The organism is Bacteroidota bacterium (genome assembly GCA_016718825.1).
GTDB lineage: Bacteria > Bacteroidota > Bacteroidia > J057 > JADKCL01 > JADKCL01.
Genome location: JADKCL010000013.1, coordinates 1 through 115,343 on the forward strand (window position 1 = coordinate 1; position 115,343 = coordinate 115,343).

Annotated in this window: 115 protein-coding genes and 4 pseudogenes (1 of these 119 running past the window's edge); 63 read left to right on the forward strand and 56 right to left on the reverse strand. The window is 50.3% G+C overall.

Annotated elements, in window-relative coordinates; translation table 11 throughout:
* Both IPN95_15785 and IPN95_15790 read left to right on the forward strand, forming a co-directional pair.
* A partial coding sequence (locus tag IPN95_15785; GenBank protein ID MBK9450833.1) for a TonB-dependent receptor occupies positions 1-1,722 on the forward strand: 1,722 nt, incomplete at its 5' end.
* A gap of 11 nt (positions 1,723-1,733) precedes the next feature.
* Positions 1,734-2,690, forward strand: coding sequence for a DUF4249 domain-containing protein (locus tag IPN95_15790; GenBank protein ID MBK9450834.1), 957 nt, complete (start codon positions 1,734-1,736; stop codon positions 2,688-2,690).
* A gap of 257 nt (positions 2,691-2,947) precedes the next feature.
* Here IPN95_15790 and IPN95_15795 read toward each other — a convergent pair whose 3' ends face one another.
* Together IPN95_15795 and mdh are read right to left on the reverse strand one after the other, a co-directional pair.
* Positions 2,948-7,354 (reverse strand): response regulator, encoded by a 4,407-nt coding sequence (locus IPN95_15795; GenBank protein MBK9450835.1) that lies wholly within the window; start codon positions 7,352-7,354, stop codon positions 2,948-2,950.
* Between the two features lie 313 nt (positions 7,355-7,667).
* Positions 7,668-8,606 carry a malate dehydrogenase gene (mdh, locus tag IPN95_15800; protein MBK9450836.1) on the reverse strand — a complete coding sequence of 313 codons (939 nt, stop codon included), beginning with the start codon at positions 8,604-8,606 and terminating at the stop codon, positions 7,668-7,670.
* Between the two features lie 279 nt (positions 8,607-8,885).
* Here mdh and IPN95_15805 point away from each other — a divergent pair, with 279 nt between their 5' ends.
* From IPN95_15805 to IPN95_15820, 4 genes are all read left to right on the forward strand, one after another.
* On the forward strand, positions 8,886-9,617 hold the full coding sequence (locus tag IPN95_15805; GenBank protein ID MBK9450837.1) for a hypothetical protein: 732 nt from the start codon (positions 8,886-8,888) through the stop codon (positions 9,615-9,617).
* Positions 9,618-9,781: 164 nt separating this feature from the next.
* Positions 9,782-10,438, forward strand: a complete 657-nt coding sequence (locus IPN95_15810; GenBank protein MBK9450838.1) for a 4'-phosphopantetheinyl transferase superfamily protein — start codon at positions 9,782-9,784, stop codon at positions 10,436-10,438.
* Positions 10,422-10,904, forward strand: coding sequence for a TlpA family protein disulfide reductase (locus IPN95_15815; protein ID MBK9450839.1), 483 nt, complete (start codon positions 10,422-10,424; stop codon positions 10,902-10,904). The genes IPN95_15810 and IPN95_15815 overlap by 17 nt, the downstream gene beginning before the upstream one ends.
* 3 nt (positions 10,905-10,907) lie before the next feature.
* On the forward strand, positions 10,908-11,498 hold the full coding sequence (locus IPN95_15820) for a thioredoxin family protein (protein MBK9450840.1): 591 nt from the start codon (positions 10,908-10,910) through the stop codon (positions 11,496-11,498).
* A 100-nt stretch (positions 11,499-11,598) separates the two neighbouring features.
* On the opposite strand, the gene mqnC is transcribed toward IPN95_15820, so the two are convergent.
* The 7 genes from mqnC to gldA form a co-directional block, all read right to left on the reverse strand.
* A complete protein-coding gene (gene mqnC, locus IPN95_15825) occupies positions 11,599-12,735 on the reverse strand; it encodes a dehypoxanthine futalosine cyclase (protein ID MBK9450841.1) in 1,137 nt (378 codons plus the stop codon).
* A gap of 42 nt (positions 12,736-12,777) precedes the next feature.
* A complete protein-coding gene (gene dnaN / locus IPN95_15830; protein MBK9450842.1) occupies positions 12,778-13,911 on the reverse strand; it encodes a DNA polymerase III subunit beta in 1,134 nt (377 codons plus the stop codon).
* An 82-nt stretch (positions 13,912-13,993) separates the two neighbouring features.
* The gene (locus IPN95_15835) at positions 13,994-15,121 is read right to left on the reverse strand and encodes a hypothetical protein (protein ID MBK9450843.1); all 1,128 of its coding nucleotides are present in this window, start codon (positions 15,119-15,121) and stop codon (positions 13,994-13,996) included.
* Positions 15,122-15,212: 91 nt separating this feature from the next.
* Complete coding sequence (locus tag IPN95_15840; protein ID MBK9450844.1) at positions 15,213-16,178, reverse strand: DUF4340 domain-containing protein; 966 nt, start codon at positions 16,176-16,178, stop codon at positions 15,213-15,215.
* A complete protein-coding gene (locus IPN95_15845) occupies positions 16,175-17,905 on the reverse strand; it encodes a Gldg family protein (protein ID MBK9450845.1) in 1,731 nt (576 codons plus the stop codon). The genes IPN95_15840 and IPN95_15845 overlap by 4 nt, the downstream gene beginning before the upstream one ends.
* A gap of 3 nt (positions 17,906-17,908) precedes the next feature.
* The gene (locus tag IPN95_15850) at positions 17,909-18,709 is read right to left on the reverse strand and encodes an ABC transporter permease (protein MBK9450846.1); all 801 of its coding nucleotides are present in this window, start codon (positions 18,707-18,709) and stop codon (positions 17,909-17,911) included.
* A gap of 2 nt (positions 18,710-18,711) precedes the next feature.
* Positions 18,712-19,632 carry a gliding motility-associated ABC transporter ATP-binding subunit GldA gene (gldA, locus tag IPN95_15855; protein MBK9450847.1) on the reverse strand — a complete coding sequence of 307 codons (921 nt, stop codon included), beginning with the start codon at positions 19,630-19,632 and terminating at the stop codon, positions 18,712-18,714.
* 262 nt (positions 19,633-19,894) lie between these two features.
* Here gldA and IPN95_15860 point away from each other — a divergent pair, with 262 nt between their 5' ends.
* Both IPN95_15860 and IPN95_15865 read left to right on the forward strand, forming a co-directional pair.
* A complete protein-coding gene (locus IPN95_15860) occupies positions 19,895-20,953 on the forward strand; it encodes a hypothetical protein (GenBank protein MBK9450848.1) in 1,059 nt (352 codons plus the stop codon).
* 22 nt (positions 20,954-20,975) lie between these two features.
* The gene (locus IPN95_15865) at positions 20,976-21,290 is read left to right on the forward strand and encodes a DUF4286 family protein (protein ID MBK9450849.1); all 315 of its coding nucleotides are present in this window, start codon (positions 20,976-20,978) and stop codon (positions 21,288-21,290) included.
* A 16-nt stretch (positions 21,291-21,306) separates the two neighbouring features.
* On the opposite strand, the gene IPN95_15870 is transcribed toward IPN95_15865, so the two are convergent.
* Genes IPN95_15870 through IPN95_15885 form a run of 4 tightly spaced genes read right to left on the reverse strand, consistent with a single transcriptional unit; the run spans position 21,307 to position 23,904 of the window.
* Positions 21,307-22,071: an alpha/beta hydrolase gene (locus IPN95_15870; GenBank protein ID MBK9450850.1), complete on the reverse strand. Its 765-nt coding sequence runs from the start codon at positions 22,069-22,071 to the stop codon at positions 21,307-21,309.
* Positions 22,068-22,883 carry a methyltransferase domain-containing protein gene (locus IPN95_15875; GenBank protein MBK9450851.1) on the reverse strand — a complete coding sequence of 272 codons (816 nt, stop codon included), beginning with the start codon at positions 22,881-22,883 and terminating at the stop codon, positions 22,068-22,070. Before IPN95_15875 ends, IPN95_15870 begins: the two co-directional genes overlap by 4 nt.
* 3 nt (positions 22,884-22,886) lie before the next feature.
* Positions 22,887-23,627: a polysaccharide deacetylase family protein gene (locus IPN95_15880; protein ID MBK9450852.1), complete on the reverse strand. Its 741-nt coding sequence runs from the start codon at positions 23,625-23,627 to the stop codon at positions 22,887-22,889.
* Between the two features lie 49 nt (positions 23,628-23,676).
* Positions 23,677-23,904 carry a DUF2132 domain-containing protein gene (locus tag IPN95_15885; protein MBK9450853.1) on the reverse strand — a complete coding sequence of 76 codons (228 nt, stop codon included), beginning with the start codon at positions 23,902-23,904 and terminating at the stop codon, positions 23,677-23,679.
* Positions 23,905-24,028: 124 nt separating this feature from the next.
* Between IPN95_15885 and IPN95_15890 the strand changes: the two genes are divergently transcribed.
* The gene (locus IPN95_15890; protein ID MBK9450854.1) at positions 24,029-25,120 is read left to right on the forward strand and encodes a T9SS type A sorting domain-containing protein; all 1,092 of its coding nucleotides are present in this window, start codon (positions 24,029-24,031) and stop codon (positions 25,118-25,120) included.
* Between the two features lie 54 nt (positions 25,121-25,174).
* On the opposite strand, the gene IPN95_15895 is transcribed toward IPN95_15890, so the two are convergent.
* The 3 genes from IPN95_15895 to IPN95_15905 form a co-directional block, all read right to left on the reverse strand.
* Complete coding sequence (locus tag IPN95_15895; GenBank protein ID MBK9450855.1) at positions 25,175-26,125, reverse strand: hypothetical protein; 951 nt, start codon at positions 26,123-26,125, stop codon at positions 25,175-25,177.
* An 82-nt stretch (positions 26,126-26,207) separates the two neighbouring features.
* The gene (locus IPN95_15900; protein MBK9450856.1) at positions 26,208-26,798 is read right to left on the reverse strand and encodes a hypothetical protein; all 591 of its coding nucleotides are present in this window, start codon (positions 26,796-26,798) and stop codon (positions 26,208-26,210) included.
* Positions 26,799-27,006: 208 nt separating this feature from the next.
* The gene (locus IPN95_15905) at positions 27,007-27,930 is read right to left on the reverse strand and encodes a hypothetical protein (protein MBK9450857.1); all 924 of its coding nucleotides are present in this window, start codon (positions 27,928-27,930) and stop codon (positions 27,007-27,009) included.
* Positions 27,931-28,015: 85 nt separating this feature from the next.
* Between IPN95_15905 and IPN95_15910 the strand changes: the two genes are divergently transcribed.
* The gene (locus tag IPN95_15910) at positions 28,016-29,950 is read left to right on the forward strand and encodes a T9SS type A sorting domain-containing protein (GenBank protein ID MBK9450858.1); all 1,935 of its coding nucleotides are present in this window, start codon (positions 28,016-28,018) and stop codon (positions 29,948-29,950) included.
* Between the two features lie 116 nt (positions 29,951-30,066).
* Here the strand turns inward: IPN95_15910 and IPN95_15915 are convergent, their stop codons facing one another.
* The 7 genes from IPN95_15915 to IPN95_15945 form a co-directional block, all read right to left on the reverse strand.
* Entirely contained in the window at positions 30,067-30,348 is a 282-nt protein-coding gene (locus tag IPN95_15915; GenBank protein ID MBK9450859.1) for a DUF427 domain-containing protein, read from the reverse strand.
* Positions 30,349-30,361: 13 nt separating this feature from the next.
* The gene (locus tag IPN95_15920; protein ID MBK9450860.1) at positions 30,362-30,796 is read right to left on the reverse strand and encodes a hypothetical protein; all 435 of its coding nucleotides are present in this window, start codon (positions 30,794-30,796) and stop codon (positions 30,362-30,364) included.
* Between the two features lie 222 nt (positions 30,797-31,018).
* The gene (locus IPN95_15925) at positions 31,019-31,402 is read right to left on the reverse strand and encodes a VOC family protein (GenBank protein ID MBK9450861.1); all 384 of its coding nucleotides are present in this window, start codon (positions 31,400-31,402) and stop codon (positions 31,019-31,021) included.
* Between the two features lie 73 nt (positions 31,403-31,475).
* The gene (locus IPN95_15930; protein ID MBK9450862.1) at positions 31,476-31,898 is read right to left on the reverse strand and encodes an SRPBCC domain-containing protein; all 423 of its coding nucleotides are present in this window, start codon (positions 31,896-31,898) and stop codon (positions 31,476-31,478) included.
* 17 nt (positions 31,899-31,915) lie between these two features.
* Positions 31,916-32,260: a winged helix-turn-helix transcriptional regulator gene (locus tag IPN95_15935; protein ID MBK9450863.1), complete on the reverse strand. Its 345-nt coding sequence runs from the start codon at positions 32,258-32,260 to the stop codon at positions 31,916-31,918.
* A 135-nt stretch (positions 32,261-32,395) separates the two neighbouring features.
* On the reverse strand, positions 32,396-36,280 hold the full coding sequence (locus IPN95_15940) for a T9SS type A sorting domain-containing protein (GenBank protein MBK9450864.1): 3,885 nt from the start codon (positions 36,278-36,280) through the stop codon (positions 32,396-32,398).
* A gap of 434 nt (positions 36,281-36,714) precedes the next feature.
* Entirely contained in the window at positions 36,715-37,074 is a 360-nt protein-coding gene (locus IPN95_15945) for a hypothetical protein (GenBank protein MBK9450865.1), read from the reverse strand.
* Between the two features lie 136 nt (positions 37,075-37,210).
* Here IPN95_15945 and IPN95_15950 point away from each other — a divergent pair, with 136 nt between their 5' ends.
* Positions 37,211-41,095 carry a hypothetical protein gene (locus IPN95_15950; protein ID MBK9450866.1) on the forward strand — a complete coding sequence of 1,295 codons (3,885 nt, stop codon included), beginning with the start codon at positions 37,211-37,213 and terminating at the stop codon, positions 41,093-41,095.
* 21 nt (positions 41,096-41,116) lie between these two features.
* Here the strand turns inward: IPN95_15950 and IPN95_15955 are convergent, their stop codons facing one another.
* From IPN95_15955 to aroQ, 4 genes are read right to left on the reverse strand one after another with little or no spacing between them, the layout of a single operon-like run.
* Positions 41,117-41,794: an alpha/beta hydrolase gene (locus tag IPN95_15955; GenBank protein MBK9450867.1), complete on the reverse strand. Its 678-nt coding sequence runs from the start codon at positions 41,792-41,794 to the stop codon at positions 41,117-41,119.
* 1 nt (position 41,795) lies between these two features.
* Positions 41,796-42,638, reverse strand: a complete 843-nt coding sequence (locus IPN95_15960; protein ID MBK9450868.1) for an alpha/beta fold hydrolase — start codon at positions 42,636-42,638, stop codon at positions 41,796-41,798.
* A complete protein-coding gene (locus IPN95_15965) occupies positions 42,628-43,245 on the reverse strand; it encodes a hypothetical protein (GenBank protein ID MBK9450869.1) in 618 nt (205 codons plus the stop codon). The genes IPN95_15960 and IPN95_15965 overlap by 11 nt, the downstream gene beginning before the upstream one ends.
* A gap of 57 nt (positions 43,246-43,302) precedes the next feature.
* Positions 43,303-43,749 (reverse strand): type II 3-dehydroquinate dehydratase, encoded by a 447-nt coding sequence (aroQ, locus tag IPN95_15970; protein ID MBK9450870.1) that lies wholly within the window; start codon positions 43,747-43,749, stop codon positions 43,303-43,305.
* A 101-nt stretch (positions 43,750-43,850) separates the two neighbouring features.
* On the opposite strand from aroQ, the gene xerD reads away from it, so the two are divergent.
* Positions 43,851-44,753, forward strand: coding sequence for a site-specific tyrosine recombinase XerD (gene xerD, locus IPN95_15975; GenBank protein ID MBK9450871.1), 903 nt, complete (start codon positions 43,851-43,853; stop codon positions 44,751-44,753).
* 22 nt (positions 44,754-44,775) lie between these two features.
* On the opposite strand, the gene prmC is transcribed toward xerD, so the two are convergent.
* Complete coding sequence (prmC, locus tag IPN95_15980; protein MBK9450872.1) at positions 44,776-45,657, reverse strand: peptide chain release factor N(5)-glutamine methyltransferase; 882 nt, start codon at positions 45,655-45,657, stop codon at positions 44,776-44,778.
* A 149-nt stretch (positions 45,658-45,806) separates the two neighbouring features.
* On the opposite strand from prmC, the gene IPN95_15985 reads away from it, so the two are divergent.
* From IPN95_15985 to IPN95_16155, 35 genes are all read left to right on the forward strand, one after another.
* A complete protein-coding gene (locus tag IPN95_15985; protein MBK9450873.1) occupies positions 45,807-46,235 on the forward strand; it encodes a 30S ribosomal protein S12 in 429 nt (142 codons plus the stop codon).
* Positions 46,236-46,265: 30 nt separating this feature from the next.
* Positions 46,266-46,733 carry a 30S ribosomal protein S7 gene (rpsG, locus tag IPN95_15990; protein ID MBK9450874.1) on the forward strand — a complete coding sequence of 156 codons (468 nt, stop codon included), beginning with the start codon at positions 46,266-46,268 and terminating at the stop codon, positions 46,731-46,733.
* A 34-nt stretch (positions 46,734-46,767) separates the two neighbouring features.
* Positions 46,768-48,876 carry an elongation factor G gene (gene fusA / locus IPN95_15995; GenBank protein ID MBK9450875.1) on the forward strand — a complete coding sequence of 703 codons (2,109 nt, stop codon included), beginning with the start codon at positions 46,768-46,770 and terminating at the stop codon, positions 48,874-48,876.
* Positions 48,877-48,890: 14 nt separating this feature from the next.
* Positions 48,891-49,196, forward strand: coding sequence for a 30S ribosomal protein S10 (rpsJ, locus tag IPN95_16000; GenBank protein ID MBK9450876.1), 306 nt, complete (start codon positions 48,891-48,893; stop codon positions 49,194-49,196).
* Between the two features lie 23 nt (positions 49,197-49,219).
* On the forward strand, positions 49,220-49,900 hold the full coding sequence (gene rplC / locus IPN95_16005; GenBank protein MBK9450877.1) for a 50S ribosomal protein L3: 681 nt from the start codon (positions 49,220-49,222) through the stop codon (positions 49,898-49,900).
* Positions 49,901-49,904: 4 nt separating this feature from the next.
* Positions 49,905-50,531 (forward strand): 50S ribosomal protein L4, encoded by a 627-nt coding sequence (gene rplD, locus IPN95_16010; protein ID MBK9450878.1) that lies wholly within the window; start codon positions 49,905-49,907, stop codon positions 50,529-50,531.
* A 4-nt stretch (positions 50,532-50,535) separates the two neighbouring features.
* On the forward strand, positions 50,536-50,838 hold the full coding sequence (gene rplW / locus IPN95_16015; protein MBK9450879.1) for a 50S ribosomal protein L23: 303 nt from the start codon (positions 50,536-50,538) through the stop codon (positions 50,836-50,838).
* Between the two features lie 14 nt (positions 50,839-50,852).
* Positions 50,853-51,680, forward strand: a complete 828-nt coding sequence (gene rplB, locus IPN95_16020; GenBank protein ID MBK9450880.1) for a 50S ribosomal protein L2 — start codon at positions 50,853-50,855, stop codon at positions 51,678-51,680.
* Positions 51,681-51,690: 10 nt separating this feature from the next.
* A complete protein-coding gene (gene rpsS, locus IPN95_16025; protein MBK9450881.1) occupies positions 51,691-51,975 on the forward strand; it encodes a 30S ribosomal protein S19 in 285 nt (94 codons plus the stop codon).
* Positions 51,975-52,436: a 50S ribosomal protein L22 gene (rplV, locus tag IPN95_16030; GenBank protein ID MBK9450882.1), complete on the forward strand. Its 462-nt coding sequence runs from the start codon at positions 51,975-51,977 to the stop codon at positions 52,434-52,436. Before rpsS ends, rplV begins: the two co-directional genes overlap by 1 nt.
* Positions 52,437-52,441: 5 nt before the next feature.
* Entirely contained in the window at positions 52,442-53,260 is an 819-nt protein-coding gene (gene rpsC, locus IPN95_16035; GenBank protein MBK9450883.1) for a 30S ribosomal protein S3, read from the forward strand.
* Between the two features lie 33 nt (positions 53,261-53,293).
* Positions 53,294-53,713: a 50S ribosomal protein L16 gene (gene rplP / locus IPN95_16040; GenBank protein ID MBK9450884.1), complete on the forward strand. Its 420-nt coding sequence runs from the start codon at positions 53,294-53,296 to the stop codon at positions 53,711-53,713.
* Positions 53,714-53,717: 4 nt separating this feature from the next.
* On the forward strand, positions 53,718-53,921 hold the full coding sequence (gene rpmC, locus IPN95_16045) for a 50S ribosomal protein L29 (protein MBK9450885.1): 204 nt from the start codon (positions 53,718-53,720) through the stop codon (positions 53,919-53,921).
* Between the two features lie 5 nt (positions 53,922-53,926).
* Positions 53,927-54,205, forward strand: coding sequence for a 30S ribosomal protein S17 (rpsQ, locus tag IPN95_16050; GenBank protein MBK9450886.1), 279 nt, complete (start codon positions 53,927-53,929; stop codon positions 54,203-54,205).
* A gap of 3 nt (positions 54,206-54,208) precedes the next feature.
* A complete protein-coding gene (gene rplN, locus IPN95_16055; GenBank protein ID MBK9450887.1) occupies positions 54,209-54,577 on the forward strand; it encodes a 50S ribosomal protein L14 in 369 nt (122 codons plus the stop codon).
* 52 nt (positions 54,578-54,629) lie between these two features.
* Complete coding sequence (gene rplX / locus IPN95_16060) at positions 54,630-54,962, forward strand: 50S ribosomal protein L24 (protein MBK9450888.1); 333 nt, start codon at positions 54,630-54,632, stop codon at positions 54,960-54,962.
* A gap of 2 nt (positions 54,963-54,964) precedes the next feature.
* Positions 54,965-55,525, forward strand: a complete 561-nt coding sequence (gene rplE / locus IPN95_16065) for a 50S ribosomal protein L5 (GenBank protein MBK9450889.1) — start codon at positions 54,965-54,967, stop codon at positions 55,523-55,525.
* 4 nt (positions 55,526-55,529) lie between these two features.
* Positions 55,530-55,799 (forward strand): 30S ribosomal protein S14, encoded by a 270-nt coding sequence (gene rpsN, locus IPN95_16070; GenBank protein ID MBK9450890.1) that lies wholly within the window; start codon positions 55,530-55,532, stop codon positions 55,797-55,799.
* Between the two features lie 7 nt (positions 55,800-55,806).
* Positions 55,807-56,205, forward strand: a complete 399-nt coding sequence (gene rpsH / locus IPN95_16075; GenBank protein ID MBK9450891.1) for a 30S ribosomal protein S8 — start codon at positions 55,807-55,809, stop codon at positions 56,203-56,205.
* A 9-nt stretch (positions 56,206-56,214) separates the two neighbouring features.
* The gene (gene rplF / locus IPN95_16080; protein MBK9450892.1) at positions 56,215-56,772 is read left to right on the forward strand and encodes a 50S ribosomal protein L6; all 558 of its coding nucleotides are present in this window, start codon (positions 56,215-56,217) and stop codon (positions 56,770-56,772) included.
* A 6-nt stretch (positions 56,773-56,778) separates the two neighbouring features.
* Positions 56,779-57,138, forward strand: coding sequence for a 50S ribosomal protein L18 (locus IPN95_16085; GenBank protein ID MBK9450893.1), 360 nt, complete (start codon positions 56,779-56,781; stop codon positions 57,136-57,138).
* Between the two features lie 11 nt (positions 57,139-57,149).
* Positions 57,150-57,668 (forward strand): 30S ribosomal protein S5, encoded by a 519-nt coding sequence (gene rpsE, locus IPN95_16090; protein MBK9450894.1) that lies wholly within the window; start codon positions 57,150-57,152, stop codon positions 57,666-57,668.
* A 4-nt stretch (positions 57,669-57,672) separates the two neighbouring features.
* Positions 57,673-57,852: a 50S ribosomal protein L30 gene (gene rpmD, locus IPN95_16095; protein ID MBK9450895.1), complete on the forward strand. Its 180-nt coding sequence runs from the start codon at positions 57,673-57,675 to the stop codon at positions 57,850-57,852.
* A 2-nt stretch (positions 57,853-57,854) separates the two neighbouring features.
* Complete coding sequence (gene rplO / locus IPN95_16100) at positions 57,855-58,307, forward strand: 50S ribosomal protein L15 (protein MBK9450896.1); 453 nt, start codon at positions 57,855-57,857, stop codon at positions 58,305-58,307.
* A gap of 1 nt (position 58,308) precedes the next feature.
* Positions 58,309-59,655 (forward strand): preprotein translocase subunit SecY, encoded by a 1,347-nt coding sequence (gene secY / locus IPN95_16105; protein ID MBK9450897.1) that lies wholly within the window; start codon positions 58,309-58,311, stop codon positions 59,653-59,655.
* A complete protein-coding gene (map, locus tag IPN95_16110) occupies positions 59,655-60,452 on the forward strand; it encodes a type I methionyl aminopeptidase (GenBank protein MBK9450898.1) in 798 nt (265 codons plus the stop codon). The genes secY and map overlap by 1 nt, the downstream gene beginning before the upstream one ends.
* A 6-nt stretch (positions 60,453-60,458) precedes the next feature.
* A complete protein-coding gene (infA, locus tag IPN95_16115; GenBank protein ID MBK9450899.1) occupies positions 60,459-60,677 on the forward strand; it encodes a translation initiation factor IF-1 in 219 nt (72 codons plus the stop codon).
* A 7-nt stretch (positions 60,678-60,684) separates the two neighbouring features.
* The gene (rpmJ, locus tag IPN95_16120; protein MBK9450900.1) at positions 60,685-60,801 is read left to right on the forward strand and encodes a 50S ribosomal protein L36; all 117 of its coding nucleotides are present in this window, start codon (positions 60,685-60,687) and stop codon (positions 60,799-60,801) included.
* Between the two features lie 2 nt (positions 60,802-60,803).
* Positions 60,804-61,187, forward strand: a complete 384-nt coding sequence (gene rpsM, locus IPN95_16125; GenBank protein ID MBK9450901.1) for a 30S ribosomal protein S13 — start codon at positions 60,804-60,806, stop codon at positions 61,185-61,187.
* 30 nt (positions 61,188-61,217) lie between these two features.
* A complete protein-coding gene (rpsK, locus tag IPN95_16130) occupies positions 61,218-61,598 on the forward strand; it encodes a 30S ribosomal protein S11 (protein MBK9450902.1) in 381 nt (126 codons plus the stop codon).
* Positions 61,599-61,680: 82 nt separating this feature from the next.
* Positions 61,681-62,274 carry a 30S ribosomal protein S4 gene (rpsD, locus tag IPN95_16135; protein MBK9450903.1) on the forward strand — a complete coding sequence of 198 codons (594 nt, stop codon included), beginning with the start codon at positions 61,681-61,683 and terminating at the stop codon, positions 62,272-62,274.
* A gap of 39 nt (positions 62,275-62,313) precedes the next feature.
* Positions 62,314-63,300 (forward strand): DNA-directed RNA polymerase subunit alpha, encoded by a 987-nt coding sequence (locus IPN95_16140; protein MBK9450904.1) that lies wholly within the window; start codon positions 62,314-62,316, stop codon positions 63,298-63,300.
* 106 nt (positions 63,301-63,406) lie between these two features.
* Positions 63,407-63,952: a 50S ribosomal protein L17 gene (gene rplQ, locus IPN95_16145; protein ID MBK9450905.1), complete on the forward strand. Its 546-nt coding sequence runs from the start codon at positions 63,407-63,409 to the stop codon at positions 63,950-63,952.
* Positions 63,953-64,607: 655 nt separating this feature from the next.
* A complete protein-coding gene (locus IPN95_16150) occupies positions 64,608-68,342 on the forward strand; it encodes a M4 family metallopeptidase (GenBank protein MBK9450906.1) in 3,735 nt (1,244 codons plus the stop codon).
* The gene (locus IPN95_16155; protein ID MBK9450907.1) at positions 68,315-70,429 is read left to right on the forward strand and encodes a T9SS type A sorting domain-containing protein; all 2,115 of its coding nucleotides are present in this window, start codon (positions 68,315-68,317) and stop codon (positions 70,427-70,429) included. Before IPN95_16150 ends, IPN95_16155 begins: the two co-directional genes overlap by 28 nt.
* Positions 70,430-70,502: 73 nt before the next feature.
* On the opposite strand, the gene IPN95_16160 is transcribed toward IPN95_16155, so the two are convergent.
* From IPN95_16160 to IPN95_16185, 6 genes are all read right to left on the reverse strand, one after another.
* Positions 70,503-73,556 carry an efflux RND transporter permease subunit gene (locus tag IPN95_16160; GenBank protein ID MBK9450908.1) on the reverse strand — a complete coding sequence of 1,018 codons (3,054 nt, stop codon included), beginning with the start codon at positions 73,554-73,556 and terminating at the stop codon, positions 70,503-70,505.
* Between the two features lie 9 nt (positions 73,557-73,565).
* A complete protein-coding gene (locus IPN95_16165) occupies positions 73,566-74,645 on the reverse strand; it encodes an efflux RND transporter periplasmic adaptor subunit (GenBank protein MBK9450909.1) in 1,080 nt (359 codons plus the stop codon).
* A 22-nt stretch (positions 74,646-74,667) separates the two neighbouring features.
* A complete protein-coding gene (locus IPN95_16170; GenBank protein MBK9450910.1) occupies positions 74,668-76,032 on the reverse strand; it encodes a TolC family protein in 1,365 nt (454 codons plus the stop codon).
* Positions 76,033-76,066: 34 nt separating this feature from the next.
* Positions 76,067-76,573 carry a TetR/AcrR family transcriptional regulator gene (locus IPN95_16175; GenBank protein MBK9450911.1) on the reverse strand — a complete coding sequence of 169 codons (507 nt, stop codon included), beginning with the start codon at positions 76,571-76,573 and terminating at the stop codon, positions 76,067-76,069.
* A 399-nt stretch (positions 76,574-76,972) separates the two neighbouring features.
* The gene (locus IPN95_16180) at positions 76,973-78,142 is read right to left on the reverse strand and encodes a T9SS type A sorting domain-containing protein (protein ID MBK9450912.1); all 1,170 of its coding nucleotides are present in this window, start codon (positions 78,140-78,142) and stop codon (positions 76,973-76,975) included.
* 66 nt (positions 78,143-78,208) lie between these two features.
* Positions 78,209-79,477, reverse strand: coding sequence for a T9SS type A sorting domain-containing protein (locus IPN95_16185; GenBank protein MBK9450913.1), 1,269 nt, complete (start codon positions 79,475-79,477; stop codon positions 78,209-78,211).
* Positions 79,478-79,632: 155 nt separating this feature from the next.
* On the opposite strand from IPN95_16185, the gene IPN95_16190 reads away from it, so the two are divergent.
* The 5 genes from IPN95_16190 (at position 79,633) to IPN95_16210 (ending at position 82,114) form a co-directional block, all read left to right on the forward strand.
* On the forward strand, positions 79,633-80,220 hold the full coding sequence (locus IPN95_16190; GenBank protein ID MBK9450914.1) for a sigma-70 family RNA polymerase sigma factor: 588 nt from the start codon (positions 79,633-79,635) through the stop codon (positions 80,218-80,220).
* Between the two features lie 33 nt (positions 80,221-80,253).
* Complete coding sequence (locus IPN95_16195) at positions 80,254-80,844, forward strand: hypothetical protein (GenBank protein MBK9450915.1); 591 nt, start codon at positions 80,254-80,256, stop codon at positions 80,842-80,844.
* A gap of 37 nt (positions 80,845-80,881) precedes the next feature.
* Positions 80,882-81,400: a hypothetical protein gene (locus tag IPN95_16200; GenBank protein ID MBK9450916.1), complete on the forward strand. Its 519-nt coding sequence runs from the start codon at positions 80,882-80,884 to the stop codon at positions 81,398-81,400.
* Positions 81,401-81,542: 142 nt separating this feature from the next.
* Positions 81,543-81,770, forward strand: coding sequence for a DUF433 domain-containing protein (locus IPN95_16205; protein ID MBK9450917.1), 228 nt, complete (start codon positions 81,543-81,545; stop codon positions 81,768-81,770).
* Positions 81,767-82,114: a DUF5615 family PIN-like protein gene (locus IPN95_16210; GenBank protein ID MBK9450918.1), complete on the forward strand. Its 348-nt coding sequence runs from the start codon at positions 81,767-81,769 to the stop codon at positions 82,112-82,114. Before IPN95_16205 ends, IPN95_16210 begins: the two co-directional genes overlap by 4 nt.
* Before the next feature lie 28 nt (positions 82,115-82,142).
* Here the strand turns inward: IPN95_16210 and IPN95_16215 are convergent, their stop codons facing one another.
* From IPN95_16215 to IPN95_16255, 9 genes and pseudogenes are all read right to left on the reverse strand, one after another.
* Positions 82,143-83,909, reverse strand: coding sequence for an OmpA family protein (locus tag IPN95_16215; GenBank protein ID MBK9450919.1), 1,767 nt, complete (start codon positions 83,907-83,909; stop codon positions 82,143-82,145).
* Between the two features lie 103 nt (positions 83,910-84,012).
* Complete coding sequence (locus tag IPN95_16220) at positions 84,013-84,342, reverse strand: hypothetical protein (protein MBK9450920.1); 330 nt, start codon at positions 84,340-84,342, stop codon at positions 84,013-84,015.
* Positions 84,343-84,407: 65 nt separating this feature from the next.
* A pseudogene (locus IPN95_16225) lies at positions 84,408-85,310 on the reverse strand (YitT family protein).
* A gap of 201 nt (positions 85,311-85,511) precedes the next feature.
* Positions 85,512-85,991 carry an FAD-binding oxidoreductase gene (locus IPN95_16230; GenBank protein ID MBK9450921.1) on the reverse strand — a complete coding sequence of 160 codons (480 nt, stop codon included), beginning with the start codon at positions 85,989-85,991 and terminating at the stop codon, positions 85,512-85,514.
* Positions 85,992-86,189: 198 nt separating this feature from the next.
* Positions 86,190-86,489 (reverse strand): FAD-dependent oxidoreductase, encoded by a 300-nt coding sequence (locus IPN95_16235; GenBank protein ID MBK9450922.1) that lies wholly within the window; start codon positions 86,487-86,489, stop codon positions 86,190-86,192.
* A gap of 37 nt (positions 86,490-86,526) precedes the next feature.
* Positions 86,527-87,126 carry a hypothetical protein gene (locus IPN95_16240; GenBank protein ID MBK9450923.1) on the reverse strand — a complete coding sequence of 200 codons (600 nt, stop codon included), beginning with the start codon at positions 87,124-87,126 and terminating at the stop codon, positions 86,527-86,529.
* 121 nt (positions 87,127-87,247) lie between these two features.
* Entirely contained in the window at positions 87,248-87,817 is a 570-nt protein-coding gene (locus tag IPN95_16245) for a hypothetical protein (protein ID MBK9450924.1), read from the reverse strand.
* Complete coding sequence (locus tag IPN95_16250) at positions 87,814-88,170, reverse strand: hypothetical protein (protein ID MBK9450925.1); 357 nt, start codon at positions 88,168-88,170, stop codon at positions 87,814-87,816. Before IPN95_16250 ends, IPN95_16245 begins: the two co-directional genes overlap by 4 nt.
* 127 nt (positions 88,171-88,297) lie before the next feature.
* Positions 88,298-88,474 carry a hypothetical protein gene (locus IPN95_16255; GenBank protein ID MBK9450926.1) on the reverse strand — a complete coding sequence of 59 codons (177 nt, stop codon included), beginning with the start codon at positions 88,472-88,474 and terminating at the stop codon, positions 88,298-88,300.
* Positions 88,475-88,615: 141 nt separating this feature from the next.
* On the opposite strand from IPN95_16255, the gene IPN95_16260 reads away from it, so the two are divergent.
* Entirely contained in the window at positions 88,616-89,032 is a 417-nt protein-coding gene (locus IPN95_16260; GenBank protein ID MBK9450927.1) for a hypothetical protein, read from the forward strand.
* Between the two features lie 137 nt (positions 89,033-89,169).
* Here IPN95_16260 and IPN95_16265 read toward each other — a convergent pair whose 3' ends face one another.
* The 6 genes and pseudogenes from IPN95_16265 to lysS form a co-directional block, all read right to left on the reverse strand.
* Positions 89,170-89,799 (reverse strand): hypothetical protein, encoded by a 630-nt coding sequence (locus IPN95_16265; protein ID MBK9450928.1) that lies wholly within the window; start codon positions 89,797-89,799, stop codon positions 89,170-89,172.
* Positions 89,796-89,960 (reverse strand): hypothetical protein, encoded by a 165-nt coding sequence (locus IPN95_16270; GenBank protein ID MBK9450929.1) that lies wholly within the window; start codon positions 89,958-89,960, stop codon positions 89,796-89,798. The genes IPN95_16265 and IPN95_16270 overlap by 4 nt, the downstream gene beginning before the upstream one ends.
* 141 nt (positions 89,961-90,101) lie before the next feature.
* Positions 90,102-90,512, reverse strand: coding sequence for a DUF349 domain-containing protein (locus IPN95_16275; GenBank protein ID MBK9450930.1), 411 nt, complete (start codon positions 90,510-90,512; stop codon positions 90,102-90,104).
* Positions 90,513-90,656: 144 nt separating this feature from the next.
* Positions 90,657-90,983 (reverse strand): DUF349 domain-containing protein, encoded by a 327-nt coding sequence (locus IPN95_16280; protein ID MBK9450931.1) that lies wholly within the window; start codon positions 90,981-90,983, stop codon positions 90,657-90,659.
* 375 nt (positions 90,984-91,358) lie between these two features.
* Positions 91,359-91,502, reverse strand: coding sequence for a hypothetical protein (locus IPN95_16285; protein MBK9450932.1), 144 nt, complete (start codon positions 91,500-91,502; stop codon positions 91,359-91,361).
* A 257-nt stretch (positions 91,503-91,759) separates the two neighbouring features.
* Positions 91,760-93,397 (reverse strand): annotated as a pseudogene (lysS, locus tag IPN95_16290) (lysine--tRNA ligase).
* A gap of 607 nt (positions 93,398-94,004) precedes the next feature.
* Between lysS and IPN95_16295 the strand changes: the two are divergent.
* Positions 94,005-94,223 carry a hypothetical protein gene (locus tag IPN95_16295; protein ID MBK9450933.1) on the forward strand — a complete coding sequence of 73 codons (219 nt, stop codon included), beginning with the start codon at positions 94,005-94,007 and terminating at the stop codon, positions 94,221-94,223.
* Positions 94,224-94,231: 8 nt separating this feature from the next.
* Here IPN95_16295 and IPN95_16300 read toward each other — a convergent pair.
* From IPN95_16300 to IPN95_16325, 6 genes and pseudogenes are all read right to left on the reverse strand, one after another.
* Positions 94,232-95,240, reverse strand: a pseudogene (locus tag IPN95_16300) (RluA family pseudouridine synthase).
* Positions 95,241-95,618: 378 nt separating this feature from the next.
* Complete coding sequence (locus IPN95_16305; protein ID MBK9450934.1) at positions 95,619-95,843, reverse strand: hypothetical protein; 225 nt, start codon at positions 95,841-95,843, stop codon at positions 95,619-95,621.
* Positions 95,840-96,118, reverse strand: a complete 279-nt coding sequence (locus IPN95_16310) for a prolipoprotein diacylglyceryl transferase (GenBank protein ID MBK9450935.1) — start codon at positions 96,116-96,118, stop codon at positions 95,840-95,842. Before IPN95_16310 ends, IPN95_16305 begins: the two co-directional genes overlap by 4 nt.
* Positions 96,119-96,163: 45 nt before the next feature.
* The gene (locus IPN95_16315; GenBank protein ID MBK9450936.1) at positions 96,164-96,319 is read right to left on the reverse strand and encodes a hypothetical protein; all 156 of its coding nucleotides are present in this window, start codon (positions 96,317-96,319) and stop codon (positions 96,164-96,166) included.
* Positions 96,303-96,548: a hypothetical protein gene (locus tag IPN95_16320; protein MBK9450937.1), complete on the reverse strand. Its 246-nt coding sequence runs from the start codon at positions 96,546-96,548 to the stop codon at positions 96,303-96,305. Before IPN95_16320 ends, IPN95_16315 begins: the two co-directional genes overlap by 17 nt.
* Positions 96,549-96,567: 19 nt before the next feature.
* On the reverse strand, positions 96,568-96,705 hold the full coding sequence (locus IPN95_16325; protein MBK9450938.1) for a hypothetical protein: 138 nt from the start codon (positions 96,703-96,705) through the stop codon (positions 96,568-96,570).
* A 179-nt stretch (positions 96,706-96,884) separates the two neighbouring features.
* On the opposite strand from IPN95_16325, the pseudogene sucD reads away from it, so the two are divergent.
* The 9 genes and pseudogenes from sucD to IPN95_16370 all read left to right on the forward strand — a co-directional run bounded on the left by sucD (position 96,885) and on the right by IPN95_16370 (position 114,760).
* Positions 96,885-97,780 (forward strand): annotated as a pseudogene (sucD, locus tag IPN95_16330) (succinate--CoA ligase subunit alpha).
* A 300-nt stretch (positions 97,781-98,080) separates the two neighbouring features.
* The gene (locus IPN95_16335) at positions 98,081-99,055 is read left to right on the forward strand and encodes a hypothetical protein (protein ID MBK9450939.1); all 975 of its coding nucleotides are present in this window, start codon (positions 98,081-98,083) and stop codon (positions 99,053-99,055) included.
* A complete protein-coding gene (locus IPN95_16340) occupies positions 99,000-100,667 on the forward strand; it encodes a hypothetical protein (protein ID MBK9450940.1) in 1,668 nt (555 codons plus the stop codon). Before IPN95_16335 ends, IPN95_16340 begins: the two co-directional genes overlap by 56 nt.
* 54 nt (positions 100,668-100,721) lie before the next feature.
* Complete coding sequence (locus IPN95_16345) at positions 100,722-101,411, forward strand: hypothetical protein (protein MBK9450941.1); 690 nt, start codon at positions 100,722-100,724, stop codon at positions 101,409-101,411.
* The gene (locus IPN95_16350; protein MBK9450942.1) at positions 101,405-104,131 is read left to right on the forward strand and encodes a hypothetical protein; all 2,727 of its coding nucleotides are present in this window, start codon (positions 101,405-101,407) and stop codon (positions 104,129-104,131) included. The genes IPN95_16345 and IPN95_16350 overlap by 7 nt, the downstream gene beginning before the upstream one ends.
* 4 nt (positions 104,132-104,135) lie before the next feature.
* Positions 104,136-107,363: a hypothetical protein gene (locus IPN95_16355; GenBank protein MBK9450943.1), complete on the forward strand. Its 3,228-nt coding sequence runs from the start codon at positions 104,136-104,138 to the stop codon at positions 107,361-107,363.
* A gap of 79 nt (positions 107,364-107,442) precedes the next feature.
* Positions 107,443-108,234 (forward strand): hypothetical protein, encoded by a 792-nt coding sequence (locus IPN95_16360; GenBank protein ID MBK9450944.1) that lies wholly within the window; start codon positions 107,443-107,445, stop codon positions 108,232-108,234.
* Entirely contained in the window at positions 108,200-112,993 is a 4,794-nt protein-coding gene (locus IPN95_16365; protein MBK9450945.1) for a hypothetical protein, read from the forward strand. Before IPN95_16360 ends, IPN95_16365 begins: the two co-directional genes overlap by 35 nt.
* Before the next feature lie 21 nt (positions 112,994-113,014).
* Positions 113,015-114,760, forward strand: coding sequence for a hypothetical protein (locus IPN95_16370; GenBank protein MBK9450946.1), 1,746 nt, complete (start codon positions 113,015-113,017; stop codon positions 114,758-114,760).
* Between the two features lie 11 nt (positions 114,761-114,771).
* Here the strand turns inward: IPN95_16370 and IPN95_16375 are convergent, their stop codons facing one another.
* Positions 114,772-115,343: the 3' portion of a BamA/TamA family outer membrane protein gene (locus IPN95_16375; protein ID MBK9450947.1), read on the reverse strand. Its footprint extends 523 nt past the window's final position; 572 of the gene's 1,095 nt are visible here — the last part of the coding sequence; its start codon lies beyond the right edge, outside the window; its stop codon occupies positions 114,772-114,774.

The following is a 115,343-nucleotide window of genomic DNA, read 5'->3' on the forward strand; positions in this document are numbered from 1 at the left end:
TCCGTGGTCGACATCCAAGCCAAGGACGGGAACTTGCAGGAATTGGAAGGCGACGTCAATCTTGGACTTGTTTCTGCGAAATTGATGTTGTCAGGTCCGATTGTCAAGGGGAAATCGTCCTTCCTTTTTTCTGCGCGACGTACGATTTTGGAACCGTATTTTGCGGTCATCAACAAGGCAACCGAGGAAAACAACGGCAACCGGTTGGGATATTCTTTCATCGATGTTCAGGGGAAATTGCAGCAAATTTTGGGTCCTAAGGATCGTTTGTTGCTCAGTGTGTATGCAGGAGGAGATCGATTTGCGAGTGGTTATGCCATTGACACGACGGGAATCAACAATGTTTTTGACTTCGGATTGCGTTGGGGAAACGTGGTAAGCAGCCTGCAATGGCGCCACGAATGGAGTACGCAACTTTACAGCCAATTCTATCTGCTTCAAAGTCAATACCTCTACCGTGCCCAAAGTGCATCGGAGCTGACCTTCACCGGATTTAATCCCTCCAAAAACTCCTTGGAGACCCGTAGTTCTGTCAAGGACTTGGGTGCGCGTTGGAGCTTTGATCTGATGCCTGATTGCCACAATTGGCTGCGATTTGGCGCAGCGCTCACGCACCACGTGTTTGAACCTGAAACATTTACGCAGGTTGTCGACAATTCCGCCGACGATACGGTATTTACCTTTCTCAGCCAACGCAAAATCCAAAGCTGGGAAACGATGGCGTGGCTGGAGGATCAGGTGCGCATCGGTAAGTTCTTGAATTTCAATTTGGGACTGCATTTCTCCAATTACTTTGTCGACAGCACCACTTATTGGTCCCTTCAGCCTCGCGGATCTGCGCGCGTGAGCCTGCCTGCGGGATTTGGGGTTCAGGCGTCTTACACCAACATGGTCCAATACATCCACCTGCTCACCAATAGTGGATTGGGTCTTCCGACAGACCTCTGGGTGCCTGCCACCGGAGCAATTCCCCCGCAGCGGTCGCGTCAAGTTTCCTTGGGGATCGACAAAAAATTCGGGATGGACCGCTGGAACGTGAGTGTCGAGGCCTATTACAAGGAAATGCGGGACTTGATCGACTATCAGACCGGCGTGAACTTCTTAGGGAATACCGACTGGCAAGATTTGGTCGAGAAGGCTGGAATCGGCTGGTCCTCAGGCTTGGAGGTTTTTCTTCAGAAACGTACGGGTAGGCTTACCGGGTGGCTGGGATATACACTGTCCCGCACCGATCGGCAATTTGACGCGATCAATTTCGGGCAGGCATTTCCCTACAAATACGACCGCAGACACGACCTCTCGACGGCAATTCTTTTCAAACTCAATGAGCGGATCGACCTCAGCGCCAATTGGTTGTTTGCAACGGGGAATGCGGTGACCTTTCCCGAGGCAGTCTACTACGCACCTTCTTCGCCATTGCTGGGGTTTTGGGATTTGAACCAAGGCCAAGGCCTCGATGTAATCATCAACTACGGTAGCCGCAATAGCTTTCGCCTGCCCGATTACCATCGCCTGGATTTGAATTTACGGTATCACAAGCCTGTAAAGTGGGGCGAAGTGACTTGGAATTTTGGCGTATTCAATGTTTATAACCGCCGAAATCCTTATTTCCTCTTTCTCCGGGCCGATTATTCTGAAAATCCGAATTCGCCAACCATCAAAGTCCGGAAAATGAGCCTGCTTCCAATTTTGCCCGAAGTGAATTTTGGATTCAAATTTTAGTATATTCGGGTGTGAAACGGCTTGTTTACAGTTTGTTCATCTTGACTGGACTGGTAGCACTTACCAGTTGTGAAAACGACTTGGAATCCGATATTCCAAGCGCCAAGCCTCAATTGGTTGTCAATAGCCTTTTTACGCTCGACAGCGTCATCCGCATCGAAGTCAGTGCTTCGGCCTCGCCAGGGCAAGGCGGAAATATCCAGAGTCTCCGGGATGCGAAAATCATTTTGTTTGAAGATGAAACGCAACTCAAGGACCTTGTTTTGGATTCGATGCTCGCCACGCCTTTTAACTTTTCCGGCGCACCCAATGCGAGTGTAGCCCCCGTTAAGCTTTACTTTCACAAGGTGCTTTCGAGTCCAGTAAAAAGTGGCAGACCCTATACCATTGAGGTGAAATATCCCGGAATGGAGTCGGTGACGGCCACCAACACGGTGCCGAGGCCCGTACGGGCAATTGCGGAATCGCAAATTCTCGGGTCAGCCATCAACATCGACGGCACACCGATGGTCAAACATAGTTTCACCATCAACGACAACGGCGGACGGGAAAATGCTTATGGCATCGAGGTGATTGTCACGCCGGCCGGCCAAACCGGTCCTGCTCAGCGGATTCCATTTTTCTCCGGAGAAAAGGCCTTCTCGGAAAATCTCACGGTCACCGATGGACAGTATAGTCAGGGCGTTCTCTATCAGCCACAGAATGGGGTTTATTTCACCAATGGCAAGTTTCAGGGCAGGCATAAAACTTTCGACTTTTATGTGGATGAGCAATACACGAGCAATCAGTATGACCTCAAAGTGCGCTTCCTGACGCTATCCAGAGACTTCTTCGAATTTGCGACTTCCTATCAGAAGCAAAAGCTCAACAACAACAATCCGTTTGCGGAGCCGACGCAAGTCTATTCCAATATTGAAAATGGCCTCGGTATTTTTGCTGGTTTTGCTGTGACAGAAGTGGTTTTCTGAGGCCGAATCCATCCTTTTCCTCCTTGAACGAACCGCATTTTCCACGATGCCAAAATCTTCGATTGCCCATGGAAGCTTAAGGTTCCGCCACGAGATTTGACTTTGACCGAGCTTTCTTGCCCCAATTGGATATAATTGGACTTCCTATGGTGGAGACCTTACGAATCAGCGCATAAAACAGAGATAAGTGCATCGCCGATGGTAGCCTTGCAAACACAACTTGAAAGCGTTTTCATACTTGGCTGTGACCGGTTGGCTCAGGAATTCGCAATGGCATGTTGAAGCTCTTTGACGACTTCAGCGCCTACGGTTTTGGCCTGTGCAATGAGGTCGGGTAACCGCTGCAACTCGTTGCGCGAGCCGGCAAGGCTTTCGATTTTTTGGAAAATCTCCTTCAATTCTTCAGAACCGGCATATCCCGAGCTGGATTTGAGGCTGTGAGCGGACTTTTTGATGGCATCGAAGTCCTTGGCGGTCAACAAAACCTCGAGCTCGGCAATCGCTGGAGGCAGCTTTTCGATGATGCGTCCTAAAATCCTGTTGATGAATGCCGGGTCTCCACTTGAGAGTTCAGTCAGATTGCTCAAGTCAATGTATTTGTAGGCAATGCCGACCTCCTTGGAGTCTGCTGATTCGATTTTAGGCAGATCAGTAACCACGCTTTCGATCGATTCGGCACCTGCAGGCTTTTCTACAGTTGTCGGTGCTTGAACGGTGATCCTTTCTGCTGAAGAATCTAAATTTTCCTTGGCTTTTCCTGCTGGCGCCGTCTCCGCGGACTTTTCCTTTTCAAGTCCCAGGAGTGTGGCATAATTGATCAAGACCGTCCGGACTTCATCGAGCATGATGGGTTTGCCAACATATCCATCCATCCCGGCGGCGAGATAGCTTTCTTTGTCACCTTGCATCACGTTGGCCGTCATCGCAATGATGCGTGGACGTTTGTCGCCGAGCTCAGCAATAATCCGTTTGGTGGCCTCAATGCCATCCATGTGGGGCATTTGCACGTCCATGAAAATGAGATCGTATTGCTTGTCACGTACCGCATTGACCGCTTCCAATCCGTTTTCCGCAATATCGGTTTTGTAGCCCATCATTTCCAGCATGCCGCTGACGACTTCCTGGTTGATGACATTGTCTTCGGCAATCAATATTCGGAGAGGATAGTGCTCCGCAATTCGCTCCATCGGACTTGCAAAGCGGGATTTGCTGGTTTCGGAAGCCTCCCGCTGAGGTTCGCGGTTCAAAATGGCATCTGCAAACCGTGAAAGCTGCAACGGCCGTAGCAAAAATCGCAGCCCGAGTGCCTTGTGTTTGGAGAGCTCTACCGCATCTTCCGGCAAACTTAGAACCACGATCGGCAATTCTTCGGCAGTGTATTTTTCACGCACATATTTGAGCAGGGTCAAATTGTCGTCGACAAGTCTGGCATCGATCACAAGCAGATCGGGAACCATGCTCGTATTCAGGATTTCATAGAGTTCGTCCATGTCGCTCGTGGACTTTGTCCAGACACCCCAACCATCGCAGGTACTTGAAAGTACTTGCAATGTCGGCTTGTGCGGGCTTGCCAGCACGAGGTGCTTGCCTTTCAGACCTTCGAAGTTGTTGCGTTCTGAACTGGCAATGACTTCTGAATCAATGTAAAAGCTGAATGTCGCTCCCTTCCCCGATTCGCTTTCAACCTTGATTTCTCCGCCCATCATGTCGATGAGGCGCTGTGAAATGGACAATCCAAGTCCTGTACCTCCATATTTGCGTGTGGTAGAGCTTTCTACCTGATTGAAACGTTGGAAAAGTGATCCTTGCTTTTCTGCAGGTATTCCGATGCCCGTATCCTTGACCGAAAAATGCGCGCGTATGCGTCCATCAGGGAGCTTTTCATTGCGGTAGCGGATCAAAATTTCGCCCTTGCTGGTGAATTTGATGGCGTTGCCTACGAGATTGATCAGGACCTGCCGAAGGCGGGTATGGTCACCGACAATTTGTTGCGAGGCATCTCTTGTGATGCTGTAGAGTAGGTCCAGACCTTTGGATTGCGCGCTGAATCCCAGCATTTCCACGACTTCCTCGAGGATGAGTTCAGGTTTTATATTCACTTTTTCCAGTTCCAATTTTCCAGCTTCAATTTTGGAGAAGTCGAGAATGTCGTTGATGACGGCGAGCAGGCTCTCACCACTCAGGCGAATGTTGCGCACAAAGTTTTTATGTTCGGCGGGCAAGTCGCTGGCAAGCAGCAGGTCCGTCATTCCGATCACGCCATTCATTGGCGTTCGGATTTCATGGCTCATGGTGGCCAAAAATTCGGATTTTGCCTTGTTGGCGTTTTCGACCTGTTCCTTTTGCAGCACCAATTCGCGCGTGGCTTCCACAATTTCTCCCTTGAGTCGTTCCCTTTGCCTGCGCAGATTGCGCGTACGGATGTTGAAGAGCAGCATCATCAACGTGATCATAAGGGAGGCAACCAAGGCAACAAACCAGGTTGAGCGCCAATAGGGAGCGGTAATTCGAAAGGCGAAGGACGCAGTCTGTGTACTCCAAATGCCTTCGCTGTTGGCTGCCTTTACTTTGAAGGTGTAGGCGCCTGGTGCAAGATTAGAATAGGTGGCGTGGTTGTCGGTTGTGGAAGGCAGCCAACTTTCATCAAAGCCAACCATCATGTATTTGTATTTGACCTTCTGCGGATAGCTCGTGGTGACGCCGATGAAATCAAAACTCACATGGTTCTGATCGTAAGGCAGCACAAGGCCTGAAGGAAGGCTGGACCACGGTGTAAGCGAATCAAATTTGCAGGTATTGGGGTCCAAATCCTCCAAGAAGACTTTGAGGCTATTGATGGAAACGAGGGGCAATTCCTCGTTGGGATGATCATTTTTGGGCTCATAAACCATGATGCCCGCAATCGTACCAAAGTACATTTTGCCTGCATCGCCTTTGCAAACCGCGTTCAAATTGCATTCAGGCCCCATGAAGCCCTCGTTGATCCCATAGCTGTGAATGGAAATCGGATCGGATTTAGAATCCAAGGCAATGCGCACAAGCCCTTTTTCCGTACCCACCCAAAGGTCTCCATTTGCATCGGAATCCAGGAAGTAAACCACCTTTGCGGGCAAATTCTCATAGGTGGTCAGGTAACAAAAGTCCTTTCCATTGAATCTCGACAGGCCTTTGTAGGTGCCCACCCAAACGTTTTGGTTTTTGTCTACCGTGACCGACATCGCTTGATTGTCAATCAGCCCATTGGCTTCCTGGAGTTGGGCCAACGTGTCGCCATCGTAAAAGAGAAGGCCATTTTTGGCCGTTGCAAGCCAGATATTGCCGGCAGCATCCTCGTCCATGCTAAACCCGAATACCCCAAAAAGTGGATTCTGTTCTGCAAGGTTGATCACCGTTCCATTGCGATAGATGAAGAAACCCGCCCTTGCAGCGATCCAGATGTCCCCGTTTGCAGCTTGCATCAGGGAAATCACCCTGGGCGCACCGTCGTTTTTGGCCAATTCGATCTGCTCGAGTTTGGTTCCATTCCATCGAAAAAGCCCTTCGAATGTGGCAAGCCAAGTCTGTCCCGTTTTGTCGGTAAGGATGTCCATGATGAATCCCTTTGAAAACAAATCCGGGCCCGGAGCACGTCTTACTTCCTGTCCGTTGTATTCATAAATGCCATTGCCAGTCCCAATCCAATACTTGCCATCGGGTTGCCTGTTGATGGCATAGACAAAATCTTTGCCCAACTCCGCCCCAAATTGCGTGAACATCCCGTCGGAAAACATGGACATTCCGTCTCCATTGGTTCCAATCCAGATGTTACCGGCCTTGTCTTCGATCACTGCATTAAATTCTGCATCCCAAAGGCCTTTTTGGGCTTCAAACCGTTCGAGCGTTCCTTTTTGATACCTGAGCAGACCCTTTGCGGTGCAGATCCAAAGGCGATGTTTGCTATCCCAAAGCATCTCATTCACTTCCTGGTCTTGAAGCTGACTTGTTGTGATTTCCAATCTGAAGTTTTTGCCGTCGTAGCAACTGATCCCTCCCGGATGGGCCAGCCATACATGATTGGAATCGTCTTTGGCCAAGGCTGAGATTGTTTTGTTTTCAAGTTCGGAGAAGCGGAAATTGTTTTGAAACAACCCATCTTGAAGCATGCTCAAGCCCCTCGCAGTTCCAAACCAGATTTTGCCTTCGTCCGTGACGATCGCGTCATAAATGGTGTCACAAAGCAAGCCGTCGTGACGATCAAACCGTTTGAATCGCTCTTGCTGTTGTTGATAGGCGCCTTGACCGACGGTGGCAACCCAGACATGGCCGACCTTGTCTTCGATCAGGATTCCTTTGTCGGTCATGTAGAGGCCTTCAGCTTCGCCGTATCGGTGTACTTTTTTCCCATCATAGCGGCAGACGCCGACGCCAAGGTTGCTCATCCACAGGTTGCCTTGACTGTCTTCGATGGCATCGGTCACGACGTTGGAGTACAAACCGTCATCGGTCGAGAGGTAGGAAAATCCCTTTCCATCAAATCTGCATGCCCCTCCGCCGTAGGTTCCCGCCCAGATCGCGCCGCGCCGGTCTTGACAAAGTGTCATAACTTGTGCCTGTCCCACACCGTCGGCAACGTTGTAGTTCTTGAAGTTGTATTTCTGCCCAAAAACCGCGATTGACCAAATCAAACACAGACCCAAAACGGACAGCCTTTTTGTCTTAAAGTACAAATGATCCAACAGTTTTTCCCTTTACTAGATTCCTCTCAATTTACTCTTGGATTGTCCAAAATCAGCGAGCCTGAAAGTTTGCGGGTGCTTTTGTTGGCGAATCGGGACTAAATCGATCAGGCTTTGGGAATGTGATGCATGACGCGATGTTTTGCCACGTACAAGGCTGTAAGAAGTATTGCTCAGAGTAAAAAAAATCCTTTCAAGTCAACGAAAAAGGGCTGCCCGATCAGGCAGCCCTCTTTCAATTGTGTTGCGCGCAGCTATTTTCTCAGACAGACATTGTCTTGAGAACGTCGTTCATGTTGCGCACGGCTTCAGCGCTCTTGTTGAGAAGCGCCTGCTCCTCGGCGTTGAGTTCCACCTTGATGATTTCTTCAACACCATTGCTTCCTACGCGAATGGGCACGCCGATGCAAATGTCATTGAGGCCGTATTCGCCTTCGAGGGCGACGCAGCAAGGGAAAACACGCGGGGTGTTGGTGACGATGGCTTCAGCAAGCTGTGCTGCTGCTGCTCCGGGTGCGATCCATGCACTTGTGCCAAGATATTTTGTCAGCGTTGCGCCGCCCACCATGGTGTCTGCGACGATTTGCTTCATGCGATCTTCGGCGATGTATTGGGTTACAGGAACTCCACGCCATGTGGAGTAACGTGGCAATGGGATCATGGTGGTGTCACCATGGCCACCGATCACGTTGGTTTGCAGGTCGCGTGGCGAGCAGCCCAATTCAGCTGACAAGTTGCCTGCAAAGCGGGCACTGTCAAGGATGCCACCCATACCGATCACGCGACGGCGTGGCAGGCCGGTAAGCTTCAATGTCAAATAGGTCATCGTGTCAAGCGGATTGGAGATCATCACGATCACCGCATTGGGGCTGTATTTCAGCACGTTTTCGACAACGCTCTTGACAATGCCAGCGTTCACAGAGATCAATTCTTCACGTGTCATGCCCGGCTTGCGGGGTACGCCTGAAGTGACGACAACCACATCGGAATTGGCTGTTTTGCTGTAGTCATTGGTAGAACCCGTGACGCGGGTGCTGTAGCCGCAAATTTGTGAGGTTTGGTAGATATCAAGCGCTTTGCCTTCGGCAAGTCCTTCCTTGATGTCCAACAATACGACCTCGTTGCAAAAGTCTTTTTTGGCGATGACGTCCGCGCAGGTGGCGCCTACTGCACCTGCTCCGACCACTGTAACCTTGCTCATAGCTTATGTTTTCTTATTGAAAATGACTGAATTCCTATTAAAAACGGGGCAAATTTAACGGTCATGCATCCAATATCAAAAGGAGCGTGGAAAAAAGGATAAGTTTCGTGGTTGGGCTTCCAACCACAAGCTGAAATTCTTGCGCAGCAACCGCAAAATGTAAATTTTTGTATGCTTTTGAATACGGCAGGTGGTGGATAACATTTGTAATCGAAAAAAATCACAGTACATTTGCGGAATTACTGTCCCTCGTGAGGGGATTAAACCACCTTGTTTATGATGAAAAGATTCGCCTCCATTTTCTTGATGATGCTCTTGGCTGCAGTGATCGCACAGCCATTGATGGGGCAACAATCCAAGGAAGACAAGAAAAAAGAAAAGGCCGAAGCCAAGCTTTGGAAGAAAAAGGCCAAAACTTATGCAAAGACCCCATTGTCCTTGCGTGATGATCTCGAGACTGCCAACAAGCAGCTGAAGGATTGCAGCGACCGCAACAAGGCTTTGCAAGGCAAATTTGCCGCCCTCGAAAACACCATTGACAGCCTTCAGAATGCACTGAATGCAAAGAATGCTGAAATGGCAGCCTTGCAGATCAAGTATGACAAGCTGCAAACCGCATTCGAAGGCACCAAAAAGGTCGTCGAAAGCAACATCATCCCAGGATTGATCTACCACGTGCAGGTTGGTGCCTACGTACACTTTGATATGAATCAGCACCTTGTCCAAACCGACAAGACGTTTGAAGGCGAGACCCGTGATGGCATGAACAAGTACATGATGGGTAACTTCAAGGACATCAAAAATGCTGAAGCATTCAAGGACGATGTTCGTAAGCTTGGAATCAAAGACGCATTTGTAGTTGCATACATCGACGGCACGCGTGTCACGATGGAAGAAGCAGCCAAATACAACGGTGGTGGTGCAGGTATGAATACCGGCGGCAACGAGTCTGGCAAAGACGCCATCAAAGGCAACCGCAGCAGCGGCAAAGACCTCATCAAAGGAAAATAAGAAATTCCTCAGGGGATTTTTCAAAAGGGTCAAGCTTCAGGGCTTGACCCTTTTTTGCTGCCCAGCAAATTCATTTGTGTCAGCAGCAGGCCAATGACTGCTATTTTCTGAAATAGTTTGCATGCTCACTAAGCCTTCCTTAATTTGAATGAAGATTCAGAAAAATGCCGTTTATAGCTTTGCCAGATATCGACCGCCAAGTGCTCTTGGGCATGTGGAAGGTGAATGAACCGGAAGATTACTTTCGTGCACGACTCAATATCTACGAGAATGAGGACCGGATTCTCAAGGGAATTTCGCATCCGCAGAAGCGACTGGAATGGTTGAGCAGCCGACTCTGCCTCAAGGAACTGCTACAGATTCGGCACAAGGTCGAATCTTTGAATGCACCTACGGGGCAGCCCTACCTCAGTGACCATTCGTTCAATATTTCTTATAGCCATTCCAATATGTATTCAGGTGCGATTGCCTCTGACCAATGTTTGGTTTCGATGGACTTGGAAGACCTGAGCAAGGAGCGAAATCTCAAAACGCGGTTCCTGTTTATGCACCCTTCGGAGTTGGAATACTTTGACCGCTCCACCGATATGCGTGCATTTTTCTTAATTTGGAGCGCCAAAGAGACGTTGTACAAGATTTACACAAAAAAGGGCATTGTTTTCAAGGAAAACCTCCTGATCAATCAAGAACAGAAACAGATTGAACAAAGCGGCACGGTTTCTGGTATACTTAAGGCAGATGGAATTGAGAAAGTTTACACGATCTACTACACTTTTTTTCCTGGCGTGTTGCTCACTTACACTTTTGATCCAATCGTGTAGCCAAGCCACAAGTCAAGGTGCTGGCGTCGACGCGCCCGCTCCGCAGGTCGGTATTGAAGCCGTCGAATTGCGTGACCTGATCACAAAGTCCAAACGGCCCTATGTATTGCTCAATTTTTTTGCCACTTGGTGCAGGCCCTGCAAAGCAGAACTTCCAGATCTTGTTGAGCTTCAGAATGATCCTAAATCAGAAACCGAAGTGATCCTCGTCTCCATCGACAATACGGAAGACATCCGTTCGAAATTGAAGGGCTTTTTAGGCGATGTGGGGGTCAATTTCAAGACCTACGCAAAGGCCGGCGGCGAGGCAAGTCTGATCAAGCATTTCTATCCGATGTGGGATGACCGCATTCCCTTGTCCTTGATTTACAATAAACAAGGGCAACTTTTGGAGGCGATCACCGGCCTCACCGACCGAAGCGAGATTGAACTGATTGTGAACAAACACAAACAATTGGGGAGCTGAGCCATGAATCTCAAAAAAATATTTCTCACACTTGGCTTGATTTGGCTGTCGATGCAATTTGCGCAAGGGCAATCGCTTGATTCGCTTTCCCTCCGCAACGTAGACAGCAACATGGTGAGCATGAAGTCGTTTGCGGAGAAGAAGGCACTTGTGCTGGTGTTTACTGGTAATCACTGTGTTTACTCCAAAAAATATGAGGATCGTTTGATCCGAATCGCCAAAGAATTCATGGTCAAGGACATCGGTTTTTGTTTGGTCAATTCCAATGACCCCGAATTGAGTCAGGACGACCGCTGGAGTTTGATGCGTGATAGAGCAAAAGAAAAGGAATACCCATGTCCGTATCTCTATGACAGCAACGGTATGCTTGCCAAATTGATGGGAGCAACCAAGAACCCGGAAGTTTTTGTTTTGCGTCGCGTGGAGAAGCAATGGGAAGTGCTCTACAGCGGCAAAATTGACGATAATCCTTTGATCGAAGACAAAGTGCAGCGGCAATTCCTCGTTGAGGAACTTGCTCGGGTAGTGAATGGCGACTTTGCGCCTGTGGCTACCGAACCTGCCGTTGGCTGCAACATCAAAATGAAAGAGTGATCGGCTGAAAAGCGGTTGCAATCAAATAGCGAAGGGGGCGCTCACATCACACGGTGTGAGCGCCCCCTTCGCTAAACATTCGCCTCTTCGCTAAACCAGATCAAGCCAAGACCTTGTCCATCAACACCGCAGGTGTTTCACGGAAGCGGTAGAGTTGATCCCGGAGTTTGGGCGTGAATCCAGCCTGCTGAATGCACTTTTGAATTTCCTCTGAGCTGAACCTGAACGGCGCGCCCGCGGCGGAGACGACGTTTTCTTCGATCATGATTGATCCAAAGTCGTTGGCGCCTGCATGCAGGCAAACCTGTGCAACCTCGGGACCGACGGTGAGCCAACTGGCCTGGATATTGGTGATGTTGGGCAGCATGATGCGGCTCAGACTCAACATGCGCAGGTATTCTTGCGCCGTCACTTCGTTTTTGATCCCCTTGACGCGGTTCAGGAGTGTGCCGTCGTCTTGGTAGGGCCAAGGAATGAAAGCCAGAAATCCATTTGCAGTTGCTGGCTTTTCGCTCTGCACCTGCCTGATGCGTACCAAATGGTCAAAACGTTCTTCGATCGTTTCGACGTGCCCAAACATCATCGTCGCGGAGGTGGTGATGTCCAGTTTGTGGCATTCCCGCATCACGTTGAGCCATTCTTCTCCGAGGCATTTGCCGTTGGAAATGATACGACGCACGCGGTCGGCGAGGATCTCGGCACCGGCACCGGGCAAGGAGTCGAGGCCTGCGGCCTTGAGCCGCGTCAGTGTTTCATGGTAGCTCAGTCCGCTCAGCTCCGAAATATGCACAATTTCGGGGGGGCCAAGCGAATGCAAACGCAGGTTGGGATACCAAGATTTGAGTTTGCGGAACAGCTGCTCATAGAAGTCGATTCCCAAATCAGGGTGGTGACCACCTTGCAACAGCAATTGATCGCCTCCCAAGGCGAAGGTCTCTTCAATTTTGCGACGATAAGTTTCGTCGTCGGTGATGTAAGCGCGGTCCTTGAACTTCTCGGTTGGCGGAACGAAGAAATTGCAAAACTTGCAATTGGCGACGCAAACGTTGGTCGTGTTCACGTTCCGGTCGATCTGCCAAGTCACGATCCCGGGGGTATCCTGCTTTTTGATCTTCCGAATCTCATTGGCGACGTACATCAAATCAGGCAAATTTGCATGATGGTAGAGATGTACACCTTCCTCCAAGCTGAGGTGTTCGAGCAGGAGTGCCCTGTCAAGAAGTTGTTGGGTATTCATTTCCCTTGAGTTTGGAGGTAAAACCTCCAAGTCCGCCAATTGTTAGGCGTTGGTGTAGGAATTCAGCATGACCGGCATGACGAGCATGAGCAGGTCTTCACCTTCGTTTTGACGGCTTGGCAACACGATGCCTGCACGGTTGGGTGTGCTCATTTCCATGTGCACTTCCTCGGTGGATGCATTGTTGATGATCTCGATCAACAAAGAGGCATTGAAGCCGATCTCGAGATCGCCGCCTTCGTAGTGGCATTTCAGTGTTTCCTTGGCTTCGTTGGCGAAGTCGAGGTCCTCAGCACTCACGGTCAACTCACTGCCCGAGGCTTTGAAGCGCACTTGGTGGCTGGTCTTATTGGCGAAAATGTTGACCCTTTTGAGGGTTCCGAGCAATTCCGAGCGGCTGATCATCAGTCGGTTGGGGTTGTCGGTTGGGATCACATTCTGATATTCAGGATATTTTTGGTCGATCAAACGGCAGACGAGCAACATCGAGCTGCTACGGAAAAACGCATTCGCCTGATTGTACTCAATACGCACAGGTTCCTCGTTGTTTTCGAAGCTGCTTTTGACCAAGTTCAAGGCCTTTTGTGGAACAATGAAGCTTGCAGGATCCTTGACGGTGATGTCCACGCGGCGGTAACGAACCAATCGGTGGGCATCCGTGGCAACAAATGTGAGTCCGTCTGGGCTCAAGTTAAAGTAGATCCCGTTCAAAGCAGCCTTGTCCTCGTCGGTCGAAGCGGCAAACAGCGTATTGTTGATCGCAGCAAGCAACGCTTTGGCAGGCAAGGCAGCAGCTTGGGTATCTTCTGGAACTGGAATTTTTGGGAAATCCAGACCGTTTTCGCCGCTCAGCTTGTACTTGCCCGTTTCGGAGCTCAGTTCGATCGCAAACGTGTCGTCGTCGATGCTGAAGGTAATCGGCTGATCGGGAAGCGCCTTCAAAATGTCCAGCAAAATCTTGGCAGGAACGGCAATTTTGATGTTGCCGCCACGTGACTCGATCTGCAAGGACGTCTGCATGGAAATCTCCAAATTGGTCGTGGAGATGGTAAGCTTTCCGTCTGCGATGTCAAACAAGAAGTTTTCTATGATTGGCAACACCGAGCGGCTAGGGATCACCCCTGAAATCTTACTCAACTGCTTCAACAATCCCGAGGACGAAACGATGAAATTCATAAGCTGAAATCTACTATTTGAGGGGCAAATGTAAACATTCGAGGACAAGCAGCCAACTTATTTTTCCCACAGTCGCTCCTTGTCAACCTTCTTGTTTTAAGTCATCGACATAGCGCAAGAGCCGTTGCGCAAGCGCTTTGGGTGCATAGTGTTGCATGGCCCAATCATATCCTGCTGCGCCAATTTCCTTCATTTTCTCAGGGTCATTGAGCACATCAATGGCCTTTTGCGGGTTTCGCAGGTCCACGCCGAGGTAGTGCTGGAAATTGACCGGCATCTCCGGCAGTCGGATGCGGTACTTTTCAAAGTCAACATTGACGGCCATACTTTTGGCAGCAAAGGCTTCCCAGATGCGCCAGGAGTCCCATTGGTAGATGCGGTAGGTATGGTCGGTATGCAATCCGATTTTTTTGGCAATGTTGTTCATCCGCCCGATCGAAGCTGCACTCTCCACGAAGTAGTTGATAAATTTCCAGGTGTACCAACCCCAAATTGATGGTTTGATGAAAAAGTCCCCTCCAAAAGCAGATGTGGCCAAACTGCGTCCGATTCGGTCCAAATAAGCTTCATTGTGGCGTCCAGCACTTTGCCAGACCACATATTCGCTGAAATCTTTGCTGTGTTCCAAAGGTTCCCAATCAAAGGTTTCCCGTGTGGTGTCAATCCGGCGTTGGTCGAGCTTGTCAAACACCCATTCCTTGGCCCGTTGCCGCACTGAATGCGAATTCCGGTAATTCAGACAAATCTTGTCTTCCTTGGGGAGGTCCGGACGCGAAAGCGAAATCATGTGATTCGTCATCCCGTAAGCCCAAGGCCGAAAGTTTTTGGGATATGGAATGCCTTCGTAAATGAACGTGAGAATGAGGTCGAATTTCTTGTAAATCGGCTTGAACATCTGCTTCTGCATCACCATTCCGTCTCCAGTGGAGATGAAAACCTTCTTCCCGGGGGCATCAAAATAGGCCTGTGGAAATTTTCCGTCGCCGTAGGTCAGGTATTGCTCGGTAAGGATGAGGATGTCTGCATCATTGGGACCCAATGCCGGATCTTGCTTGAATAAAATGTTTCCGTCTGCCTCGCGCCAGTAGTCCGTATTGGCCCCAAAGGTGATGCCAAGTTCCCGCATGCCCTGCGCCATGCCGATCGCATTGTGCTGATAGCCCATCTTCGAAATCGGCTGCACGAAAAAATATACCTTGGGTAGACGCATTCTCTGGGAAATTCAAATTTTCCCTCGCAAGATAGCGAATTTGAGATTTGACAACGCGGCATTCAAATCCCGAATGCGGGCATCACAACGTTTAGGGCTGCGGGACGCCCGCTGCAAAAAATCCTTTGGACTTCAAAAACGGATCAATCACAAAATGTTGCACCGTGAGCAAGTCCTTTTTTCCCTCGATGAAGGCAAAAAAGTTTGCAGGTGAATCTTCCCTTGCGAAAAGCAGGAGGGAGGTGCGGGCGCCTGCTGTCGTTTCGACTGTGAATTGGGCATCCGGAACGCGTTTGGTCAGCGAGTCCATCATTTTGGGGTACTGCGTATCGGCAAAGGTCTCGGCATTGATCTTGCCTTGAAACAGTGCCAAATAGTTCGCGATCCGGCTTGAATCAGCGAATTGCCCGTCCCCCAGACGCCATTTCCCAGCCTCCAGCCGCAGCGCAAAACTCTGCGAAAGCGTATCATTGGCATAAGTTGCAGCAACCGATTTCAAGTCTTCTCCCTTCAGATTCCAAATTCCGCGGTCCCGCCAATCCGATTCATTCGTAGAATAATAAATCGAGACATAGCCGTCCAAGGCCGGTTTGGAAACCATGTAGCACTTGTCAGAAAACTCCATCTTGAAGATGTTTGCCGTCTGTTGATTGTTGGCCGGGCCGATCAGGTAATCCTTGAGCAGCTTGCCTTCCTTGTCCCAGATTTTGACATGGGTATGGTTGCGCTTGAGCAAGCTCAATGAAGTTGCTTGGGCCTTATTCGAAATCGGTTCCTTCACCCGAATGTCTGTCAATGTCTTGAGAAAGTCATTCACCTGGATCAAACTCGCATCATACTTGCCATTCAGTTTCCATTCGTTCTCGCCGGCACGCTCCAACGTCACCTTGGATTCGCTGATCGTCGCCTTCACCAGTTCGATTTCAACCTTGCCCACCGTTTTGGCGTCTGCAATGTGGAACTCATTGTCAGGGCCATGCCATTGGTAGGCGAAAACAAAATAGGCACCCACCAAGGCGATCAAAGCAGCAAGGAGCAGGAGGGTTTTCTTTTTCATAGTTGTTGCAGGCGTCTGTTTTTGTAGCTGCGCAAGAAGTAGCGTGTGACGCCAAACAGGATCACGAGCAAAATCGGCAGGCCGAGGTTCACCAAGCGCAGCGTCAACTCCTTGCCGCGGGTTTTCTCGGGATCGAGTTCGCGGTCATTGAATTGGCGCACACGGAGTTTGGTGAGCAGATCCTGCCCGGTCATGATGTCGATCAAGTTGATCATCACCTGCTTGTTTTCCTCGGGCAGCGGCATCACATTCGGACCCAATTGTTCCCCGACGGCAAATTCACCATCTGAAATGACCACCACCTGCGGATTGCGGCCATTCATCGTTGTTGCCAAAAACGCCTCCTGCGGCGGATTGGGGGCCATCGAGTCCCGTGGCACGCCACGTCCGGCAAAGTTGGATCGGAATTGACCTTCGACGAGCAAACCCATGATCTGGGCGCCGCTGGTGTACAGGTTCGCATCGGGCCTGGCCCGCAATTCCTGATCGATATTGATGAATTGGCGTCCCTCCTTGTTCCACGAGCGTTGCGAACTTTTGAACAGGACCGTCTTGCGAATGCCTTCAATGTTAAAAGTGTCGATGCTCGCAGGGTAGCGCATGAGCAGGCGTGACACATAACGCGTCGCAGGATGCCCGCTCAGGTTGCGAATCATCGGGAACCACGGCCAATAGGCCTTGCGTTGCTCATTGCCGTAGGATGCAGTGTACGATCCTGCGGTGATCATGCCGCATTGCATGTCCTTGACCAAATTGTAATTGAGCTTCACCCCCCATTTCATCAACATATCGTCCAGGTTCGTGGCACGCAAATCCGTGAGCGTACTCGCCTGATCCCCAATGGTGAAATCGAGGATTTCATGGTCCATGGCAAAGATCACTTTGCCCCCGCGCATCAGGTACTGGTCGATTTCGTATTTCTCGCGTTCGGTCAAAGCGCCTTGCGGTTGCATTACGAGCAAGAGGTCAAGAATGCTCGGGCCGATCGGTTTCCCTTGGCGCAAATCCACGCGGATCACATTGTAATAGTGGTCAATGTCGTTGTACAAGTCGCTCATCCGCTCCTTGGGATATTCTCCGTGGCCGGTGAGCAGCCCGATGGTCTTGTATTTTTCGCGGCTGAGGTTGTAAATCGTCGTGAGCAAATTGTACTCAAAGCGCTGCAGTGCGCAAGGCACATCAAAGTCGGGTTGACCCTCTTGCGACATATAAGTACAACCGTGAATCAGGTTGATCATCACGTCCTTTTGCTTGTAAGTGACCATTGCAAAGGGCAAAACCTGCACCTCTTGCTGATTGGTGTAGGACGTCGGCATGCGCAAGCGGAAGGGATAAAGGCCCTTCGCTGCAAATCGCTGGATAATACCTTGATCTTCGCCCGGATCCACAAATTGATAATCAAGATGGCCGTTGGAGCTGATGGTCAGCTCTTCCAACAAGGTGCGCATCCCGTCTTCGAATTGTTTGTAGTGCGTAGGCAATTCGCCGCCGTAATAAATGGTCACATAAGCCTGCTCGGGCAAAGTGTCGAGGTAGGATTCGCTGACCTCGGAAATCGTGTGACGGCTGTCGTCGGTAAGGTCAAAACGGCGGAAAATGCTGCTGGAGAATGCGTTGAGCACCACGACAATGCCGACAACGATCACCAATTGGATGGCAAAGTTGAATTTTGTCTTCTGCTTCGCGGTCGAAGGCTTGGACGGAGTCGCTTTTTCGTCTGGATTCATGGCTTATCTCCGTTTCAGGCTCAAGGTGGTCGTGGTGGCGGCAATGACGATCACCACCACACTCAGGAAATAGACAACGTCTCGGGTATCGACGACCCCCTGCGAGATGTTTTCATAATGCGATAGAATCCCCAAGCGGTCGATCGCAAGGTTTACATTCGTCAGATCTTCCAATTGCGAACTGAATGAAAATCCGAAGTACATCATAAAACAAAGGAAGGCCCCGATTACATAGGCAACGACCTGGTTTTCACTGAGTGCCGAACTCAGAATTCCAAGTGCCGCAAAGATGGTTCCCAAGGCAAAGAGGCCGATGTAGCCGCCGATGATCGGGCCGTTGTCGAGCTTGCTGGTATAGGTGATCGCGCCAATCGTCTGATCGAGCAGTTCAGGATTCATCGCCCGTTGCAGTTCCGAAGGGTCACGGGCGACCATTTGGATGCTGATATAATAGATGAACGTCGGCAGGATGGTAATGAAAACCAAGAATGCCGCCGCGCCAAACTTGCCCAGAATCAACTGGAAATTGGTGAGGGGTTTGGTCACCAAAAATTCGATGGTGCCGGTTTTCATCTCCTCCGAAATGGAGCGCATCGTGATCGCCGGAACGAGCAAGATGAAGAAAATCGGGGCGTATTGGAAGAGCAAATTCATATTCGCCTTGCCGGATACCAGAATGTGCTCGTCAAAAACCCAGAAGAAAAGCCCTGTGAGAATGACAAACACAATCAGCACCATGTAGCCTACCAGCGAATTGAAAAAACTGGCGACTTCCTTCCTGAAAATGGTGAAACTATTTTGCACGATTAGCCATTGGTTAAGCTGCGGAAGACTTCTTCCAAGTTTTTCTCTTTTTTCTGCAACGCTGCAATCGGATTGCCTTGGGCGATGCTTTGCTCCATGATCACGCGACGCAAGTCGAGTTCGGCAGGGGAGTAGAAGGTAAATTCCTTACCGGAGGCACCTTCTTGCCTTACCCGAACCGCTTCGTTGAGCGCCTTCACCGGCTCGGCGGCAAAGCCGGGCTTGTCAAAGGCGATATGAAGCACATTTTCCGAGGCGGATCCGTGACGCAACTCCGACAAAGTCTCGTCGGCTACGATTTTGCCACGGTTGATGATGATCACGCGGTTGGCGATCGCCTCGACCTCCGGCAAGATGTGCGTGGAGAAAATAATCGTCTTGCTTTTGCCGATTTCCTTGATCAAGCTCCGAATCTCAACAATCTGATTCGGATCCAAACCTGTCGTCGGTTCGTCCAGAATCAAAATATCCGGATCATGGATCAGCGCCTGCGAAAGCCCGACGCGTTGGCGGTAGCCTTTGGAAAGCATCCCGATTTTTTTGTGTTGCTCGCGTCCCAAGCCAGTCATGTCGATCACCTCCGGAATTCGGCGTGCCAAGGCACTTCCCGGCAGATGGTACAGTCGCCCGACAAACTTCAGGTATTCATGCACATACATGTCGAGGTACAGCGGATTGTGCTCCGGCAGGTAGCCGATACGCTTCCGGATTTCCAGACTGTGCTCGTGAATGTTGAGTTGATCGACCTCGACGGTGCCGCTGCTCGGCGGCATGAAGCAGGTGATGATCTTCATGGTCGTGGTTTTACCCGCGCCATTCGGACCGAGAAATCCGACGATTTCACCGGCTCCAATCTGGAAATCGATGCTGTCGATCGCCTTTTGGCTACCGTAGACCTTCGTGAGTTCTTTGACTGTGATCATCTTTTTTGAAAACAAGGGGACTAAGCCCCTCCCGTAACAGCTGTCAGTCGGAATCCTGTTGAAGGCAAATTCCGAATGACAGGGCGCAAATTTAGAAAAATGCGGCGATTTGGAAGAGGGAAATGCAGGCTTTGATTACGCGGTTTTGGATCATGGAGAATGCAACTTTTCGGCTGCTTTCCAACTTGGGTGCTTTGCCTTCTGCCATTCCCAAACAAAAAAGCTGCAACTTTGCATCCTTGTGAATCGCCTGTTGCCCCGAATGATTGTTTTGTTGTGCCTGCAATTGGCAGCGTTTTTGACGTTTGCGCAACCTGCACGGTTGCAAAAAGAGGCGCAGCAATTGGCCAAGGAGGCAGGAGAAAGCATCGGAACCGGCGAATTTCATACCGCTGCCGAAAAATTTGCCCGCGCTTCCAAACTCGATCCCAAAAACGTTGATTATCAAATCGGTCTGGCAAATGCCCGATTCTTTTTGCAGGACCATGCCGGCGCCATGGCGATCTGCAAGCCCTTGATGACAGGGAAAAAACCCAATGCCGAAGCATTTCAGGTTTATGGAAGCTGCCAAGATGCTTTGGGGCAGAGTTATGAAGCGCTTGCGACTTTTCGCGAGGGCCTCATCCATTTTCCCAAATCGGGCGCATTTTATATGGAAATGGGCATTGTCGAGTTTGGGCGGAACCGTGATGCCGAGGCGCTTGCCTATTGGGAGTCGGGCATCCAAATCCAGCCCGACTATGCCGCCAATTATTACTTTGCAGCACCGGTTTTGCTCCAAATGGGTGATTACGCATGGTCAGCCAATTACGCCGAATTGTTCATTAATCTCTCCCGCAATGCCGAACGCGTCACCGAAATGAGCCTGCTTTTGATGGAGGCGCATGAAGCAGCAAGGCATTTCGACTACCAAAAGGCATTCAAATGGCAGTTTTTTCAGCCAAAGGATACAGCAGAAATGCATTCGAAGGAAGCTACGCGCTACCCTCAATTGTTGGACGAAGCCTATTCCTCAGAATTTACGGACACGACGACCCGCATCAGCATTGCAAAATTGGCCGATATCAGGCGTTTTGTTGCTTATTGGTTGCCGCGTCAAGATCCCCAAAATCCAGCAATGAACCTCTACAGGTGGCAACAGCGCGTGGTGGATGCTGGTTTTTGGGAGGCTTACAACTATTGGCTGTTGGCCGATGCACGCCCTGACAAGGCGCAGAATTGGTTTGAAAACAACAAATCCGAATTTGAAGAGTTTGAATCTTGGTTGATGAAAAATTCGATTCACAAGCACTTGAAACGGGCAGTCGTGCGCCCGAAATAGAACAGGAAAGCTATAAAATTAGATGATCATTTACAGTGTTACAGTAAGTATTGACAATGCCGTGGAGGCAGATTGGGTGGCTTGGATGCGCACCAAACACATTCCTGACGTCATGGAAACGGGTTATTTTGTGACCGCCCATATGCACCGCCTGCTTGATCCAGCTCCGGAAGCAGGTGTTTCGACCTTCAACATTCACTATGAATGTGTTTCCATGCAAGCTTATGAAACCTACCGGGAGACCAAAGCCCCCAAGTTGCAGGATGAGCATCTGGCACGCTACAAGGATCGTTTTGTTGCATTCCGCACGCTTTTGGCGCGGGAAGACAGCTTCTGACGCGGCCGCTTTGCTTCTATTTCTGAATCCAGTCCTTGATGTAGCCGGCGATTTCCTGCCACCCCTCCTGGGCACAGAGCATGTGCGTACGTCCAGGAAACTCCTTGAAATCCAAGCGGCTGCCATTTGAACGGTAGCGTTCAAAGTTCTTGCGGTTCAGCGAGGGTGGAATGATATTGTCTTTTTCTCCTGCGATGATCAACAAAGGCGAATGAGTCCTGTTCCAATCCACCTTGCCGGCGTTTTTGGTCGATTGACGTGGTATGTTGCGGCCCTCCGGCACGACGAATGCATCATAAAGCTTCTGCGTTTCGGCCATCGTCATCGTATTGCAAAAGGCATAGTGAAACCATTCGACGGTCGGCAGGCATGGGCTGTTTCCTTTAAAGGGGTTGATCGTGCCGATGTTGGCCTTGAGAAAACTCCATTTGGTGGTAAAAACGCCCTTGGGCGGCGCAGGATCGATGCTTACACCCATCGTACCCAAACCACGATTGATCAACAATTGCACGATCAGCCCGCCGATGGAGTGCCCAATCAAAATCGGCGGTTCGGACTGATCCTTGACCACCTTTTCCATGACGGCCATGACATCCTCCAAATTCAACGTGCCCAATCCTGCTGGAATATTTTTGCGCAAGGCTGCCGGTTCGCCGCTGTGAAAGGGAAATTCGGGAACGATGACGTTGTACCCTTCCTTTTCAAAATAGGTTTTCCAGTCTGCCCAGCTTTTGGCGTTCATGAAAAGGCCGTGGATGAGGATGATGGTTTTTGATTTCATTTTTTTCGCGCGCTCACGATGTAGCCTGTGCCGCTGAGAACCCAATTGCGGTGGGAGTAATTTTCCATCCACCTTCGAATCGGAATCGTGACAAAGCTGAAAAGGGTGTCAAAGGGGGCCACCATGACGGAAAAGTCAAAGTAGCGGAAGGCCAGCTTTTCGTAGCCGTGTTGGGCGAGGTAATTGTCAAAGCCCTTGGGCGAATGGACGCGCGGACGGAAAGGGAAATGGTGCAATTTCCCACGGCGCAGCACTTTTTCCTTGATGAAGTTCATTCCCCGGTGGAGGAATTTGCTTTGCTTCAAGGGTTCGATCAGCGGAGCGGTCCACTTGCGCAAGGCCCATTTGTTGGTGACATTGATGATGAGGACGCCGCCCGGTTTCAGAATCCGGCTCATTTCGGCCATCCATTTTTCGTCACCAGGGAGGTATTCGACGACGCCGGAGCAGATGATCAGGTCAAAGAATTGGTTTTCGAAGTCGAGCTTTTCAATATCGCCGGTGGCGAGGTGCACTTCGTTCTTCTGCGGTGCCTTGGCGACCTTCTCCTTGGCGATTTCGATCATATTGGCGGCAATGTCGATGCCCCAAACGCGCCATTGGTTGCGCATCAAGTCCAGCACCATTTCACCGGGACCGCATCCGATGTCCAAAACAGCGGCATCTTTGGGCAAATCCAGCTGCAAAGCCATCTCCAACATGTATTTGTGTCGGTATTGCAGCGTCGGATATCCGCCCTTGGCAATGTAGAATTCGCGGTTGTATTCTTGTGCCTCGCCTTCGTAGTAATTTTTGACAACTCCCTCTACCATATTTCAACGTCTTAGGTGCAGGCGAAAAAGCAGGTTTTTGGCCCGTTGCCTGAAGTATTTCGGGTGGAAAGTTCTGGAAATTTTTGCAGAAAACTGAGCAAGGTCATCTTGGGGTTCGATTTCCAGCCGGTGTAACGCAAACAAATTACCGGAGAAATTTCTGCGACTCCAGATCGTGGAACAGGCGCTTTCGTACCCCGCAGCCTTGATTTCTCTTTCGCATCGACCGTCAAAATCACGCAATTGCCCAAATGGGTAGGAAAAGTGCTTGACCTTTACCTTCAATTCGCGCTCCAAAATGACCTTGCTTTCGCGCACTTTTTCGGCCAGAACTTTTGTTTCCAGCGTGCGCATGTGCCTGTGCGCCATGCCATGTGAGCCGATGGAGACACCTTCTGCCTTTGCAACTTCCCGTAGGGCATCCCAGTTCATGATGGGAATCGCGCCATCGTCCCAAACGTTGGATTGCCCGACAAAATTGGTCGGCACGTAGACGATCGAGGAAAAGCCATGGCTGCTCAAAATGGGCATTGCCAATTCCTGGTAGCTGACGTAGGCGTCGTCAAAGGTGATGGTCACGCAGTTCCGTGGCAAGCGGCCTGCCCGCAATGCTTGAACATAGGCGTCCATCGTGACAACCGTGTAGGCGTTGTTGGCAAGCCAATCCATCTGCTGCGTGAAATTGGTGACGGAAACCGTGTTGAAACCGGCCTGCGCAGCGAGGTTATGGTACATGAGGATCATAGCAACAAAGAATTTCCTCGGAGATTGGGAACCATTCGAAGGTAGATTTTCATTTCCGTTCGCGCTCGATCACTTCACGGTACAAATCCTCGACTTGCTGTCGCGCCCAAGGCGTGCGGCGCAGGAATTTGAGGCTGGATGAAATGCTTGGGTCACTGCGAAAACAATTGATCGGCACCCGAATGCCAAGCATTTCCCAGCCGTAGTAGTCTACGAGGTGCTCCAAAATCATCTGAAGCGTCTTCCCATGCAACGGATCTGGGTTTTGCATTGCCATCCAACAAATTAAGCGAATTTTAATGACCACTGCCAGTTTATAACTTTTTTGCTGAAATCAAGTGAGATAAGTATTGCCTACCGTCCTCTAAATCCGTAACTTGTGGGTTCAATCGGCAGTATCTATGAAAAAAGCAATTACCCTTCTGAGTTTGCTATTGGTATTCTATTCTGGTTCATTGTCAGCGCAATGTACACTCGCCAACTTCACCTCAGTCGCGAATCTTGGTCCAGCCAACTTCCCTTACTTTGCTGCCGGACCCGGGATCACGGTTACGGCTTCTGCGCCAGGCGTTCCCACGCTTGGTAACACTTCCTATACTTGTGGCGCGCAAACATTTGCTTGCGCGTCCCCGACTTGGTGGCTCAATGCGACCAACCATGTGCTTACGTTGACCTTTTCATGTCCCATTGGGCGCTTCTCCGTAGTTGTCAATGGCACCAATCAAGGTGAGATTTTTACGTTTACCGGCAATGCCGGCACCACCACGCTCAGTGATTATTGTACCACCAACTTCGGCACGGTTTTACCCCATCAACTCCGTGACAACGTGGTGCCCGCAACCGGAACGCTGATCACCGTCAACAACAATGTCGGTGCGACAAGCTATCAAATTACCCACAACGGAGTAGGTTCAGGTTCAAGGATTTCTGTTCTGAATTGTTTTGTGTGTGCCAGTCCATTTGCTGTCAATCTCGTGAATTTTTCAGCCAATTACCGTTCCGACCTGCAAGACGTTGCCTTGGATTGGCAGACGAGCAGCGAGGACAATGCCCGCGGATTTGAAGTCCAGCATAGCCTCAATGGCGAAGATTGGGAAGTCCTCGGTTTTGTCGAAAGTAAGGGTACCGGCAACGGATTTGGAAACTATAATTTTGTACACCCGCAGCCAGTTCAGGGAAGCAATTTCTATCGCCTGCGCATGGTGGATCAAAATGGGGAATTTCAATTCTCTCAAATTCAAACGATCAACATGTCACCTGAAAATCCCGAGGCGACGATTTTCCCAAATCCGACGTCCGGGCAATTTGAAGTCAGGGCTGCAGGTCGCAAAGGAAACCTGGAAGTGACGGACATGCTCGGTCGTCAAGTTTATCAGCATCCATTTGATTCTCAGGCTGTCATTGACCTGGGATCCCAGCGTCCAGGCGTGTATCAAGTGAAGATTACCGATCAGCGCAACCGCAGCACATCCCAGCGAATCGTCTTGCAGTGATTGGATGGATTCGGAATCAATGCGGATCTTGGAGTGAGGAATTTGTTCCGCAGTCTATTGATCTGATTCCTCAAAGGCCAGGTATTCCAACATCGCGACAAAGTCGCTCGGGGGCTGGAAGTTGATGGAATTGTCGGCGATTTTGTAGGGCAGATTCATGAATTTCCCCTGCCGATACCAATACAGTTGTGAGGTGATCGACCCTGGACCTTCATGGTGCATGCCATAGGCCATCGGAATGAGCATGTTGATGGCCTTGAGCACCGAGGAATCTTCAATGGGATGGATCAACGTCGAATGCCGATGCGGGACCGCCACCAAACTGCCATGCGTACCGACGAGTCCCGGCACCCGGTCAAGGTTGAGGATGACGTTGGAACCGAAGAAGTGATTCTGAATCACGGCCTTGAGTTTGACATTCGCATCCAAGTCCGTCGCGGAAAAATCGTAGCTCTCCCGGATATTGGCCAAACCCAGCTCCAGTAGCTCTTCGGCGGATTTTCCCCAGACTCGTGATTGCTCGGGCTTGATACTCGAAATGGCTTGGGGCATGTCAAATACGAGCATGGCAATGATCTCCTCCGTGATGGATTTTGCGATCACGCCTTCGGGACCGATCGACTTGATATGGTCCTTGTGATAGAGCCGCGTGCCGATAAACGGCTTTACAAATTCGAAGTCATTGATGTTTTCAAAGAAACCGGCGATGAAGTCCTTGGACTTCCGCATCACATCAAAGTGATTCCGAATCACGCCCGCATATTCTTCTATTTTGGCCTGTTTGCACATTTGCGCCACGTTCATCAAGCCGAGGTTTTGCATTTCGCTGTCATCAGACATCCACGTCGTGCGGACGATGCCATCCTCGACTTTGAAGGGCTTGCCCAAGGATTTAAAATACTGCACGACCGCTTTGTCAAATGCTTGAAACTCTTCGGCGGTGAAAAAGTCTGCCCATGCCGGCACCTCGTTGCGATCGTTTGGGTTGTTGGAGAATGGATTCATGCAGAATAAAGGATTGGAGAGGTAAATTAATGCGATGTTCTCGAATTAACAAACCTCTCCCTTGTTCCAAATTCAGGCAAACCTATTCCCTTTTGCGATTTCCATTGGGCAAATACAGGCTGAAACCAACCTTGGCTTGCAATCCGCCTGCCAAATTTCCGAGCGCGGATTTGTCCAATTCCGTCGTTCCACGGAAACCCAAAGAGAGGTCCAGACTCGCATTTTTGGAGATGAAAAAGGCGGCTCCGCCAGAGGCTTGAAAATACGCCCATCGCGGGTCGAACCGCATGCCATTGGCGTTCGCAAATCCCTGCCCGATGCCCGTTTCCAATTCGACGAATGGCTTGATACGCTTCGACAGGGAGAAGTAATAACGCGAAAATGCCCCAGCAGAAATCGCGAAACCTGTACTGTTAAAGTTCCGCCCTGCGTCACGTTGCATACCAAATGACAAGCCTAGTCTGCCGCCGACCACCCAATTGTCGGCTACGAATTTCCCCATTGCGGGGTCCAAGCCAATACCGAATTGGGAGGAATTCCGACTGATGCCGATGCTGAAATTCCTCAAATTAGCACCGACATAGAGCCTGCCCTTTTCGGTTTGGCCATGCAGTAGCAAGGTTGAAATGCTGAACATCAGGAGAAGAATACATTTTTGAAAGTGACTTTTCATGGGTTTAAAAGGTTAAAATTGGACCAAAGGTTTCCCTGCGAATCATAAGTTCATTCGCGTGGAATTCTATCAAATAATGTGTAGAACAAGTGCTTGCGGCACTTTGAATTCGTTACCTAGGTGATGAATGTACGAGATCTGGAATCGATTATTGTATCAAGGCAGTTTTTCTGAAGGCTCGATCTGTTCCACCAAAGCAAATGGCGATTCAGTTGCAATCGGAAACTTTGCTCAGGTATGTTTTTGCCTTCGGATGGTATTCAAATCTGCAGCTATTGGTAGACAGCTTGCGGATTGGTTTCAATTGTTGGATGTCCATGGGCATGGTATCTGCCACGATTTCCGCAATCGTCACGACGTCGATCTCCTGAATTCCATCCTCGTTTTCATCGGAAAAGACGATTTCACTCGTTTCACGGTAGCCTTCATCTTCTTCGAGTTTTTCCTGCCCGTATTCTGCAAAATAGTTACCTTTTCCATAGTCTTTCCAATCGTAGAATGCAGTGAGTTGCGAGAATATCTGAAAAGCGGTATCCAATTCGATCCGAATGATTTCCATCCCTTTGTTCATGTATGTGCTATGCGATTGCTCGAATTGAAGCACGAGATCGTTTCTTGTGGGGTCTGAAACCGGGCGAAATGAGATGTCTTTCAATTCCTCTGCATAGAATTCGTAAATGGCGTTTGGTTGTCCTGAAGATGCCATGTGTGAATAGAAACAGAAGTGGAATCCTCCGTACATGGTGAGTGAAAGATGATCCTGGAGCAACAGCAGCCGCTCTTTTGAACTGTCTCCCAAAATGTTTCCTTCAAACAATTCTCCAGACATCATCATGGGGTAGCAACTGAACTTGCCGATGCAATTCATTCCGGAAATGACCGTCACGTCGCTGTCTGATGGTTGCCAAATCGGCCTGCCGGCGCTGTCAAACCAATGTTGCGCATACTTCCAACTCGCGGAGTCCAGTCGTTCCTCCAAAAGATCGACAGCATAGTCAATGTACCCGGTCGACGGGCCAATGGGAGCTGAAGGTGTACGAGCGGAATCACCGCAGCTTGGAAGCAAGGTCGTCAAAAGGAAAATCGACCCAACGATGTTTATCAAATTGGAAGGAATGGATTTGGCCGTCATTGAATGTCGTTTCGCATACACCAAGCTATCATTTTTATCCCAATTCCGCAGTTTTTCCTATCTTTAGTCTCATCAATTGAAGAAAATGCACACTTGGCAACGACTCCAGCTTGTTCTGTTACTTTCCCTTTTTCCGTTGGTCTCATTTGCCCAGCAGGTGCAAGTCAATCCGTTGCGGCCCGACATCGTGGAAATGGAACGAAAGGCGGCTTCGGCAAAGATGACGGCAGTTTCTTCCGAACTCACAGACGCCTACGACCTCAAATACAATCGCTTTCGTTGGGCTGTCGATCCGGCAGTGAAGTACATTACCGGCAGTGTCACGAGCTATTTTGAGCCGGTCGGAGCAAATATGGATACGCTCTATTTTGATTTGAGCGACTCCTTGACGGTCGATTCGGTCCACTACCATGGGAATGCCGCCTCCTTTGTCCACCTCTCCGGCGAATTGCTCCGCATTGTGTTTCCGGCGACGATCACCTTGGGAACGTTGGACTCGGTTTCTGTTTGGTACCATGGAGCGCCCGTGGGCACGGGCTTTGGCTCCTTCATTCAAGATCAGCACGACAGTATTCCCATTATTTGGACATTGTCAGAGCCCTATGGCGGGAAAGATTGGATGCCCTGCAAAAATGGCATTACCGACAAAATCGACAGCCTCGATATGTACGTGACGACGCCTGCCGGCAACAAAGTCGCTGGAAATGGTGTATTGGTCGAAGTGATTCCCGGCATGGGCGAAAACACCTATCACTGGCGCCACCGGTATCCGATCGCGACGTATTTGATCGCTTTTGCGGTGACCAATTATGTCGAATACAGCAACTACGTGCCCTTTGGCGGTGATACGCTCGAGATTCTGAACTATGTCTTCCCCGAAGACAGCGCCCATTTTGCCTATTACACCCCCGAGATGATCGGCGCCATGCAGTTGTACGATTCGTTGTTTGGCATCTACCCTTTTCAAGATGAGAAGTATGGCCACGCGCAGTTTGGCTGGGGTGGGGGAATGGAACATCAAACCATGAGTTTTGTGATCAATCCTGACTTCGAATTAGGAGCCCACGAACTCGCCCACCAATGGTTTGGCGACAAAGTGACTTGCGGAAGCTGGCAAGACATTTGGCTCAATGAAAGTTGGGCGACCTATTGCTCAGGGCTTTGCTACGAATTTGGTTTGGGGACATTACCTTGGATGGATTTCAAGCGATTCCGAAGGGATTTTGCCATCAGCGCACCCGATGGCAGTGTTTGGTGCGACGACACGACTTCCGTCAACCGTATTTTTAATGGTCGCCTTAGTTATACCAAAGGCGCCATGGTTTTACACCAACTGCGCTGGCTCATCGGCGATTCGGCCTTTTTTCAAGGTGTTCGCAACTACTTGTCTGATCCTGTTTTGGCCTATGATTTTGTGCGGACCGATGATTTTCAGCAGCATTTGGAGGCGAGCAGCGGCCGTAGCCTGAATTCCTATTTTTCTGACTGGGTCTATGGACAAGGCTATCCGACCTATACCGTTGTTTGGAGTCAATCTGGCAATACCGTATCGGTGGAATTTTCTCAAACCGCATCCATGCCGGGTTCCGTGCCATTTTTCGCATTGCCGATTCCCATCCGGTTGGATGGTAATGGACAATCGGTCACGGTCGTGTTTGACAATACGAGTAACGGGCAGATTTTTACTGCGAATGTGCCTTTTTCAGTGGATTCGATCGTGTTTGACCCGGAGATTTGGTTGCTTGCCAATCAGTCTGTCATCGCTGCGAATGACGAAATGGAGCTTGCCGCCGGAATGGAAGTCTTTCCAAACCCGACCAATGGCTTTGTGAATATCCGTGGGCAAGGAATGAAAAGTGCAACGTTGATTGATTTAGCAGGCCGCAGCATCCTGAAAACGGATTTGCATGCCTGTGTGGGTACGCAACGGATGGACTTGCCGTTGGTTCCAGCCGGCATCTACTTGCTACGCATTGAGTCTGCCGGCAAGCAACAAACTTTCAAGCTGCGGATCGACTGACGCATCCTGGAGAATGTTGATTCCTTTTTCTGATTTGAGGGGCTAAAACAATGTCAGCCAAGCTTTTGGAAATCCAAAGTCTTGGCTGACGTTATTTTGAAGTATGGAAAGCCGGCCTATGCGATGACTGAAACGCCTCTCCAAAAAGCAATTCGGCCTTTGATAAGTTCCGCTTCCTGCTTTGGTTCCGGATAGTACCAAGCCGCATCCGAATTGGTTTTTCCATCTACGGAGACATGATAATAACTCGCTTTGCCCTTCCAAGCACAGATGGAATGCGTTTCACTCTCCTTGAAATGCGCGGAAACAAGGCTATCGGCCGGGAAATAATGGTTGCCTTCAACGACAATGGTGTCGTTGCTTTCTGCCAATACCGTATCGTTCCAGATTGCTTTCATCAGTGGGGGAAATTTAGACGCGGTGATGGTCGGCGCGCCAGTTTTGAATCAATTTTTTGATGTCCTCGTTTTTGAGCTTTTCATCGGCAGCCTTTACGGCAAGCCCGGGTAACTCAGCATCAGAAGCGAAACGGAGGGCAACAATTTGGCTGACACGAAGGCGGCTGTCCAGGGGTTTCCCGGTCAACAGGTAGTGACGGAAATTTTCTTCTGCGCGGATCGCGCGATCCTGCGCCTTGAGTGCGAATGCGCGTGCATAAAACCCAACAAGCGCGAGCGCGAGGCCAATCACAGCAACAAAAATGCCTGGAATTACATTTTGAGGGCATTCGCAGAATGCATAAACAATGCCTCCAACCAAAATGCCGATGATCAGCAGGTAGGTAAGGTAATGATAGCCAGGGACCAAGCGGCGATGGCTTTTGAAGTCTTGTGTTTTCTCACTCATTTTTTGAAAAAGTTTTCAGGGTGATGTTCCTTCCTACGTTGTTTGGAAACATTGGAGGGTAAACCCAGCATTGTGTAAAATGTTGGCACAGGTCGAAAATTTTGCTGTTTTCGAGGCCTTGCACCGAGCGAAATCCATCATTCAGGTGCAAAGCGAATAGTGGTGCGTAAAAAAACAAAGTCAGCCCTTTAAACTGACTTTGTTTTCTTTCCATGAATGCGATCAGAGGCTGTTGGCGTGCAACGCCATGGCATTGCCCTCGGAATCCATAAATCCTGCCATGTAACCGATCTCGGGAGATACCTGCATCGGCGGCATCGTTATTGTACCTCCTGCGGCTGCGATCCGGTCCACAACCGCTTGGATGCTCGGATTTGCATTCAAATAGACCCAGGCACCCGTTGCGGAAGGCACATGATATTGGCTCTTGACCAATGCGCCGGAGACTTTGTCGGGTGCAGCAGGAAAGGTGGACATGCTCATGCCCATCATTTCCGAGATCGGCTCCAATTCCGTGGCAAAAATCGCCTCATAAAATTTCTTCGCGCGCTCGAGGTCCAATGCTGGAATCTCAAACCAGTTCAGTGAATTTGAATTCTTGTCCATGTTGTAACGCTTTATAAAGTTGAAAAATTGAATAAATGTTGAATCGAGTTGTTGAATTGAATCGGAAGGATGGTCAAGCCGCAAGCAGCAATTCATCCAGTTTGTCAAGGAGGTCCTTCCAGCCCTGCGTACGTCCCGTAGGATCGATCACTTTTTCAAGCACCTGCAATACAGTGACTTCCGTGCCATGATCACCTTCGACGAAATCTACCGTTACCACCGAATCTCCTGCCAATGTGAGGTCCGGGTCAAAAATGAAGGTGTACACCAGTTTGCGATTGGGCTGGATTTCCTTGAAAAAGCCACGTGTCCAAAGGCTGCCGAATTTCTCTGAGATGAGTTCGATGTCAAACCTGCCGCCGACAATCGGCTCCACAAACAATTCCCCGACGTAGGCAAATCGTGGACCATACCATTTGCACAACAAGGTCGGGTCGAGAAATGCCTCAAAAACCTTGTTGACAGGGTGGTTAAATGTTTTTTGACAACGTACCATACTGCGTTCGCCCATCTTCATTTTTCTGCTCCTTCCTGATTTTCCTTGTCCAATAATTCCGCGAGTGCGTTTAATCCGTCGTTCCAGAATTGATGTTGCCTTGAAATCCATTCGATCGCTCCACGCATCGGCTCCGGTTCAAAATGGCATTTCACATACCGCCCGTCCTTCTTCCGCTGCAACAACCCCGAATGATCCAGAATTTTGAGATGCTTGGAAACTGCAGGCAAAGACATGTCAAACATGCCCGCCAATTCCATCACGGTACAATCCTTAACCTTTACCGTCTCAAGGATTTTCCTCCGCGTGCGGTCAGACAATGCCGAGAATACCAAGTCCAATTGAATTTCTTGCTTTTCCATTTTGCTAGAACCTCAATGCGAACCTACATGATTTATATTAATTAACCAAATGGTTAAATGTATTTTTTTAGAATTCAAAAAGAACCCGGACTGCTTTCACAATCCGGGTCTTTCCAAAAAATTGAACACAAAGCGTCAATAGCTATTGAGGTCCATTTGGGGCATTACCGTGAACAATTTGACGATCGTTTCGCCTAGCTCGAAGCCATCAACATGGATCAAATAGGCCCCGCTCGCAATCGGGACGCCTGCTTGGTTTTTCAAATCCCAAGTTTGCTCTGGCGAATCGGAGTTTTTGGCATAACTGCGCACCAAAGTTCCACTGAGGTTGAAAATTTTGATGTTGCAACGTCGGGGTAGATTCGTGATTTTCACGATGGTCTGCGTCGGCGCACGCTCGTATTCACTGAAGGCGTAGTAGGGGTTGGGAACTACCCGCACGTCCTGGAGCAAGGAACGCGTTGCTTCTGCAGTCACGTTGGTTGCGCCTGCATACGCGTCGGTGTTGAAGAGAAACACGGGAACATCCTGCGTAGCAGGTCGTGCATGAAAAGGATGGTTGACTCTGATCGACAGCCTTGCCTCCGTCGGGATCTGATCATAAGTGGTCCACTTAAATTCATCCCTGACCAACGGAACTCCAACCCATGCGACATCCCGGTAAACTTTGGCGATATAACTTGGATTCTGCCAAGGCGGACCATAGGAGGATTCAAACAGCATTTGCGTGCCAGAAAGCTGCTTGGTCCCGCGCGCGAGCACTTTATGGATCTCAGCGCAACCATCATAGGGCGTTTTGGACACATATATATAGTGTCGCCCTCCCGCCGTGGTTCCGTTGTTCCCATAGGCGCCCGTGGGATTCCAAAGCATGTCTCCTCCGTGGTTGATTTTGTCCCAATCGTTTTCCCCGAAGAAGATGTTGAGCCGCTGACCGGTATTGACATCAATAGCATAGCCGGGAAACATGGTCCAGCCTTGCGTCGCTGAATCCAAAGCACCTTGCATCGGATGCAATTGCGCATCCAAGCCCATTTTCCATTTGGCCGTGAGGGTATTGGAACCTGCGCCCGTGGCATTGTTGGGTGAAGACTCAATGACCACGCTGCGCGACCATTTAGTTGGATCCGGAGAAAACACGATGTCGACATCGGGCAATTCGGAGAGGTTGAGCATGCTATCGGGTTTCATCATGAAGCTGATGGCTCCGACGCCGATGGACACTCCAGGTGCAATTCTGCCGGATTGGTCATTGACATTGAAACTCCGCGCAAGGCACATTGGGGCCCAGCTGCCTTCAAACAACCTTTCATGGTTTTCTTCGGGGTCATAGATTTTTGCATTTCGCACGACTTGCGATTCTACGCCGAGGTCGAAGGTGTCAATTCCCGCCATGATCCAGTCCGCAATTTGCTCTCGATCCACGTCTCCGTAGCCTGCAAGCCAGTCTTTGCTGGGATCGGCATACTGCATGCGAGCAGCAATGATCGGATCGTAGCCTTGTTGCGCCAATTCCGGAGCTTGCGGATTGTAAACCCCAAGCGCAAATCCATGACCGGCAATCACGCGTTCGGTTCCGCTCAATGGCTCAGGTCGGTACCCCAAATGTCCACCATTGGAATCCAATCGCTCGATGTACACACTTTGGTACACGAGATCGCCCTCGTGATAAAGCTTCCATTCGACCCGCTCTTGCTCGGTAACCTCGCCTCCAGGCAAGCCTTGTACAATTTTGGGTTGCCCAAATGCCTCGTCTCTAACCACCTCAAGACGGTAATTTCCCTTTTGCACCTCCTTGGCATTGACGATCTTCAGGCGGATCGGGGATTTTCCGGCAGCATACCCAATTCGTTCGACATGACCCTCCTGCAAAATTGCAGTTTCGGTTTCCGGTCTCAGGGCGACAGCATTTCCACCGTTCCCAATTCCGCTGATTTGGTCCACAGGGATTCCGTCGCCATAGTCCGATGCCAAAATTGATCCGTTTGCTTCGAATCCCGTTTTGTGCGGCATTGCGGTCACATTTTCATAGTTTCCGTTTCCTTGCACAAATTTTCGACCTTCGGATGGGATTCCATTCCAGGCGTAGGCAATCACGGCGTAGTAATAGTTGGTGTAGTTGCGCAATCGTCGGTCACTTCCTTCGGCAAAAAGGTCTTCATGTGCGCGAATGCCATGGAAAATTCCTGCATCCGCACCGGTCACCATCACTTGGTCAGTGACAACGGGGTCATCCAATCCTTCGATGAACGTCTCCACGCGATTGACAATCGTTCCTACGCCGTCCCGGATATCGCATTGCGCCAAAAGCCGCGCCTTGTCCGTATCAAAAAGATCCGAGTTGGAGACGCCGCCGTCTTTCAGTTGGAAAACCATATAGCCTTGGAACTGGAATTCGGGGTCTGCTACGCCTTGCGACGCAAGCGCCGGATCGATTTGACTGTACCGCTCCTGATAGTTGTTGAATGCAACTGAATCCAAATAGTCCCAAGAAATCACCAGCTCCTGGTCAAATTCTTCGATGGCAACGGTTGGCGCATCCGGTCCATCCAGCAGGTGGAATTTGGCATCAAACAAAGCCTGCGCCAAGTCATCTGCCGAAAAGGCCTCGCACAAGGAGCCCAATTGCCCATTCGAATTGCCTCTTGCCCAAACGGCGCCCGTGATGATCTCGTTTTGGGCGCCATTTTGCAAGAAAAACGGCCCCGCCGAGAGGATGAACCTGCGGTCGTCTGCGGGATTGCCTTCGGAGAGCTCGTTCCATCCAGAGGCCGCGCCACAAGCGCCCGGATCTCCCGGGAACATGTAATTGACGGGCGTAACGCCGTGCAAGCCGTTGCCCCCTGCGGTCACGCGCGAACCATCTTTCCAAAGTCCACGCAAATAGCCATAATAATGCGTTGCCACCTCAGGATTGCCCGTGAGGCCATCTTTGTTGTCATAGTACATGAATTGCGACATGCCCAAGCGCTGCCCATTCGTATCGAGCGGACCCTGGAAAAAGTCAATGCCAAACACCGGCGGATGCGCACCGTAACCTCCCAAATTGCTTTCGTCATCGGGATCGGCGTTGTAGCTGTAACCCAGCCCACGCACGGTATCGCAGCCCACAAAGTCGTCTTTGGCATTTCCGAGGTCCACATCCGCCCATTGGCCCATATAGGTCTCGTGGAGGTTTTGACCCGATTTGTTGATGACCTTGTATTTGTAAAAGGTCATGTCGTTGATGGCATTGCTCGTGGAGAATGCAAATGCCATCATTTGGATTTCCAGCCCGATGGCGAGTCCGCCGGTTTCGGTGTGCACGTCACCTTTGTCGTTGATGACCCACCAAATCGCCTGATCGGGTTCGCCACCGCCATCGATGGGCCTAATGTCAGGGTAATCGCCATCTTGGGGCGTGTATTTTTCCGGGTCGCCGTCGACATCGACAAATGGGGCAAGCGGCACGCGGCCATCGGAATTGTACCCAAATGCAGGCCACGACGCCACAGCAGGGAAATTGCTCATGACAAGTGGATTCCCGCCGTTGGCGGCTGCGGACCATGCAGCCCGGAAATCTTCGATTTCGGATTTGTTGATTTTGAACATCTTGTCCCATTCGTTGCAGACGTCTTGGGTGACGCCGCCAGTGCGCGTGAGCGGTCCCGGGAAGAAGTCGTTGCCGCTTTGGCGGTACGTCTGGGCTGCGACACGCAAGTTTTGGTCATCGTCGATGCCGCCGATCCACAAGGAAGCCGCAAATGCGGAATGTCGCGCAAGCGCAGGATCGGTCACTTTGGGGATTTCATAACGGGGACTTCCGGTCAAGTCCCACCACATATCGCCGCCATTGTGCAGGAGGCAACGCACATTGTTGATGTCGAGTTGCGCAGATGCACTCGATGGCAGACAATTGGCCGTCGTGCGCATGTGCTGCTGCCGTGTTTTGCCCGGACCGAGATTTTCGGCAGCCCGGGCTGACCGAGTGAGCAGGAGAAGAAGCCCTGCAAGGGCAATTAACTGGTAAAATCCTTTCATTTTCATGGCTTTATCCAAGTAAAGGTCAAACAAACTCCAGCCGTTTGGCGGAGCCAAAAAGTATTCACAACGGCAAACGGCCGCACAATCAGACGTAAAGGGGAAGCATTGACAGAAGGGTACGGCAAGCGGGACAAAGGCTGCCGACCATTCAAAGGTGATCAAACCATTCGCCAAGCCCTAGCAGAAAAATGGAGCTGGGTTACACGGTTGGACGAATGATCTTTTGAAGATTAGAGGGAACTGAATCGATTCTGCATCACCCAGGATGCGCAGAATCGCTCTTTTTTTGACGGATGGGTTGCTTTGGAGAATGCAAATTCCTGCATTTTTTGACCATTCGAAGGCATTGGTTTACGCATGCAACCATACCTTGATGCGTTAAAACTCAAATCAAATCCATTGCAAGCAATTGCAGCTTTCCGGCACCGATCTCACTGAATATCAGCATCCACAATCGTCAGCTGACAATCGTGGAGATAGCCGTCTTCCTTTGTTGTGGCATGAATCCAATTCCCATCATCAAAGAGGTCCAAAAGCAAGGAATCCCCAGCAGGCAATACGATGTCCAAGTCGATCAGGTCCTCGGTACAATCAAATCCCTGTTTGTCGTTGCCGCTTTTGAGGAAGGTATCCATGATTTTGGTTTCTCCCGCAGCAAAGGCGATCGTGTCGCTCCGTCCCCCGAATGTTGTCTCCACCACGACTTTCAATGCGCGGCTGCTTTGGTTGATCAAGGTTTTTTGGTAGGTGGTTTCCTTGCTGCAGGCAACCAACAAGAGAAGCAAGAGCAAGCTTCCGAGCAGAGAGACATTCTTTTCATAGGGAATAGAATCCAGTATGTCCTAAGATACGAATATTTCCATTGGGTCGTATTTTTTGGAATCAATATCTTTGATTCAGGAAGATTTCAGCACATGCCCCTCACAAATGGAAAAGCGTTTGGATAGCGACAAGATTTGGAACCTGTTGTACCGCGAGGATGGTACCCCGACGGATTTCCATTCACTCGAATCTGAGGACGTTCACCTTTACCGGTACAGTCAGGTGCATCAGCTTCTGATATTGGCAACGTACAATGAAGTTGAGGAGCTGATGAAGGTCTACCGAATCGCACTTGATACATCCAATGTGACGCTGTTGTATGCGCAAGCGGCTCCTGAATGGCGTTTCCGTTGGGTCTATCTTGAGCTTACATATGACGGACAAATGGTCGCCGCTGCCATCCGAAGTGGTTCTGACTACGTGGGCGGAGGCACCAAGTATCTCGTTTGGGAGGAAAACGAATTGCGCTATCAGGACGAGGACCCCGAGATGAAATTGCGCTACAGTGATCACAACGCCACCCATCAGTTTTTTGCAACGTTGCATCCAGACAATCAACATGCCTTTTATTGGATGTATGGCACACAGACGTTGAAGGTGATTCACCTGAAATCAGGCACGGTTGTCAAAAAGAAGCAATTCCCTTCCGTTTATGCGATGGGTATTTCGGAAAAGGGCGATCAGTTGCTGCTGTCCGTGCAGAACGGGACGTTTATGAGTTACACCCTGCCTGATCTAGAGGCTGTTTTCAGTCTGGATCACGAAATCGGTTACGATTGGTGGGGGCCCATGGGGTTGGGAATCAATGCTGCAGGTGATGTTGCGATTTGTTTTGAAGGCAAGGACCGCACGGGGTACATGGACATCAACCATCAGGTGAGCGACCGAGACAGCCATTTGGTGATGTGGCAAAAGGATGGAATGGGAAGGTGGCAAACAGTGGATGCATTCCATTTCCGGAAGGGAACGTATGACATCGATGCCGACTGGAGCGCATTTGCCATCAAAAGCATCGGACCCAACATCTACTTTGCCGGTTTGGTAGACAGCAAGAACATCTTTTGGATGGAATTCCCGTCCAAAAAGCACCTGTTGATCGAAGCCGGACTGGGATATGGCGACAAAGTACACTTCAGCGAAGACGGATCCGAAATCTGGGTTGGGAATTCGATTTATGACCTGCGTGGCTTTGAAGTGCCGTTACCGAATGTGACCGATCGGGTAGAGGTGATGAAATTGCATTATCCCCGAAAAAAAGCGCATCAGCCGTTTCCGCAGGAAGATTGGCGAACGTTTTGGGATCCCATCCATGGCTGCCTCAACCTCAGCGGAAGCTCCATCCGGGACTTGGGTTTTCTCGCTGAACTGCCAGATTTGGTCATCTTGATTCTGGACGACAGCGATGTATTGGACCTGCCTGACCTCTCCGGTTTCCAGAAGCTGCGCAAGCTTTGCCTCAACAAATCCTTGATCCAAGACTTCGAACAGCTGCGTCAACTGACCCATCTCGAGGAATTGTCATTGCAGGAAAATGCGATTGCAAAGATCGATTGGCTCAGCGATTCAGTCGGACTCAAAAAGTTGGACCTGGCTTTCAGTTCGGTTTTGGACATTGGGCCGTTGGCGCATTTGCCGAATTTGGAGTGGTTGTCGCTGGAGAAAACCAAAATCAACGACATCTCCGCCCTGCGCGGGCTGCCGATTCGACACTTGGACCTCACCTTGTCCAAAGTCGCGGATCTCGAGCCGATTTTTGACACGGTTTCTCTGGAAACCTTGCTGGCCAACCATATTCGATTGGTCGAGTTTCGCCCGTCACCGAAATGGAAGGCACTCAAGCGTTTGTCGATCCACGGAGCTAGTGTCGACGGGCCATCACTTTTGGGTTTTCCAAACCTGGAATGGCTGGATGTTTCCAGAACCGACCTCCAAGATTTTTCTTTCCTGCGAGAACTGAATGGCCTCAAGGGTTTGGGATTGGAATATACTTCCTTCGGCAATTTGCAGGACATTGCCCACCTGAATTCCCTCGAATACCTCAACATTCGTGACACGGCGCCCACAAACGGCTTGGAATTGCTGGTTGGGATGCCGCTCAAGGATTTGAGGCTGTTTGGCAAGCGATTTGCCGACCTGAGCCCACTCGGCGAACTGTCAATGTTGCAGCGATTGGAGATTTACATCGACCGGTTTGCCGATTTCGGGCCGATGGTTCAGCGCCTGACGAATCTGGACAGGTTGTTGATTGCCGGCGCCGGAACGCCAGGTTGCCACGGCAGCATCGAATTTCTGCGTCCGCTCCAGAAACTGAAATGGCTGGAACTCAACATGGGCAAAGTGGACGATATGTCGCCCCTCGCGAGCCTTACTGCACTTGAACATTTGAATGTGTCGGTCGATGCGGTGACCAACTATTGTTCGCTCTCCCCACTTGTGAACTTGAAGTATTTGAGATGGCGTGGGGGATACACTACGGGTCAATCCATTCCTGATATTTTCACGGGCTTGACCAATCTGGAAAGCTTTGAGGGCTCATTGGCAGCTTTTGGGAATGACGAATTTCTGGCCTCCTGGACCAATTTGAAGCAGCTCAAGCTTGACATGTTCCGCGGGACGAGATTGGATTTCTTGAAGTACATGCCCAAGATCCAATCCCTGGAACTCTCGAATGCGATGCGTTGCGATTCCTTGGCAGATCTCCAGCATACGCCCGATTTGCGCCATTTCAGTTTGGGGAATTGGGCAGATCCGGAACCGCTTTTCAAGATGGAGCGATTGCGGACCTTGTCCCTTTCATTTTCCAATTTCCCTTTGAAGAATTTGCGTCGGCTAAAGGCATTACGTTCCTTGTCGATTGAGGGTCAATCGCAAAGGGACCTCAAACAATTACCTGATTTGCCTTCTTTGACCGAATTCAGCATTCATGACTTCACCGGAAAGGACCTGTCTGGTTTGGAAGGTTTGACGCGGCTCAGAACACTGTCGATCGCCACCTGCAAGTTGAATGCGTTCCCTGACTTACAGCGGCTGACTTGTCTTGAAAAAGTCGAATTAGAGGATATTACTTTGAAGGACACCTCCGCACTTGCTTCACTGAAGAATTTGCAGGAATTGACCTTGCAATACCCGCATTTTACGTCGTTTGATTGGCTGGCAGGCCTTCAAAATCTACGTAATTTCAGGTTGACGATCATTTCCCACCGCAGCGAAAAGGGCGATGCCGACAACATCGACGGCCTTTTTGCGCTCAATCAGCTGCAACATTTGTCGGTCGATACCAGCTTGATCACCAAGATCCCCCATTGGGATTTTCTTCAAAACGTTGAATATGCTTGGCTCGATCTCCCAGCCTTGCATACGGTTCCAACCCAATTGGTCCCGCTGCCGATGATGCGGGAATTGAACTGGGAGTCACGGCTCGCGATCGACTTTTCCTTTTTGGGAAGCTGTACGGGGCTTCGGGAATTGAATATTCAGAACCCCTTCTTCACCGATTTGAGGTTGCTGGACAAGCTTCACGGATTGCGCGATTTGGATATCAGCCGTACGGGAGTCAAAACACTGACCCCACTTGCCGGACGGCGGCGATTGCGCCAACTGGAATTCAGTAAAACCAAAGTCAGTGATTTGGAAGTGCTTGCTGAACTGCCGTGGTTGGAAGATATCCGGTTTGAGGGTGTCCCGGTCCCCAGCTATGCACCCCTTCAAAATCTGCATTTCCTGGAATGGATTTCAGGAAATTTGCCAGCTGACAAGGATCTCAAATACCTTTCGGACAAAGCCCATTTGAACACCTTGATGCTCGCAAATGGCAAAATTTCCACCTTGGAACCCCTTTTCCCTTTGATCGAAAACAAGCAACTAAACCACTTGTCCATGTTGGATGCGGAAGTCGAACAACTTCCCAAGGGCCTCAAGTTTGACCGTTACCACTTCATGGAGAATTACATGGAATTCCTCCAAAAGAAGCGGAAAAGCAAAGGAATTTGAGAGAATCGGCTGCCGAAGAGGCTAGTTTTCGGAATTCTCTGGCGAACGTTCCAATTCCAAAAACTTCCGAATTTCCGCTACGACCTCACGCGCATGCGTGAGCACCATGATGTGCCTGCCGCCGCGCACGGCCACGCGCCCGCGCACAAAGGCTCCGGGCAGCAAGAAGTCGCGTGTGCCGTGAATATGCAGGCAATTGGGATGCAAATAGTCGCTTTTCCAGTTGACGACAGCATTGACCGCCCATTCGACGAAATCATCGCTTGCCTCGTTGCGCATGTCTTTCAGGATCTTTGCTTGCCATTGCGGAATGCGTTTCATGCCTGCTCGTGGGCCGTTTTCCCTCCAAAATTTTCCCGAACCCAAACGGTGCAGCGGTACGTAACGCCCCAGTTTGAAATAGGGAGGAAATTCGCGGGAGTTCTTCAGGCTTGAGATCAAGATCAGCTTTTCCGGTTGCAGGACGCTGGCAATTTCGGTGGCCATCGTGCCGCCGAGCGATTGGCCACCCAAAACGTAAGGCTTTGTCGTGTCGATTCGTTCGCCCATTCGCAGGGCATATTCGCGCAAAGATTCGCCTTTAACCGGAGGAATAAATTCCAGAACCTCAAATTCCAGCCCTTCTCGGCGCAGTCCCTCGAAAAGGCGCGCATCGGCACCCATGCCGGGGATCAAATAAAGTTTCGGTTGTGCAGCCATTTTATCGGAGCAATGAATCCAAACTGACTTCGAATTTAGGATGGTTTTGGACTTTGAGATGGCCTTGGCCCGGAAGGGTGATGAGCTTGGATTTGTTTGCAGCCTTCGACATTGCCAAACCCTGGGAATAGGGGATCACTTCGTCTTCGTCACCATGGAAAATGACAACCTCGCTTTGTACGGAACCCACAAAATCTTCGGATTCGCTCGGATAATTCAACAACCACTTGACCGGAAGCCATGGGTACTGCGACGACGCCACGTCGGCAAGGCTGGTATAAGGTGCTTCAAGAATCAGCAATTTGGGCCTGTGTTTCGCGGCAAGACGTGTTGCAAATCCGCTTCCCATCGATTGGCCATATATAATGATACGGTTTGCCGGGTAACGTTTCGAGAGTTCATTCCAGGCCGCCTCGACATCGGCATCCATTCCGGATTGGCTCAATTCGCCCGTGCTTTTGCCATAACCCCGGTAGTCTGGAACAAAGAAATCCCATCCGTTTCCGAGAAACCGGTTGCGGCCGCCGGCGCAAATTCCAGCGTTTCCGCCATTGCCATGCAGGTACAAAATCGCGCCCTTTGCCGAATCCATCTTGAAAAGGAGTGCATTGACCATTCCACCCTCCTCCGAAGGAAAGTTCAACTCCTCCACCACTTTTTCAATGCCCGCTTCGCCGCTTTTGATGCTGAGATCCCAAGCCGCGTTGGCGGTCTGCACCGTGGGGTGAAACAGGATGGACTCCTGCGCAAAGTACATGAAGGCGCAAATGCCGATGTACAGCGTTGCGAGAATACCCAAGATGATGCGGAGCGCTTTGCGCCAATTTCGCTTTTTAGCTGCCATCTGAACGTTGTTCTTTGAGATTGGTCAGGAATCCCACCACTTGTTCGGAAGCAGGAAGGCTGGAAAACCGGCTCAAAAGGGTGTCCAAGTCCATCGTATTCCACTTGGTCGAATAAAGCAGCATTACCTCCTGGTCGGGATTCTGCTGCACATAACCCAGATAACAAGCCGGATTTCCGATCGCGACGTAGCTGATTTCCTCGGAGAAAAATTCGCTGATCTCGGGGTCGCCCTTGAAAATGCCCATCCACCGCAACATATAATAAATGCCCTCGGGAATCGTGTCTTCCTCGATACGGCTCCGCAGGGTTTCCACAAACATCAGGCGGAGGTCATCGGGGCGATGGCGCTGATCGAGGTAATTGCAATCCTTGTTTTCCGGACGTTGGTTGGCAGCGAGTGCCTCCAAGCTGGCATCGAGGTAAGGTTTGCAAATCGTCCATTCCTCCCCATTCATCAGCACCGAATCCAATGCAGACAAGCGTGCAAAGAGGCTGTCAAGTTCAGCGCATGGTTTTGATGGTTGGGCAATCACAGGAGAGGACGGCTCGCCGCATGCAGCAAAACACAGGCCTATTGCCATGATCATCCATTGAAACCTCCGCATCAGCTCAAAAATAGGGAATTCGACGCGTTTTCTTGCTATGCCTTTCCGATTCGAATCTCATTTAAACCCGATCTTTTTCCGTTGATTTTGGGTGATGTAATCGATGGCCAACCGATAGCTTTCCTTTCCGAATCCAGCGATCACACCGTCGCAGACCGCTGACAGCACCGACTTCCTTCGGAATTCCTCCCGATGGTAAATGTTGCTCAAGTGAACCTCTATTTTGATGAGCTGCGGAATCAGCAGGGCGTCATGAATCGCAATCGAATAATGCGTGTAGGCCCCGGCATTGATCACCAGCCCTTGGTACTTTTCATCGGCAAGCTGCTGAATGCGTGTGACGATATCTCCTTCTGTGTTGGATTGAAAATAGTCGATTTCGACCTCTGGATAGCGGCTTTTGAGTTGTTCGAGGATCTTTTCGAAGGGTTCGGTCCCATAAAAAAGTTCTTCGCGACGCCCCAACATATTCAGATTGGGGCCATTGATGATCAGGATTTTCATTGCTTTTTCTTCGAATTGTGCCAAAACAAGACGGTAGGGGAGGGCCTCGTGGAAAACGGCAACCTCACCCTGTGTAAACTTACAAATTCTTTGGCAGCCACATGAGTTGGAAAGTCTACCTCCGCGAATACAAGGACTATCTCCGCATCGAAAAGGGTGCTGCAGGCAATACTGCTGAAGGTTATTTGCATGATACCGAACGCTACCGTTGGTTCATGGAAGAGCAAAAAGGGTTCAAGGATTTGGCGCGCATTCAGCTGAAGGACGTGCGGGATTTCCTCAATTTCCTTGTCAACGACGCCTTTCTCAACGAGCGATCTTTGGCAAGAAACATCGCCGCCATCCGATCATTTCACCGGTTTCTCGTCCAAGAAGACCATTGTGAAGAGGATCCGACGGAATTGATTGAGTCGCCGAAATTCGCTCAGAAGCTGCCAGTTTACCTCACGGTTGCCGAGGTGGATGCTGTGTTTGCCACCATCGACATGGGTTCCAGCCTGGGGTTGCGAAACCGTGCGATGCTTGAATTGTTGTATGCATCAGGCTTGCGCGTGACCGAATTGGTCGATTTGCAGCGTTCCAAGCTGTATTTGGACGAAGGGTTTGTGCGTGTATTTGGAAAAGGCAGCAAGGAAAGGCTCGTTCCGCTTGGAGACTCTGCCAAACATTATATAGAACTGTACCTCGCCGACACACGCAACCACATCACGCCCAAAAAAGGACATGAAGACGTGTTGTTTTTGAACCGGCGTGGCCAAAAACTCACCCGAAACATGGTTTTCATCATCGTCAAGGATCTCGTGGCGCTTGCCGGGATTAATAAAAACGTGAGTCCACATACTTTCCGGCATTCATTTGCGACACATTTAATAGAAGGTGGGGCAGATTTGAGGGCGGTGCAAGAAATGCTCGGCCACGAATCGATCACGACAACGGAGATTTATCTGCATCTCGACCGCGACTACCTCAAGGAAGTCCATCGGACCTTTCATCCGCGAGGCTAAGCAAAATCACACGAGTCCAAATCTATCCTTCCCAGCGCCCGCCTGCCATCCGGTCGCGGCCCGACAAATCCTTCCGCACCTCCACATCCTTAAAACCATTTGTCTCGAGCAATGTGCGCACCTCCTCACCAAATGATTCATGTATCTCAAACAGCAACCATCCACCGGGTTTAAGCCAGGTTTTGGCCAGCGCACATATTTTAGTATAGTACCGCAATGGATCTGAATCCGGGACGCTCAAGGCGAGTTCCGGTTCGTACAGCAGCACATTTTCTTCCAGCGATGCCCATTCGGTAGCCGGAATATAGGGCGGGTTGGACACAACGACGTTTAGGCCAGAAAATAGGTCACTCGGGGCATTCAGTATGTCGCAATGCAAAAAAGTGCATTTCAAATTGAGTTTTTCAGCATTTCCATGGGCGATTTCCAGTGCGGTTTCACTGATATCGATGCCCGTGACCATGGAATCTGGGAGAAAATGTGAGACAGCAAGGGAAATGCAACCGCTACCCGTACCGACATCCACAATTTTTGGGGCAGGATTTCCACGAACAACCTCGATGACCCAGTTGACGAGTTCCTCTGTTTCGGGCCTTGGAATGAGTACCCCGGGTGCGACTTTCAGCTCCAAACCGGCAAACCAAGCCTTGCCAATGATGTACTGCAGGGGTTCGGAGTGTAGCAAACGTGCTGCATGTGCATTCCAAATGTGAATTTCTTTTTGGGAGAAAATCGCCTCTGGATTCATCAGGAGCCACTTGTAGGGCTTTCCAATGACTTCTTCGACCAAAATTCGAACAAGATTTTCGGATTCTCTTCGATCAAATTTGGTAATTAAAATACTGACTAGTAGCTTTGCAGTCCCTAAAATTTTAGGGGCTTCAGGAATTGTCTCGGTTTCCATAGGGCTCAAAGAAATGAAAGCCTGACAGAAATACCAACATGTTTCGGGAGTTGGTTTGTTGATATTTTTGTTGAAAAAAATATAAGATGTGTTGCAAGGGATAGAAACAATCCCTAATTTTGCAGCTCGCTTTAAAATTAAGGTGATTTATGCCTACAATTCAGCAGTTAGTACGCAAAGGGCGGCAAAGCCTCGATAAGAAAAGCAAGTCTCCAGCCTTGGAGTCTTGCCCACAAAAACGTGGAGTGTGCACTAGGGTGTACACTACTACACCTAAGAAGCCTAACTCGGCCCTTAGGAAAGTGGCCAAGGTAAAGTTGACCAATCAGTTTGAGGTGATCGCCTATATCCCTGGTGAAGGTCACAACTTGCAAGAGCACTCGATCGTTTTGATCCGCGGTGGTCGTGTGAAAGACCTTCCGGGTGTGCGTTATCACATCGTCCGTGGTTCACTCGACACCGCAGGTGTCAACGATCGCCGTCAGCGTCGTTCCAAGTACGGTGCAAAACGTCCGAAGCCAGGCCAGGTCGGCAAGGGCGCTCCGGCTAAAGGTGCACCAGCAAAGAAGAAAAAGTAATTTGACCACAGTCATCTTGAAGATTACACGATGAGAAAGAGTAGAGCAAAAAAGAGGTACGTATTGCCCGATCCGAAATTCGGAAACGAGCTTGTAACTCGCTTTGTGAACAATATGATGTTCGGCGGCAAGAAAACCACCGCTTATCATATATTTTATGACGCACTGGATATCGTCGAGAAGAAGACGAACGAAAACGGCGTAGACGTGTTCGAAAAGGCTTTGGAAAACGTAATGCCTTACGTGGAAGTTCGTAGCCGTCGTGTCGGTGGTGCTACGTTCCAGGTTCCTACCGAGGTCAGGCCAGCAAGGCGCGTTTCCGTGGGTATCAAGTGGCTCATCCAATACACCCGCGGCCGTCACGAAAAGTCGATGAAGGAAAAACTGGCAGCTGAAATCATCGCAGCTTCACGCGGCGAAGGTGCAGCAGTCAAGAAGAAAGAAGATACGCACCGTATGGCAGAAGCCAACAAAGCATTCTCACACTTCAGGTTCTAATCATTACGAGCGCGTAGCCTAAAAGGAAACAGCAATGTCAAAAGTAGATTTAAAGCATACACGCAATATTGGTATCATGGCCCACATCGATGCGGGCAAGACTACCACCACCGAGCGCATCCTGTACTACACAGGTATCGTGCACAAAATCGGTGAAGTGCATGAAGGTGCTGCAACGATGGACTGGATGGCACAAGAGCAGGAGCGTGGTATCACCATTACCTCTGCAGCTACCACCACCTATTGGAATTTTGAAAAAGAGCAATACCGTATCAACATCATTGATACCCCAGGTCACGTGGACTTCACTGTTGAGGTGGAGCGCTCGTTGAGGGTTTTGGATGGCGCGATTGCATTGTTTTGTTCGGTTGGTGGTGTTGAGCCACAGTCTGAGACCGTATGGCGTCAGGCAACCAAATACAAAGTGCCCCGTATCGGATTCGTCAACAAGATGGACCGTCCTGGCGCTGACTTCTTTGAAGTCGTGAAGCAAGTTGCTGAGCGTTTGAATGGCAATCCAGTTCCCCTTCAAGTACCTATCGGTGCAGAAGAGAAGTTCCGGGGTGTCGTCGACCTCATCTCCAACAAGGCACTGGTATGGAATGAAGCCGACCAAGGTATGACTTGGACCGAAATTCCGATTCCAGAAGAATTGAAGGCTGATGTCGAACTCTGGAGAGGTAAGCTCATTGAATCTGTCGCCGAGTATGACGACGATTTGATGAACAAATACTTTGACGATCCAGACACCATCACCCCGGCTGAATTGATTGAAGCTGTCCGTAAAGCAACTGTAGATCAGGCGATTACACCGATGATGTGCGGTTCTGCTTTCAAGAACAAGGGTGTTCAGAACGCCTTGAACGCTGTCTGTCAGTTCTTGCCTTCGCCTTTGGATGTCGATGCAGTAGAAGGAATCAATCCTGATACCGGTCTCACTGAACTGCGTAAGCCAGATCCAAGTGAGCCATTTGCTGCTTTGGCCTTCAAAATTATGACTGACCCTTATGTTGGTCGTCTCGCCTTCTTCCGGGTCTATTCCGGTACACTTGAGGGTGGATCGTATGTGTTGAATACGCGTTCAGGCAACAAAGAGCGTATCAGCCGCATCCTTCAGATGCACGCTAACAAGCAAAACCCAATTCCAAAGGTCGAAGCCGGTGACATCGCCGCGGCAGTTGGTTTCAAGGAGATCAAAACGGGAGACACCTTGTGTGATCTGAACCACCCGATCATCCTTGAGCAGATGACTTTCCCTGAGCCTGTGATCTCCTTGGCTGTTGAGCCAAAGTCGACTGCAGACAATGATAAGCTTACGATTGGCTTGTTGAAACTTGCCGAAGAGGATCCTACCTTCCGTGTCCGTACTGACGAAGAGTCTGGTCAAACGATCATCTCTGGAATGGGGGAATTGCACTTGGAGATTTTGGTCGACCGCTTAAAGCGCGAGTTCAAGGTAGAAGTGAACCAAGGTGCACCTCAAGTTGCTTACCGTGAAGCCATCACCAAAAAGGTGGATCACCGTGAGGTATACAAGAAGCAAACCGGTGGTCGTGGTAAGTTTGCAGACATCTATGTTGAAGTCGGTCCAGCAGAAAAAGAAGGTGAACACTTCGAATTCTTGGACGAAATCAAAGGCGGTGTTATTCCTAAGGAATTTATCCCAGCCATCAAGAAAGGTCTTGAGTCTGCGATGGGTGAAGGCGTGCTTGCAGGCTTCCCAGTAAGCGGTATCCGTTGCCGTTTGCACTTCGGTAGCTTCCACGACGTCGACTCCGATGCTTTGTCCTTTGAAATTGCCGGTCGTATGGCTTTCAAAGCCGCCTGCCGCCAAGCCAATCCAATCCTGTTGGAGCCGATCATGGCAATCGAAGTTGTGACCCCAGAAGAATACATGGGTGCTGTTGTGGGTGACCTCAACAAGCGCCGTGGCCAAATGGAGGGCATGGACTCACGTGGCAAGGATCGTGTTGTCAAAGCGAAAGTGCCACTCTCCGAAATGTTTGGTTACGTCACACAGTTGCGTACCATCAGCTCCGGTCGTGCAGCATCAACGATGCAATTCTCGCACTACTCGCAGGCGCCTCGCAACATCCAAGATGAAGTTGTAGCAAAAGTTCGCGGCTTGGCCGCAAAAGCATAATACTCGATAAGAGCATGAATCAGAAGATCAGAATTAAACTGAAGTCTTACGACCACAATTTAGTGGACAAGTCAGCCGAGAAGATCGTGCGGACTGTGAAGACAACGGGTGCTGTCGTAAGCGGTCCGATTCCTCTGCCGACTGACAAGAATGTCATCACGGTGAATCGTTCTCCCCACGTTAACAAAAAGAGCCGTGAGCAATTTCAGGTATGCTCCTACAAGCGCCTGATTGACATCTTTAGCTCAAGCTCCAAAACGGTAGATGTTTTGATGAAGTTGGAATTGCCCAGCGGAGTCGATGTCGAAATCAAAGTTTGATCACAGTTAAAAGGAAATAGGCGATGCCAGGTATCATTGGTAAGAAAGTGGGAATGACCAGCATTTACGATGCTGATCGCAAAGCAATTCCCTGTACGGTCGTCGAGGCAGGTCCTTGTGTGATCACGCAGATCAAGACCGAAGAGAAAGACGGTTACACTGCGGTGCAACTGGGCTATGGGGAGAAAAAGGAGAAAAACACTCCAAACCCTATGATCGGTCACTTCAAAAAGGCTGGAACTACTCCCAAGAGGATCGTTTGGGAAACTGAATTTTTTGTTCCCTCAACATTCAAGAAGGTTGAAGGTGCAGATGGCGCAGTGAGCTACGAAGAAGTTCCAGGATCAGAACCTAAATTGGGTGATTCGATCGGTGTCAACCTTTTTCGTCCAGGTGAATTCGTGGATGTAATCGGTACGAGCAAGGGCAAAGGTTTTCAAGGTGTTGTCAAGCGTCATGGTTTTGCAGGTGTGGGTGGTCAAACTCACGGTCAGCACAACCGCGGTCGTGCACCGGGCTCACTTGGTCCAGGTTCTACACCCGCTCACGTCTTCAAAGGCATGCGTATGGGTGGCCAAACTGGAAATGTCCGTGTGAAGATCCAGAATTTGCAAATCTTGCGCGTAATCCCTGAGAAGAACCTCATCGTTATCGCAGGCGCACTCCCTGGTCACAACGGAGGCTACATCTTTATCGAGAAGTAAGAAAATGGAATTAACGGTCAAAAATATCAAGGGCGCAGATACTTCCGAGAAGGTAAACCTTCCCGATAGCATCTTCGGAATCGAGCCCAATGATCACGCCATCTACCAAGATGTGCGCTTGATCCTGGCCAATGCACGTCAAGGCACCCATAAAGCCAAAGAGCGTGGTGAAGTCAGTGGTTCCACAAAAAAGCCTTTCCGTCAGAAGGGTACTGGTGGCGCCCGTCAAGGTCACAAACGTGCTCCACACATGTATCACGGTGGTCGTGTGTTTGGTCCTAAACCGCACCTTTACGGATTCAAATTGAATCGCAAGGTGAAGCGTTTGGCACGTAAAAGTGCTCTCAGCTACAAGGCCAAGGATGCCCGCATCATGGTGCTGGAGAACTTCAACTTCAATACCCCTAAAACCAAGGAGTTTGTAGCAGTCCTCAACAACTTGAAGATTAGCGGATCCAAGGTGTTGATGGTGCTTCCTGACGACAGTGGCAATGTCTACCTGTCTGGTCGCAATGTCCCAAAGACGCAAATTGTGCGTGCACAGGACCTGAATACTTATGACATCTTGCATGCTGACCACGTGGTCATTTTGAAAGATGCTGTTGCAACGATCAATGAGCAATTAGGATAAGACCATGAGTGTACTAAGAAAACCGCTCGTATCTGAAAAAATGGCAATGCTCAACGAGCGCCATGGCCTCAAGTTTAATCAATATGCTTTCAAGGTTGACATCAACGCTGATAAGCCTGAGATTAAAAAAGAAGTAGAGGAAATGTACAGCGTTAACGTCAAGAGCGTTCGCACCATGATCTACACTGGAAAAAGCCGTCAGCGCTACACCAAAACTGGTTTTGTGTCTGGAAAGTCACCTCGCTTCAAGAAGGCAATCGTGACGCTGCACACTGGCGAATTGATCGATTTTTACAAGAACATCTAAGCTGGGGCTGAAAAATGGGATTCAAGAAACTTAAGCCGACGACTCCTTCGCAGCGCTTCATGATGGTTTCGGATTTTGCCGAAATCACCAAATCAAAGCCAGAAAAGTCACTCGTAGAAGGCAAAAAGCGTTCTGGTGGTCGTAACAATACCGGTAAGCGTACAATGCGCTATATCGGTGGGGGCCACAAGAAGCTATACAGGATTATCGATTTCAAGCGCGAGAAGTTGGGTATTGCAGCCAAGGTTGTCGCCATCGAATATGATCCAAACCGTACTGCACGTATTGCCTTGTTGCAATATGCAGATGGAGAAAAGCGTTATATCCTTGCTCCTGAGAATCTTCAAGTTGGTCAGGCTATCGTATCTGGTGATACTGCCGAACCTACTGTTGGAAATGCAAAGCGCTTGAAGGACATTCCATTGGGCACGATCGTTCACAACATTGAATTGCATCCAGGTAAGGGTGGTGCAATTTGTAGGAGTGCAGGGTCCAATGCACAATTGCTTGGCAAGGAAGGCAAATACGTAAGTTTGCGCCTTCCATCAGGTGAGTCACGTCTGGTATTGGGCGAGTGCATGGCAACCATTGGTTCCGTTGGTAACTCGGAGCACATGAACATCAAGCTTGGAAAAGCTGGCCGTTCACGTTGGTTGGGACGCCGTCCGCGCACTAGGGGCGTCGCGATGAACCCGGTCGATCACCCGATGGGTGGTGGTGAGGGACGCGCCTCAGGCGGTCACCCACGTAGCCGCAAGGGTTTGCCAGCCAAGGGTTACCGCACCCGCAGCAAGAAGAAGTATTCTAGCGGTTTGATCATCAGTAAGAAGAACAGGAAATAATTGAGTTAATATGGCCAGATCACTGAAAAAAGGTCCATTTATTGACCCAAAGCTTGACCGTAAGGTTGACAAAATGAACAACGCGGGTCAGAAGCGGACCATCAAGACCTGGGCAAGAAGGTCCATGATCTCTCCGGAGTTCGTAGGGCATACCTTGGCAGTTCACAATGGCAACAAGTTCATCCCCGTTTTTGTCTCCGAAAACATGGTTGGACACAAGTTGGGCGAATTTGCTCCTACCCGGACCTTTAGAGGTCACTCGGGCGACAAGAAAAAAGATAAAGGCAGAAAGTAATGGCTGAGCAAGTAAAAAAACTGACGCGCAAAGAGAAGATTGCGCAGGGTGTCGAAAAGGCCCCCAAGCGTAAGAAGGCAATGGCCGAGCGCTTGAAAAGCGAGCGCCAAGATACAGCCAAGGCCCTTCTCCGCAACCACACAATTGCTCCACGCAAAATGCGTTTGGTGATTGATCTCGTACGTGGTATGGCTGTGGATAAGGCACTCAACGTGCTGAAATTTACGGAAAAGGCTGGTGCCGCTCCTGTTCGCAAGTTGCTTGTTTCTGCTATTGCCAACTGGGAATCCAAGAACGAAGGTTCAAGGGTTGAAGATGCCAACCTTTTTATCAAAGAGGCATTCGTTGATGCAGGTCGTACGCTGAAGCGTTTCCAACCTGCCCCCCAAGGCCGTGCGCACCGCATCCGCAAGCGTAGCAGCCATGTCACTTTGATTTTGGACACCAAAGAAGAGAACTGAGCGAAATGGGACAGAAAACACATCCAACCGGACTCCGTCTTGGGATATCCAAAGGTTGGGAATCCAACTGGTTCGGCGGCAAGCATTATGCCGATAAGTTGATTGAAGACGAAAAAATTCGCGCTTACCTTGAGGCAAGGATCAATCGCGGCGGAATCGCCAAGATTGTCATCGAACGCACTTTGAAGCGCATTACCATTACCATCCATACTTCCCGTCCCGGTATCGTGATTGGTCGCGGTGGTCAGGAAGTGGATCGCTTGAAGGAAGAAATCAAGAAGCTTACCAAAAAAGATGTTCAAATTAACATCTTTGAAATCAAGCGCCCGGAATTGGATGCTCGTTTGGTTGGCGAAATGATCTCTGGTCAGTTGGCTGCTCGTATTTCCTTCCGTCGTGCCATGAAGACTGCGCTTGCTTCGACCATGCGCATGGGTGCAGAGGGTTGCAAAATCATGTGTGCCGGTCGTTTGGGCGGTGCTGAGATGGCCCGTACAGAGATGTACAAAGATGGTCGTGTTCCACTCCAAACATTGCGTGCTGATATCGACTACGCTTTGACTGAAGCAAAGACGATCTACGGAATCATTGGCGTAAAGGTTTGGATCTTCAAGGGCGAGCTTTATGGCAAGGTGGATCTTTCACCAAATGCTGGCTCGGCAGAGAAGCGCCCTAACACTGGCGGCAATGAGCGTGGTGGCGACGACCGTGGCGGTAAGCGCAACGATCGTTTCGAAGGCAGGGGTCGTGGTGATCGCGGAGGCGATCGTGGTGGAGATAGAGGCGCAGGAGGCGGCGGTGGACGTCGTCGCGGAGGTCGATAATAGAATTACGGTTAATGATAAAGCGATAAGGCAATGCTTTTACCGAAGAGAACTAAATACCGCAAGCTACAGAAGGGCAGGGTCAAAGGAAATGCATCCAGAGGTCACGAGATTGCATTTGGATCATTTGCTATGAAGGTTCTGGAGCCTGCATTCCTCACTAGCCGCCAAATTGAGGCAGCTCGTCAGGCGATTACACGTCGCATGAAAAGGGAAGGAAAGATCTGGATCAGGATTTTCCCAGACAAGCCAATGACCAAAAAGCCAGCTGAGGTTAGGATGGGTAAAGGTAAGGGTTCGCCTGAGTTTTGGGCTGCACCTGTACAACCAGGACGCATCTTGTTTGAAGCTGAAGGGGTGACAATGGAAACTGCCATGGATGCAATGCGTCTCGGTGCACAGAAGTTGCCTGCAAAAGTTAAGTTTATTGTGAGACGCGATTATCAGGAATAAGGTTATGAAGGCAAAAGAAATTAGGGAGCTCACGGATGCTGAAATCCGTGCCCGCATCACAGAAGATGGCGAATTGCTCCAAAAAATGTACTTCAATCACGCGATCTCCGAAATTGAAAGCCCGGCTAAAATCCGGATCATCAGAAAGGACATCGCCAGGATGCACACCATCTTGACCGAGCGTCAGTCCAAAAGCAATAATCAGTAAGCAGCATGAGCACTGAGATAAATACCACGGAGACCCGTAACCTGCGCAAGGAAAGGATCGGCAAAGTCTCCAGCAATAAGATGGATAAATCCATCACCGTGGTGGTTGAGCGGAAGATCAAACATCCCATTTATGGGAAGTTTATGAAGAAAACCACCAAGTTTATGGCCCACGACGAAAAGGGCGAAGCTGGTATTGGAGATACCGTCCGCATCATGGAAACTCGGCCGCTGAGCAAAAGCAAGCGGTGGAGGTTGATTGAAATCATCGAAAAAGCGAAGTAAGAAATGCTACAGCAGGAATCCCGACTGAATGTCGCCGACAACAGCGGAGCAAAAAGGCTCCTCGTTATACGTGTCCTTGGTGGTACCAAGCGCAGGTATGCGCGGGTAGGTGATCGTATCATCTGCTCCGTGAAATCTGCCGATCCCAATGGCAACGTTAAGAAAGGTGATGTAGTGCGTGCCGTAGTAGTGCGCACCAAGAAAGAGCTTCGCCGGCGCGATGGTTCCTACATCCGTTTTGACGATAACGCCGCCGTCTTGATCAACGGTGAAGGTGAGCCGCGTGGCACACGTATCTTTGGCCCAGTAGCCAGGGAGTTGCGCGAAAAGAACTACATGAAGATCGTTTCGTTGGCTCCTGAGGTTATTTAATTAGAGATAGACTATGACTATGTCCAGGAGAAAATTCAACGAGCGCCCAAAGCTGCACATCAAAAAGGGAGACCAAGTGGTTGTACTTTCTGGTCGTGAGAAAGGTAAAACTGGTCGGGTACTCAAAATTGAGCACAAGCGTGATAAACGCACGGAAGTTGTTCAAAGCCGCGCAATTGTCGAGGGTTTGAACATCGTCACGAAGCACAAAAAGCCCGACAACAAAAACCCCCAAGGTTCAATTGTCGAGATTGAAGCGGGAATTCACATCTCAAGTCTGATGCTTATTGAGCCAAAGACTGGAAAAGGAACCCGTGTCGGTCGTACGAAAACCGACGAAGGTTGGGTTAGGGTCAGCAAGAAATCAGGAGAAATCATTAAGTAGCAATGGCTTACGAAGCAAGATTAGCGAAAGAGTATAAAGAGCGGATTGTTCCGGCTTTGATGGCTCAGTTTGGGTATACTTCGGTCATGCAAGTACCGAAGATCGAGAAGATTTGTCTTTCCAGGGGTCTGGGTGATGCCATTGCCGATAAAAAGGTGCTGGAGTACGCAGCCAACGAATTTGGTTTGATCTCTGGTCAGAAGCCGGTGATCACCAAGTCAAAGAAAGACATTTCTAACTTCAAGCTTCGTCAAGGCATGGCTATCGGCTGCCGCGTGACGATGCGTCGTGAGAGGATGTATGAGTTCCTGGACCGTTTGATCACAGTGGCTATGCCACGTATTCGCGACTTCCGTGGAATCTCACAGAAATCCTTTGATGGACGCGGTAACTACAACTTTGGTGTCAAGGAGCAGATTATCTTCCCAGAAATTGATGTCGACAAGATCGATAAAATCGCCGGGATGGACATTACGATTGTCACTTCTGCGCGCACCGACGAAGAGGCGTTTGCATTGTTGAAAGAATTCGGCATGCCCTTTCAGGGCGTCAAAAAAGCATAAAGATATGTCAAAGAAATCCATCATCGCTCGGCAAAAGAAGAGAGAGAAGCTGGTTGTCAAGTTCGCTGAAAAGCGCAAAGCCTTGAAAGAGGCTGGCGATTGGACAGCATTGTCCTTGTTGCCCCGTGACTCCTCGCCTGTGCGTCTGAAGAATCGTTGTAGCCTTACGGGTCGTCCCCGTGCCTACATTCGGAAATTTGGCGTGTCTCGTATCAAATTCAGGGAACTGGCTCTAGCAGGTAGGATCCCCGGTGTAACTAAAGCTAGCTGGTAAGAAGAATATGTCCACAGATTCGATCGCAGATTACCTGACCAGAGTCAGGAACGCAATCCGGGCCGGGCACCGCGTAGTCGATATCCCTTCGTCCAACCTCAAAAAGGCCATCACGAAGGTTCTCTACGAAAAGGGCTACATCGCACGTTATAAGTTCGTTGAAGAGGGTCCCCAAGGCTTTATCAAGATTGCCTTGAAATATGATACGATTTCAAAGCTTCCGGCCATCTCTGGCCTTACACGCATCAGCAAGCCTGGTCTGCGTAAGTACTCGGGAGTGGAAGATATCCCTAAGGTCATCAATGGCATGGGTATTGCCATTATCTCGACTTCCAAAGGTGTAATGACCGACAAAGAAGCTAGGGATCTCAATATTGGTGGCGAAGTTTTGTGTTACGTTTATTGAGCAAGAATCATGTCAAGGATAGGTAAAAAACCAATAGACGTACCAAGTGGTGTTAGCATCAGTGTTGATGCGAACAATTTGGTAACTGTCAAGGGTCCGAAAGGCCAACTTCAGCAATCTGTCGATACTGATCTCAAAATTGAGATCAATGGTAGCAGTGTGCAGATATCCCGCCCCACCGACCAAATCAGGCACAGGGCCGCTCATGGTCTTTACCGTACGCTGATTAGTAACATGATTGTGGGTGTGGCCGATGGTTACACGCGCGAATTGGAATTGATTGGTGTTGGTTACAAGGCTGAGGCAATTGGTCAGGCGCTTGAACTCAACTTGGGACATTCACACTTGATGATGGTCGTGTTGCCTAAGGAGATCTCGGTCGCTACCGAAACAAAGAAGGGCTCGAATCCTAGGATTACACTGAAAGCGATCGACAAGCAATTGATCGGTCACTTCGCAGCCAAGATTCGTTCGCTCAGGGGTCCAGAACCCTACAAAGGTAAGGGTATCCGGTACGTCGGCGAGGAAGTACGCCGCAAAGCAGGTAAAGCAGCAGCTAAAAAGTAAGATAATATGGCAGCCAACGATAAGAGTGAGCGTAGAACCCGCATCAAAAAGGGTATTCGCAAGAAGATTAGCGGTACAAATGAGAGACCCCGTCTCTCGGTATTCCGCAGTAATAAGGAGATCTATGTCCAAGTCATCAATGATTTGGATCAGAAGACACTTGTTGGCACCTCTTCACGTGCTAAGTCGATTCTTGAGCAGTCCGGCACCAAAACAGAGATTAGCCGTCTCGTAGGTCTGGAAATTGCTAGGCTTGCAAAGGAAAAGGGCATTGAGGCCGTGGTTTTTGACCGTAATGGTTTTAATTATCATGGTCGCCTGAAGGCCTTGGCCGATGGTGCAAGAGAAGGTGGCTTGTCTTTCTAATTGAAATCAAGATGCAAAGCAATAAAAATAGAGTCAAGAATAGCGACGTTGAACTCACCGAGACGGTGGTCAAAATCCAACGTGTGGCCAAGGTGGTCAAAGGTGGTCGCCGGTTCAGCTTCTCTGCTATCGTGGTCGTGGGTGACGGAAACGGAACTGTTGGCCATGGCCTCGGAAAAGCCAAGGAAGTGGTCGATGCCATTGCAAAGGGAGTCGATGACGCAAAGAAAAATTTGGTAAAAGTGCCAGTTACAAAAAATGGTACTGTTCCTCACGAAACTTTTACTAAATTTGGCGCCGCGAAAGTATTGTTAAAGCCTGCTGCTCCTGGTACAGGAGTGCTTGCAGGGGGAGCGATGCGGTCGGTGTTGGTGGCTGCTGGCGTGAAGGATGTGATTGGTAAATCTTTGGGTTCATCCAATCCTCACAACGTGGTAAAGGCAACAGTAGAAGCACTTTGTGCGATTCGTGATGCCTATGGAGTCTCCCAGCAACGTGGGGTGAATTTGGATAAGATTTTTAACGGTTGAGACAATGGCTCAGATTAAGGTTACACAAGTTAGAAGCACCATCGGCCGGCCAGCCCGCCAGTTGAGAACAATGGAAGCGCTTGGGCTCGGTAAGGTCAACCGCATGGTTGTTCACAATTTGACGCCCCAAATTATTGGGATGGTGAAGCAAGTGAGCCATCTGGTTAAAGTTGAGGAGGCATAATCATGAATTTGCATACATTAACGCCTGCTTCGGGATCAACAAAGATCTCAAAGCGTATTGGTAGGGGCCAAGGCTCCGGCAAAGGTGGTACGTCGACCAAAGGTCACAAAGGTGCTCAGGCACGTACAGGCTACAAGTTTCGCGCTTGGTTTGAAGGTGGTCAGATGCCGCTTTATCGCCGAATCCCAAAATTCGGTTTCAAGAACAATGCGCGTGTTGAATACGTGGCTTTGAACCTTGATAACGTAACCGAATTTGTGAATAGCCATCCTGGCACTACCGAGATCGACCATGCATTCCTTGCTTTGCACGGTTTTATCTCCAAAGGCAACGAGCGTATTAAATTGCTCGGTCGTGGAGAAATCAAGACGGCCGTCACTGTGAAACTGAACAAGTTCAGCAAGAGTGCCAAAGCAGCAATTGAGGCTGCCGGTGGTACCGCGATCGAAGTGTGACATGAAAGAATTCATCGAAAAAATAAGGAATATTTTCCGAATCGAGGAGCTAAGGCAGCGCATCATTTATACGCTGCTTTTGCTCGCTGTATTCAGACTTGGTAGCTATGTGATCCTGCCAGGGGTAGATTCCGCTCAATTGGCCCTTGACTTTGAAAAAGGTCAAGGAGGTGGCATTCTGGACCTGATCAACGTTTTCGTTGGTGGTGCCTTTGCCCGTGGAGCCATTTTTGCGCTTGGGATTATGCCCTACATTTCGGCATCGATCATTGTGCAACTCCTTGGGGCAGCTTTGCCATCGATTCAGAAGCTTCAAAAGGAAGGTGATAGCGGGCAAAAGAAGATTAATCAGCTGACACGTTATTTGACGGTGTTGATTACGCTCGGTCAATCTGCCGCCTACATCGTCAATCTCAAGTCCATGTATCCAGTTGCGACTGCGAATATGGGGTCGACGTTTGTTTGGTTGATGGCTTTGCTGATTTTGACTGCCGGAACGATGTTCCTTGTATGGCTCGGTGAACGTATTACTGACAATGGCCTTGGGAATGGTACTTCGTTGATTATCGCGATTGGTATTATTTCTGGTCTGCCACCGGCACTCGTCAATGAAGGCCGCGCAAATCCCCCGATGCTGTTTTTCATAGAAATCATTGCTTTGGGTCTGGCAACGATGGCGGTAGTCGGTATTACGCAGGCAACGCGTAAAATTCCGATCAACTATGCGCGCCGTGTGATGGGTAACCGTCAGGCAGGTGGTATGAGCAACAATGCGCGTCAGTATATCCCTTTGAAGATTAACTCCGCTGGCGTTATGCCGATCATTTTCGCGCAATCGATCATGTTCATTCCGGCATCTATTGCACAGTTTTTCCCAAATAGCGGCTTTTGGAATGCAACCGGCTCGATCTTGGGAAATCCGAACGGTATATTCTACAATGTTACGTTCGCGTTGCTCATCATTGTGTTTACCTATTTCTACACAGCGATTGTCATTAATCCGAATGACATTGCTGATAACTTGAAAAGGACAGGTGGATTTATTCCTGGTGTTAAGCCTGGGAAGAAAACATCCGAGTATATTGATAACATCCTCTCCCGAATCACCTTGCCTGGGTCGATAGCCCTAGCATTTGTGGCAATCTTTCCTTCGATTGCCAGCGCGATGGGTGTTTCTCAATCATTTTCGCAATTCTTTGGAGGTACAAGCTTGCTGATTATGATCGGTGTTGTGCTCGATACACTCCAACAGATTGAAAGCTATTTGTTGATGCGCCATTACGATGGTTTGATGAAAACAGGTGGCCGATCACGTAAAGTACAAGGCGCCGCTGGCGTATCTGCATAATGGCAGTCGGAAAGGTGGTCATTCGGACTGAAGAAGAGATCGACCTGATCCGTGAGAGTTCTTTGTTAGTAGGGAAAACGCTTGGTGAAGTCTCCAAGCTTGTGGAACCCGGAGCCAATACATTGAAGTTGGACACAATCGCTGAGGAGTTTATCCGTGATAATGGTGGTATTCCAGCATTTAAGGATTATCCAAGCGGGTCCAATGTAGGTCCATTTCCATTCTCGTTGTGCATTTCCTTGAATGAGGAAGTGGTACATGGAATGCCCAATAAGAATAAATTCTTGAGGGAGGGCGACATTGTCGCCATTGACTGTGGTGTATTGAAAAATGGCTTTTTTGGTGACAGTGCTTACACTTTCGGTGTAGGCGAAATTTCACCAAAGAAAAGCCGGTTGCTCAAGGTTACAAGGGAATCACTTTACCTTGGTCTTGAAAAGGCTGTTGAAGGTGGTTGGTTGGGAGATATTTCGCAGGCCATTCAAAGTCATGTGGAAACCCATGGATACTCAATTGTGAGAGAAATGGTTGGTCATGGCATTGGTACTGAGCTTCATGCTCCCCCTGAGGTTCCAAATTATGGTCGCCGCAAAACGGGACTAAAGCTTGAGACTGGGATGTGTCTAGCCATTGAGCCGATGGTGAATCTAGGTAAACGTCGTATCCATACGCTTGATGACGGATGGACGATTATTACCTCTGATAGACTGCCTTCGGCACATTTTGAACACACGATTGTGGTTCGCAAGGGTAAGTGTGAAATCTTATCAAGCCACGATTTTATTTTGAATCAATAATTGTATATGGCCAAGCAGGCATCATTAAAAGTTGACGGCACGATTCTCGAGGCACTTCCAAATGCTACCTTTAGGGTGGAACTGGAGAATGGTCACGAGGTTTTAGCCCACATTTCAGGTAAGATGAGGATGCACTACATCAAAATTTTGCCTGGGGACCGTGTTTCACTTGAGATGTCTCCCTACGATTTGTCCAAAGGAAGAATTACATATCGGTATAAATAAGATTACCATGAAGGTTAGAGCATCAGTAAAGAAGCGGTCCGCCGACTGCAAGATCATCCGGCGTAAAGGTCGCCTTTATGTGATCAACAAGAAAAATCCACGCTTTAAGCAAAGACAAGGATAATTATGGCAAGGATAGCTGGTGTAGATTTGCCCAAAAATAAGCGGGGCGTAATTGGCTTAACATATATCTTCGGGATCGGAACGACTTCCGCCCAGAGGATCTTGAATTTGGCCAACATTGATCACAATAAGAGGGTCAGAGACTGGAACGACGATGACGTGGTGGAGATCCGCCGCTTGATCGGCGAAATGTTCAAAGTGGAAGGTGCATTGCGTGCCGAAGTCCAAATGAACATCAAGCGTTTGATGGACATCGGATGTTTCCGTGGTTTGCGTCACCGTAAAGGTTTGCCTTTGCGTGGTCAGCGTACACGTACCAACGCCCGTACCCGTAAGGGCAGGAAAAAGACTGTGGCTGGAAAGAAGAAGGCAGCAGCAAAGAAGTAATTGAAAAGGAATTAAAGTTCGCATTCAGTAATGGCAAAAACCAAAAGAGTAAAGAAGAGCAAAGTCGATTCGATTGGCTTGGTTTATATTACCTCTTCTTTCAACAACATCATTGTTTCGATCACGGATTTGAAAGGCAACGTGATTGGCTGGGCTTCAGCTGGCAAGATGGGATTCCGTGGTTCCAAGAAGAACACTCCCTACGCCGCTCAAGTCGCTGCTACCGAAGTCTCGCGTGATTGCTTCGAACGTGGTCTTCAGACTGCTGAGGTTTATGTGAAGGGTACAGGATCTGGCCGCGAGGCTGCCATCCGCGCCGTCGCCAACGTCGGAATTAACGTTACGATGATTCGTGACATTACTCCGCTGCCTCACAACGGTTGCCGCCCACCCAAGAAAAGAAGAGTCTAATTAATAGGTTCGCTTGGCGTCAAGTCTTGTGTCTTTGCAAGCAAGGGTGCTGAATGCGATAATTGTCTAATCAAATAGAAAAATGGCAAGATACAGAGGTCCCAAGGCGAAAATCGCCAGAAGGTTTAGGGAGCCCATCTTTGGCCCAAGTAAGGCCCTAGAGCGCAAAAAATTTGGCCCAGGCCAGCATGGTCGCAATCGCCGCTCAAAGCAGAGCAACTATGCTGTGCAGTTGATGGAGAAGCAAAAGGCCAAATACACTTATGGTTTGCTGGAAAAACAATTCCGCAATCTGTTTGTAAAGGCTACCCGTCGCAAAGGCGTTACGGGTGAGATTTTCCTTCAGTTGCTCGAGTCACGCTTGGACAACACCATCTACCGTATGGGCTTTGCAGCTACCCGCCGCCAAGCACGTCAGTTGGTGACGCACAAGCACATTACCGTCAACGGTGATGTTGTGAACATCGCCAGCATGCTGTTGCGCCCAGGTGACGTTTTGGAAGTGCGTGTCAAAAGCAAAGCACTTGAAATCGTCAAGGGCGGCTCAAGGAACTCTTTTCCTTGGTTGCAGGTCGACAATATGGCGCTGAAGGGTTCTTTCCTCCAATACCCTGAGCGGGAGCAGATTCCAGAAAATATCAAGGAAAACTTGATCGTGGAATTGTACTCCAAGTAATTTTGTTCTTAACCCGTTTTGGACTGAGGTATATTATTTATGGCACTGCTTGAATTTCAAATACCCGAAAAGGTGGTCATGGAAAAGGATAACGACTTCTACGGGAAGTTTCTTATCCGTCCCCTCGAAAGAGGCTATGGCATCACTGTCGGTAATGCCCTTAGAAGGGTTCTCTTGTCCTCCCTTGAGGGCTATGCATTCACCGCCATCAAGATACCTAGTGTCGAGCACGAGTTTTCGACGGTCAAGGGTGTCGTGGAAGATGTCACGGACATCGTCCTCAACCTGAAGGGCGTTCGCCTCAAAAAGGTGATCGATGGAGATGATAAAATTTTCGTTTCCGTACGTGGAAAAGATGTTTTCACTGCAGGTGATATCGCTAAGCATACCAATGCCTACGAAATTACCAATCCTGATCACGTCATTTGCCACATCGACAAGAACACGCAGTTTGACATCGAGCTTACCGTTGGCAAAGGTCGCGGCTATCGCCCAGCCGATGAAAACAAAGATCCTAATGCCACTATCGGTGAAATCGCCATTGACTCGATCTTCACGCCAATCAAGAACGTCAAGTTCAAGGTTGACGACTTTCGTGTCGAGCAGCGTACCGACTATGAGCAATTGACGATCGAAGTTTCATCCGACGGTACCATTGATCCAGAAGATGCTTTGAAAGAAGCAGCCAACATTTTGGTCAAGCACCTTTGGTTGTTTACGGACGAGAAAATCATGCCGGTCGCTGAGGATGCTCCTAAAGAGGATCCTGTGGATGAGAACTATCTTGCTATGCGCAAGGTGCTCAAGACACCATTGACCGACTTGGACCTTTCTGTTCGTGCGTTCAACTGCTTGAAAGCCGCCGAAGTCAAAACACTTGGCGATCTCGTAAGCTACAACATTGCCGACCTTCTTAAATTCCGCAACTTCGGTAAGAAGTCTTTGAGCGAACTCGAAGAACTCGTAGCCGATAAGGGTTTGAGCTTCGGTATGGATGTTTCCAAATACGACCTCGACGAAGACTAATTCAGTATTCATCCGGGCTACGTTCCCCGGCTGCTCTCCGAAAATACGGATTGAGCCTTCAGCAATGAAGTAGGCCGACGGTCGTAGTTCGTCAACATCATTTATAATGAGACACGGAAACAAGGTTAATCATTTGGGTAGGAAGACTGCCCACAGAAAGGCACTGATGAAGAACATGGCGATTGCCCTGCTCATCAGCCCTAAGAAGCGTATCTTCACAACTGTCGCCAAGGCCAAAGCGCTTCGTCAGTATGTCGAACCGCTGATCACCAGGTCTAAAGACAATACGACACATTCTCGCAGGATGGCTTTTAGCTACCTCCAGAATAAGGAAGCTGTCAAAGAGCTGTTTGGTGATATCGCTGCCAAAGTTGGCGATCGTCCAGGCGGATACACACGTATCCTCAAAATCGGCAATCGTGTGGGTGACAATGCCGAAATGGCTTTGATCGAATTGGTTGACTTCAACGAATTTGCCACCGAGAAGCCCAAAAAGAAAACCAGCCGCCGCCGCAAAAAGACCACCACAACGCCAGCAGCAAAGCCTGCGGCAGACGTGGTCAAGGCAGAGGTTGTTGAAACCAAGATTGATAAGCCAGCTGAGCCACAAGTGGAAGAAGCTGGTGATGAAACAGAAGAAACTGCCGAATAATTCGGCAACACTTCAAAAAATAGAAAGCGGTTCCTTACGGTTCCGCTTTTTTTTTGCTTTTGTGCATCACCAATCGGGTTGAAGTAAGTTCCTTGTTTGAACGCCGGTCAATCTTTCGTTCAAGGCCTCGGATTTTGTCGGAGTTTCATTCTACAAGCAAATCCGAACGAAAAGGGTTGTTTGCCAATTGTTCGTGAGGTGCAATCCTTACTGCGGGATTCTTGAGTTTTTTAACGCCCCGGACTGCATGTTCTTTGCGTCTGGTATCCACTCGAACCTTCAAGAAATTGACTTACCCTGTTATTATTCACATCCACTCCGCGTCGGTGCGAATGTTGGCGGTGATCCTTTGGATTTGCGTTGCACGCCATTGTGAGTTTTTGTAGGCTTCCCAAGTATGCTAGTTGAATCCAAATCCCAGGTCGGAGGGATGGGGGGCATCAACGTCAAGCACGAGGACGTCTTACGATTCGATTTCCAAGCGCAGGTCTACTTTAGCATCCCGAATGCAATAAGTTTTATCACGCCTTTAAAGATGAATCGGAAAACTTTGCTGCTAGGCGACATTGGACATTTTTTGATCTGAGGGTTTCGCCGTAAATTCCAGACTGCGATCCAATGGGTGAATTCGCAGTGTTGCAACGTTCGGAATAGTATGAGAAAATTAGGATTCTGGTTGATGGTATGTGGGCTTACGATCTTCGGAAAGTCAGCTCAGGCGCAGATTTTTGAAGGTTTGGCTGCCGAAAAATTCTTGTCGGGTTGTGAATTGGTACGATACACTGACCGTACGCCCCTGCCAAATTTTTTCGTGATGCGTCCGGGAATGGAAATCCCGGCTGGAGAAATTCCGCAATTGCTCCAAAAGGTTTACCGGCTCGGGGAATCGGGAAGTTTGCAATTGGGCAGCCTGTCAGATGATGCCTTGGGTTTTGTCCACCAAAAGTTGCAGCAGACACAAAATGGCTTTGAAGTGGAAGGCGGAGAATTGACGGTCCACTTGCGCAACGGTGGCCTTCATTCGGTAAGTGGGGATGCTTTTCCTGTATCCGGACTTGCGAATGCACCAGCAATTTCGCCGAGCGCTGCGTTGAAGGCGGCTACGGACGCTGTCGGGGCTACGCAATACCGTTGGGAAGACGAAAATGAAAATCGATTCTTGCGCTTCGAAACCGGCGATCCGATGGCAACTTGGTATCCGACGGGAACTTTGGTCTATGCGCCTCAGGATGGTCTGCCACGTGCTGAGAATTATCGATTGGCTTGGAAATTTGACATTTACGCGATTCAGCCACTTTACCGTGCATGGGTATATGTCGACGCGGTCACGGGCGAGGTGATTTGGGAGCACAACCGCATCCATACTGCGGACGTGCTGGGTTCGGCGGTCACCCGCTACAGTGGCACCCAGGCGATGACGGCCGATCAGGTAAGTGGAAACTCTTATCGTCTTCGCGAAACGGGCAGAGGCAATGGCATTCAGACGTTTAATCTCCAAACAGGGACCAATTACGGAACGGCTGTTGATTTTACCGATGCCAACAATGTCTGGAGCAACGTCAATCCACAAGAGGATGAGGTCGCAACCGATGCCCACTGGGGTGCCGAAAAGACCTACGATTTCTTCTGGACGAGCTTCAACCGCAACTCGATCAATGGGCAGGGATTCATGCTCAAATCCTACGTGCACTACGACAACAACTACAACAATGCATTCTGGGATGGACAACGCATGACTTATGGCGACGGAAACGGCACCACTTTCACGCCGCTCACCGCTATCGATGTTACCGGACATGAAATTACGCATGGACTCACAACCTTCACCGCAGACCTTGTCTATCAAAACGAATCCGGCGCGTTGAATGAATCCTTCAGTGACATTTTTGGCAATTGCATCGAGCATTATGCAAGGCCTAATGACTGGTCTTGGCGCATTGGGGAGGACATGACGCCGAATGGAAACGGCATTCGGTCCATGCAAACGCCAGGCACTTTTGGTGACCCGGACACTTACAATGGTACCAATTGGTACTCGGGTACCGGTGACAATGGCGGCGTTCACACCAATTCAGGTGTGCAAAACAAGTGGTTTTATATCCTGACCATTGGCGAAACGGGAACGAATGACATTGGCAGTGCCTATAACGTCACCGGCCAAGGCTGGACCAAGTCAGCGGCCATTGCCTTCAGAAACCTCACCGTGTACCTCGGCTCCGCTTCAGAATATTTGGATGCACGTTTCTACGCCATCCGTTCGGCCATTGACCTTTATGGTGCCTGCACGCCGGAGGTCATCGCCACGACCAATGCTTGGTACGCCGTCGGTGTCGGCCCTGCATTCACCAATACCGTTTTGGCCAACTTCACTGCCTCACCGACAACCCTTTGTTCGGCACCGTCTACCGTTGCTTTTTCCAACAGCAGCGTCAATGCGGGCTCATTTACTTGGAACTTCGGAGATGGCGGCACGAGTACCTTGTCTGCACCGACACACACTTACAACACCTTGGGCACGTTTAACGTCTCCCTGATCGCCAACGCTGGAACTTGCGGCATCGATACCTTGCTGCGCACGGCCTATATCGTTCTCGATACCAACCTCGGATGCAACATCATCTTGAGTCCAACCAACACCAACAGCACGCAAACTGCATGTTCAGGGACACTTTTTGACTCCGGAGGTCCGACTGCCAACTACGGCGCAAACACCAACAGTATCATCACGATTGCCCCGGCAGGTGCCTCCCAAGTCAATTTGAGCTTCGCCTCTTTTGCCATGGAAGCTAATTACGATTATCTCTATGTCTATGATGGCCCGACAATCGGGAGCCCGCTGATTGGGACTTACACCGGCACCAACATTCCGGGAAATATCAGTTCGACGGGCGGTGCCATCACTTTGCGGCAATCGACCGATCCCTTGGTAGATGATACAGGTTTTGAAATTCAATGGAGCTGCGTATTGCCCAATGCCGCTCCTGCAGCCAATTTCAGCGCCGACAATTTGACAAGTTGCAATGGCGTCGTCAACTTCCGCGACCTCTCCACCAACGGCCCCAATGCATGGCTTTGGAACTTCGGAGATGGATTCACCTCAAATTTGCAGCATCCTTCGCATACCTATCAGGCAAATGGGACCTATACCGTGACACTTACAGCGACCAACAACATTGGCGCAAATACGATTACACGTACAGCCTACATCACCGTCAACCGTCCGGCAGGTCCCGTTTCGAGTGGGGCTTCGCGTTGCGGACCCGGTACCGTGACCCTCTCTGCAACCGGAAGTGGAACGCTCAAGTGGTATGACCAAGCCTCTGGCGGAACGGTTTTGGGCACTGGAACGACGTTTACAACGCCTTCGCTCACCAATTCTCTTGTGTTTTATGTGGAGGCCGAAACCCAAGCACCAGTGCAAGCAGTCGGTCCTTTGACCCCTGCCGCCGTCGGTGCCGGAGGGTATCACAACAACACCTCGATCCAATACCTTGCCTTTACCGTCAGCTCAAACATGACGCTGGTAAGCTTTTACGTGGATCCGGGCGCAGCGGGGAACCGCACGATCTCGCTTTGGGACGGTGCAGGAACCTTGCTTCGGGACACGGTGATCAACATCGGGGCCAATCCTAGCCGCATCACCCTCAACTGGACGATGGCACCTGGTCAATACCGCATCGGCGGCACTGAAATGGACCTTTATCGGAATAATGCCGGGGCGAATTTCCCTTACAGCATTGCGAATTTTGTCTCGATCACGGGTTCCTCCGCGGGTGCAGCCTTTTATTATTACTTCTATGATTGGGATGTACAAGGTTTGCCTTGCTTGAGCGAACGTACGCCTGTGCCTGTGACCATCGAGCAGGAGCCGGTGGCCAATTTTAGCGTTGCTACGAATCTCTTTACCAGCACCTTCACAGATCTTTCCACCGGAAATCCTACCGCTTGGGCTTGGACCTTTGGGGATGGAGGAACATCGGTGTTGCAAAATCCAACGCATACTTATGCTGCCAACGGCACCTACAACGTGACGTTGGTTGCAAGCAATGGCACCAACTGCGACGGTACGACGACGGATACGGTCAACATCGCCGTGGTCGGAATCGATGCCGGATGGGATGCATTGTGGAATGGATTGTCCGTTTCTCCGAATCCATTTGGCAATGACTTCCGGGTCCAAATGAATCTGCCGATAGGCGGACAACTGAACATTGGCTTGTTTGACTTGCAAGGAAAGGCCTTGACGGATTTGTATTCGGGCGAGGTCAATGCCGGCCAATTCAAGCTCGACATCAACGAACTGCAGCATAAGATTGCCGCAGGTACATACTTGGTGCGCTTCGAATTTGGCGATGCCGTCAGATGCTTGCGCGTCGTCAAGATGAATTGATCAAAATAAGCGGCGGCAGGAGGTGCCTGCCGCCTATTCCAATCCCAATTCCTGCTTCGATGAAGGCGATTACATTCGGATGGTTTTTGCTCTTGTGCTGCTTCTTTGGGAGTCTGAATGCCCAAACAACATTGTTTTCCGAGGATTTTGAGTCTGGAGGCAACGTTTTTACCCTCAATACCACAGATTTGGGCGGTACCAATACTCCCAATTTCTGGGTGATCAACAATGCCTACACAGGTGGAGCGGGATCGTTGGTCTGTCTGGGTTTCCCATTTACCTACACGATTGCCAATACCCCGACGCAGACTTTTCACGGCAATACCACGAGCAATTATCTGCATACCATGAGCATTTATGGTCAGGCAGACAATATCTTTTGCAGTTCGTTTGCAGCAGCGGATGGGCTTTGCATCTTCAATTCGACCAATATTTGCAAGACTAACTCGGCGATCAATACCGTTGGCTACAACAATGTTTCCCTCAAATTTTGGTGGAATTGCGCGGGTGGAACGAGCATTTATGGTGAGGTTTATTACAGTGTCAATGGCGGATCGACTTGGAACTTGATCACGACGCCGATTTCGCAGTACAAAAACCAAACGAATTGGGTACAACAAACGATTTCCTTGCCGGCCTTCAGTGGTGTCGCAGATTTGCGTTTTGCCTTCCGCTTTGTGAACACGCAGAGCAATTCGGCATTGGATCCAGGTTTTTCGATTGATGATATTTTGGTCGAAGGCACTTCCATTTCCAGCCAAACGGTTACAACGGGCACGGTTTCCAGCCTGAGTGTTTGTGCCGGCCAAACCGTGCAAGTACCTTATTCGATTTCTGGGGTATTTACTGTGGGGAATGTCTTCACGGCACAACTGAGCGATGCAAGCGGAAGTTTTGCCATTCCGACACCAATTGGATCGGTGACGAGCACAGCCGCCGGCACGATTTCCGCCGTGATTCCGCCGGGTACGCCCGCGGGTACGGGCTACCGCATCCGTGTCGTTGCGTCTGCGCCCGCGACCGTGGGGTCCACCAATGTTTCCAATATCACGGTGAATGCCCTTCCGCTTGCTGGAACAGCCTTTGTCACGGGCAATACGACGGTCTGCCAAGGCAGCACCGTCCAAATTACCCTCCAAGGATTTTCGGGAAACCTCGAATGGCAATCTTCCCCCAATGGCACCACTTGGACAGGGACAGGGCAGACGAGCAACCCTTTGCTTTCTACGTTGAGCGCCGTCACTTATTTCCGTGCAGCAGTTTCCAACGCCTGTGATACCGTTTATTCGCAGCCGGTGGTGATCTCAGTTGTATCCAGCAATACCAACTTTGCACAAGGTATTTTGAGTCGGGATTCGCTTTGTTCAGGCGATACGACCACCGTGCAAATGATCTACTGGGGCAGCAGCATCACTTGGTACACGTCTTCGAATGGCGGCACAACCTGGAATTTGAGTGCCAATACCCATCCCGATACCTATCATACGCCTCCGTTGAGCGGCGCCAATCAAAACATGGTCCGCGCCATCGTCGACAACGGCCCCTGCGGATTTGACACCATCGATGTCTCAATTGCCGTGGAAAACATCGTCGCCGCCTTCACCGAATCCCATATCGGACTCGTTTATGCCTTCACGGATGCAAGTACCAATGCCGTTTCCTGGGCTTGGGATTTTGGCGATGGCAATACAAGCACGACCCAAAATCCACTGCATTCCTATGCAATCGGTGGCACCTACACGGTTTCTCTGACCGTGACCGGACCATCAGGCTGCACCGCCACCACAACGCAAACGGTGAGCGTCCCGGTTGGTTTAGAGGATGCGAATCCAATGGGAATCACCATTTTGCCCAATCCATTCGGAACTGAATTTTGGTTGGAAATGCAACTGGAAACCTCCGGAATCGTTGAAATCGCCCTGCTCGATTTGGCTGGGAAAACAGTGGCGGCATATCAAGAGACAGCAAATGCCGGAAAGTTGAAATTGCATTCCGCAGCATTTGCCCCTGATCTTTCAAGTGGAACGTATCTCTTAAAAGTTCAGGCGAATGCAACGACGCAGTGCTTGCGGATCGTCAAATTCTAATTCACTGTTTTTGTTCAAATGAAAAGGTCGCCGAGGATTTGAGTTCTCGGCGACCTTTTCTTTGGATTCAAGCCTATTCGGCGGTGGTCAGGTCCACTTTGGGTGGAATCAACTTGTACACAACTGGCGTCACAATCCGCGAAAGCACGGTGCTTGAGATCAATCCGCCGATCAACACGATCGCCAACGGGGAAATCAAGGGGTTGGTGGTCAACGCAATCGGAACCAATCCGCCGATGGCTGTCAAACTTGTGAGCACGATCGGCAAGAATCGGATCTCGCCAGCCTCGCGAATGGCTTCTTCCAAACCTTTGCCCTGCGCCCGCAACTGATTCGTGAAGTCCACCAACAAAATCGAATTTTTGACCTCGATTCCTGCCAATGCGATCAATCCGATGACGGCCACGAAGCTGAGTGTATTGCCAGTGAGCCAAAGTGCCACTACGGCACCGATGACACCCAATGGGATGACACTCAGCACGATCAGCGTACTTTTGAAGGTTTTGAAAAGCAAAATGAGCACGCCAATGAAGAGAAATACCGTTACAAGAATGACGCTGCCGAATCCGCCAAAGCTCTCTTCGCGGCTTTCGACTTCGCCGGCCATTTGGTAGCGGTAGCCTTCGGGAAGGTGCATTTCCTTCATTTTGGATTCCGTGGCGATGATCAGATCATTCACTAGAAAGCCCTTTTGGACATAGGAGGTCACGGTCACAAACCGCACCTTGTTGAGGTGGTTGATCGCATTCGGACTCGCCTCGAGCGTGAGGTCGGCGACTTGCTTCAGCGGAATCGCTGCGCCAGACATGCTGTTCACGTAGAGTTGGTCAAAGATGTCGAGGCCCGCCGATCCGTTTTTTGGAGCGCTGACCACGATATTGTATTCCTCGCCGCCATCGTCGGTATAACTGCCCATTTCCAGTCCAGCTATCGCAAGTCGAACCGTTTTGTCGATTTCTGCGGTTTGGATTCCATACATGCGCGCTTTGTCTTTGTGAATTTTGACGCGCAGATCGCTTTTTGCCGATTTCAACGGATTGCTCACGTAGAGGCTCCCCGGAATCCCTTGCAACATGGTCTCCACTTTTGCAGATAGGCTGCGCAAGGTATCGAGGTTGTCTCCGAATAACCGCACCGCGATCGGTGCTTCAATCGGAGGGCCTTGTTCAAAGTCTTTGACCTCGATTTTGGCCCCGGGGAACGTGTTGAAGGTGTCGCGAAGGGCTTCGATGACCTTCCGTTTTTCCACTTGCTGCGTATGTGGATCGAGTTGGACGAAAATTTCAGAGAAATCCGGGCGTTCATTCTGCGGAATCACATTGTAATAGATGCGCGGATTGCCATGACCGACGTTTGTCGCCCAATATTGAATCTTGGGATTCGCCGAAAGCACCTTTTCCACCTCTTTGGTCACCTTGTCAGTTTCCCCGAGGTGGCTTTGAAGCGGCGTGGTGACATTGACCAAAAATTGTGGCTTTTCGGAAGAAGGAAACAAGGAGAATCCGATTACGGGAAACAGGGACAATGCACCACCGAAAACCACCGCCGCGACGATCAAGGTGATGACGGGGCGATGCAATGCACTTTCCAACAACTTCGAATAGGATCCCTGGATCGCACGTTTCAAGACGCGCATGAAGAAGTTGCCTTGCGGGTTGTGGTGCTTGCGCAAAATCACACTGCCGAGGAAGGGAATGATGGTCAGCGAAACCACCATCGAAGCCAAAACAGAGGAAATCACAGCCATCGGTAATCCGCGGATGAAATCGCCCGAACCCTCGGGAAGAAATACCAACGGCATGAAAGCAATGATCAATGTCGCTGTGCAACCCACCACGGCCAACGTAATCTGCTTGGTCGCCTCAATTGCAGCCTCCCGTCGGGAGTGACCTTCAAGCAACCACCGTTCGATATTTTCCACGACCACAATGCTGTCGTCTACCAGCAAACCCAATGCGACGACCATGCCGACGATCGACAACTGATTGAGCGTGAAGCCCATCAAATCCAGCAGCACCAAGCCAATCGCCAATGAAAGCGGAATGGAAATCATGACCACCGTCGCGGCACGGCCTCCGAGCGGCAGCAACGTAATGAGCACCAACAGGATGGCGATCAGAAAGTCAATTCCAAGGCCGCTCAAGCGGTTGGCAACATTCTCCGCTTGGTCAAAATGCGCCACAAAGTCGATGTTGGGAGGGAGGTCTTTCTTGAATTCGTCCAAAATTGGCAGGTAGGCAGCCTGCGTATTGCTGATATTTTCCTTGGGCTTCTGTGCGGCCGTGACGAATACGCATCGATGTCCGTTGAGCCGGGCGATGTGGCGATTCTCCTCGAAGCCTTGGTGCACATCCGCTACGTCTTTCAGGTAGATGATTTTGCCATTTGCACTCCAGACCACGGTATTCTGAATTTCCTCCAAGGAGGTGTAATTCCCGGATGTCTTGACATTGAACGTCTTCGTTCCTGCCCGCAGCGATCCGCCGGGGATATTGGCCGATTCGCTCTGAAGTGTTCCCAAAACGAGGTTTAGGGGAATGTGCATCTGCGCAAGACGATCCAGCTTCAAATCGACCTTGACGATTTCCTCCGGAACACCGAAGTACTTGATGTTTTTGAGCGAACGCACCTTCTCAAGCTTGGACTTCAGCCGCTCCGCTTCCCTTTTGAGGCTGGCATACGAAGCATTTTCCGAGATCAAAGCCGTTTGGATGATGTTGACATCCGTCGGCGTGACTTTCCGGACTTCCAGACTGAGCAATCCTTCGGGCAACTGATCACGGATGGCATTCACCTCGCGCACCAATTCAGAGTATTTGCTCTCAACGTCACTTTCGTATTTGTATTCGACCAAAATCATCGCGACGCCGTCCCCAATGTTGGAGGTGACCTTTTTGATGTTTTCGAGTTCCTGCACAACTTCCTCGATCGGCTTGACCACGAGTTGTTCCATGTCCTGCGGACTCGTGCCCGGGTAGACGGCGACGATCGGAAACATCGGCGCTGCCATTTCGGGGTCCTCGGCGCGGGGCATTGTAAAGAGGGTGTTGATCCCCAAGGCAATGGCCATCACAAACAGCACAAGCATCAGCTGACTGTTTTTCACTGAAAATGATGCAATGTTCATGGCAGGGAATTATTGGGCGATGGAAATGGGCGACTTGTCGGTCAAATAGGCGGATCCGGTAGTAATCACCTCGGGATATCCTTCCAATCCACCCGCAATGGCGACGAGGTTTTGAGCAAGGTAGGCCACTTTGACGGGGACCTTGGTTGCCGTCTTGCGATCGTTTGTCACGAATACAAATGCCTCATTGCCATCGGCTTCCAAAACGGATTCGTAGGGGAGCATCCAGTATTTTCCTTGCGTACGCGGGAGAATTGTTGCTTGACCAAATAGACCAGCTGCGGGTTTGACCTCCTGTAGATCCACCGTGACTTCCACCTGAAATGCACCGGAATAGGGATCTGCGCCTTGTGATTTGCGGGTGACCGTTCCGTTGAATTTCCGGTCGGGGTAGGCGTCGAGCGTAATCGATGCGCTGTCGCCGGGCTGAATCAGGCTCCATTCCTTGTCAGACAATCCGGCGCGCAAAACCCAATGGCTTTGGCCTGAGGTCGTCGAAAGGGCAAGAATCGGCATTCCGGGGCCTGCGAGTTCGCCTTCGTTCATCAATTTGGCCAAAACAAATCCGTCGGCAGTGGCATGAATGGCCGAATGCGTTTGGTTGAATTTCACCGATTCCAGCGTTTGGCGGGCGAAATCAAGCCCTGTTTGGGCGTTTTGGAGCATTTCCAAAGTAGCAACCGAGTCGCGGTGCAAGGCCTTGGCACGATCATAGTCGCGCTGTGCTTTCTCAAAGCCCAATTGCGCTTGGTTCACGCCTGCCGTGATTTCCGTGAGGTCGAGCGAGGCCAACAATTGCCCACGGCGAACGGCATCGCCCACTTTCACGTGGATGCGTTGGATGATTCCGCCGGTTTTGAAGGACAACCGCGCCTCGTTTTCGGTGCCGAGGAGGCCGCCAACGGTGATCGGGCGCTGCGAACTGAGTTGCGCGATTTTCTCGAGTTTGACCGGAATCGGTTCAATTCCCGGCGTTTTCGCTGCTGCGGACTCCTTTTTCCCGCAGGATGCTAGGAGGAGTGTGAGTGTGAGAGCGAGTGTGAGAGCGGAGAGCTTGGACATGCCCAAGAATGGTGGACGGATATTCATGATTTTGAGGGATTTCAATGGGTTATTCAACGATTTCAGCGATTTCACGACGGTATTCGGCCCAGCCGATAAAGGTTTCATACTTGCGGATATTTGCGAGCAGGCGGGCTTGCGTAACTTGGTTACGGGCATCGATGTACTCGATCAGACTCGATGCGCCTTGTGCAAATGCCCTTTCCATCAAGCGGAAATAGGCTTCGGCCGCCTCGACTTGGCGCAGCGCACCTTTCCAGGAGTCAAAAGCGGCCAAGGTGCTGTTGCGCCGGGTGAAAATGGCCAGATCAATGCCTTGCGTGGCTTGAGAAACTTTGTTTTCCAATTCGCGGTTGCCTTGTTCCCGCAAAGCGATCGCGGTTTGGTCGCGGCCGCCGTTCCAAACCGGCAGGTCAACTGAGATGCCGGCCATCACGTAGGCGGTATTTTCGCTGACTTCAAATTTGAAGCCCTGTGAACCCAGATCCAAGAATGCGCCGACGCTTGGCAGCCAATATTGGCGGTCCATTTTCAAGGCTTCATTGTTCATTTTCAAGGCGATGTCGAGTTGGTCGAGTTCGGGGCGACGGGCAATCTTGGTTTCATCCATGAGCTTTTCCCGAAGATCGACGGGCAATTCCATCGGTTCAGCAATGACTTCCGTGGTGGAGGCTCTGTTGAGCAGGAAATTGAAATAGGCTTGTGCATTTTGGACATTGGCCTCGGCTTGGGTCAACTGTGCTTTGACGCCTTCCAATTCACTTTCTGCGCGCAATACTTGGGCCGGCAAGCCTTTGCCATTCTCCAGCAAGCTCTTGGTCACGCGTACATTTTGCTCCACCAACTGCTGCGCACTTGCATAAATGCCTTTCGCCTCGATCGCCATCAGGTATTGATAATAGCCTTGGCGGATGGTTTTGACCAATTCCAATCGGTAAACATCCACTTCGGCCTGCTTCATTTCCATGTTTTGGTCCTGCAAATGGCGGTTGTGGATGAGATCGCTGTTCACGATCGGCACGGTGGTGCGCACCTTGACATCGTAGAAATTATTGGGAAGGAAGGTGATTTGTTCATTCTCAATCTGCGGAAAGGAATTGCTCTGTGTCAATTGGTTGAGTGTGCCATAAACAGGATTGAGCAAATCGCCGATCGGGAAATCGATTTTCCGGCCGCCGGCTGCGAGGGTGTAGGTCCCGTTGAAATTGATGGAGGGCAGGAAAAGGCGTTTGGCATTCTGCAGGCCCAACAATCCGCGCTGCAGCCCAAGTTGCTTTTCCTTGAGCACAAGGTTGCTGCTGAGACCTTCGCGGATATAGCCGTCGAGGGTGCTTTGAGCCTCGAGCACGCCTGTGGCGGGTGGAAGTGCAAGCAGCAGGAAAAGGAGAAGTGTTTTTGTGAGGGGAGTTAACATACTGAACACTGTTTAGTGTAAGCGCAAAAATTTTTCAGAGTTTGGCGAGAAAGTCATTGAAGTATTCCAATGCATCGGCAATCAAGTTTTCATGAGGGATATCTTGAATGATCTCGATACGGCGGCAACATTTGAGTGCGCAAATGCCATGTACGCAGCTCCAAATGAGGAAACTGAGCCGAATAGGTTCTTTCCCGAGAAAGCGGCCGACCGATTGGCATTCTTGGACTACGCTGATCAGATTTTCAAAAGACAAGGCACCCATTTTCCATTCTTCAGGCTTTTCCTCGCCTTGTAACGGTTTGTGGATGATGAACATGAGTTCATAGTAATCAGGGTTTTCCAAGGCAAACTGGACATAAGCGCGCCCCATGGCGACGAGTTTTTCCAGTGGATCCCGCACGTGTTGCAGCACAGCCATATCCCTGTTCATGCGCATGAAACCTTCGGTATGAAGGTCATGGATCAGTGCGTTTTTGTCCTTGTAATACAGGTAAATGGTGGCCGGGCTGTATTCGATCGCCTCTGCAATGGCGCGCATCGAAGTGGCTTCAAAGCCTCCTTTCGACAAAGAGTTTCTTTGCCGCTTCGAGGATCAGCGCTCGCATTTCTTCGCGCTCCCTGTTGTTTTCTGTCTTCGATTCCCATGATGTGATCTTAACGGCGTCAAAGTTATGAACAGTGTTCAGTGAAATGCAAGTGGGGGAGAAAAAAATGTTGCGAGGTGTCTAAATCATCGGGAAACAAGGCTATTAGCCCTTCGTCATCAAAGATTTTGACAGGGAATCGGTATAAAATCCGATCGTAAAACAATGATGAGATTGCTTATCTACGACTTCGTTGGAAACTTGACTTGTCTGGCGGGATCAGAGATTTTCAAGCAGAGTTAGGTTGATGTTTAGACTTCAACCCATCCCACGACCAAAAAACCAAAGCTAATTTACTCCCGCACCAAAACCCGTCGGCAGCTTTTTCCCTCGGCATTCAAGAAGTAAACGCCCCGTGGCAAGCCTGACAAATCGATCTCGGTGGATTTTTCCTCGGAATATCCTTGAAAAACGAGACTCCCGAGCGCATTCAAAATCGAAAAAGCCCCCGTCCCTTGCACCTGTACGCGTCCTGCAAATGGGTTGGGACTGACGTTCCAGCATTGGTCATCGGCGAAACTTGGCGCGGTTGCCACCGTGCAAACAAAGGTCGTTTGGTTGCTCACCTTGCCCGCCGTCACGTCGGCTTGCAGGCTATCCCCACACAAAAAGGTCAGCGCATTCGCATCGCCCTTGAGATTATAGTTGAAAAACGCAGTCACATAACGTTTGGTCAAGTTGATCTGCACGGCACGCGTCACCGAACCTGCACTGGATACCAAGTCGCAAATCGTCGACCCGTCCGTGAATTTGCAGTGGGCACCGCCGGTGATGCTCACCCATTGTTTGGTGCCGGCAGCGGCATTGTACATCGGCGTTTGATTCGTGTTTTCAGGTGCCGTGTTGTCGGAAGAACCGCTGATCACTTGATAAGGACCGCTGTACGCAGGCAAGGCTGCAATCGCAGACGGATTGGTTTCCGCTGGTGCAAAGCCCGAAACAGCATCAATCTGTGGGTAAACGCCGGGAACCAAACAGGAAGCACCGCCGCCCATGGAATGCCCGCAAACACCCGTCATGGTATCGACATGCTGAAAAAAGTCACTCGCATTGTTCGCCCCTTCAAGCTGGAAATAATTCAAGCAGGCACCCAATTCCTTGGCAAATTCCAAGTGGCTCACGTTGAAGCCATTCTGGACATTCGGGCTGATGACGATATAGCCCCAAGAGGCGAGATGGCTGCAAATTTGCCCGTAATCGAGGTAGTTGAGGTTAAAACCATGGCCCAGTGCAATCACCGGAAAGGTGCCGGCTGCGACGGGCACGCCTGTACCAGAGCCCGTGCCGGGATACCAAACGTGCGTGGCAACCGAAGGCGTCTGCAATCCGTTGTCGGTGAAGGTGATATCACGTTCACCGACGGCAAAACTGCCGGCACTCGATTGTGCGTTTGCGATTCCTGCAAAGGCGAGCAAAAAGGCGAAAATTGTGAAGGAGATTCCTTGACGTGTAAACTTCAGCATTGCGATCAGTTGAATTGATTTATTTTTCTACAACTAGTGAAAATTAGAAAATGTTAATGTTGAAAATCAATGTACTACGGCAAGTCGAGAAATACCTGACCTTCCGCCGCTCTTGACTTCAACGATGTACATTCCTGCTGGCAAGTCTGCTGTCGAGAGGCGATGTGCCGCCACCAAAGGATTTTCAGTCACATTTTCTGTCCATATCTCCGTCCCACTCAACGTGTGGACATGCACCGAATAACCTTCCGCCGATTCGGGTAACTGAAATCCGAGGATGCAATGATCGTCGGCTGGGTTGGGCTGCAATTGCAGGCGGATCTTCTCTGGATGGCCCTGCCGCAATGCAACAATTTCGGAAACCATAAATTCGCCGTTGCGGTCGGTCATGCCGAGGCGGTAAAAGTTCAGTCCCTCGGTGGGGGCATCATGCAAAAAGCCGGTATTCAGCTGCTGAGGATCGGGGTGGAGCCATTGTTGGATCATGCTAAAATGTTCACCGTCAGTGCTATGTTCCAGCCAGAGTTCGGAAAGTTCCGTTGCCGGACGCACTTCCCAATGAAGCTGATTACCGTTGGGACGCGCCTCGCCATGGAATTCGTTGATGGAAACGGGCAAGATTGCTGCGGGACGTACCACGACCGAATCAATCATGTAATAGGCCGCGCCGGTTGCAAAAATGCAGGTTCCTGCACTCGCACCAAAGTTGAAGATGCTGGTATTGGCATCGCTGTAAAAATTGCCGATCGTGATGTAGCGTTCCGTGCCGTTGGAGATGAAGGTGCCTGAAACGGGCGTCCAGTTGACTTTGTCGAGGACTTGTCCCGGTCTTTCGACGGTTGGGACGACCGTGATCGGAGCGTTGCCTGCTTGGGCAATGGCATTCGCAGAGATGTAAAGTCCCAATCGGTTGGTGCCGTACCTGCACAAACTGCCCAATTTTGTGCGATAGGAGGCGCGATACACGGTTCCAGACACGCAAAGGCTGGTCAATTGCGCCTGAATGTACTCTTTGAGCCCGCCGCCAGCGGTATAATACCATAAAAATCCGGCGTAGGCCGTTCCATGAAACGCCGCCGAACTGCCCACGCAGTTGTTGGCCGTGTTGAAGTCCAAACAGCTGACTCCAGCAGTTGTGCAGGGGGTAAACAAATCGGGCGTGATAATCGATCCGGGAGGCCGATTCCAACTTGCCACAAATCCATTCGAGATGGCGCTGTTGCCTCCCGGGCATCCCGTGTAGGTTTCAAACGATGGGTTAGGCACAAGATTCTGCGCAAATCCGGCAGCATTGAGCAATACAAACAGTAAAACCAGTGTGTGAATGCGAGACATGACCCAAGTACCAAGTGAACTCAATGATAACGAATTATGGTTGGAATTCAAAGGATGATTCGGTGGAATTCATCGTCAGATCCACCTTTAAGACGCGCTATTTTCCCGAAGGTCAAAAAAATCTTATTCGGCCATTAAACCCTTTCCGATCTTGCTTGTCAAAGCTCAAAATCGCGTTACCCTCCATGGATTCAGCCAAGAAACTCGGCGAACCAGAAATCATCGCACTGATGCAGAACCCCGTTCGAAAAGAACAGGGCTTGGCGGCGTTGATGGAGCTTTTCCAGCGACCTTTGTACTGCCATATTCGCAAAATGGTCGGCGATCATGACGACAGTGACGACATTCTCCAAAACACGTTTGTCAAGGCTTGGCGTTTTTTTGACGGGTTTCGGGCCGAATCTTCACTTAAAACCTGGCTCTTCCGGATTGCGACAAATGAATGCCTCACGCTACTGGAAAAGCGGAAAAAGCGGAACCTCAGCGACCTTCGAGACATCGAAAACAATCTCGGGCATAGTGAACAAGTAACTTCAACGATGACAGGAGAAGACATTCAGCAAAGGCTCGAAGCAGCTGTGGCCTCCTTGCCTGACAAACAAAAGCAGGTATTTGTGATGAAATACTACGACGAAATGAAATACTCCGAGATGGTCGAAATTTTGGGCGGAACCGAAGGTTCGCTCAAGGCGAGCTTCCACCATGCGGTCAAAAAAATTGAAAATTATCTTCAGGCCGGTTAAACCATTTCCCAAATCAACGATCAAAGTACTGTTATGCGACACGAAGATTTACACGAAGAAGATTGGAAGGACGAAGCCCCGCTGCTCGCCTCGCTCGGCAAAGACGCCGGGCCGGATGTGCCCGAGGGATATTTCGAAGGCCTGCCGGAAAGCGTTTTGAGTCGCATTCGCAGCCTTCCAAAAGAGGAGGCCACGGAAACTCCGGTTATTCAAATGAATGCAGGTGGCCAAGTTTCCGAAGCACGGCCGATGCGCACGGTAGCGTTCCGACGTACCATGTTTTGGAGTGTAGCAGCTGGAATCGCGCTTTTGGCGACTTTCGGCACATATTTCCTGCTGAAAACGGAGGAAAACACTGAAACCACCTATGCCGAAGAAGCCATCCGGCAGGAGACCATGGTACAATTGGCTTCCTTGGATTCCAGGGAAATCACGCCTTACCTCGACGTCACGGATGTGAGTGATGAGCAACTTTTTGCGGCATTGGGCAGCGAAGCGGAAGGGGCATTCGAAGGAGAAGACCACGAAGTGCAGCAAGATGAAGCCGCTGAATACCTTGAGGATGTGAACCTCGACGAAATTGATTGGCAGGAATTGGACCTAGACTTGGAAGATTTGCAATAAAATGCTGTTGAAGAAAGAATTACAAAGAGGAAAGATTATGAAACGGATGATGATTTTGATGGGCTTGCTTTTGACCTTGCTTACGCAGCCGCTGATGGCGCAACCGCCTGCTGCCGGCGGGGATTTGGAGGCCATTCGGGTGGGATATATCACCAAGAAGCTGAGCTTGACGACGGACGAGGCCAAGGTCTTTTGGCCGGTTTACGATGCCTACCGCGACGAAATGAAACTTGTGCGCGACGATCAGCGCGACAATGTGCAATCGGCAAAGGAAAACTTTGACACGATGACCGATCAAGAGGTCGAGACCGCGGTCAACAAGATGCTCGACAACCGCCGCAAGGAGCTGGACATCACCCTCAAGTACCACGAGCAGTTCAAGAAAGTGATCAACATCCGCAAGGTGGCCAAGCTCTACAAAGCCGAACGTGAGTTCACGCAGTTGCTGCTCGCGCGCTTGCAAGAGCGACGTGAAGGTGGCGCACCCGGTGGTCCGGGCGGCCCGGGCGGCCCAGGAGGCGGTGGACCCGGCGGCGGACGCAGGTTTCAGCGATAATTCGAAATGCTGTTCAGAAATCATGGCCGCTCCTTTTCGGGGCGGCTTTTTTTCTTCTGAAAGAGTTTTTTCTATTAGCTGCAAGAGTTGACAAAGGTTCTCAAATCCCTTGACATTGATTATATTTGAAAAAAGGCCACCAATGGATTACCGTAAATACATCGTTAGAAATCCAGAAGTTATGATGGGGAAGCCCACCATTAAGGGTTCCCGAATAACAGTAGAATTGATTTTGCGAAAACTCGCAGGAGGTTATTCCGTCGATGATTTGCTGAAAAGTTATCCCCACCTGGAAAGGGAACAGATTGCAGCTGTTTTTGCTTACACTGCAGATATGGTTGCAAATGAGGAGGTACGCGAAGCATCATGATCATTTTCGACGAAAATGTCGAGGACTATTGGATCAAGTTGCTTTCGGCGAAAGGCTATCAGAATATTTCCATTCGAAAAGAATTTCGCGGAATTTCTGACCTTGAAGTCGTGGAAATCGTTCGCGAACATGGAGGACTTTTGATTACTGAGGATAAAGATTTTGGGGAATTGATATTTTCACATCATATCGAAAAGGTTGCTGTGTTATTTATTCGCTACGACCAACCGCTATATTCCCAGATTGAAGGCGCTGTTCTTCAGGCTATTGAGGACTATTTCAGGGACCCGCATTTACAATTCATTACAGTTTCTAAGTTGAAAGTAAGAACAAGGCGGCTTTGATTACCTTCCTTCGGTCCTTCCAACTGACCTATTCCTCCAAAAACTCCACCTCCACACGCCGATTCAACGCTTTGCCTTCGTCCGTTTCATTGGTGCTGCAAGGCCGGGATTCCCCTATGCCAAATGAGGTGATACGCTTAGCATCAATCGTCTGACTGATCAAATAGTCCATCACGGCACGGGCACGGCTCTCCGAAAGCTTCAAGTTGTAGCCATCTTCGCCGTCGCTGTCGGTATGCCCGGACAATCGAATCTTCAAATCCGGATGGCTTTTCAGAAAGTCGGCCAAGCTATCCAGCAAGGGCAAGGATTTTGGCAGTAGCCGCGATTTGTCAAATTCGAATTGGAGGTTGCGCAACACAAGCGTATCGCCAGCCTTGAATTCTTGGAAGCCAGTGGTGACGTGGGAGTCTGCCGGTTCAGTCATTGTCGTCGGAATCGGCTCTGGTTGTGACCCAGGGCAGGAGCATGTAGGGTCGCCGACTCCATGTAATCCGACATCGTCGATGTAGTAATAGCAGCAATCCTTGAATTGGATCCCCTTTTTCGGACCATTTTCCAGTCGGTGCATATGCGAATCGGCATTTCCCCGGTAGTTCCCGATCATGATCGTTTGTTCGTCGCCTTTGGCGATGAAGGTGCCGTGCAAAAAGACCCATTCGTTCCAATTGTCAAGGATTTTGCCATTGCTGAGCGTGATCAACTCGGTGGTATCCACGCCGACTTGGCAATTGTTCATCCCCTGATCGTCGCGGGTGATTTGGAGTTGCAGTTCATCGAGTGCGTGGTCACTGACTTCCGCGAGGGAAACCCAGATGCTCAAACAATACTTTTTCCCAGCGATCAAGGGCGTTTTTAGGCGCGTAGCCACAAATTCGCGGTAGTTTTGCCGCTCCTGAAGCATTGCCCAGATGCCGCCATATCCGTTGCCATTGTGGGGCATTTGTTCTCCTAATTCATTTTTAGGAACGGCTGCTGTACCGGTTCCGCAGACATGGTAAAAGTCCGGCGAATTTTGTTTGATGCGCCAGGCGCGTGCATTTTGCAAGTCTTCCCGTTGTTTTGGGCAGGCGAAAAGTTGCTCAAAACCCGAATTGGGCACGAGGTTGTTGGGATCCTCGTCTTCTGCGACAAACAATTCGCTTTCACAACCTGACTTGCTCGTGCTTTCATACAATTCGAAGGCATCCAAGTAGGTGTAGGCGCGGTAATCGATTGCGGCAAAATGGCCGACTACCAAGGTTTTTCGCCTCCTTTTTGCCGTATAGGTTTTGGTAAACATTGCCCATCCGATGGATTCAGGGCCCATTTTCCAGTTGGCATTCAATTGTGTGGCGACCGGAATGTCCAAAAGATCCCAATTTGGAATGGTCAACGAAGTATCCAAAAAGCAAGCCCGCAAGGCCATCCGACCGTCACTACTTGGACTCGGCGCCGCTGCGCGGAATCGCAAACAATAGGCGCGACCCGCCACAAGCGGTTCTGCCAGATTGATCTGCAAAAATTCCTTTTCCTGATTTCCGCAAAGAATGCCCGCATAACCTGCGCCTTCAAACGCGTCGCGTGTGCCAAAAAAGTTGTTGGGAACACCGACCGTTTCGAAGTTTTTGACGAAGCATTTGTTGAAATAGTCGGGCGTGCCCGTATTGGGGCTGCTCCAAAATGCGACGCGATCCAATTGCCCCAGAGCCTTGGGACATTTTTTCATGTCCTCAAATCCGCCGTTGGGAATGAGGTTTTGGGCATAAGCAATGCCAAAATGGATCAAGCAGATCAGGAGCAAGCAACGTTTCATGGCGCGGCATTCGGGATTGGATCAAAGAATGCCTTGGCGTAACAGCACACGATTCAGAGCGCAAACTTTGTCGAATGCTCAAGGAAAGCTGCTGAGATGGAGCTTATTTCATCCCCATTACCACAAGAAAGCGCAATAAGTTGTTCTCTTGCTCCGCCGTAATCGTGTTGCCGGTTTTCCGTTTGGCCTTCACGCACATTTCTGGAACGATATGTTTCCATGCCTCTTCTGACCGAGATTTGGGCTTGGGAGCTTTGTGGCATGCGCCGCAGTTGAGATCATAGACGGCTTTGCCTTCGGTGAGTTGTGCCAGCGTGACATCGGCAAACTTAGCCGTTCCACGGTCGGCATCTGCCTGAATCGGCGCAGCAATTTTTGTCGTTCCGCAAGCGACGGCAAACAAAAGGGTAGAGATGAAGAAGTACTTTTTCATTGGGGAATGATTTTCGCAATGATAGCAATTTTCGGGGATTGAAGGTGGCTTTATCGGTCGATGTGTCAGTGATCCAACGCTCGTTTTTTGATCATTCCACCGCGCGTATCCCGTACCGAGCTCATTACAACAAATGCTTCAGCGTCAATGCGTTGAATTTCGGACTTGAGCTTATTCAATTCCAGCCTTGTGATGACCGTGTAAAGAATGTCAACTTCGGATGTTTCGCCGCGCCTGCCATATCCCCCCTTGCCTTTGTACACGGTCACCCCACGCCCCATCTCGTTGGTGATCATGAGCCTGATTTCGTGGCTACGAATCGAAATAATGGTCACCCCGGTATATTCATCGATGCCATCGACGATATAGTCCAAAGTTTTGGAGGCAATCAGGTAGGTGATCAAGGCATACATTGCCGTTTCAAGGTTCAGAAGATAAGCTGCCACACTAAAAATAGCGACATTCAAGCCAATGATGATGTCGCCAATCGTTGTGCCCAACTTGCGGCTGAGGTAGATCGCTAAAACCTCCGTGCCGTCCAGTACGGCACCTCCTCTCACTGAAAAGCCAATGCCTGCTCCCAAGAAAAAACCTCCAAAGATGGCCACCAGAGACTGTCATGGGTGATTACCGGGAAATGTATTGTTGAAAACACCTATCGCCAACGCGGAAATGGAAACGGCTGATTTGAGAGCGAATTGCCGGTCAACCACCTTGAACGCCATGATCACAAAAGGGATGTTGATGATCACGATCAGAATTCCCAGCGACCATCCTGTCAGTTCAGAGGTCAAGAGGGAAATTCCCGTTGCGCCACCATCAATGAATTTGTTGGGCAGCAGAAATCCTTCCAATCCCAACGCTGCCAATCCGACCCCAATGGAGATGAGGATGAAGTCTTTCAGCCATTTTTTAGCCAAACGCTTAAATTCTTTGAGCGCTTTTTGAAACTCGGCAGGAGAAAGCACCTCATCTTTCTTCCGGTTTTCCCCTTCGCCTTCTCACGACGGATGGAATTGACGATGATTTGCGTAAAAATGGGACCCATGAATTCTTGCGTTTGACGGTGACAATTCTGCACGATTGGCAGATCGCCCGATGCGGTGATTAGCCTAAAATACCATTAGAATACGGATACTGTGGTCGATTAGCTGTAGCAACACTGAATTTTAATGCAATTCTAACCCATTGACCAAGGCTAGCACCGCATCCGCACAACCCCATGAAACGGTGTATCCAGCGCCTCCGTGGCCGTAATTGTGAACAAATTCGCCGTCCCACTCGAGGCGGATCGTTGCTCGGTTCGGCCGTAATCCGACGACCTTGTCCAAAATTTCCACCTTACCAAGATCGGGAACCAACCTTCGGCAACGGTCGATGATGCGATTCCCCAAATCCTCATCCCATTCCAACGAAGATTCTCCAGCCACCGCCGTGCCACCCAAGACGATGTCATGGGTGCGCGGAAAGATGTAAGTGGCCTCAAATAATTCAGCTCCGTCCATTGAATCTGCAGAAACGAATGGAATGTTGGCCTGCCGGGCAATTTTTACCAATTGTCCCCGAATCGGATAAAGCGTTGGGTCATTTGCCAATTCCTTGGCTCCCAGGCCAGTGCAATTGATGACGATGGGTGATTCTAAACGCAAATCCGCTAGATTTTGAATCTCTCGAGCTGAATTTCCCACCGCCTTGGCGGAACGTTTCCAGTAAATAGGGCAAGTAGATCGGCGTTTCAATCATGGGAACGTCCATCACAAAGCCCATGGGCTGTCCATCGGTCAATCCGGCAGCAGTGGCATTGCGCCATCTTCCTTCCGGAATTGCGTCGAGCCCCAAGCCGACTCCTAGACTGCACAAACTCCGTGAATTGGACCATCTTTACGCCCGTTTCCCGGATTCTCTGACAAGGTTTCCAAAACCCTGTAAGTCGCTCGACTCCAGCGGTTCACCGCTTCCAACGGCCCTGTTTTGTAGGGAAACCAGATCGCAGCGGCGACCGCGGATGTGGTATCGGCGGGCATTTCCCGCGTATGCATGCGCACACGATAGCCCGCGCGTTGCAACACGATCGCAGTCGTGAGGCCAGAAACGCCACAGCCGACGATGATCACAGTTGGAAGATTGGGCCGCTTGGGTGTTACCATGCGGTTGTGTTATCGATCGATTCTACAAGGCTGATTTTCATAGTGTTCCTTGAAAAAACTCCTTCAGGCGCTTGGCTTGCCATAGGACAAGGGCGGCATCATCCTTGTGATAAAGCTGATATTCCGCCTCTTCCTCGTTGACTTTCTCAGTGTATTCAACGAGTTTGTCACCTTTGAAGTAGAATCGGTTTTCACAGGTTTTTTCATTGTTCCCGCTGAATTCCTTGAAATAATAAAACAGCAAGTTGCCTTCGGAATCGAACAAGTATTCTTCAATTTGCTCATTCGCGCTGCGCGTGCTCCCGATGTTGAGCTTTCTCAGAACATAAGTCGGGCCGTTTTCGCCCTCAATGCTGCCGCGTTCAAACCAAAAGTCCCTGACGGCTCCATAGTTGCCGACTGCTGCCCATGGACTGTTTTTCTTGTTGACGGTCAGGCTGTTGAGATAGAGCCGGCATTCTTCGGGTTCTTCCGCATTTTGGCATTCGAGAATTTTGTCCCCGACCTCTTTGTACACCGCACGGATATGGTTGACCTCGACATTGTTTTGTGCCGTCAGTCGATTCCCATTTGCCGAAAAAAGCAATAGGAGCGGGGAAAGGATCAAAATCGGGAGAACACGAAGGCCATTTTTCATTGATTCGGGTTTAAAGTTCCTTTTCCCCATAAAAGCTTTCCTGATTCTGTATCGAGGCATGCCATGCGTAATTGGGAGACAAAAAACGAGGTAATTTTTGGATACACCAGCCCATTCATAATCAAACCTCGGGGTTTCCTTTGGAATAAACCTCTTCGAATGCGCCAGCCTGATCGGCTTTGGAAGAATTGTGGTAGAATTTTGGCAAATGTGTTGTCCAAACAATCCTCCAGCCGTTGTTGGGGTCCAAATTTACACGGCTGATGAGGGTATGCGCGGTATCTGCGACAAGGTTGGCATGATGCACGTAGACCGATTTGTCATCTGTACTGAGCAGGAAACTTCCCGAAAAGTGGCTTGATGACCTTTTGGCATTTTCGAAGTCTCGTTGGGCATATTCGGCATCGCGTTTCAGATTAGTGGCATGGTCGTGGATGGCTCGTTGTTCCCAGCTCCATTTGATGTAATCAACTTCTTGCGTGGCTTCCGGATGCGCTGCCGAATAGATTTTGAGGCTGTCTTCCAAGGACTTCCAGCGATTTTCCATCGAATCCAACTTGATGATTTTGCGTTCGGCCGCCTTTTTCTGATCAAAATCCAAGAAAAACTTCCCAAACAGAAAGCTGATCTCCGCGCCGGATTTATTACCGAGATAGGAGATTTCCGCACGTGGATCACCATCAAGGTTCACACTCTTTCATTGGAAAACTGTCCGGAGCCACTCAATGGGTCATTGTCCCAATCTGCGTCAGGCATTTCTGCATCGGTTTTCTGTAGGACAAAAGTCTCTGGATCCATCTGGTATTTGAAACCGGCTTCGTCGGTAAGCACAATCCGCTGCGATTCATAATCCACTCCAAAATATTGGTCGATCAACGGCCAATCAGGTCTCTCCGGTTTGAAGGCATTCAAGCCGGGCATCTGCGAAAACTCGGTCCAAGTTTTGATCGGCGCGAGCGTTTTCGGGTTGCGGCAATGCAATCCGAGTTCCGGGGTTGATGCTGAACATCCAAACTTTTCCGGGACTGATGCCCAGCACGGCATTGGCTTCCTCAATCATTTCTCCGAGCGGCACACGGCCCCTTGCTCGCCAGTTTTGAGGTCGTAGCTGCTCAATCGATATTCGGTATAGCCGCTGATATGGGTCACACCATTTTCTGTGGATTTAGAATTAGCCTGAAAGATTGCTTCCTTTGCTGATGACAAAATCGCCCTCCGGCCCAGAATAAATGACGTTGACCACGATGTCGTCTGCACGGTCAGTCTCGAGGTCTTTGTGATAGCAGCCGAAATACCAAAGACGATCAATAAGAATGCAATGCCCCAAACCGACGATACCTTGGAGCAATTTCTTCGAAAAATGCGGACTTTTTGAACTTCCATAGCTGGGTCTTTTCGCGAATTTAGTTTGAAAATTTTAAGGATTCACAACGTTGCAGCATATTGCAATCGCCCTCTCGTTTATGTATATTTGCTTAAACACCACCCCATGAGCAAGTTTCACGCAGTTATTGGCAACCCTCGCTTGGAGCAACACTTCATCCACTTTGTGGGCTTCAAACATATGCACCGCCACACAAAAATGTACATTGACCCGACTTCGCAGTACGAACCGGAGCTTCAGGGAATGTACTACGAATCCATGCGGGATGGCGCTTTTGAGGATTTGAAACTTGCTTTGAAAAAGGAAGTCGATCTCAAACCCAAAGACAGCGAATTCAAAAAGATCATTGATGCTGCGATTGAGGACGTTGTCGCAAGGCTGGGAATGGAGCTCATCATTCGGAAAACCAAGGAATTTCTCTGGCAAATGGAAGGCCGTGATCCGGTCGATGTTCCGCCTGCAGTTGCATATTTTCAAAATCTGATGTCGCGCGTTGTCCAACCTGCGACCGCACGCGCTTGATTCTCGGCAAGAGAGGATCTTCCGAAGGATATTTTTGAGACCTATCACGCGATTGGACTCGGAATGGAGGTGTTTTTGGCTCTGCACAAAGTGCAAGCGGATCACAAAATGAGTAATACAGCGCAAATTCGTCCGCACTAAACGCTGGATGGTTTGATCCTCCTAAACGAAAAAACCGCACTACGCCGAGGCATAGTGCGGTTTTCATTACCCCCAATTACTCTCGCTTGCGGATTCCGAGGAATCACTTTGGGCTTCCTCGACCGCTGGAGCATCGACCTGCGGAGCCGCAGGTGTTTCCTCAACCGCAGCCTTGGATTCCACGACAGGAGCAGCCTTGGCTGTTTCCTGCGCAGACCTGGCATGTCCTTGAGCTTCTTCTTCAGTTTTTTCGATTTCTGCCTTTTCGGAATCGATCTGCGCCTGAATTTGATTGCGAAGGCCATCACCGCTTTTCCCTTTTTGAGATAAATAGGATATTGGTCTCGTAGGCTTCGACTTTTTTCCTGGATGATTTGGATTTTCATCCGCATTTTCCGCATTTCATCTTCAGCGGGGTTGCTTGCAACCTGATCGCGACGGTCATTGCCACCCCGACGATCACCACCGCCGCCCTGACGGTCACCACCACCACGGCGTTCGCCGCCGCCTTGACGATCACCACCTCCGCGACGTTCGCCGCCGCCACCACCACCACGGCGCTCACCGCCACCGCCGCCATAACCGCCACCATAAACCGCCGCCGCCACGTGAGCGGGTCTTGTCATAAGTACTGTGTGATGGCATCACGATAGGCACCGTTGATTTTATCCTTCTGCTTGAAGGGCACGTGTCCCGTTTCTTTCCATTTTGCCGCAATCGCCTCAAATTCAGCGCTGTGATCGCCTGGATTGTCGAGTGCCGCAATGGCTTCGACTTGGGAGATCAAGTCAGTTTGATGGCCATGTTGTCCTCAAACTCGCTTTGCTCCACTTACAGCAGCCGTTTTACGGTCAAAGAAGTGTCGCAGGCTGTGCGAAAGCGCTTCCAAAGTTTGTTGAATAGCGTTCGTGTACCGGACCAATGGATTTCATTCCTCTTGGAGTTGCTTGAGAATCTCCGTGGTATCCTTGAGGTGCTCATTGTTCATGACCGCTTCGGCCTTTTCACAAATCGCAGTTTTCTTGATCAGGTTTTCACCGCGTTCCTCGTCAAATACCTTGAAGAATTCGCTTTTTGCGTTGGAAGAAGTGGTCACACTCGGCGCGGTATTCCGTCCAGACTTTGTTGGTCTCATTGGGCCCGGGCCGATGGTTTTCCATTCGTTTTGCAACGCAAGCACCTCGTTGGTGACATCGGTCCAATCCTTGGGGCGCTTGCCATCAAAGTCGTGATGGACTTTGATTTTCGCCAGAATGGCCTTTTTCTTGATCTCGTTTTCGACGCGCTGCTGATCCTGAAGCTCATAATAGCCGGAACGCAGTTCATAAAAACGATCCAAGCATCGCGGAAGGCTGCATTCAGCGTTTCAACATCTTCACGTGGCACGTGACCGATGGTGCGCCAGTATTCCTGGCTGTCGACGCGCTCGCTGCGCTTGTTCCAGTCTTCGCGCGTGATTTGCTCCTCCGTCGGAATCAAAACATCAACTTCGTCGACGACCTCTTTTTCCTCGTGATTGTATTTTGCGGTCCAGTTCCAGAAGTTCCTGATACTGACTACGCAATTTGTAGAAAATGTCGAGGTAGTGGCGATAGGTTTCGTTGAAGGACTGCAAGTCTTTTTGCAGCACCCAACCCACTTCGCGCCATTGGTTTTGAATATCGCGGACTTCTTGGATTTTGGTGACCTGTTCTTCGGTCACGATCGCCTTGAGGCGCTCCAAGAGTTCTTTCTTCTTGTTGGTTGTGTCTTCCTTTTCTTTTTCGCGCTCCGCATAGTAGGCCATACGCTTCTTGTTGAAGCGTGCCATAGCGGTGTTGAAGCGGCTCAGGAGTGCATGTTCGACGGTTTCAGGGTCGATCTTGGACTCAAAAGCTCTTCTTGATGTTCGCGATTTTGGGAAACGAATTCGGCAACCTCTCCGCGTGTGGCGATGCTTTCCATCAGCAGCGTCAGCTCCTGCGGATTGGCTTTCTGACAACACTGTCCAAGTTTTCCTCGTCACCAAGGATTTCTTGCAACAACGAACTCGCGCAGATTCGCCACGGTCTTCCGGTGAATTCAATATGCGAGAAGTCATCTTCCTCGACTTCGGGGTTCCGTCGCCACCTTCGTCAGTCAATTCGACATGCGCTACAGCAACTTTTCCTCGGGTTCCACGATCGGATCCGGCTCGGGTGCCTCCTCAGGCACTTCGGGTTCCACAGCGGAGTTTCAGGTTCAGGTGCTCCACAGGAACTTCGGGTTCCGCGGGCGGCAAAATGATTTCTGGTTCGGGCTCAGCAATCGGCATTTCTGGCGAAACGTCGGGCGATGCGTCGAGATTCACGGACTCTTTTCAGGGTCTGAGGGGGAGAGGTGCGGAAATTCCGTTTCAGGTACCATCAAAATCAGATAGCGTTTCTACAAAAACTAGTTGAACATGCACTAGATTCGACTTCAAATTTAACGGGTTGTGGCGATTTTCACAGCCAATCTTCTGAAATCTCTCCCAATGCAGTGGAAGATATCACTTGGTCCAAGCCTCGACCGCCTCTTTTGCGAGGCTGGCTATTCCAAGTTTGTTTTTCTTGTTGAATCCACAAATCATTGTGGAGCTTTGTTGGTGTTGGCGGACTTGAGGTCGGCAAGGCTGTTAATCCCGAGCTTGCGCAAGGGCTCCATCCATTCGACCGGCACGCCGGCGGAGGCAAATTCCTCGTTCGTGATCGCCTTGGCCTTCTTTTCCGGCTTCATTTGCGGGAAGAAAAGGACATCTTGAATCGAAGGCGAATTGGTCATGATCATCGCCAAACGGTCGATACCCACACCCAATCCTGCGGTAGGCGGCATTCCAAACTCCAGCGAACGCAGGAAGTCTTCGTCAGCACCATGGCTTCGTCGTCGCCGCGTTTGCCCAGCTCGAGTTGCTCCTCAAAGCGCTCCCGTTGATCGATCGGATCGTTCAGCTCGGAGAATGAATTGAGCATTTCCTTGCCGTTGCAGATGGCTTCAAGCGCCTCGACCAATCCGGGCTTGGAACGGTGCTTTTCGCCAATGGGCTCATTTCCAGCGGATAATCCGTGATGAAGGTCGGCTGGATGAGCTTGGGCTCGCAGGTCGCACCAAAGATTTCATCGATCAGCTTGGCTTTGCCCATGCTGTCGTCGGTCTCCACGCCGAGCTGCTTGCAGGCCAACAGCAATGCAGCTTCGTCCATCTCGGAAAGGTCGATGCCGGTGAAATGCTGGATCGCCTCAAACATGGTGTAGCGCCCAAGGCCGCGCAAAGTTGATGTCGTGGTCGCCCACGCGCACAATTGTGCCACCCGTCACGTCAAAGCGACCTTTTCGATCATTTCCTCGACGAGGTCCATCATCCAATAATAGTCCTTGTAGGCCGCATAGAGTTCGATTTGGGTGAACTCCGGATTGTGGAAGCGGGACTGCCCTCGTTGCGGAAGTCTTTGGAAAATTCGTAGACGCCATCAAAGCCGCCGACGATCAAGCGCTTGAGATACAGCTCGTTGGCGATGCGCAGGTACAGCGTCATGTCGAGCGTGTTGTGGTGGGTCTTGAAAGGACGCGCAGCAGCACCGCCATACAACGGCTGCAAAATCGGCGTTTCGACCTCCAGATAACCCTTCGCATTCAGGAATTCCCGCATGCTCTGCACCAGTTTGGTGCGCTTGACAAACGTTTCGCGCACCTCGGGTGCACGATCATATCCAGATACCGCTGACGGTAGCGTTGCTCGAGTTCGGTAAAGCTGTCGTAAAGTTTGCCATCCTCAGCCTCCTTGCGGAAGATGATCGGGCGCAATGTCTTGGTGAGAATGCGGAAACTGTGAACGTGGATGGAAATTTCACCGGTTTGGGTGGTGAACACGTAGCCTTCGACGCCAATGATATCTCCCAGGGAAATGAGGCGCTTGAACACCTCATTGTACATCATCTTATCCTCGCCAGGGCAGATTTCGTCGCGGTTGACATAAACCTGAATCTGTCCAGTAGAGTCTTGAAGCACCGCAAAGATGCCTTTCCCATCACCCGTTTGGTGACAACGCGGCCTGCCAAACTGACTTTGGCAAGCGGCAGCATTTTCAGGTGTGAAATCGCGCAAAATTCCCTCCGCCGTCGCATTCACTTCATAGCCTTCTGCGGGAAAGGGTTCGATACCCAGGGCCCTTTAACTCCTCAACCTCCTTGCGGCGCTGAAGCTCCTGGTCGTTCAACTGATGTTCCATTGACAAAAAACAAATTTTGGCGCAATTTACAGACAATAATTGGTTTCGGGGAAGGAAATGCCAATTTATCGGCGCGGCTTGAATGTGATTCCAACTGCCTCAGGATCGGGTCATCCGTGCAACTTTGTCAGGGAGGCAAGCTTTTTGTGCAAATTCAATAGATTTGTGTCCGATTTCCGGGGGAAGAGGCTGGAATCGCACTTAAGAACGCCATAACTGAAAAATGAAATTGAGAATACTATTGCTCTTGGAGCCTTTTTATGCTTGCTTTTGCCGAACCTTCAAGCCCAGAAAGATACACTTGGTGCCTATTGCAATGTTTTATGTGACTTCTGATAAGCCAGACATTTTGCCGTTTTCAGATCAATGTTTTTTGGCTGATCAATATTCCGTGAAGGATCCAACGAATTTCAAGGCTTTGGGACCCGTCGAAGGTTCGATATCCTTGTTTACGCAGTATGGATGGAGCATGCATTTTTACTTGCCAAATCCAAAGAAAACGAACGTTTGGTGGTGAGCGCTCCTGTCAATTTGCTTGGGAAAGACCTGCAAATGAAAACCGGGAACTTTTTTCATCACCCTTTCTGACAACCGCGGCGCGGGACGCTTGGATGAGCCTGCGGACAATGTCGATTTTGCTACGGTTAGCGGGAATGCAAAAGTGTTGGAATACGTTCCACAAACCGGGAAGATGCCTTATGCCCAATACAAGCTGCAAATGGACCTCCAATTCCGAAAAGTGGATCGGAGCGAAGACGTCGCAAAATTGGTGGGTGAAACGATTCGCCTACGAATGGTGGTGATCATCGATCCAAAACTGGACTGACCGAGGTGCTATTTCCCGCTGGCAGGCGGCGAAATGTAGGTGTCGCGGTAGGCACGCATTTTTTCCAAGGCTAGCTGAAAATCCTCAGGCAATTCGCTGTCAAAAAACACCTTTTTGCGTGTCTGCGGATGCACAAATCCGAGCGTACGCGCATGCAATGCCTGACGCGGCAAAATTTCCATCACGTTGGTGATGAAGGCGTTCCATTTCGGCGTGTGCGGATTGGCGAGGACTTCGTGGCCCCCGTAAAACCAGTCAGAGAACAGCGTATGGCCAATATGCTTCATGTGCACCCTGATTTGGTGGGTGCGGCCTGTTTCCAGCTTGCATTGCACCAAGGTGGCAAATCCAAACCGTTCCAATACCTTATAATGCGTGATCGCACGTTTGCCGAGTGAGCCATCGGTGTAGACCGTGAATTTCTTGCGGTCACCCTTGCTCCGGCCGACGTGACCGAACGATTGTCCCTTCGTCCTGTTTTCACATCGCCCCAAACGATCGCATTGTAAAGCCGGTCGATCGTGCGTTCGTAGAACTGTCTGGCAATGAATTGATTGGAGAAATCATGCTTGGGAACCACGAGCAATCCGCTGGTATCTTTGTCTATGCGGTGCACAAGTTGCGGGAAAACCATTCCTCACGCGGTGCCTCGAGGCGGTCTTTGTTGAGGTGAAACAGCAAACCATGCAACATGGTCCCCGTCCAATTGCCGACACCGGGGTGCACGACCATGTTGGGCGTTTTGTTCACCATCATAAAATCGTCGTCTTCGTAGGCGATGTCGACAGGAATGTCTTCGGGCCCAAGCTGCGGCGGCGGAGGATGTGGCAACATGATCGTGACCTCATCGCCCGGCTTGACCTTGTAACTTGCCTTGATCACCTTGCCGTTGACGCGGACGCAGCCTGCCAAAGCCGCGTTTTTGATCTGCGTACGGCTTTTGTTCCGCATGAGCGAAAACAACCACTGGTCAAACGCATGATCTTCTGACCCGGATCAGGCGTGAACTTTTTGCATGTACAGACTGTCCTCTTCCGTTCCCTCTTCAGGTCGGCTCTCATCGACATACGCGTCGTCGATGTCCAAATCAAATTCGAGGTCTTGGTCTTCTTCCACTACAGTGCAAAGGCATTTGGGATGGCAAAAGTAGCGAATTTTTGCGTACCCTGCAGGAATTTTGCGGCGACAGCATTCGGGTTTCTCAAATCCCGATCAAACGGTTCAGGCCTGCTTCAACAACCTTTTTGCTTCATGGCGATGAAGATGATCAATCCGCCGCCGATCAGCAGCAACGTGGAAATCAATTCTGCCTGCGTAAAATGCATTCCTGGCAAAAATCATAGACCGAATTCACGCGGATCTTTTCAATGGTGAAGCGTTCCAAGCCGATGAGGATCATGTAGATGCCTGGAGCAATCCCGCATATTTCATCCGCTTGCGAATTCCCCAAAGCAAGGCGAAAATACCTGTGCCCATGAGTGTTTCGTAGAAAGGCGTCGGAAAAACGGGGACAGGAAGGTGGCGGCAATATTCGCCTTTGCAGCCTTCGAGCGGGATGCCGTCCATGGCAACGTTGTGGCGGAAGTCCGTGGCAAACATCCAATCAGGCAGGAAACTCAAAACCCGGGTTTCGGAACAAAGGCGTGTTCGGTGCCATTCAAGATGAAATAGGCTTGATTGGCATCGACGGCTTGCTGGAAAATGTCCATGCTTCCGACGGCGACGCCGCCGCGCGGCAGGCTTTGGTAGGCCGCATTCAGAATGCCCCAGTCCCCATCGCCCGACATTTGACAGCCGATTCGACCGACCGCATACGCCAAAATCAAGCCCGGCACAAAGGCATCCACACAGGTAAGAATGTGAAAACCCTTGCGGTACAGATAGTAAATGATCAATCCGCCTGCACACAGCAATCCGCCAAAAACTCAAGCCATTGAAGCTCAGGAGGTCGCCAATCGGATCGCTCCAGAAACGCTTCCCGGTTCCAGCATCGCAAAGATCTTGGATCCTAAAATGCCTGCCACAAAAGCGATCGTGACCACGGTTCCCAAGTAGAAAGAAGGTCCAGCGTCCACGGTTTCAAACTTGACCTCCAAGTCCTTCTTTCTTGAATTCCATGTATTTCCAGGCCCGCCACCCAGGCGCAACAAGCCAGTGAGCCAGAAGCCCTTTCAACGACATCAATGCGCCTTCGGTATCGTTGTTGAAAAATTCGCGGTCACTGAAGTAAAGGCCGAGTTTGTAGCCTGCGATGCCTAAATCAGCGCATGGATGATCACTTCGCGCATCGTGATCGGCCCCTGGGTCTGCACTTTCCTTGCGCAACTTGTATTGACCAAGCCCTTCACCGTTTCAAGTCGGCGCGCAAAGGGAATGAAGGCCGCAACAAATGCCAATGCCAGAAAAAGCCAAAGGTCTTGGCAGGCAGCACCATGTCGGTGCCAAGCATGTAATTGATGAGGTCGCTGAGCCTTGGAAACATGTCTCGGGGTGTTGATGCAGAAGCTAAAGCGGCAAAGTAACGAAAAACCAAGCAATGGAAACGGAGCTTTACTTTCTTGAATTCGCCTGCTTTTGACGGCAAATCCTCCAAAATTATTTTCCTTGCTTGAAATAATTGATAATTTAGCCCCCTCTTAGGATTGATCCAATACGGAAAACATGAGTATTCTTGTTAATAAAAACTCTCGGATCGTCGTGCAAAGGCTTTACCGGTAAGGAAGGTAGCTTTCACGCGAGCCAGATGATCGAGTATGGTACCAACGTGGTCGGCGGTATCACTCCCGGCAAAGGCGGCGAAAAGCATTTGGACCGTCCGGTGTTCAACACCATGCAGGACGCGGTCGATGCGACCCAAGCCAATGTCTCCATCATCTTTGTTCCTCAAGATTTGCCGCTGACGCGATCATGGAAGCTACAGATGCCGGCGTCGAATTGATCATCACGATCACCGAAGGCATCCCGACACGCGACATGATCTATGTCAAAAAAGTACATCGATGATCGTGGTGTGCGCATGATCGGCCCTAACTGCCCTGGTGTCATCACACCCGGCGAATGCAAAGTCGGCATCATGCCAGGCTTCATTCACCGCCCAGGCACGATCGGTATCATCAGCCGTTCAGGTACATTGACCTACGAGGCAGTGGACCAAGTCACCAAGCAAGGCCTCGGTCAAAGCACCTCCGTCGGCATCGGCGGGGGACCCGATCATCGGTTCGCCCCACATCGACATCATCAAGCTGTTCATGGCCGATCCCGATACGGAAGGCATCATCATGATCGGCGAAATCGGTGGCACCAACGAGGAACTTGCTGCCGAATGGATCAAGCACAACGCAACAAAGCCTGTGGTTGGCTTCATCGCCAGCCAAACAGCGCCTCCCGGACGTCGCATGGGCCACGCCGGTGCGATCATCAGCGGTGGCAAAGGCACGGCGAAGGCGAAAATGGAAGCCATGCAAGATGCAGGCATCCACGTCGTCGAGTCACCTGCCAACATCGGCGTGACGATGGCCAATGCCCTCGCAGAATGGAAAAAGAAAGCTGTCGTCTGAGCAGCAAGTTTAGAAGCATAAGAAAACGGCGATCTGGAAACGGGTCGCCGTTTTTTGTTGCGCCTAGGGATATCCTGATTTGGGGGGCAGTTGCTTTGCACGATCAACTTGTATTTTAGTTCCCACAATTCATTATCCCAAATTGCCGCGATCTTGGATTTTCGGAAAACCGTTTCTATCTTGGATTTTTAAAATCGCCCCAAGTTGAAATTTTTGTTGTCACCTTATCGGAGTTATCCGCTTTGGGACAGCTATGTTCAGCCGCAGGCATTGGATAAGGTCTAAATTGATCGAAAGCAGATGGCGGTAACCGACATGTATTGGAATGGTGGCTCAGTTGTCGATGAGCACCTGCTTTGGGGGCAATCCTCACCGACAACGCTTTTGTCGCGAATTGCTGTGACAGATAGTGTAACTGGAGCTGAATGGCTATCGGCGTATCTTGCAGGGGCGGGCGTTGGTACAGGTGCGTCCGTCGTTTTTAAACCGTCTTTTGATGCAGCCTTGGCTGCAGGAACATACACTGGATTCGGTATTTCTGTGAATCAATCAAATGGTGGTGTTTCGACAACTGCCAAGCCCGGCGGTCACGTTCCCAATAATTTTTCCATACAGATCGTTTTGACCGAAGGCGCGAATACATTCAAATTGTATTTCCGTTTTCATCTGCATTCACATGTCACACATGCATGGTTGTCGCCTTCTCCATTTAAGGTGCCAATCGGTTGCAGGGAAATTAAAATGGCTGTTTTTGCTGAATTTGATGATTTGACAATCGCGGATATATCTGACTCATCCAACATTGTTTGGGCAGGATCCACACCAGGCAAAATCGGCGGAGCAGATGGTTATTTTACACTTGCTGCCGGAGATGCAGGGACCACTTTGACCGTGACTGCAACCTTGCCTCCTACATTTCATGGCGTAGGTGCGTCCACCAAAACTGCGACAGGTACTGCGCACCCTTATGTGCTTCCGAGCAAAGCCAAGTTGGTTGCCGGGAGTGCTGGATATGCCCGGCGCAATCAAGTTCCCAATTTTTTGTTTCTGGCGGATGGTTTTCTGGCAGAAGATGAGGGCAAATTTGACAGCATCATTGACACATTTGTGACGAGTCTGCGACAGGAGATGAAGCTTCGGCCCTTCAACCTTCTTGCCAGCCACATGAACTTTTGGAAAGTTTTTGTTCCGTCTTCAAGCCGAGGACTTTCGGTTCGATATGAAGTTAAGAAAGCCACTGGAGCGATGGTGGTTGGTGCTGGCGGATGGATTTGACTTGGTGAATGACAGCCCTGCCGTGGTTGGTGACCTTGTCGGCGGGGCTTGGGTTATGATCAGTTCTTGTTTCATTTTTGGGTTGCCGATCCCATCGCAGGCAATGATGAGCGACGCAGATATTATTACTTTTTTGAAGGCGATTTCTCCAATCCCGGATTCCTTGTTTCCTTCTATTCCTAGCACTTTTATTCCGTTTTGGAAGAGTTATGGTGATCGGATTTCGCCAAGTCTCAAAGACAATTTTTTGGGATTTGCGCACGGTCGTCCACTGCACATCAAAGCCAATGGGGATGCCGATGTATTTGACATGTCGCCAGGAAGAATGGCGCGCGATAAAGGGCTCAATGACTTCTTGCTTACATTGCAATATGAAGATCCAAATCTAGCGCTCAATCCGTTGGGTGCGATTTGGGACTTTACGGAAGGTCCCGGCGGCGTACGCCTTGGAAAGGACTATGACAACGTCGTGGTTTTGCTTTGCTCGGACGGTGGTAGAGCGGTCAATTCGCTCGGAAACTTGGTCTCCAGGGTGACGGAACATAGCCTTCAGCAGTTGACTTTAGATCCCGACACCGTTGCTACCACGGGATTTGCAGGAGGTAGGGCAATGAAGTGGCGGGATTTGCCAGCGGATGTGATTCCGCGAGAGCTGGCGTTCATGTCGGGCAAAACCACGTTGCTTCACGAAATTTGTCATTCATTGGGTCTGGATGATGAATATGGCGAGTCCGGCCAAACTGCTGGGTCGCCATATTTGAATACCAACGACACTGTTGTACCGATGAGTGAGCAGGAACGTCACTTTTCGAATGTACAACTGCGCTCTGATCTGCTAACAGCGGGTGTGCTGGACGCTGAAAGGATCAAGTGGCGTTGGCATCGAATCGAAAAGTCAGGAATTGTAAACGGCGCGATTGCACAGGTGGGAGCCCAGTATTTCATCGTCTTGGGTGCTGGCGAAGGAGCCCAATTCTCTCCCGGAGACAAGGTGTTTTTGCGGCGCAGGGTATTGGGAGAATCTTTGTTCGACGATGTGGACCCGATGAGAATGGCGCTTCCAAGATTTCCTACCGTTACCCGAAGTCCAGTATTGGTCGTCGAAATCAAGAACGACAACGGTGTTGCAGTCCGTGTTGAGAACACCGTGCTTTTGAACGGGCGTGACCTGACAGTCGATTTTCCTTCGGGGTCGGTTTTGTATAAGCCATTACCGATTCGGTCCGTTGATCCGAACGCGGTTGGCGCTCCCTTCCTTGAATTGATCGCTCCCAATGTCATGAGTTTGATGAAAACCACGAAATTGCCGCTTCACGAGGTCGGTGCTGCGGCCTTTGACGATGCTGCCGACCAAAATCCCGACTTGGGAAGCATAAGTCTGCCATTTTGCAACAAAAAGGCAAAGAATGTAGTCGGATTGTATGCTGGCGGAAGACTCTATCACCATGGAATCTACCACCCTGCAGGTCACTGCATGATGCGTGACAACCATCAAATCGCGGAGCTTTGTTCTGTCTGTCAGTACATTATTACGGATTTTATCAACCCTTCGCTACATCCTCAGGTAGATGCTTATATCGAGGAATACTACCCGATGAAGCCAACCACCTAATCCTTCCCGAGTTCCTTAAGTCTCCGTTATCGTCATTTACTGCAGAAATCACCCATGCCCCAAGGAACATTTGAAATCGTTGCAAGAGAGCTGATCGAAGCCCTTAAGCCGCTCGAGAAATATACCTCGAGTCCCGAGGAATTCTCGGCATTTATCTATCGTTTGGGTTGGGGCGTGACAAATGTCCCGCCTGAATACCTTGATTTGGCTGCTGCCGTGGTGCAGCTTGCGGGAGACGTAGAAGACCTTGTCGATGATCCCCAAATCGGAGAGGTGATGACGCTTATTGGCCACGTAAAGGATGTCTATGTTCAGATTCAGGACCTGAGTCAGGCGCCTACAGGCGTTCCTGCCCCAGAAATCGGAGACTTTCTTGCCGAAATTACCGAACGGCTTTTTGAAATGCTTTTGGTCGATTACCTCGCCAACCGTGCATCCAAGGCATTCAATATCTTGCAGCTGTTCAATGTCATCAAGCAGGAGCATATTCCCGCCGATGGCAATCGTCCGTCGTTCATGCGAACCATAATCGATTGGGCAGAAATTCCCAAGATTTTTGCCGAACCCGACAAGCTACCAGAAAAAGTCTTTGGATGGGGGACGGGGGAACTCAAGCTCGACAAATTTGTAAGCCTCCTCGCCGAGCTCGCCCATGCCATTCATGCGCCGGTTTCAATCCGGGAAGTCGCGGAAAACATAGCTGAAGGGTTCAAATTGGAGATTCGAGGCCAAGATACGTGCTGAGAATTCCTATTTTCTCGCTGAATATCGCTGGTACCATGCAGGATATCGGCGTGGAAATCCTGGAATTGCCAGCCGCGCCGGGGAAATTGCCTGGATTTATCATTCAGCCGATTTTGCCTTCGGAAATCGGGGCCGAATTGCGACTTCGTGAAGATATCAAGCTCCTCATTCGCGCATCCAGCAACATCAACCGTTTGTTTGGCATTACGGTCAGACCCGGAGAAATTGATGTAAAGTATCCGATGTCAGGTGCAGATACCTTGCCTGAAGTCGGGTTTGGAATCGGCTTTTCATTTACACCCAGCACACCCGCCATCATCTTCGGCTCACCCAACAGCGTCAGGCTCCAACTCAAGGGTGCCACGGTCAGCCTCGATCTGAGATTCACCGTCGGCGAACCAGAAATCATCCTCAAAGCCGCCCTCGATGAACTCGCGCTCGTCATCGCAGCAAGCGATGGCTTCCTCGCGACCTTACTCGGTAGCGGCGAAAAGAAGCTCGATTTCTCCCTCGGCATCGAATGGAGCAACAAAAACGGCATCAAATTCACGGGCGGCGGCGGTTTTGAGATTGCAACCCATCCACACTTGCAACTCGGTCCCGTCACCATCGAGGATCTGCTCATCCGTTTGCTCGGAAAAGTCTCTCCCGTGCCAGGCATCAGTTTGGAGGTCGGCGCGAATATCAAAGGCGAACTCGGGCCGCTCAAGGCCACCGTCCAAAACATCGGCATTACCCTCACCGCCAGCTTTCAAGGAGGAAATGCTGGGCCATTTGGGTTAAATGTCGGGTTCAAGCCACCTTCAGGCGTGGGCCTCGCAATCGACGCCGGCGGATTCAAAGGCGGCGGCTTCCTGAGCCTCGACTACGAAAAAGGCGAATACATCGGCGCGCTGGAGCTGGAATTTAAGGAGCTCTTTTCCCTCAAAGCAGTCGGCATCATCAATACCAAGATGCCCGACGGTAGCAGCGGATTCTCCCTGTTGATTTTGATCACGGCTGAATTTACGCCTATTCAACTGGGCTTTGGCTTCACTTTGAATGGCGTCGGCGGGCTTTTGGGTCTCAACCGTACGGTCAATGTGGATGTCTTGCGGGCAGGGGTGAAGACCAATGCGATCAAGCACATCCTTTTTCCGGAAAATGTCGTTGCCAATATCAATCAGATCATCAGCGATCTCAAAGCGATCTTCCCGCCCCAAGAGGGGCGCTTTCTGATTGGACCCATGGCCGAAATCGGCTGGGCTTCCTTTATCAAGGTCCAATTGGGCATTATTTTGGAGATTCCAGTGCCACGCTTCATTATTTTGGGCGTGATCAAGGCATTTTTGCCAACGGAGGACGAAGCGCTGCTGAAAATTCAGGTGAATTTCCTCGGTGTGCTGGACTTCGAAAACAAGTATATTTCGTTTGATGCCAGTCTGTATGACTCGCGCCTGCTCGTGTTTACGCTCACAGGAGATATGGCATTCCGACTTTCATGGGGCGACAATTCGGTCTTCATCTTGAGCGTCGGCGGATTCCACCCGGCATTTCAGGAGGCGCCTGCCGATTTGCGCAACATGACCCGCTTGGGAATCAGCCTACTCAGTGGCGAAAATCCCCGCATTACGATTCAGTGCTATTTTGCTGTGACGAGCAATACCGTGCAATTTGGTGCCCGCGCCGAATTGTATGCCGAGGCCTGCGGATTTAACGTCTATGGCTACCTAGGATTTGACGCACTGTTTCAATTCAGTCCATTCTACTTTATCATCACGTTTGATGCCGGATTTGCCTTGCGCAAAGGCTCCTCCGTCATTTGCGGAATCGCCGTACGCGGTTCGCTCTCAGGGCCTACACCTTGGGATGTCAAAGGCGATGCAAGCATTACCATCCTGTTTTTTGAGATTTCAATCGGCTTTCACGTCACATGGGGCGATCCTCCCGGCTCTGCTGACAAGCCCAAAGAAGACCTGATCGAGCGTCTCAAGGCCGAAATCGCAGAAAACAGTAACTGGAAAGCCGAATTGCCTGCCAACAGTTCGATGCATGTCACACTCAAGAAGATCACGTTGACCGAAGACAAGGCTGATCGTTTGATTGTGCATCCCTTTGGCGAGCTGAGTTTTAGTGAACGGTTGGTGCCACTCGGCATCAAAATCGACAAATTCGGTTCCAAGGTGCCCAAAGATGTCGACAAGTTTACCATCAAACCTTCGGGTAGTGATGTGAATGCCGTCACGCTCAAAGAGCAATTTGCGCCCGAGCAATTTTTCTCCATCAGCGACTCGGAAAAGCTCTCTCGTCCGTCGTTTGAGTCCATGGAAAGTGGGTTCAAGATCAAAGGGAATTCAGCGGTTGTCATGCCGATTGGTGTGACCAAAAGCGTGGATTATGAAATCAGCTATTTGCGCAAAAAGAAGTTTTCCATCGTATTCGCCGGGATTTACAAATTGGCAAAAGGACTTTTCCAACGATCAATGCGCGCGTCAGCCGTTTTTCAATCCAGCATGAGTAAGCAGCGCAACAAGGTGAGTGCCATCAATGCGGAGCCGGTCAAGGTGGTGCAGCCAGAATATGCCATCGCCAACATGTCTGATTTGAAATTGCATGGAGTTGATTTGCAAGTAGGTAGCTATGCCGAAGCGAATGCAAAACTCCAAGAACTCGTGGCCCAAGATCCGGCCTTGAAGAAGAAAATTCAAATTGTAGGGACCCACGAACTCAACAGAAACTGAAACTATGAGCATCGAAATCGCAAGGTATCAATTCCATCCATGGTCCCGCAAAGGCATTTCTGCGGGCATTTCGGAGGTCGATGATTTGGGCGCGGGCATTACATTGAACAAAGAACGGGCCGAGGTGCCGGTGCCCTTGATTCTCAATGAAATCGCTCTCAACAAAAATTTCGCGTTGATCGGTCCCGGCGACGTCGTCGGCGTGAAGCGCGACATGATCATTCGGCACGAGCCGCTCAATTGGATTACGGATTTTGAGGCCAACTACTTGGCATTCATCGAGTTTTATGACGAAGATTTTGTCTGGCGCTATACGCCGGCCTCGCCCTCAGGTGACAAATTGCGCCCATGGTTGCAGCTCTTGGTGTTGAAGGAAGACGAATTTGAACGAACAGACCGGAAGATTCCGTTGCCCGTCATCCAAAACATCAACAAAGATGCCTTTCCGCCCGCTTCCGAAACATGGATGTGGGCCCACGTTCATAGCAACGCTGACATTCCTGACAGCGAACTCAACGACTATGAAAAGTTCCTGCTTTCCTTGAACAAGGTTGTGAACGATGATCCCGATCAGGTGTATTGCAGGTTGATGAGCCCGAGAAAGTTGGAGGCCAATACCGCCTACTGTGCTTTTTTGGTGCCTGCATTCGAGACAGGACGTTTGGCAGGGTTGGAACAGCCGACCGAAAACACCGTTGCACAATTGCCCTCTTGGGATTTAAATGGTGCACGTGGAGAAATGCCCGTTTACTTCGAATGGTTTTTCCGGACGGGGCAAAACATGGATTTCGAAGCCTTGGTCAAAGCACTGGAGCCCATTGCCTTGGATCCACGTGTGGGTATTCGCGACATGGACTGCTCGCGCCCCGGTTTTGTGCAACGCGACAATGCGCTCGCTGAGATACCGGGAACCGATCCGCAGATCATCGGTCTTGAAGGAGCGCTCAAATCGCCTTCGACGGTCAGCACCGTGTTTCCGAAGCCGGGGGGTGACAATGGTTTCCAAACCGAACTCCAAAAGATCATCAACTTGCAATTTGAGGTCATTGGGGAGGATACTTCGGGGGATCCAATTATCTCCGTGCCACTCTATGGCGCCAATCATGCCAAACGCAAAAAAGAGAATGTCGTCAAGCTCGACGTGACCTCTGATTGGTGGATTCAGGATCTCAACCGTGATCCCCGCACGCGGGTTCCGGCTGGCTTTGGCACCCTCGTCGTGCAGAAAAATCAAGAAAATTATATGCGCAAGGCTTGGGAAGACGTCGATGCCGTCATCGAAGCCAACAAACAGCTCAAACTCGCGCAGTTCCACATGAATATTGCGCAAAAACATGCGCTGAAGAGTTTCCAGCCGTTGGCTCAAAATGTCTTGCTTGGGATCAGCAAACCACTGATGCCCAAGGTGATGGGGAGTCCGACTACCTTGCATTATCAGTTGGAGGAAAGTTCCTTGCCGGCTGCAATGTATTCATCCGCATTCCGGAGTATGATGCGCCCCAAAGGTCGGTTGGCGCAACGCCTCGGTGGTAGCAAGGCAATAGATTATCCAAAACTTGTTGATGCCGTCAACTCGGGCCGGATTAGTGCCGGAAGTCCTAAAGTTGCGCCCGCTGGCATCCCGACCATCGACCAATTCGCTACGCAAATTGCACCCAAGGCCATTCCAAAATGGTTGGCGTGGTTCATGAAAAATGCGCTTTGGTTCCTCTTGGGATTATTGGTTTTGCTGATCATTCTAGCCCTGATATTCAAGTTATACCCCGTTTTTGCAGGAATCGCGATTTTTGTCCTATTCGGCTTTTTATTGGTCGCTAAACGGAACAAGGATCGAAAGTCGGCCACGACGGCATCGGAGACCCTCGCCGATCCCGAAAAGGCATTGGAAAGTTTTGCCTCCATTCCGCAGCAGCCGAAATTCACTTTGGTGTTGAGCGATGAGGCAAGTACACCTCCCGCAACAGCAACAACTGCTGGCAAAGACAGCGTTGAAGGCGCAAATTACCGTCTTGCCCTAGGGGATTTCTTGAAACGTGTGGCGCCAAAACAGCCCGAAATCAAGCGCGTTCCTTTCAACGTGCTCAATGCTTATCAGAAGATGACCAATGCGATCAATCCGCAGGTGTCATTTCCGCTGTATTTGAAGTCCTTCCTCTTTTTTCCCGCATATTTGGACATTTTTAAGCCTGACAAGTTGTATCCGGCGATGCAGTATCCTGATTTTGAGGAGCCGATGTACAAGAAGTTGTTGGACATTTCAGAGGAATTTTTGCTGCCGAATCTCAAATTGATTCCCAACAATTGCATTTCGCTGCTCAAGACCAATCAGAAATTCATCGAATCCTATATGGTCGGCCTCAACCACGAAATGGGCCGCGAATTGCTTTGGCGTGAATATCCGACGGATCAACGCGGAAGTTATTTTCGACAATTTTGGGATGTCAGCGGCTTGATCAAAACCCCTGAGCCTGGCAAAACCGCGGCTCAAATCGCCGAGGAAAGCAAAGACATTCGGCCCATTCACCTTTGGGACTGGAATGAGAAAATGACCAAGTACTTTGACACCAAGCTCGGTCGCCACAACAACCGCGATGCCGAAGGCGACGCCGAACAGACGGTTTTGGTAATTCGTGGGGACCTGCTTCGCAGATATCCGCGCACGGTCATTTTCGCTCAAAAAGCACTTGCAGGCACGGGTGAGGGCCACCGAGAAATTGACTTGGATTTGACTGCTGATGAATTTGAGACGATGGTGAAATTTCCACTCTACAGGGCAGAAATCAATCCTGACATCAAGCTGTTTGGGTTTGATTTGACGATTGAGCAGTGCAAAGGCACTGCACCAAGTCCTGGTTTCAGCGATACATTCGGATGGTTTTTTGTCATTCAGGAAGTGCCGGGAGAGCCAAGATTTGGCATGGACATCACGTTTGACCAAGGCAGTGATGGCTTGAGTTGGGACGATTTGGCATGGACGCAATTGCCCGAAACCACACGGTTTATTACGAAAACGGCAGTGCCTTCGATCGGATTGCCAGCTCCTGAAAAGGCCAAGTGGGCATCGGACAGCGCCAACATGGCCTCCATTCTGCTTCAAAAGCCTGTCATGGTTGCGGTGCACGCCAAGGAGATGTTGGAGAATCTGAATGACACCCGCATGCCCTTCGGCGGCCTGTTGTCTCCCATTGTTATAGGTGGCGGTATTCCTATCACCCCTCCTGGCAATAACTAATTTTTAGCTTTTTCAGCAATGGCGAAACCAGATTCGCCATAGGAAACTAGAATCAAAATCACTCAGCATCACCAAGATTATGGTTGACAGAGTACAGAAAATCAATTCGATACAAGAGCTGCGCAATGCGCGAAGTCTGGCTGATCAAGCTGCCTACGATGCAGGCTTGCGACTTTTGGCAGCGCAGTCACAGCGACGCAAAACCATCATTGGCGAATCCGGCGCCGCAGCAGACCAAGCCGCCTTGGTTGAAATCAAGGCCAAGATTGCGCATTTGGAGCAAGTTTTGTTGGAATTGGGGCAGCAGATTGCGGCCCTCAATGCCGTAACAACAAAGCTGACGGAAGAGCAGAATCTGCGGACATTCCTGCAAAAGCGACTTCAGACCCTGCTGGATCTCATCGTGAGTTTGCAGACCTTGATCGCCACAGAAAAGGCCCGCACCATTCCCAACAAGGAAACGCTCGACGGGCTCAACAATCAATTGGGTGAGGCGCAGTTGCTGCTTGTAGAATTGCAAGGCTCCCTCGCCACGATCAATCAAAAAATCGATCAGTTGCAGGCCGCGCATGCACAGGCAATTGCCTCCAAGCAAGGATTGGAGGCGCAGGCACAGGCCACACGCAATGAAGTCGCCCAATTGGAGCAGGCTTTGCACGGAAGTCAGCAAGTCGCAAGTCAAGGTCCCAACGTTTCTGAGCAGGAAATCAAGGTTTTGCAGTCCCGCTACGATCGCCTCAAAGGCATGCGCGGCAATACCGCCGAGCAACTGCATATCGCCATTCAGGACCTTTATCTCGACCAATACCAAATACCGCACGACTACCTTTGCGGATTTGCATCCACGTCCACTGGTAGAGGATCTGTCTGACAATATTCCCTTTTTGATGCTTCCCTTGCGCATTGAAACGCGGTTCATGGAGGGTGGTAAAGGCAAAGAACTCTGGGTACGTGCTTATCCAGACGATATCGCGGTTCATACGCATGAAAAAACGCTCACGAGTGCCGAAGTGATTCAGGGCCGCATCTACTGGAAAGCGTTGTTTGGGGCGATTAAGGCAGGAGGAGCTGGTGCAGAAGATTCGAAAAAAGCGGCTTGGAAGGTCATGGTTGATCGGTTTGGCGCAGCGCGATGTGCTTGGATTGCCAATGAAACCAAACCGCTCAATTGGACGGAGGATTTTACTGGGAAACCGAATGCCGATGATTTGAAATTCCCGGAAATGGATTTGGACAAGCCCAATTCCTGGAGTCGCGCACCGCGCACACATATGTTGCCCGATAAGCTTGTCGTGATGCTATATGAAGGCACCAAAATGGTCAAGGAAGTCGTCGGCAGGCCGATTCCCGACGAATTGTTCCTCGGACCTGACCCGTTGGAAGCTGATGGCGGATTTGTGACGGAAGACAACAAATTGCTTTACGGTGACAGCTTTAACTGGACATCCAATTTTGAAAAGGCTGTCGCGCAAGGAATGGGTTTTCGGATTCCGATCACGAATCTGCAAGCAACGCAAGGCTTTGACAAGGTGCTTGTGATGGGCCTTTTGCTTTCGGCGGATGAAACGCAAAGCCAAAAGCAGGTCGAGGAATTGATTGACAATCACCATTATGCAGCCAAAGGATTCAGCCTCGTAGGTCAAGGTACGCCGACCAACAATACCGATGAGGCCATGGCTGGCTTTTCATCTGCCGACCCTTTTGCCAGCATCAGCTACTTTGTCGAAACCGGGCAACCCTTGTTTGATCCCGATTTGCTGCGCAATCCCGATTGTGATGGAAAGCTGCTTGCTGATGCCTTGGGAATCGACTATGCACCGCTGCAATACGTTGCAAATGCAGAGAAACGTGATGTCAGGGAAGCCGTGGACATGAATGCCGCTTTGTATGCGGGCACGTTGGGCTACTATTTCAAGGGCATGCTCAACAAAGTAGTGCGGACTGCGACTTTGGACCAATTGCGCGACTTTTTTGTCGAACACGTGACTGGGAGAGGCCCTTTACCTGCCATTCGGGTTGGGGAAACAGCCGTATGGTGTTTTGCTGACGAGCGATTTCAGCCAATGGAGCTTCCCCAGACCACAAAACCAACCCCTTCAACCGCATTTCAGGAAAATTTGTTCCAAATCATCCGCTATTACCATGGCGTTTGGGAAGGTTTGCTACCTAAAGTCAGTTATGTTGGTAAGCCCAATGCCGCCGTTGATGAAGTTTTGATGAATGTCATGGGCCTGCATCCTGGCTCCGTCGAATTTTATCAACGTATTGCCTACAGTACAGATTACCTTCAGAATCTCAGCAACTTTCAATTTGGCGGAAAGTACTACGAGGACATGAAGAAGAGCTTCACCTCAAAGGCCAATCTCCTCAATTTCTTTCAGGATCAGGGCCTTGATGTTGGCAACGTTCCGGGTGGATGGACGATTCCGCAGCTTCTACGGCTTGTATTTCAACATTATCATAGCACCCTCGATGCGGCCAATCTTGTAGAGGCATTCCCGCTTTCAGAAAAGAGAGGTTTGCACCGGATGCATACCACCGGCAATGACCAACGCAATTACATCCAATGGCTAGCCGAAGTCGATTCGGTGGACGACCTCGAAACGCATGGAACAAGGGTGACGCGGCAATCCCATCCGACGTCGTTGCTTTACCTGATGATGCGGCGTTCGTTGTTGCTGCAACTCCATGACACCACCGTTCGTTGGTTTGCCAAAGGTGATATTTCCTTGGAAGACACCCTTTTGCCGCGCAATTTCCACAATGTGCGTGCCGATGGCGACCTCAGCCGCTGGGAAGTGTTGCGCGGCAACGTTGGCATTGCGCAGCCCAACCACGTCCAACAAGCCAAACCAGCTGCCGAATTGCTGTTGACCAATTTTTTGGATCCGGAGGAGTCTCAATTCCTCAGCGAAATGCGTACTGCAATGGGGAAGCTTGCCGGTGTTGACACAGCAAGTCTGGAACGGCTTTTCACGGACCATTTGGATACTTGTACCTACCGACTCGATGCCTGGGAAACAGGATTGTTTGACCATCGACTCAAGCAAATGCGCGGTACGGTGCCGGGTGCGAATGGTCGCCAAAAGGGGTTGTACCTTGGTGCTTTTGGCTGGGTTGAGAATCTGAAGCCATCGGCAAAACAAAAAGTCGTTGCGGATGCCGTTCACCAGAAGTTGCAGCCCAAACACGGTGCTTCTCTCGTGGAATACAGCGACAACGGTGGATTTGTGCATGCACCTTCCTTGGCACAGGCGTCTGCAGCGGCTGTGTTGAGGGCAGGCTATATGAGTCACGCCACGCCTGCCGAACCGGAAACGATGGCGGTCAATCTCAGTTCTGACCGGGTGCGACGCGCCCTCTTCATTTTGCAAGGCATCCGCAATGGGCAACGTTTGGAGGCTCTACTCGGCTATCAGTTTGAACGAGGCCTGCACGACCGCGCATCCGCTGATGATGGACCGAAGGAACTCAATGCCTATATCTACGATTTCAGGGATGCCTACCCGATTTCAAGCCACTTGCTGATGCAACAAGGCTCCAACGTGGCGGTCGATCAAATCCCTGCCAATGAGGTCGTCAATGGAGTTTTGTTGGCGGATAAAACGGGCGGATTTCCATTTGGTGCCAAAGGGAATGTGCTGTCGGCAAGCGCCGCCGCAAAGGCAGCGATCGTTGCCGAGCATGATCTGCTTGCAGATACCCTCGACGCCGTCAAGGATTTGATGCTCAGCGAAACGGTCTATCAGCTCGTACAGGGCAACTTCGAGCGCACTTCTGCCCTTGTCAATGCTTTGAAGGATTCCAAGATTCCACCGGAAATTGACATCATCAATACGCCGCGCGGAACGCAATTCGCCTTCACGAACCGCGTCACCATCCACTTTGAAAACTTGGATCCGGCCCTCGATAGCAGCAATCCTTGGTTGCCGGTGCCCATGAGTCCACGTGCCAACATGGAACCCGGCCTCAACAAATGGCTCGGAACCCTACTCGGCGACCCCAAACAGATTTGGATCAAAGCCACGGCGATGGATGCCAAAGGCAATGTCGGCTTGGAATCGCTTCTCAGTTTGGATCAGTTGCGTGTGCAACCACTTGATTTGCTGTATATTCTGAATGAGGAATTGAATACCGGCGCCGATCAATCCAGCGGGGAGAGCCGTACTGCAGCCTCCGAATTGGAAAGCCGCTACGCCTTTTTGTTCCGCAATTTGAATGGACTTGGAGACGACCAAAAGATTCAACTGCAATTTCTGGAGCCTGCCGCAAGCCGCACTTTGGGCAGTTTGTTGCCGATGCTGCGTATGCTCAAAGGCATGATCACGGATGCGCGGGCCGTTAATGCGGAAGATTACAGTCCACCTTCCAAGGTGAGCCTCGGAGATCCCAACAACAGGAAAGGCTATGCCAAAGATCAATTGGCGACCAAGGCCCAAGGTGCCATCGTTCTAGCTACCACATTGCTTTCAGAAATCAACGCATTGGCGATCCAAGCCGAAATCGTGGACAAAAACGGCCTGTCGACCACGTACTTTAATTTGGGAGATATTTTTGAGGGGCTGAATGAGGCCAAATTGGATTTCGGGCGCATCACGTGGACCTTTGACTTGGCCAACGCCGTTGCCTTGCAACAATTGTTGATTGCCGCTGCCAATTTGGGCCTCAAGGAGGCGTGGCCTCAAGTCTCCGGCGCCGGACTTGATCCGCAGAAGCTTTCCCTGCTCAATCTCGGAATGGCAGTGGCAGCGCATTTGGCGCGTGCCATCCAACGTGCGACGCAATTGAAAAGCGCCGCGAATGCAGCCACGACCGTCGATGCAGCCGTCAGCGGTCTGGTCGATGCGATTAGAGCCATTCATGGCGATGCATTCGTGGTGATTCCGCAGTTTTTCTTCGCCAACGAAGCCGATATTCTCAGTTCCCACAATGACCGGCCGCAGTTGTTGAAATTTGCTCGGAATACCCTGAAAATGGACTTTCCCGCAGATGAATGGATGCAAACCGTGGCGCAAGTCCGGCCTAAATTGCGTCGTTGGGAGTACATTCGTTTGCTCCATGAAACGGAAATGGGGGGCACATTGGAGCTCAATCCAGTTCAATTGCCTTACCGCGCCCTCGACAATTGGCTCGCTGTCGAATTTCCCGCGATGGACGAAACCGACCCGACAAAGCCATTCACGATCATGCACGATACGATTGCAGCGACCATTCACGGAGCGGCGGCATTCCAGCCCGGAGCCCGTCAGTCGGGCCTTTTGATCGACGATTGGACGGAAATGATTCCGGTGGAGGAAGAATTGACGGGAATTTCCTTCCACTACAATCAGCCAAATGCGACCCCACCGCAGACGCTCCTACTTGCCGTGCCGCCTGTGATGACTGGAAACTGGTCTTGGGATGCCCTCGTAGGTATCCTAAACGATACCCTTCACCGTGCAAAGCTGCGTGCTGTCGAACCGGCGTTGCTCGATGCGCATGCAAAGGGCCCTGAAACGGGGATTCTGCTTCCAGCGATTTTGTCTGAATTTACCGAGTTTGACTTGGACATTTCACTGGATATGCGGACCAACCTCAGCTACTTTGCAAATCTGATTCCGATGCAAATCATTTCACTCAACAACGGTTGAACACGTTTTATTTGATTCGTTATGCCGATTCCTTCCAACGCTAAAAAGTTCGCCATCAAGGCTTTTCGCAAGCCTTCGATCACGGGTTACAACCGCCTAGAGCCTTCTCCGCGCTCTGCTGATTTTGAACGAAGTCTGCAAGCCGAGATTCGGGATCCCCTGTGGATGCTCACCCGCCAATGGCAATTTGGTGAATTTCAAGGTGAAGATGCCGCTTCTCCAGTGACAGCGCAGATTTTGGCCGATCATGTGGCTATCAACCGCGTGCATTTCCCCGGAAACAAGCAATTTTCGTACGATCCATCTATTCCGCTAGAAACCAAGGTGGAGCGCGAATCCGTGCCTGCAAGTCTTTTTCATGCCGTGCAATTGGGCCGCCATTTTCTGAAATTGATGCGTGCCAATGGTCTCGAGGGCCATTTGGGATTGTTAATTGCCAAGTTTCCATTTTCCTATGCCATCGATCCCAATGACACCGAGGGCCTTCAGCTTAAACGTGCAGTGGAAGGGAAATTGTTTGACGGCAGATCCGTTGAGAATGCAATTCGCACGATTTCGGGTCCTGGGAACGATTTGGGGGTTTGGTTGGCGAGCCAAGCTGTCAGTTTAGGCGACTTGACTAAATTTCAAACGATTGCGGATGCATTCATTGCTTGGATTAACCGCAGTTTCAGTCAGCCCGATTCCGCTGCCGATTCCGCATGGTTGCCTAGTCAGTTGGAATACCAATTTAAGGTTTCGGCTCAAGAAAATGGACGCGACCTGTTGACCCTGAACGCCGAACAATACCAAGAAGGCCATTTGGATTGGTATTCATTCGACTTGACGCAGATTGCAAATATCAAAGGGACGGAGTCAGCACAGGTCAGCCAAAGCCTGACTTCCTTCATTCCGGCACCGATTTCCTTCAAGGGAATGCCCTATTCGCGGTATTGGATGATGGGGGACAGCCAAGTTGATTTCGGGAAAATCGACACTTCGGCTACGGGGTTGTTGCACCTGCTTCTAGCCGAATTCGGGTTGGTGTATTCCAACGATTGGTTCATGTTGCCTTATCCGTTGAAGACCAATACGGCCTGCGAAATTCAAGGAATGGTGCTCACGGACGTATTTGGGCAGCATATTCTGATTCGCCCTGCTGGCCGTGGATCCGAATCCAATTGGCATCGCTGGTCCATGTTCCGGCAGACCGATCGCACGGGAGGAGCGGCCAATCACAATCTCTTTTACCTTGCGCCTGCGATCACGAAAGCCCTGGAAGGCGAACCACTTGAACAGGTCAATTTCTTGCGTGACGAAATGGCCAATTTGGTCTGGGGAGTGGAAACCCGCGTGCCTTCGCAAGCGGGCATCGGCGTCAGTGGCAACGAAATTGCCCGTAAGAAGGACGAACCCGCGCCATTTGCCCCTGTTGGAGAGGCTAAGATCCGCTATTTGCTCGGAACGACTGTGCCCGAGAATTGGATTCCGTTCATTCCCGTGCATATGAATGGCAGCGACACGGAAATCCAATTGCAACGTGCCAAAATGCCCAATTCAAAGGGGCCGATGGGTCGTTTGTTGCAAGAAGTTCCTGCACCGTATTACATTCAGGAAGAGGAAGTTCCACGTTCGGGTGTGATTGTGGAACGCAGTTGGCAACGTGCACGTTGGTTGCGGGGAGCATCCTACCTTTGGATTGGCAGGTACAAGGAGGCAGGAAAAGGCGAAGGCTGGAGCAACCTGAAGTTTGACCAATTGGAAGACATTCCAGAAAAATCTGAATAGAATTCCCCCCTTTAAAACGCCTCCCCAAAAGCCACATAAAACCCGGTCGTGCCATTGCCCACGGCAAAGTCTAGCCGCAGGTTCACATTGTCTTTTTTGTCCATGAGGAAGCGGAGGCCGCCGCCGGTGGTGAATTTGAAGACTTCCATTTGGTACGGGTTGTTCCAATTCCAGACCTCGCCGGCACCTACAAAAGCGGTTAATCCAAATCGCCAGAAAAGGGGCATGCGGTATTCGGCTTGGAAGGCGAGCAGGTTTTGGTCGCGGTAACGGCCTTGGTAGTAGCCGCGCATTTCGCGGTCGCTGCCGACCAATCCGAGGAGCCGCAAGGGCGGTGTTCCGGTTTGGAGTAGGGTATAGCATTGAACGGCAAGTACATGGCGCGGGAAGGGGCGCAGATACTTGCGCAGATCCACCTCCGTGCGCGTGAAACCAAATTCGCTACCGACAAACCTGCCAAACCCCAACGAACTCAGAGAGAGGTAGATACCCTTTTTGGGATTCAGCGGATTGTCGCGTGTATCCAAGGAAAATGCGGGTCCGATACCCATCGAAAAGCCGCCATCATAGCCCGGAGGTTGTA

Bases quoted from the DNA above. Each gene is read 5' to 3' on its own strand.
- mdh (MBK9450836.1), bottom strand. From the start codon at position 8,606: ATGAGCAAGGTTACAGTGGTCGGAGCAGGTGCAGTAGGCGCCACCTGC.
- IPN95_15805 (MBK9450837.1), top strand. From the start codon at position 8,886: ATGAAAAGATTCGCCTCCATTTTCTTGATGATGCTCTTGGCTGCAGTG.
- IPN95_15810 (MBK9450838.1), top strand. From the start codon at position 9,782: ATGCCGTTTATAGCTTTGCCAGATATCGACCGCCAAGTGCTCTTGGGC.
- IPN95_15820 (MBK9450840.1), top strand. From the start codon at position 10,908: ATGAATCTCAAAAAAATATTTCTCACACTTGGCTTGATTTGGCTGTCG.
- mqnC (MBK9450841.1), bottom strand. From the start codon at position 12,735: ATGAATACCCAACAACTTCTTGACAGGGCACTCCTGCTCGAACACCTC.
- dnaN (MBK9450842.1), bottom strand. From the start codon at position 13,911: ATGAATTTCATCGTTTCGTCCTCGGGATTGTTGAAGCAGTTGAGTAAG.
- IPN95_15835 (MBK9450843.1), bottom strand. From the start codon at position 15,121: ATGCGTCTACCCAAGGTATATTTTTTCGTGCAGCCGATTTCGAAGATG.
- IPN95_15840 (MBK9450844.1), bottom strand. From the start codon at position 16,178: ATGAAAAAGAAAACCCTCCTGCTCCTTGCTGCTTTGATCGCCTTGGTG.
- IPN95_15845 (MBK9450845.1), bottom strand. From the start codon at position 17,905: ATGAATCCAGACGAAAAAGCGACTCCGTCCAAGCCTTCGACCGCGAAG.
- gldA (MBK9450847.1), bottom strand. From the start codon at position 19,632: ATGATCACAGTCAAAGAACTCACGAAGGTCTACGGTAGCCAAAAGGCG.
- IPN95_15860 (MBK9450848.1), top strand. From the start codon at position 19,895: ATGATTGTTTTGTTGTGCCTGCAATTGGCAGCGTTTTTGACGTTTGCG.
- IPN95_15865 (MBK9450849.1), top strand. From the start codon at position 20,976: ATGATCATTTACAGTGTTACAGTAAGTATTGACAATGCCGTGGAGGCA.
- IPN95_15870 (MBK9450850.1), bottom strand. From the start codon at position 22,071: ATGAAATCAAAAACCATCATCCTCATCCACGGCCTTTTCATGAACGCC.
- IPN95_15875 (MBK9450851.1), bottom strand. From the start codon at position 22,883: ATGGTAGAGGGAGTTGTCAAAAATTACTACGAAGGCGAGGCACAAGAA.
- IPN95_15880 (MBK9450852.1), bottom strand. From the start codon at position 23,627: ATGATCCTCATGTACCATAACCTCGCTGCGCAGGCCGGTTTCAACACG.
- IPN95_15885 (MBK9450853.1), bottom strand. From the start codon at position 23,904: ATGGCAATGCAAAACCCAGATCCGTTGCATGGGAAGACGCTTCAGATG.
- IPN95_15890 (MBK9450854.1), top strand. From the start codon at position 24,029: ATGAAAAAAGCAATTACCCTTCTGAGTTTGCTATTGGTATTCTATTCT.
- IPN95_15895 (MBK9450855.1), bottom strand. From the start codon at position 26,125: ATGAATCCATTCTCCAACAACCCAAACGATCGCAACGAGGTGCCGGCA.
- IPN95_15900 (MBK9450856.1), bottom strand. From the start codon at position 26,798: ATGAAAAGTCACTTTCAAAAATGTATTCTTCTCCTGATGTTCAGCATT.
- IPN95_15905 (MBK9450857.1), bottom strand. From the start codon at position 27,930: ATGACGGCCAAATCCATTCCTTCCAATTTGATAAACATCGTTGGGTCG.
- IPN95_15910 (MBK9450858.1), top strand. From the start codon at position 28,016: ATGCACACTTGGCAACGACTCCAGCTTGTTCTGTTACTTTCCCTTTTT.
- IPN95_15915 (MBK9450859.1), bottom strand. From the start codon at position 30,348: ATGAAAGCAATCTGGAACGATACGGTATTGGCAGAAAGCAACGACACC.
- IPN95_15920 (MBK9450860.1), bottom strand. From the start codon at position 30,796: ATGAGTGAGAAAACACAAGACTTCAAAAGCCATCGCCGCTTGGTCCCT.
- IPN95_15925 (MBK9450861.1), bottom strand. From the start codon at position 31,402: ATGGACAAGAATTCAAATTCACTGAACTGGTTTGAGATTCCAGCATTG.
- IPN95_15930 (MBK9450862.1), bottom strand. From the start codon at position 31,898: ATGGTACGTTGTCAAAAAACATTTAACCACCCTGTCAACAAGGTTTTT.
- IPN95_15935 (MBK9450863.1), bottom strand. From the start codon at position 32,260: ATGGAAAAGCAAGAAATTCAATTGGACTTGGTATTCTCGGCATTGTCT.
- IPN95_15940 (MBK9450864.1), bottom strand. From the start codon at position 36,280: ATGAAAGGATTTTACCAGTTAATTGCCCTTGCAGGGCTTCTTCTCCTG.
- IPN95_15950 (MBK9450866.1), top strand. From the start codon at position 37,211: ATGGAAAAGCGTTTGGATAGCGACAAGATTTGGAACCTGTTGTACCGC.
- IPN95_15955 (MBK9450867.1), bottom strand. From the start codon at position 41,794: ATGGCTGCACAACCGAAACTTTATTTGATCCCCGGCATGGGTGCCGAT.
- IPN95_15960 (MBK9450868.1), bottom strand. From the start codon at position 42,638: ATGGCAGCTAAAAAGCGAAATTGGCGCAAAGCGCTCCGCATCATCTTG.
- IPN95_15965 (MBK9450869.1), bottom strand. From the start codon at position 43,245: ATGCGGAGGTTTCAATGGATGATCATGGCAATAGGCCTGTGTTTTGCT.
- aroQ (MBK9450870.1), bottom strand. From the start codon at position 43,749: ATGAAAATCCTGATCATCAATGGCCCCAATCTGAATATGTTGGGGCGT.
- xerD (MBK9450871.1), top strand. From the start codon at position 43,851: ATGAGTTGGAAAGTCTACCTCCGCGAATACAAGGACTATCTCCGCATC.
- prmC (MBK9450872.1), bottom strand. From the start codon at position 45,657: ATGGAAACCGAGACAATTCCTGAAGCCCCTAAAATTTTAGGGACTGCA.
- IPN95_15985 (MBK9450873.1), top strand. From the start codon at position 45,807: ATGCCTACAATTCAGCAGTTAGTACGCAAAGGGCGGCAAAGCCTCGAT.
- rpsG (MBK9450874.1), top strand. From the start codon at position 46,266: ATGAGAAAGAGTAGAGCAAAAAAGAGGTACGTATTGCCCGATCCGAAA.
- fusA (MBK9450875.1), top strand. From the start codon at position 46,768: ATGTCAAAAGTAGATTTAAAGCATACACGCAATATTGGTATCATGGCC.
- rpsJ (MBK9450876.1), top strand. From the start codon at position 48,891: ATGAATCAGAAGATCAGAATTAAACTGAAGTCTTACGACCACAATTTA.
- rplC (MBK9450877.1), top strand. From the start codon at position 49,220: ATGCCAGGTATCATTGGTAAGAAAGTGGGAATGACCAGCATTTACGAT.
- rplD (MBK9450878.1), top strand. From the start codon at position 49,905: ATGGAATTAACGGTCAAAAATATCAAGGGCGCAGATACTTCCGAGAAG.
- rplW (MBK9450879.1), top strand. From the start codon at position 50,536: ATGAGTGTACTAAGAAAACCGCTCGTATCTGAAAAAATGGCAATGCTC.
- rplB (MBK9450880.1), top strand. From the start codon at position 50,853: ATGGGATTCAAGAAACTTAAGCCGACGACTCCTTCGCAGCGCTTCATG.
- rpsS (MBK9450881.1), top strand. From the start codon at position 51,691: ATGGCCAGATCACTGAAAAAAGGTCCATTTATTGACCCAAAGCTTGAC.
- rplV (MBK9450882.1), top strand. From the start codon at position 51,975: ATGGCTGAGCAAGTAAAAAAACTGACGCGCAAAGAGAAGATTGCGCAG.
- rpsC (MBK9450883.1), top strand. From the start codon at position 52,442: ATGGGACAGAAAACACATCCAACCGGACTCCGTCTTGGGATATCCAAA.
- rplP (MBK9450884.1), top strand. From the start codon at position 53,294: ATGCTTTTACCGAAGAGAACTAAATACCGCAAGCTACAGAAGGGCAGG.
- rpmC (MBK9450885.1), top strand. From the start codon at position 53,718: ATGAAGGCAAAAGAAATTAGGGAGCTCACGGATGCTGAAATCCGTGCC.
- rpsQ (MBK9450886.1), top strand. From the start codon at position 53,927: ATGAGCACTGAGATAAATACCACGGAGACCCGTAACCTGCGCAAGGAA.
- rplN (MBK9450887.1), top strand. From the start codon at position 54,209: ATGCTACAGCAGGAATCCCGACTGAATGTCGCCGACAACAGCGGAGCA.
- rplE (MBK9450889.1), top strand. From the start codon at position 54,965: ATGGCTTACGAAGCAAGATTAGCGAAAGAGTATAAAGAGCGGATTGTT.
- rpsN (MBK9450890.1), top strand. From the start codon at position 55,530: ATGTCAAAGAAATCCATCATCGCTCGGCAAAAGAAGAGAGAGAAGCTG.
- rpsH (MBK9450891.1), top strand. From the start codon at position 55,807: ATGTCCACAGATTCGATCGCAGATTACCTGACCAGAGTCAGGAACGCA.
- rplF (MBK9450892.1), top strand. From the start codon at position 56,215: ATGTCAAGGATAGGTAAAAAACCAATAGACGTACCAAGTGGTGTTAGC.
- IPN95_16085 (MBK9450893.1), top strand. From the start codon at position 56,779: ATGGCAGCCAACGATAAGAGTGAGCGTAGAACCCGCATCAAAAAGGGT.
- rpsE (MBK9450894.1), top strand. From the start codon at position 57,150: ATGCAAAGCAATAAAAATAGAGTCAAGAATAGCGACGTTGAACTCACC.
- rpmD (MBK9450895.1), top strand. From the start codon at position 57,673: ATGGCTCAGATTAAGGTTACACAAGTTAGAAGCACCATCGGCCGGCCA.
- rplO (MBK9450896.1), top strand. From the start codon at position 57,855: ATGAATTTGCATACATTAACGCCTGCTTCGGGATCAACAAAGATCTCA.
- secY (MBK9450897.1), top strand. From the start codon at position 58,309: ATGAAAGAATTCATCGAAAAAATAAGGAATATTTTCCGAATCGAGGAG.
- map (MBK9450898.1), top strand. From the start codon at position 59,655: ATGGCAGTCGGAAAGGTGGTCATTCGGACTGAAGAAGAGATCGACCTG.
- infA (MBK9450899.1), top strand. From the start codon at position 60,459: ATGGCCAAGCAGGCATCATTAAAAGTTGACGGCACGATTCTCGAGGCA.
- rpmJ (MBK9450900.1), top strand. From the start codon at position 60,685: ATGAAGGTTAGAGCATCAGTAAAGAAGCGGTCCGCCGACTGCAAGATC.
- rpsM (MBK9450901.1), top strand. From the start codon at position 60,804: ATGGCAAGGATAGCTGGTGTAGATTTGCCCAAAAATAAGCGGGGCGTA.
- rpsK (MBK9450902.1), top strand. From the start codon at position 61,218: ATGGCAAAAACCAAAAGAGTAAAGAAGAGCAAAGTCGATTCGATTGGC.
- rpsD (MBK9450903.1), top strand. From the start codon at position 61,681: ATGGCAAGATACAGAGGTCCCAAGGCGAAAATCGCCAGAAGGTTTAGG.
- IPN95_16140 (MBK9450904.1), top strand. From the start codon at position 62,314: ATGGCACTGCTTGAATTTCAAATACCCGAAAAGGTGGTCATGGAAAAG.
- rplQ (MBK9450905.1), top strand. From the start codon at position 63,407: ATGAGACACGGAAACAAGGTTAATCATTTGGGTAGGAAGACTGCCCAC.
- IPN95_16150 (MBK9450906.1), top strand. From the start codon at position 64,608: ATGAGAAAATTAGGATTCTGGTTGATGGTATGTGGGCTTACGATCTTC.
- IPN95_16155 (MBK9450907.1), top strand. From the start codon at position 68,315: ATGCTTGCGCGTCGTCAAGATGAATTGATCAAAATAAGCGGCGGCAGG.
- IPN95_16160 (MBK9450908.1), bottom strand. From the start codon at position 73,556: ATGAACATTGCATCATTTTCAGTGAAAAACAGTCAGCTGATGCTTGTG.
- IPN95_16165 (MBK9450909.1), bottom strand. From the start codon at position 74,645: ATGAATATCCGTCCACCATTCTTGGGCATGTCCAAGCTCTCCGCTCTC.
- IPN95_16170 (MBK9450910.1), bottom strand. From the start codon at position 76,032: ATGTTAACTCCCCTCACAAAAACACTTCTCCTTTTCCTGCTGCTTGCA.
- IPN95_16175 (MBK9450911.1), bottom strand. From the start codon at position 76,573: ATGCGCGCCATTGCAGAGGCGATCGAATACAGCCCGGCCACCATTTAC.
- IPN95_16180 (MBK9450912.1), bottom strand. From the start codon at position 78,142: ATGCTGAAGTTTACACGTCAAGGAATCTCCTTCACAATTTTCGCCTTT.
- IPN95_16185 (MBK9450913.1), bottom strand. From the start codon at position 79,477: ATGTCTCGCATTCACACACTGGTTTTACTGTTTGTATTGCTCAATGCT.
- IPN95_16195 (MBK9450915.1), top strand. From the start codon at position 80,254: ATGCGACACGAAGATTTACACGAAGAAGATTGGAAGGACGAAGCCCCG.
- IPN95_16200 (MBK9450916.1), top strand. From the start codon at position 80,882: ATGAAACGGATGATGATTTTGATGGGCTTGCTTTTGACCTTGCTTACG.
- IPN95_16205 (MBK9450917.1), top strand. From the start codon at position 81,543: ATGGATTACCGTAAATACATCGTTAGAAATCCAGAAGTTATGATGGGG.
- IPN95_16210 (MBK9450918.1), top strand. From the start codon at position 81,767: ATGATCATTTTCGACGAAAATGTCGAGGACTATTGGATCAAGTTGCTT.
- IPN95_16215 (MBK9450919.1), bottom strand. From the start codon at position 83,909: ATGAAACGTTGCTTGCTCCTGATCTGCTTGATCCATTTTGGCATTGCT.
- IPN95_16220 (MBK9450920.1), bottom strand. From the start codon at position 84,342: ATGAAAAAGTACTTCTTCATCTCTACCCTTTTGTTTGCCGTCGCTTGC.
- IPN95_16235 (MBK9450922.1), bottom strand. From the start codon at position 86,489: ATGGTAACACCCAAGCGGCCCAATCTTCCAACTGTGATCATCGTCGGC.
- IPN95_16240 (MBK9450923.1), bottom strand. From the start codon at position 87,126: ATGAAAAATGGCCTTCGTGTTCTCCCGATTTTGATCCTTTCCCCGCTC.
- IPN95_16250 (MBK9450925.1), bottom strand. From the start codon at position 88,170: ATGCCGTGCTGGGCATCAGTCCCGGAAAAGTTTGGATGTTCAGCATCA.
- IPN95_16260 (MBK9450927.1), top strand. From the start codon at position 88,616: ATGAGCAAGTTTCACGCAGTTATTGGCAACCCTCGCTTGGAGCAACAC.
- IPN95_16265 (MBK9450928.1), bottom strand. From the start codon at position 89,799: ATGACAAGACCCGCTCACGTGGCGGCGGCGGTTTATGGTGGCGGTTAT.
- IPN95_16280 (MBK9450931.1), bottom strand. From the start codon at position 90,983: ATGGCACGCTTCAACAAGAAGCGTATGGCCTACTATGCGGAGCGCGAA.
- IPN95_16325 (MBK9450938.1), bottom strand. From the start codon at position 96,705: ATGTTTCCAAGGCTCAGCGACCTCATCAATTACATGCTTGGCACCGAC.
- IPN95_16335 (MBK9450939.1), top strand. From the start codon at position 98,081: ATGGCGGTAACCGACATGTATTGGAATGGTGGCTCAGTTGTCGATGAG.
- IPN95_16340 (MBK9450940.1), top strand. From the start codon at position 99,000: ATGAAGTTAAGAAAGCCACTGGAGCGATGGTGGTTGGTGCTGGCGGAT.
- IPN95_16345 (MBK9450941.1), top strand. From the start codon at position 100,722: ATGCCCCAAGGAACATTTGAAATCGTTGCAAGAGAGCTGATCGAAGCC.
- IPN95_16355 (MBK9450943.1), top strand. From the start codon at position 104,136: ATGAGCATCGAAATCGCAAGGTATCAATTCCATCCATGGTCCCGCAAA.
- IPN95_16360 (MBK9450944.1), top strand. From the start codon at position 107,443: ATGGTTGACAGAGTACAGAAAATCAATTCGATACAAGAGCTGCGCAAT.
- IPN95_16370 (MBK9450946.1), top strand. From the start codon at position 113,015: ATGCCGATTCCTTCCAACGCTAAAAAGTTCGCCATCAAGGCTTTTCGC.